The 83,798-nt window shown below is 67.2% G+C and carries 82 protein-coding genes, 1 tRNA gene and 1 pseudogene (1 of these 84 only partly in view); 40 read left to right on the forward strand and 44 right to left on the reverse strand.

Annotated elements, in window-relative coordinates; translation table 11 throughout:
• On the reverse strand, positions 1 to 74 hold the 5' end (the start) of the coding sequence (locus tag AC07OQ_RS09590) for a hypothetical protein (protein WP_495052890.1). It extends 505 nt beyond the left edge of the window; the window shows 74 of its 579 coding nt (coding positions 1-74); it begins with the start codon at positions 72 to 74; the stop codon falls past the left edge of the window.
• 165 nt (positions 75 to 239) lie between these two features.
• Between AC07OQ_RS09590 and AC07OQ_RS09595 the strand changes: the two genes are divergently transcribed.
• The 9 genes from AC07OQ_RS09595 (at position 240) to tatC (ending at position 4,736) form a co-directional block, all read left to right on the forward strand.
• Complete coding sequence (locus AC07OQ_RS09595; protein ID WP_495052891.1) at positions 240 to 1,166, forward strand: ATP-binding protein; 927 nt, start codon at positions 240 to 242, stop codon at positions 1,164 to 1,166.
• Positions 1,159 to 1,611, forward strand: a complete 453-nt coding sequence (locus AC07OQ_RS09600) for an NUDIX domain-containing protein (protein WP_495052892.1) — start codon at positions 1,159 to 1,161, stop codon at positions 1,609 to 1,611. The genes AC07OQ_RS09595 and AC07OQ_RS09600 overlap by 8 nt, the downstream gene beginning before the upstream one ends.
• Before the next feature lie 13 nt (positions 1,612 to 1,624).
• Positions 1,625 to 2,023, forward strand: a complete 399-nt coding sequence (hisI, locus tag AC07OQ_RS09605) for a phosphoribosyl-AMP cyclohydrolase (RefSeq protein ID WP_495052893.1) — start codon at positions 1,625 to 1,627, stop codon at positions 2,021 to 2,023.
• On the forward strand, positions 2,020 to 2,367 hold the full coding sequence (locus AC07OQ_RS09610; RefSeq protein WP_495052894.1) for a phosphoribosyl-ATP diphosphatase: 348 nt from the start codon (positions 2,020 to 2,022) through the stop codon (positions 2,365 to 2,367). The genes hisI and AC07OQ_RS09610 overlap by 4 nt, the downstream gene beginning before the upstream one ends.
• Before the next feature lie 4 nt (positions 2,368 to 2,371).
• Positions 2,372 to 2,764 carry a DUF4870 family protein gene (locus AC07OQ_RS09615; protein ID WP_495052895.1) on the forward strand — a complete coding sequence of 131 codons (393 nt, stop codon included), beginning with the start codon at positions 2,372 to 2,374 and terminating at the stop codon, positions 2,762 to 2,764.
• A gap of 1 nt (position 2,765) precedes the next feature.
• Positions 2,766 to 3,116, forward strand: a complete 351-nt coding sequence (locus AC07OQ_RS09620; RefSeq protein ID WP_495052896.1) for a histidine triad nucleotide-binding protein — start codon at positions 2,766 to 2,768, stop codon at positions 3,114 to 3,116.
• Positions 3,117 to 3,190: 74 nt separating this feature from the next.
• Positions 3,191 to 3,427 carry a Sec-independent protein translocase subunit TatA gene (gene tatA / locus AC07OQ_RS09625; protein ID WP_495052897.1) on the forward strand — a complete coding sequence of 79 codons (237 nt, stop codon included), beginning with the start codon at positions 3,191 to 3,193 and terminating at the stop codon, positions 3,425 to 3,427.
• 20 nt (positions 3,428 to 3,447) lie between these two features.
• Positions 3,448 to 3,945: a Sec-independent protein translocase protein TatB gene (gene tatB / locus AC07OQ_RS09630; protein ID WP_495052898.1), complete on the forward strand. Its 498-nt coding sequence runs from the start codon at positions 3,448 to 3,450 to the stop codon at positions 3,943 to 3,945.
• Positions 3,942 to 4,736, forward strand: coding sequence for a twin-arginine translocase subunit TatC (gene tatC, locus AC07OQ_RS09635; protein ID WP_495052899.1), 795 nt, complete (start codon positions 3,942 to 3,944; stop codon positions 4,734 to 4,736). The genes tatB and tatC overlap by 4 nt, the downstream gene beginning before the upstream one ends.
• 27 nt (positions 4,737 to 4,763) lie before the next feature.
• Here tatC and AC07OQ_RS09640 read toward each other — a convergent pair whose 3' ends face one another.
• A complete protein-coding gene (locus tag AC07OQ_RS09640; RefSeq protein WP_495052900.1) occupies positions 4,764 to 5,954 on the reverse strand; it encodes a S1C family serine protease in 1,191 nt (396 codons plus the stop codon).
• A gap of 14 nt (positions 5,955 to 5,968) precedes the next feature.
• Between AC07OQ_RS09640 and AC07OQ_RS09645 the strand changes: the two genes are divergently transcribed.
• Both AC07OQ_RS09645 and pdxA read left to right on the forward strand, forming a co-directional pair.
• Positions 5,969 to 6,721: a Nif3-like dinuclear metal center hexameric protein gene (locus tag AC07OQ_RS09645; protein ID WP_495052901.1), complete on the forward strand. Its 753-nt coding sequence runs from the start codon at positions 5,969 to 5,971 to the stop codon at positions 6,719 to 6,721.
• On the forward strand, positions 6,718 to 7,728 hold the full coding sequence (gene pdxA / locus AC07OQ_RS09650; RefSeq protein WP_495052902.1) for a 4-hydroxythreonine-4-phosphate dehydrogenase PdxA: 1,011 nt from the start codon (positions 6,718 to 6,720) through the stop codon (positions 7,726 to 7,728). The genes AC07OQ_RS09645 and pdxA overlap by 4 nt, the downstream gene beginning before the upstream one ends.
• 7 nt (positions 7,729 to 7,735) lie before the next feature.
• Here pdxA and AC07OQ_RS09655 read toward each other — a convergent pair whose 3' ends face one another.
• A complete protein-coding gene (locus AC07OQ_RS09655; RefSeq protein ID WP_495052903.1) occupies positions 7,736 to 10,114 on the reverse strand; it encodes a DUF1631 family protein in 2,379 nt (792 codons plus the stop codon).
• Between the two features lie 143 nt (positions 10,115 to 10,257).
• A complete protein-coding gene (gene mscL, locus AC07OQ_RS09660; protein WP_495052904.1) occupies positions 10,258 to 10,701 on the reverse strand; it encodes a large conductance mechanosensitive channel protein MscL in 444 nt (147 codons plus the stop codon).
• Between the two features lie 184 nt (positions 10,702 to 10,885).
• On the opposite strand from mscL, the gene petA reads away from it, so the two are divergent.
• The 8 genes from petA (at position 10,886) to AC07OQ_RS09700 (ending at position 16,286) form a co-directional block, all read left to right on the forward strand.
• On the forward strand, positions 10,886 to 11,482 hold the full coding sequence (gene petA, locus AC07OQ_RS09665) for a ubiquinol-cytochrome c reductase iron-sulfur subunit (RefSeq protein ID WP_495052905.1): 597 nt from the start codon (positions 10,886 to 10,888) through the stop codon (positions 11,480 to 11,482).
• A 23-nt stretch (positions 11,483 to 11,505) separates the two neighbouring features.
• Positions 11,506 to 12,915 carry a cytochrome b gene (locus tag AC07OQ_RS09670; RefSeq protein WP_495052906.1) on the forward strand — a complete coding sequence of 470 codons (1,410 nt, stop codon included), beginning with the start codon at positions 11,506 to 11,508 and terminating at the stop codon, positions 12,913 to 12,915.
• An 18-nt stretch (positions 12,916 to 12,933) separates the two neighbouring features.
• A complete protein-coding gene (locus AC07OQ_RS09675; RefSeq protein WP_495052907.1) occupies positions 12,934 to 13,716 on the forward strand; it encodes a cytochrome c1 in 783 nt (260 codons plus the stop codon).
• A gap of 118 nt (positions 13,717 to 13,834) precedes the next feature.
• Positions 13,835 to 14,452 carry a glutathione S-transferase N-terminal domain-containing protein gene (locus AC07OQ_RS09680; protein WP_495052908.1) on the forward strand — a complete coding sequence of 206 codons (618 nt, stop codon included), beginning with the start codon at positions 13,835 to 13,837 and terminating at the stop codon, positions 14,450 to 14,452.
• Positions 14,453 to 14,464: 12 nt separating this feature from the next.
• Positions 14,465 to 14,995: a ClpXP protease specificity-enhancing factor gene (locus AC07OQ_RS09685; RefSeq protein ID WP_495052909.1), complete on the forward strand. Its 531-nt coding sequence runs from the start codon at positions 14,465 to 14,467 to the stop codon at positions 14,993 to 14,995.
• 61 nt (positions 14,996 to 15,056) lie between these two features.
• Positions 15,057 to 15,132 (forward strand) — tRNA-Thr (locus tag AC07OQ_RS09690).
• A gap of 281 nt (positions 15,133 to 15,413) precedes the next feature.
• A complete protein-coding gene (locus AC07OQ_RS09695; protein WP_495052910.1) occupies positions 15,414 to 15,593 on the forward strand; it encodes a helix-turn-helix domain-containing protein in 180 nt (59 codons plus the stop codon).
• 57 nt (positions 15,594 to 15,650) lie between these two features.
• Positions 15,651 to 16,286: a hypothetical protein gene (locus tag AC07OQ_RS09700; protein WP_495052911.1), complete on the forward strand. Its 636-nt coding sequence runs from the start codon at positions 15,651 to 15,653 to the stop codon at positions 16,284 to 16,286.
• A gap of 169 nt (positions 16,287 to 16,455) precedes the next feature.
• Here AC07OQ_RS09700 and AC07OQ_RS09705 read toward each other — a convergent pair whose 3' ends face one another.
• From AC07OQ_RS09705 to AC07OQ_RS09740, 8 genes are all read right to left on the reverse strand, one after another.
• Entirely contained in the window at positions 16,456 to 16,773 is a 318-nt protein-coding gene (locus tag AC07OQ_RS09705) for a hypothetical protein (protein ID WP_495052912.1), read from the reverse strand.
• A gap of 110 nt (positions 16,774 to 16,883) precedes the next feature.
• Positions 16,884 to 17,129, reverse strand: coding sequence for a helix-turn-helix transcriptional regulator (locus AC07OQ_RS09710; protein ID WP_495052913.1), 246 nt, complete (start codon positions 17,127 to 17,129; stop codon positions 16,884 to 16,886).
• Between the two features lie 785 nt (positions 17,130 to 17,914).
• A complete protein-coding gene (locus AC07OQ_RS09715) occupies positions 17,915 to 21,058 on the reverse strand; it encodes a type I restriction endonuclease subunit R (RefSeq protein ID WP_495052914.1) in 3,144 nt (1,047 codons plus the stop codon).
• The gene (locus tag AC07OQ_RS09720) at positions 21,055 to 21,738 is read right to left on the reverse strand and encodes a hypothetical protein (RefSeq protein WP_495052915.1); all 684 of its coding nucleotides are present in this window, start codon (positions 21,736 to 21,738) and stop codon (positions 21,055 to 21,057) included. Before AC07OQ_RS09720 ends, AC07OQ_RS09715 begins: the two co-directional genes overlap by 4 nt.
• Entirely contained in the window at positions 21,725 to 22,282 is a 558-nt protein-coding gene (locus AC07OQ_RS09725; protein WP_495052916.1) for a hypothetical protein, read from the reverse strand. The genes AC07OQ_RS09720 and AC07OQ_RS09725 overlap by 14 nt, the downstream gene beginning before the upstream one ends.
• Before the next feature lie 97 nt (positions 22,283 to 22,379).
• Entirely contained in the window at positions 22,380 to 23,249 is an 870-nt protein-coding gene (locus AC07OQ_RS09730; RefSeq protein ID WP_495052917.1) for a GIY-YIG nuclease family protein, read from the reverse strand.
• Positions 23,246 to 24,442, reverse strand: coding sequence for a restriction endonuclease subunit S (locus tag AC07OQ_RS09735; RefSeq protein WP_495052918.1), 1,197 nt, complete (start codon positions 24,440 to 24,442; stop codon positions 23,246 to 23,248). The genes AC07OQ_RS09730 and AC07OQ_RS09735 overlap by 4 nt, the downstream gene beginning before the upstream one ends.
• A 122-nt stretch (positions 24,443 to 24,564) precedes the next feature.
• A complete protein-coding gene (locus AC07OQ_RS09740; protein WP_495052919.1) occupies positions 24,565 to 26,406 on the reverse strand; it encodes a type I restriction-modification system subunit M in 1,842 nt (613 codons plus the stop codon).
• Positions 26,407 to 27,961: 1,555 nt separating this feature from the next.
• Between AC07OQ_RS09740 and AC07OQ_RS09745 the strand changes: the two genes are divergently transcribed.
• On the forward strand, positions 27,962 to 28,798 hold the full coding sequence (locus tag AC07OQ_RS09745; protein WP_495052920.1) for a hypothetical protein: 837 nt from the start codon (positions 27,962 to 27,964) through the stop codon (positions 28,796 to 28,798).
• 264 nt (positions 28,799 to 29,062) lie between these two features.
• Here the strand turns inward: AC07OQ_RS09745 and AC07OQ_RS09750 are convergent, their stop codons facing one another.
• Both AC07OQ_RS09750 and AC07OQ_RS09755 read right to left on the reverse strand, forming a co-directional pair.
• The gene (locus AC07OQ_RS09750) at positions 29,063 to 29,485 is read right to left on the reverse strand and encodes a hypothetical protein (protein WP_495052921.1); all 423 of its coding nucleotides are present in this window, start codon (positions 29,483 to 29,485) and stop codon (positions 29,063 to 29,065) included.
• A 206-nt stretch (positions 29,486 to 29,691) separates the two neighbouring features.
• Positions 29,692 to 30,450, reverse strand: a complete 759-nt coding sequence (locus AC07OQ_RS09755; protein WP_495052922.1) for a hypothetical protein — start codon at positions 30,448 to 30,450, stop codon at positions 29,692 to 29,694.
• Between the two features lie 3 nt (positions 30,451 to 30,453).
• On the opposite strand from AC07OQ_RS09755, the gene AC07OQ_RS09760 reads away from it, so the two are divergent.
• Complete coding sequence (locus AC07OQ_RS09760) at positions 30,454 to 30,609, forward strand: hypothetical protein (RefSeq protein WP_495052923.1); 156 nt, start codon at positions 30,454 to 30,456, stop codon at positions 30,607 to 30,609.
• On the opposite strand, the gene AC07OQ_RS09765 is transcribed toward AC07OQ_RS09760, so the two are convergent.
• Both AC07OQ_RS09765 and AC07OQ_RS09770 read right to left on the reverse strand, forming a co-directional pair.
• Positions 30,582 to 31,136 carry an HAD domain-containing protein gene (locus tag AC07OQ_RS09765; RefSeq protein ID WP_495052924.1) on the reverse strand — a complete coding sequence of 185 codons (555 nt, stop codon included), beginning with the start codon at positions 31,134 to 31,136 and terminating at the stop codon, positions 30,582 to 30,584. The genes AC07OQ_RS09760 and AC07OQ_RS09765 overlap by 28 nt on opposite strands.
• Entirely contained in the window at positions 31,133 to 31,621 is a 489-nt protein-coding gene (locus tag AC07OQ_RS09770) for an HAD domain-containing protein (protein ID WP_495052925.1), read from the reverse strand. The genes AC07OQ_RS09765 and AC07OQ_RS09770 overlap by 4 nt, the downstream gene beginning before the upstream one ends.
• 353 nt (positions 31,622 to 31,974) lie before the next feature.
• On the opposite strand from AC07OQ_RS09770, the gene AC07OQ_RS09775 reads away from it, so the two are divergent.
• Positions 31,975 to 32,640 carry a hypothetical protein gene (locus tag AC07OQ_RS09775; RefSeq protein ID WP_495052926.1) on the forward strand — a complete coding sequence of 222 codons (666 nt, stop codon included), beginning with the start codon at positions 31,975 to 31,977 and terminating at the stop codon, positions 32,638 to 32,640.
• Positions 32,641 to 32,717: 77 nt separating this feature from the next.
• Positions 32,718 to 33,224, forward strand: a complete 507-nt coding sequence (locus AC07OQ_RS09780; RefSeq protein WP_495052927.1) for a hypothetical protein — start codon at positions 32,718 to 32,720, stop codon at positions 33,222 to 33,224.
• A 238-nt stretch (positions 33,225 to 33,462) separates the two neighbouring features.
• Here the strand turns inward: AC07OQ_RS09780 and AC07OQ_RS09785 are convergent, their stop codons facing one another.
• A complete protein-coding gene (locus tag AC07OQ_RS09785; protein ID WP_495052928.1) occupies positions 33,463 to 36,099 on the reverse strand; it encodes an AAA family ATPase in 2,637 nt (878 codons plus the stop codon).
• Positions 36,100 to 36,178: 79 nt separating this feature from the next.
• Here AC07OQ_RS09785 and AC07OQ_RS09790 point away from each other — a divergent pair, with 79 nt between their 5' ends.
• Positions 36,179 to 37,420: a PIN domain-containing protein gene (locus AC07OQ_RS09790; protein WP_495052929.1), complete on the forward strand. Its 1,242-nt coding sequence runs from the start codon at positions 36,179 to 36,181 to the stop codon at positions 37,418 to 37,420.
• 186 nt (positions 37,421 to 37,606) lie between these two features.
• Here the strand turns inward: AC07OQ_RS09790 and AC07OQ_RS09795 are convergent, their stop codons facing one another.
• A complete protein-coding gene (locus AC07OQ_RS09795) occupies positions 37,607 to 38,956 on the reverse strand; it encodes a site-specific integrase (RefSeq protein ID WP_495052930.1) in 1,350 nt (449 codons plus the stop codon).
• Positions 38,957 to 39,202: 246 nt separating this feature from the next.
• Complete coding sequence (locus AC07OQ_RS09800) at positions 39,203 to 39,541, reverse strand: hypothetical protein (RefSeq protein WP_495052931.1); 339 nt, start codon at positions 39,539 to 39,541, stop codon at positions 39,203 to 39,205.
• A gap of 251 nt (positions 39,542 to 39,792) precedes the next feature.
• Here AC07OQ_RS09800 and secA point away from each other — a divergent pair, with 251 nt between their 5' ends.
• From secA to argJ, 4 genes are all read left to right on the forward strand, one after another.
• Positions 39,793 to 42,537, forward strand: coding sequence for a preprotein translocase subunit SecA (secA, locus tag AC07OQ_RS09805; RefSeq protein ID WP_495052932.1), 2,745 nt, complete (start codon positions 39,793 to 39,795; stop codon positions 42,535 to 42,537).
• Positions 42,538 to 42,756: 219 nt separating this feature from the next.
• Positions 42,757 to 43,302 (forward strand): hypothetical protein, encoded by a 546-nt coding sequence (locus AC07OQ_RS09810; RefSeq protein WP_495052933.1) that lies wholly within the window; start codon positions 42,757 to 42,759, stop codon positions 43,300 to 43,302.
• Between the two features lie 38 nt (positions 43,303 to 43,340).
• Entirely contained in the window at positions 43,341 to 43,994 is a 654-nt protein-coding gene (locus AC07OQ_RS09815) for a PEP-CTERM sorting domain-containing protein (RefSeq protein WP_495052934.1), read from the forward strand.
• A gap of 136 nt (positions 43,995 to 44,130) precedes the next feature.
• Positions 44,131 to 45,360 (forward strand): bifunctional glutamate N-acetyltransferase/amino-acid acetyltransferase ArgJ, encoded by a 1,230-nt coding sequence (argJ, locus tag AC07OQ_RS09820; RefSeq protein ID WP_495052935.1) that lies wholly within the window; start codon positions 44,131 to 44,133, stop codon positions 45,358 to 45,360.
• Between the two features lie 93 nt (positions 45,361 to 45,453).
• Here the strand turns inward: argJ and AC07OQ_RS09825 are convergent, their stop codons facing one another.
• The 7 genes from AC07OQ_RS09825 to AC07OQ_RS09855 all read right to left on the reverse strand — a co-directional run bounded on the left by AC07OQ_RS09825 (position 45,454) and on the right by AC07OQ_RS09855 (position 51,209).
• Positions 45,454 to 46,176 carry an urease accessory protein UreF gene (locus AC07OQ_RS09825; protein ID WP_495052936.1) on the reverse strand — a complete coding sequence of 241 codons (723 nt, stop codon included), beginning with the start codon at positions 46,174 to 46,176 and terminating at the stop codon, positions 45,454 to 45,456.
• On the reverse strand, positions 46,176 to 46,760 hold the full coding sequence (gene ureE, locus AC07OQ_RS09830; RefSeq protein WP_495052937.1) for an urease accessory protein UreE: 585 nt from the start codon (positions 46,758 to 46,760) through the stop codon (positions 46,176 to 46,178). Before ureE ends, AC07OQ_RS09825 begins: the two co-directional genes overlap by 1 nt.
• A gap of 24 nt (positions 46,761 to 46,784) precedes the next feature.
• Positions 46,785 to 48,140 (reverse strand): hypothetical protein, encoded by a 1,356-nt coding sequence (locus AC07OQ_RS09835; protein WP_495052938.1) that lies wholly within the window; start codon positions 48,138 to 48,140, stop codon positions 46,785 to 46,787.
• A gap of 59 nt (positions 48,141 to 48,199) precedes the next feature.
• A complete protein-coding gene (gene ureC / locus AC07OQ_RS09840) occupies positions 48,200 to 49,918 on the reverse strand; it encodes an urease subunit alpha (protein ID WP_495052939.1) in 1,719 nt (572 codons plus the stop codon).
• Between the two features lie 88 nt (positions 49,919 to 50,006).
• Positions 50,007 to 50,318 carry an urease subunit beta gene (locus AC07OQ_RS09845; RefSeq protein ID WP_495052940.1) on the reverse strand — a complete coding sequence of 104 codons (312 nt, stop codon included), beginning with the start codon at positions 50,316 to 50,318 and terminating at the stop codon, positions 50,007 to 50,009.
• On the reverse strand, positions 50,315 to 50,887 hold the full coding sequence (locus AC07OQ_RS09850) for a HupE/UreJ family protein (RefSeq protein ID WP_495052941.1): 573 nt from the start codon (positions 50,885 to 50,887) through the stop codon (positions 50,315 to 50,317). The genes AC07OQ_RS09845 and AC07OQ_RS09850 overlap by 4 nt, the downstream gene beginning before the upstream one ends.
• Before the next feature lie 19 nt (positions 50,888 to 50,906).
• Positions 50,907 to 51,209: an urease subunit gamma gene (locus AC07OQ_RS09855; RefSeq protein WP_495052942.1), complete on the reverse strand. Its 303-nt coding sequence runs from the start codon at positions 51,207 to 51,209 to the stop codon at positions 50,907 to 50,909.
• 127 nt (positions 51,210 to 51,336) lie between these two features.
• Here AC07OQ_RS09855 and AC07OQ_RS09860 point away from each other — a divergent pair, with 127 nt between their 5' ends.
• On the forward strand, positions 51,337 to 54,774 hold the full coding sequence (locus AC07OQ_RS09860) for a hybrid sensor histidine kinase/response regulator (protein WP_495052943.1): 3,438 nt from the start codon (positions 51,337 to 51,339) through the stop codon (positions 54,772 to 54,774).
• Between the two features lie 25 nt (positions 54,775 to 54,799).
• Complete coding sequence (locus AC07OQ_RS09865) at positions 54,800 to 55,819, forward strand: response regulator (RefSeq protein WP_495052971.1); 1,020 nt, start codon at positions 54,800 to 54,802, stop codon at positions 55,817 to 55,819.
• A gap of 26 nt (positions 55,820 to 55,845) precedes the next feature.
• Here AC07OQ_RS09865 and AC07OQ_RS09870 read toward each other — a convergent pair whose 3' ends face one another.
• The 3 genes from AC07OQ_RS09870 to AC07OQ_RS09880 form a co-directional block, all read right to left on the reverse strand.
• Positions 55,846 to 56,625, reverse strand: a complete 780-nt coding sequence (locus AC07OQ_RS09870) for a substrate-binding periplasmic protein (RefSeq protein WP_495052944.1) — start codon at positions 56,623 to 56,625, stop codon at positions 55,846 to 55,848.
• 18 nt (positions 56,626 to 56,643) lie between these two features.
• Positions 56,644 to 58,314, reverse strand: coding sequence for an NAD(P)/FAD-dependent oxidoreductase (locus AC07OQ_RS09875; RefSeq protein WP_495052945.1), 1,671 nt, complete (start codon positions 58,312 to 58,314; stop codon positions 56,644 to 56,646).
• A 196-nt stretch (positions 58,315 to 58,510) separates the two neighbouring features.
• Positions 58,511 to 58,666: a hypothetical protein gene (locus tag AC07OQ_RS09880; protein WP_495052946.1), complete on the reverse strand. Its 156-nt coding sequence runs from the start codon at positions 58,664 to 58,666 to the stop codon at positions 58,511 to 58,513.
• Between the two features lie 133 nt (positions 58,667 to 58,799).
• Here AC07OQ_RS09880 and AC07OQ_RS09885 point away from each other — a divergent pair, with 133 nt between their 5' ends.
• Positions 58,800 to 59,471, forward strand: a complete 672-nt coding sequence (locus tag AC07OQ_RS09885) for a histidine phosphatase family protein (protein ID WP_495052947.1) — start codon at positions 58,800 to 58,802, stop codon at positions 59,469 to 59,471.
• Between the two features lie 9 nt (positions 59,472 to 59,480).
• Here AC07OQ_RS09885 and AC07OQ_RS09890 read toward each other — a convergent pair whose 3' ends face one another.
• The gene (locus AC07OQ_RS09890) at positions 59,481 to 60,467 is read right to left on the reverse strand and encodes a formylglycine-generating enzyme family protein (RefSeq protein ID WP_495052948.1); all 987 of its coding nucleotides are present in this window, start codon (positions 60,465 to 60,467) and stop codon (positions 59,481 to 59,483) included.
• 59 nt (positions 60,468 to 60,526) lie between these two features.
• On the opposite strand from AC07OQ_RS09890, the gene AC07OQ_RS09895 reads away from it, so the two are divergent.
• The gene (locus AC07OQ_RS09895) at positions 60,527 to 61,804 is read left to right on the forward strand and encodes a class I SAM-dependent methyltransferase (protein ID WP_495052949.1); all 1,278 of its coding nucleotides are present in this window, start codon (positions 60,527 to 60,529) and stop codon (positions 61,802 to 61,804) included.
• Between the two features lie 179 nt (positions 61,805 to 61,983).
• On the opposite strand, the gene AC07OQ_RS09900 is transcribed toward AC07OQ_RS09895, so the two are convergent.
• From AC07OQ_RS09900 to AC07OQ_RS09910, 3 genes are all read right to left on the reverse strand, one after another.
• Positions 61,984 to 62,424: an ATP-binding protein gene (locus tag AC07OQ_RS09900; RefSeq protein ID WP_495052950.1), complete on the reverse strand. Its 441-nt coding sequence runs from the start codon at positions 62,422 to 62,424 to the stop codon at positions 61,984 to 61,986.
• On the reverse strand, positions 62,399 to 62,734 hold the full coding sequence (locus tag AC07OQ_RS09905; protein ID WP_495052951.1) for an STAS domain-containing protein: 336 nt from the start codon (positions 62,732 to 62,734) through the stop codon (positions 62,399 to 62,401). Before AC07OQ_RS09905 ends, AC07OQ_RS09900 begins: the two co-directional genes overlap by 26 nt.
• Before the next feature lie 106 nt (positions 62,735 to 62,840).
• Entirely contained in the window at positions 62,841 to 64,130 is a 1,290-nt protein-coding gene (locus tag AC07OQ_RS09910) for a PP2C family protein-serine/threonine phosphatase (RefSeq protein ID WP_495052952.1), read from the reverse strand.
• Between the two features lie 154 nt (positions 64,131 to 64,284).
• On the opposite strand from AC07OQ_RS09910, the gene urtA reads away from it, so the two are divergent.
• From urtA to urtE, 5 genes are all read left to right on the forward strand, one after another.
• The gene (urtA, locus tag AC07OQ_RS09915) at positions 64,285 to 65,556 is read left to right on the forward strand and encodes an urea ABC transporter substrate-binding protein (RefSeq protein ID WP_495052953.1); all 1,272 of its coding nucleotides are present in this window, start codon (positions 64,285 to 64,287) and stop codon (positions 65,554 to 65,556) included.
• Positions 65,557 to 65,683: 127 nt separating this feature from the next.
• Positions 65,684 to 67,264 (forward strand): urea ABC transporter permease subunit UrtB, encoded by a 1,581-nt coding sequence (gene urtB / locus AC07OQ_RS09920; RefSeq protein WP_495052954.1) that lies wholly within the window; start codon positions 65,684 to 65,686, stop codon positions 67,262 to 67,264.
• 112 nt (positions 67,265 to 67,376) lie between these two features.
• Positions 67,377 to 68,492, forward strand: a complete 1,116-nt coding sequence (gene urtC / locus AC07OQ_RS09925) for an urea ABC transporter permease subunit UrtC (RefSeq protein ID WP_495052972.1) — start codon at positions 67,377 to 67,379, stop codon at positions 68,490 to 68,492.
• The gene (urtD, locus tag AC07OQ_RS09930; protein WP_495052955.1) at positions 68,489 to 69,382 is read left to right on the forward strand and encodes an urea ABC transporter ATP-binding protein UrtD; all 894 of its coding nucleotides are present in this window, start codon (positions 68,489 to 68,491) and stop codon (positions 69,380 to 69,382) included. The genes urtC and urtD overlap by 4 nt, the downstream gene beginning before the upstream one ends.
• 251 nt (positions 69,383 to 69,633) lie before the next feature.
• Complete coding sequence (gene urtE / locus AC07OQ_RS09935) at positions 69,634 to 70,353, forward strand: urea ABC transporter ATP-binding subunit UrtE (protein ID WP_495052956.1); 720 nt, start codon at positions 69,634 to 69,636, stop codon at positions 70,351 to 70,353.
• Positions 70,354 to 70,537: 184 nt separating this feature from the next.
• Here urtE and AC07OQ_RS09940 read toward each other — a convergent pair whose 3' ends face one another.
• The 5 genes from AC07OQ_RS09940 to AC07OQ_RS09960 form a co-directional block, all read right to left on the reverse strand.
• Positions 70,538 to 72,202, reverse strand: coding sequence for a methyl-accepting chemotaxis protein (locus tag AC07OQ_RS09940; RefSeq protein ID WP_495052957.1), 1,665 nt, complete (start codon positions 72,200 to 72,202; stop codon positions 70,538 to 70,540).
• A 148-nt stretch (positions 72,203 to 72,350) separates the two neighbouring features.
• Positions 72,351 to 74,495, reverse strand: coding sequence for a prolyl oligopeptidase family serine peptidase (locus AC07OQ_RS09945; RefSeq protein WP_495052958.1), 2,145 nt, complete (start codon positions 74,493 to 74,495; stop codon positions 72,351 to 72,353).
• Between the two features lie 52 nt (positions 74,496 to 74,547).
• Positions 74,548 to 76,110 (reverse strand): putative bifunctional diguanylate cyclase/phosphodiesterase, encoded by a 1,563-nt coding sequence (locus tag AC07OQ_RS09950; RefSeq protein WP_495052959.1) that lies wholly within the window; start codon positions 76,108 to 76,110, stop codon positions 74,548 to 74,550.
• Positions 76,073 to 76,618 carry a heme NO-binding domain-containing protein gene (locus AC07OQ_RS09955; RefSeq protein WP_495052960.1) on the reverse strand — a complete coding sequence of 182 codons (546 nt, stop codon included), beginning with the start codon at positions 76,616 to 76,618 and terminating at the stop codon, positions 76,073 to 76,075. The genes AC07OQ_RS09950 and AC07OQ_RS09955 overlap by 38 nt, the downstream gene beginning before the upstream one ends.
• 102 nt (positions 76,619 to 76,720) lie before the next feature.
• Positions 76,721 to 77,560, reverse strand: a complete 840-nt coding sequence (locus AC07OQ_RS09960; RefSeq protein WP_495052961.1) for an urease accessory protein UreD — start codon at positions 77,558 to 77,560, stop codon at positions 76,721 to 76,723.
• A gap of 231 nt (positions 77,561 to 77,791) precedes the next feature.
• Here AC07OQ_RS09960 and AC07OQ_RS09965 point away from each other — a divergent pair, with 231 nt between their 5' ends.
• Together AC07OQ_RS09965 and AC07OQ_RS09970 are read left to right on the forward strand one after the other, a co-directional pair.
• Positions 77,792 to 78,142 (forward strand): hypothetical protein, encoded by a 351-nt coding sequence (locus tag AC07OQ_RS09965; protein WP_495052962.1) that lies wholly within the window; start codon positions 77,792 to 77,794, stop codon positions 78,140 to 78,142.
• Between the two features lie 44 nt (positions 78,143 to 78,186).
• Positions 78,187 to 78,531 (forward strand): PRC-barrel domain-containing protein, encoded by a 345-nt coding sequence (locus AC07OQ_RS09970; RefSeq protein WP_495052963.1) that lies wholly within the window; start codon positions 78,187 to 78,189, stop codon positions 78,529 to 78,531.
• Between the two features lie 20 nt (positions 78,532 to 78,551).
• Here AC07OQ_RS09970 and AC07OQ_RS09975 read toward each other — a convergent pair whose 3' ends face one another.
• The 6 genes from AC07OQ_RS09975 to AC07OQ_RS10000 form a co-directional block, all read right to left on the reverse strand.
• Entirely contained in the window at positions 78,552 to 79,055 is a 504-nt protein-coding gene (locus AC07OQ_RS09975) for a GNAT family N-acetyltransferase (protein WP_495052973.1), read from the reverse strand.
• A gap of 48 nt (positions 79,056 to 79,103) precedes the next feature.
• Complete coding sequence (locus AC07OQ_RS09980) at positions 79,104 to 79,640, reverse strand: YcnI family copper-binding membrane protein (RefSeq protein ID WP_495052964.1); 537 nt, start codon at positions 79,638 to 79,640, stop codon at positions 79,104 to 79,106.
• Between the two features lie 13 nt (positions 79,641 to 79,653).
• Entirely contained in the window at positions 79,654 to 82,044 is a 2,391-nt protein-coding gene (locus AC07OQ_RS09985) for a TonB-dependent receptor (protein WP_495052965.1), read from the reverse strand.
• A 79-nt stretch (positions 82,045 to 82,123) separates the two neighbouring features.
• Positions 82,124 to 82,498 carry a DUF2946 family protein gene (locus AC07OQ_RS09990; protein ID WP_495052966.1) on the reverse strand — a complete coding sequence of 125 codons (375 nt, stop codon included), beginning with the start codon at positions 82,496 to 82,498 and terminating at the stop codon, positions 82,124 to 82,126.
• Positions 82,499 to 82,502: 4 nt separating this feature from the next.
• Positions 82,503 to 83,006 (reverse strand): copper chaperone PCu(A)C, encoded by a 504-nt coding sequence (locus tag AC07OQ_RS09995; protein ID WP_495052967.1) that lies wholly within the window; start codon positions 83,004 to 83,006, stop codon positions 82,503 to 82,505.
• 93 nt (positions 83,007 to 83,099) lie between these two features.
• Positions 83,100 to 83,471, reverse strand: coding sequence for a DUF2946 domain-containing protein (locus AC07OQ_RS10000; RefSeq protein ID WP_495052968.1), 372 nt, complete (start codon positions 83,469 to 83,471; stop codon positions 83,100 to 83,102).
• Between the two features lie 173 nt (positions 83,472 to 83,644).
• Here AC07OQ_RS10000 and AC07OQ_RS10005 point away from each other — a divergent pair.
• A pseudogene (locus AC07OQ_RS10005) lies at positions 83,645 to 83,798 on the forward strand (helix-turn-helix domain-containing protein); the annotation flags it as partial.

An 83,798-nucleotide genomic window follows, 5' to 3' on the forward strand; every position in this document is an offset into this window, starting at 1 on the left:
ACTTGGGTGGCGGCTTGGGCAGGGCTCAGCAGGGCGCTGAGGCCCAGCAGGGCGGCAAGAAGGTGAGGGCGCATGGTGGATTTCCTGATGGCGATGGGCGATTGGCGACCGGAACTGCGTCATGGAAGATGCCTCGGGGCGATGACCGTGCTGTGAAGCGCTTGGCCGGTATCCAGGGGGTCAAACGGACTATGGCGGCGGCCCCGCTACACTGGGCCGCCACGGAGATGACGACGACCATGGCAGAACCCATTCCCGCCCTGATGGAGCGCGCCGAGGCCCTGATGGGCCGGCTCGAGGCCTTGCTCTGCCCGACCCTGGCCGCGCCGGACTGGCTGGCCTCCAATGCCTTTCGTGCGCGCCGGCGTGCCGGCCGCCTGTTGCTGGAACCGGTGCGCCATGTGGCGACCATCCGCCTGGCCGACCTGAAGGAGGTTGAAGCGCAGAAGGAAAAGCTGCTGCGCAACACCGAGCAGTTCGTCGCCGGCCGCCCGGCCAACAATGTGCTGCTGACCGGGGCGCGCGGCACGGGCAAGAGTTCGCTGATCAAGGCGGTGCTCAACGAGTTCGCCGCGCGCGGTCTGCGCCTGATCGAGGTGGACAAGAGCGATCTGGTCGACCTGCCGGATCTGGTGGACCTGGTGGCCGGCCGGCCCGAGCGCTTCATCATCTTCTGCGACGACCTCAGCTTCGACGAGGGCGAGCTGGGCTACAAGGCGCTGAAGTCCATGCTCGACGGCTCGGTGGCGGCGTCCAGCGACAACGTGCTGATCTACGCCACCAGCAACCGCCGCCACCTGCTGCCCGAGCAGATGAAGGACAACCTGGCCGTCAAGTACGACGAGAACGGCGAACTGCATCCCGGCGAGGCGATCGAGGAGAAGATCTCGCTGTCGGAGCGCTTCGGCCTCTGGGTCAGCTTCTATCCCTTCGGCCAGCAGGAATACCTGGAGATCTGCGCGCAATGGCTGCGCTTCTATGGCCTCGCCGAGGAGCGCATCGCCGCGGCGCGCCAGCCGGCCCTGGTCTGGGCGCTGGAGCGCGGCTCGCGCTCGGGCCGGGTGGCTTTCCAGTTCGCGCGCGACCTGGCCGGGCGCGGTCAGGCCGAGGCGCTGCCGGCGAACACCATCCATGGCGACGCGCCGGAGGGCCTGGACAATGTCTGAGGCGCAAGCGGAGCGGGTGCCCGTCGACGTGGCCGTCGGCGTGCTGGTCGAGCGCGACGGCGCGGGCAGGGAGGGGCGCTTCCTGCTGACCTCGCGGCCCGAGGGCAAGGTCTATGCCGGCTACTGGGAGTTTCCGGGCGGCAAGCTGGAGGCCGGCGAGTCGGTCGAGCAGGCCCTGAAGCGCGAGCTGCACGAGGAGCTGGGCATCACGATTGCTGCGGCCCACCCCTGGAAGATCGAGATGATGGACTATCCCCACGCCCGGGTGCGCCTGCATTTCTGCAAGGTGTTCGAGTGGAGCGGCGAATTCGAGATGCGCGAGCAGCAGAGCATGGCCTGGGAAAGCCTGCCGGTGCAGCAGCGGCCGGTGCTGCCCGGCACCATCCCGGTGCTGCAATGGTTCGCGGCCGAGAGGGCCCACGAAGGCCCTACCCACGTCGGCTGAGTACACTGGCGGCATGGAATGGCTGGATCAGATCAAGTGGGACCGCGACGGCCTGGTGCCGGTGATCGCGCAGGAGCGCGACACGGGCGATGTGCTGATGTTCGCGTGGATGAACCGCGAGGCCCTGGCGCGCACCGCCGAACTGGGCCAGGCGGTCTACTGGAGCCGCTCGCGCGCCAGGCTTTGGCACAAGGGCGAGGAATCCGGCCATCTGCAGATCGTCCATGAACTGCGCATGGACTGCGACAACGACGTGCTGCTGCTGAAGATCACCCAGCTCGGCCATGAACCCGGTAAACCCGGAATAGCCTGCCACACCGGCCGCCACAGCTGCTTCTTCCAGCGCTACGAGAACGGCGTCTGGCACGCGGTCGAGCCGGTGCTGAAGAATCCCGAGAGCATCTACAAATGAGCGACAGCAACGATGTGCTGGCCCGCGTGGCCGCCGTGATCGAGTCGCGCAAGCCCGCGGCGGGCGGCGATGCCCAGGCCAGCTATGTGGCCAAGCTCTTCGGCAAGGGCACCGACGCCATCCTGAAGAAGGTGGGCGAGGAGGCCACCGAGCTGGTGATGGCCGCCAAGGACGGCGACGTGCAGAAGATCGTCTACGAGACCGCCGACCTGTGGTTCCATTCGATGATCGCGCTGGCCCAGTTCGGGCTCGGGCCGGCCGATGTGATCGCCGAGCTGGCGCGGCGCGAGGGCCTGTCCGGTCTGCAGGAGTTCGCCCAACGTCCCGAGAATCGCGGAGGCTGATGCCATGAACGAGACCGCGGTGGAAACAGGGGTGCTGGACCCGGCGCGCGCGGCCGGCCTGCGCTCGATCGGCCTGGTCAGCTATGTGCTGCACGCCATCGTGGCCGTCGGCGCGCTGCTGCCCGGCGTGCAGGCCAGCGTGCTGCTGCTGATCGTGGCCGTCGTCATCGACCTGGTGAAGCGCGACGAGGCCGCCGGTACCTGGCAGGCCAGCCATTTTTCCTGGCGGCTGCGCAGCGTGGCCTGGGCGGGGCTGGCCTATGTGCTGACCTTTCCGCTGTTCTTCCTGTTCTTCGTGCCGGGCTGGATCGCCTGGTGCCTGATCTCGATCTGGTTCCTCTACCGCATCGTGCGCGGCTGGACCACGATGAACGCCAACCAAGCCATGCCCATCTGACATGTCGCAACACGACCCCAACTGCGTTTTCTGCAAGATCATCGCCGGCCAGATTCCCTCGAAGAAGGTCTACGAGGACGAGGAACTGCTGGTCTTCCACGACATCCATCCCTGGGCGCCGGTGCATATCCTGCTGATTCCCAAGCTGCACATTCCCAGCATGGTCGAGGTCCGGCCCGAGCATGCGGCCCTGCTGGGCAAGATGAGCGTGCTGGCACCGCGGCTGATGCGGGAGTTGGGTGTGACCAACGGTTTCCGCACCCTGATCAACACCGGCCCGGATGGCGGGCAGGAGGTCTACCACCTGCACATGCATGCGATAGGCGGCCCGCGCCCTTGGCTCAAGGGCTGAGTCCGGGGTGACCCCAGGCAGAGAATTGTCATGCATGCCCCCTAGAATGGGGGCTTCGTTTCCAGGAGAAAACTATGGGTTCGTTCAGCATTTGGCACTGGCTTATCGTGCTGGTGGTGGTGGTGCTGATCTTCGGTACCAAGAAGCTCAAGAACGTCGGCTCCGATCTGGGTTCGGCGGTCAAGGGTTTCAAGGACGGCATGAAGGACGGCGGCAGCAGCGATGCGCCCGTCGCGCCGACGCAGCAGGTCACCAGCAACAAGACCGCCGACAGCAATACCGTCGACGTCGAGGCCAAGACGAAGTCCTGAGAGAAGCCACGGCTGCCTGAATGATTGATTTCGGCTTCGACAAGCTGGCCCTGATCGGCGCCGTGGCGCTGATCGTGATCGGCCCCGAGCGCCTGCCGCGCGTGGCCCGCACCGTGGGCCATCTGCTGGGCAAGGCGCAGCGCTATGTGGCCGATGTCAAGGCCGAGGTGAACCGCTCCATCGAGCTCGAGGAGCTCAAGAAGATGAAGACCCATGTCGAGGACTCGGTTCGCGACATGGAACAGACGGTGCACAAGGAATTCAGCGAGGCCGGTCAGGCCTTCGAACAGAACTGGAACGAGGCCACGGCCGGCCTGGATGGCCGTGGCAGCAGTGACGGCTACGACAGCACGCCGCTGGCCCTACCGCCGGGCTACCAAGCTCCCAAAAAGAACTGGCGTCTCAAGCGCGGCGCGACCCCGCAGTGGTACAAGCAGCGCGAGGGCGTGCGTCGCCATGTGCAGTCCGGTGCCGCGCGGGTGGCGCGCTTTCGCCCGCCCCGCCGACCCGCCCCATGAGCGACTCCCCCAAGCCCGACGACGAACTCGCCGGCACCGAGCAGCCCTTCGTCTCGCACCTGATCGAGTTGCGCGACCGCCTGATCCGGGCGGCGATCGCGATCGCGGTGTGCTTCGGTGTGCTGGCCCTCTATCCCGGCCCGGCCCATCTCTACGACATGCTGGCGGCACCCCTGGTCGCGCACCTGCCCAAGGGCTCGACCCTGATCGCCACCAATGTGATCTCGCCCTTCCTGGTGCCGCTGAAGATCACGCTGCTGGCCGCCTTCATGGCGGCGCTGCCGGTGGTGCTCTACCAGGTCTGGGCCTTCGTGGCGCCGGGCCTGTACTCGCACGAGAAGAAGCTGGTGCTGCCGCTGGTGGTCTCCAGCACCCTGCTGTTCTTCGTCGGCGTGGCCTTCTGCTACTTTTTCGTGTTCGGCCAGGTGTTCAAGTTCATCCAGAGCTTTGCGCCCAAGAGCATCACCGCCGCGCCCGACATCGAGGCCTATCTGAGTTTCGTGATGAGCATGTTCATCGCCTTCGGCGCGGCCTTCGAGGTGCCGGTGGTGGTGGTGGTGCTGGCGCGCATGGGCCTGGTCAGCATCGAGAAGCTGCGCGAGTTCCGCGGCTACTTCATCGTGCTGGCCTTCATCATCGCCGCCGTGATCACGCCGCCCGACGTGGTGTCGCAGCTGGCGCTGGCGATCCCGATGTGCCTGCTCTACGAGGCCGGCATCTGGGCCGCCGGCCTGTTCATCCGCTACTCCAAGGCGCCGGACGCCGACGAGACTCCGTCCACCCCCGTCTGATCGAACCGCGTTGACCAGCGCCTCGGTTTACTCCTGCGCCGGCTGGAGTGGCCGCTGGCCGATCAGCAGCTGGAAGTCGAGCGCCTGCTTGCCGCGCTGCACCTTGATCTCGGCGTTCGACTGCGGCTTCAGGGCCGCGACCGCCGCCAGCAGGTCGGACGGCGACTGCACGGTCGTCCCGCCCACGCGGGTCACCACGTCGCCGGGCTTGATGCCGGCCTTGGCCGCCGGCGCATCGACCACCACACCGCTGATCAGCACGCCCTCGCTGACGCCGAGCTTGAAGGCATCGACGAACTCGGGCGTCAGCTCGCGCGTCTGCACGCCGATCCAGCCGCGTGCCACCCGGCCCTCGGCCACCAGGGCCTGCATCACCTGGCGCGCGGTGCCGACCGGGATCGCAAAGCCGATCCCCAGGCTGCCGCCGCTGCGCGAGAAGATCGCGGTGTTGATGCCCACCAGCCGGCCCTGATCGTCCACCAGGGCGCCGCCCGAGTTGCCGGGGTTGATCGCGGCGTCGGTCTGGATGAAGTTCTCGAAGGTGTTGATGCCGAGCTGGTTGCGGCCCAGCGCACTGACGATGCCGGAGGTGACGGTCTGGCCGACGTTGAAGGGATTGCCGATGGCCAGCACCGCATCGCCCACCTGCAGGGCCTCGGCGTCGCCCAGCGCGATCGCCGGCAGCTGCTTGAGCTCGATCTTCAGCACCGCCACATCGGTTTCGGGATCGGTGCCCACCAGCTGCGCCTTGGCTTGGCGGCCGTCGGCCAGCCGCACCTCGATCTCGGCCGCGCCGGCCACCACATGGCTGTTGGTCAGCAGATAGCCGTCGGTGGAGACGATCACGCCCGAGCCCAGGCCGAACTGCGGACCGTCGTCGCCGTCCTCGCGCTGGCGCAGGCCGCGGTGGAAGCGCAGCCAGGGGTCGTCCCCGCGCGCGCTGCGCGGCGGCGCCTTGCTGGCCGTGATGCTGACCACCGCCGGCGCGGCGCGGCGCGCGGCCAGGCGGTAGCCGCCGGGGGCCGCGCCGCCCGCGGGAGCGTCCAGCAGGGCGGGCTGCGGGCCGCTGGCCGCCGGCGCCCGCGCTGCCAGCACCAGGGGCGGCAGCAGGGCGGAGCGCTCGCGCGGCAGCCATTCGGGCTTGAGCGTGGCCACGACGAACAGCAGGGCCAGGCCCACCGTCACCGCCTGGGAGAAAATCAGCCAAATCCTGCGCACCACCACTCCTCGCCATGCCCCACCGCACCGACATCGACCGCTACCTCGGCCAACTGCTGGACGTGGGGCGTTTCAAGGATTATGGGCCGAACGGTCTGCAGGTGGAGGGGCGCGAACGCATCGGCCACCTCGTCTGCGGTGTCACCGCCAGCCTGGCGCTGATCGACGCGGCGATCGCCGCCCGGGCCGACGCCATCCTGGTGCACCACGGCCTGTTCTGGCGCGGCCAGGACGGCCGCGTCACCGGCTGGATGAAGCAGCGCCTGCAGCGGCTGCTGCAGCATGACATCAGCCTGTTCGCCTACCACCTGCCGCTGGATGCGCATCCGGAACTGGGCAATAACGCGCAGCTGGGGCGACTCCTGGGCTGGGCGGCCGACCAGCGTTTCGGCGATCAGGACCTGGGCTTTGCCGGGGCGCTGCCGGCGCCCACCGATCTGGCCGTCCTGGCGGCCCTGATGCGCGAGCGCCTGGGGCGCGAGCTCGTCGTGGTGCCGGGCGACGGCCGGGTGCTGCGACGCGTGGCCTGGTGCACAGGCGGCGCCCAGGGCTTTTTCGAGGCCGCGATCGCGGCCGGTGCCGATGTCTTCGTGACCGGCGAGATCTCCGAACCGCAGGCTCATTACGCCGCCGAGACCGGCGTGGCCTTCATCGCCGCCGGCCACCATGCGACCGAGCGTTACGGTGTGCAGGCCCTGGCCGCACGCCTGGCGGCCGACCACCCCGGCCTGAGCCAGCAGTTCATCGACATCGCCAATCCCGCATGAACAAGAGACTTCTTCTCACGATGGGCGATGCCTGCGGCATCGGCCCCGAAATCGCGGTGGCCGCCTGGGCGGCCGAGGCGCGCGGCGATCTGTGCCTGGTGGGCGACGCGCAGCTGCTGCGCCGCGCGCTGGCGCAGCGCGGCCTGGCCCTGCCGCTGGCCCGGCTGGACGCGCCGGACGAGGCGGTGCCGCCCGGCTGCCTGCCGGTCTGGCAGCCGGCGGGCCTGCCGGCCGATCTGGCGGACTGCCCGCCGGGGCGCATCGACGCGCGCGCGGGGCGCGCCGCGGCGCTGTGCATCGAGGCCGCGGTGGGCGCCATCCAGGCCGGCCGGGCGGCGGGCCTGGTGACCGCGCCGATCCACAAGGAGGCCCTGCACGCGGCCGGCGTCGGCTACCCCGGTCACACCGAGATGCTGCAGGCCCTGGCGGCCCGCGCCGGCGAAGCCCCGCCGCCGGTGCGCATGATGCTGGCCAACGAGGAGCTGCGCACGGTGCTGGTGACCATCCATGTGGCCCTGCGCGAGGCGATCGACTTGCTCAGCACCGAGCGGGTGCTACAGACCATCCGCATCAGCGACGCGGCGCTGCGGCGCTTCGGCATCGCGGCGCCGCGCATCGCGGTGGCGGGTCTGAATCCGCATGCCGGCGAGGGCGGGCTGTTCGGGCGCGAGGAGATCGAGATCATCGCGCCGGCCGTGCGGCTGGCGCAGGCCGAGGGCATCGCCGCCAGCGGCCCTTACGCGCCGGACACGGTCTTCATGCGCGCGCGCAACACCGACCGGCATCCCGGCGAGTTCGACCTGGTGGTCGCGATGACGCATGACCATGGCCTGATCCCGGTGAAGTACCTCGGGGTGGAGGAGGGCGTCAACGTGACGCTGGGCCTGCCCTTCGTGCGCACCAGCCCGGACCATGGCACGGCCTTCGACATTGCCGGCCGCGGGCTGGCCGATGCGTCCAGCATGCGGGCCGCCATCCGCATGGCGCGCCGGCTGCTGGGCGGCTGAGGCCGGCTCAGGTCCTGGCGGCGCCCAGTTCCGCCAGCTGCTTGCGCGTGCGCGCCGTGGCGCGCTCCAGCAGGTAGGCGTTCTCGAAGGCGCGCAGGCGGCCCGCCTCGCACAGGCGGCGCAGCATGCGGGCGGTCATGGTCACCGTTTCCTGGTGCTTCAGGCCATAGGTGAAGATGAAGAAGCCGCGGCCGCCGCTGATATGGGCCAGGCGCATCTTGCGCCAGCTGTCGCCGGTGTTCATCTGGTAGGCGAAGCCCAGCTGCAGATGCTCGAGCAGCAGCTCGCCCTCGCTGGGCTCGGGGGCCTCGGCGACCGGCAGGCCTTCGATGCTGATGTCGGCCGCGGCCAGCGGGGGCTCGGCACTGAGGTCGATGTCGAGCGGGCCGTTCCAGTCGATCTTGGCCTCCTGCACCAGGCCCAGGCGCTTGGCCTCGTCGGCCGACAGGCGCTGGTCCAGCTCCTGCTCGCCCGGCAGGTCGGTCTGGGCATCGGCAGGCAGGTCCTGCTCCTGCGGCGCGGCCACGCCGAACACGCCGTCCAGCTGCTTGGCCAGCAGATTGTGGTCCAGCGGCGACAGGCCCTGGCCCTTCAGCGATTCGGCATGGGCCGGCAGCAGCTCGCCGAAGAAGGTCTTGCGCGAGCCCTCCGGCCAGCCGATCAGGTCCAGCCCCTCGTTGAGCGTGCGCATCAGGCCCGGCAGCTGGGCCAGGAAGGCCTGGCGCTGGGCCGTGCCGCCCTTGGGCTGCACGCTCATCACCAGTTCGCGGCCGGCTTGGCGCATGCGCTGCTCGCGCTCGGCGCCGGCATTGCGGCCCTGCTGGCGCGAGGCCATCACGATGGCCTGGCTCCACACCTGGGACAGGAAGGCGCGCAGGAAGTCCGGCATGTTCACCGGCGTCAGCGCGGCCTGCAGCTGCAGCATGTAGCGCTGCTGCAGGCGCAGATCGGTTTCCTTGCGCTCCACCAGCGCGGCGGCGTTGCCCTGGGCCTGCAGTGCCTGGGCGGCCTGCTCGGCAATGAAGCGCTCCAGCGTGTCGAGCTTGGACTCGTAGACGTCCATGCGCTCGAAATCGCCCATCGCGACCTCGTGCACCAGCTCCCGCACATGGCCCAGGAAGGCGCGGCCCGGGTCCTCGACGAAGTCGTCGTAGGCGCAGGCCAGCGAGGCGATGCGGTTGATGAAGCGGCGCACCGGATGGCGGCGCGAGGAGAAGAACGTGCGGTCGCCCAGGGCGGCGCGCAGCACCGGCAGCTGCAGCCGCGCGATCAGGCGGGCCATCTGCGGCGGCACCTTGGGGTCGGCCAGGATCTGGTCGAACAGGCTGCCGACCACATCGATCACCATGTGGTCGAGCTGGCCGGTGGCGGCCTCGCGCAGTTCCGTGCGGTGCTGGCGGATCAGGTTGGCCGGCAGCGGCGCGACGCCGGCCCAGTTGGAGCCGCCCGGCTCGCCCGGGCCCAGGTTCCAGCTGCCGGCAAAGGTGGTGGGCGCATCGAGCGGCGCATGGCCGCTGGGCAGGAAGGTCAGGCGTCGCAGCAGATCCATCATCTGCGGCTCCACCGCGCCCAGCATGCCGGGCGTCGAGCGGCGCGTGTTGCTGCCGCTCCAGCCGCCGGCCACGCCGCCGCGGCCCGAGGGCAGGGCGCCATGCTGGCTGGCATAGCCGCCGCCCGTGCTGGCCGGCGATTGCGAATGCTGGGAATGCGGCAGGTGCGCCGAATGGGTCGAATGCGCGGCGTGCTGCGAATGCTCCCCGGCGCGCACGCGCAGGTCCTGCGGGCGAAGGCCGCGGCTGCGGAACAACTCGACGATGTCGGCGTAGCAGGCGCGCATCTCCTGCGCCAGCGCACGGGTCATCTCGTCGGTCAGGATCTGGCGCGCCTCGCCGTCCTCGGTCACGGCGTGGATGGCGTCCAGCAGGGCCTGCGCCACCAGCTCGGGGCGCAGCGGATTGCGTTCCAGGCCTTCGCCGTTCAGGCCGAGCAGGTAGGACTCGACCTCACGCAGCTCCCACTCGCTCTGGTGGCCGATGGCCAGGCCGATGCGGTCGGCGGCCACCATCGCGTCGACCTGGTCGTCGTTCATCAGCGAGAGTTCGGTCCAGGCCTTCTTGGCGCCGGCAGCGGCCTCGCCCTTGGGCTTTTGCGCACCGGCCAGCTGGGCGCGCAGGCTTTCGTGGAAGCGCTGGCCGAACAGGGCCTGCTGCCTGCGGAACACGAACTGGGCCGACAGCAGCGCGTCGCGTCGCTTGACCTGGCCGGCCGCCAGCGCCGCCATGCCCATACCCTCGGCGCCGCGTTCGGCGGCCTGCTCGGCCGCCGTGCGGATGCGCTGCAGCGCGGCTTCCAGGTGTGGGTTGATGCGGGTGTCGGGCGGATTCATGGATGGGCGGGCGCGGCTGTGGAGAATACGCCACGGTTTCCTGCGCGCAGTATCGCGCCAAAGCCCGGCGGCGGCCGCCGCGCCCGGGTGCAGCATGACGCCGGGCGCCAAAAAACTGACAGGGCGCCCGGTGTTACCAGCACTTACTTGCGCTGCAGGGCGTCGCGGATCTCGCGCAGCAGCTGCACATCCTCGGGTGTGGCGGGCGCTTCCACAGGGGCGGGTGCCGCCTCATTGAGGCGCTTGATGCGGTTGATCTGCTTGATCATCATGAAGATGATGAAGGCCAGGATGATGAAGTTCAGCAGGATGGTGAGGAAGTTGCCGTAGGCGAACAGCGGCACGCCGGCCTTGGTCAGGCCCTCGTAGGTCAGCGGGCCGGTGTAGCCGGCCGGCGGATTGGACAGCATGAAAAAGTAGTTGCTGAAGTCCAGGCCGCCGACCGCCCGGCCGACCAGGGGCATGATCAGGTCCTTGACCATCGAGTCGACGATCTTGCCGAAGGCGCCGCCGATGATCACGCCGACCGCGAGGTCCACCACGCTGCCCTTGACCGCGAACTCCCTGAATTCGGTCATGAATCCCATACGCGACTCCTTGTGTTGCTGATTTGTTGTCCGGTGCGGGCATTGTGCCCTTGTCGAAGATCAGGAAATCCGGCTAAACCAGGAGGTCTGTGGCGCACACGCGGCGCTGCGGGGCCGGGAGGTGCGAAGCTGTCCGCTAGAATCCCCTGTTGCCCCCGATCAGAAGTCTCGTTTGAGGACCCTCATGAGTGACCAGCAAGTGGACCAAGGCAAGCGCACGTGGCTCATCGCCACCGGATGCGCCGGTGCCGTTGGTGGCGTTGCCACCGCCGTGCCGTTCGTTAGCACCTTCACGCCCTCGGAACGGGCCAAGGCCGCCGGCGCGGCCGTGGAGGTCGATATCAGCAGCCTGAAGCCGGGCGAGAAGCTCACCGTCGAATGGCGCGGCAAGCCGGTGTGGATCGTGCGCCGCACGCCCGAGCAGCTGGAATCGCTGAAGGCTACCGAGTCCCAGCTGGCCGACCCCAAGTCGGACCGCACCGCCTATCCGACGCCGGAATACGCGAAAAACCAGGTGCGTTCGATCAAGCCCGAGCTGTTCGTCGCCGTGGGCATCTGCTCGCACCTGGGCTGCTCGCCCAGCGACAAGTTCCAGACCGGCGCCCAGCCCTCGCTGCCGGACGACTGGCATGGCGGCTTCCTGTGCCCCTGCCACGGCTCGACCTTCGACATGGCCGGCCGGGTCTTCAAGAACAAGCCCGCGCCCGACAACCTCGAGGTGCCGCCCCATATGTACCTGTCCGACACCAAGCTGCTGATTGGTGAAGACAAGAAAGCCTGACGCTAAAGGACAGAGGGTAAGACATGGCTGAATTCAAAGAAGCTCCCGCCGGTGCTCCCTTGGGCACCAAGCTGATGACCTGGGTGGACAACCGCTTCCCGGCCAGCAAGATGTACAAGGAGCATATGTCGGAGTACTACGCTCCGAAGAACCTCAATTGGTGGTACATCTTCGGCTCGCTGGCCCTGCTGGTGCTCGTCATTCAGATCGTCACCGGCATCTTCCTGGTGATGCACTACAAGCCGGATGCGGCGCTGGCCTTCGCCTCGGTGGAGTACATCATGCGCGACGTGCCCTGGGGCTGGCTGGTGCGCTATATGCACTCGACCGGCGCTTCGGCCTTCTTCGTCGTCGTCTACCTGCACATGTTCCGCGGCCTGATCTACGGCTCCTACCGCAAGCCGCGCGAACTGGTCTGGATCTTCGGCTGTGGCATCTTCCTGTGCCTGATGGGCGAGGCCTTCATGGGCTATCTGCTGCCCTGGGGCCAGATGTCCTACTGGGGCGCCCAGGTGATCGTGAACCTGTTCGCGGCCGTGCCCTTCGTCGGCCCGGACCTGGCGCTGCTGATCCGCGGCGACTTCGTGGTCAGCGATGCGACCCTGAACCGCTTCTTCAGCTTCCACGTGATCGCGATCCCGCTGGTGCTCTTGGGCCTGGTGGTGGCGCACATCATCGCGCTGCACGAGGTGGGCTCGAACAACCCGGACGGCGTCGAGATCAAGGGCCCGAAGGCGCCCAAGGATGCCAACGGCCATCCGCTGGACGGCATTCCCTTCCAGCCCTATTACACGGTGCACGACACCTTCGGCGTCGCGCTGTTCCTGATGGTGTTCAGCGCCATCATCTTCTTCGCGCCGGAACTGGGCGGCTACTTCCTGGAGTACAACAACTTCATCCCGGCCGACCCGTTGAAGACGCCCCCGCACATCGCGCCGGTCTGGTACTTCACGCCCTTCTACTCGATGCTGCGCGCGACCACCGACCCGATGGTCAATGTGCTGGTCGGTGTGGTCCTGCTGGGTGCGGTGCTCGGCACGCTGAAGGGCAACTTCTCCGGCAAGGGCAAGATCGCGATGTGGGTGATCGCCCTGGTGGCGGCCGCGCTGTTGAAGGTGTTCGATGCCAAGTTCTGGGGCGTGGTCGTGATGGGCGGCGCGGTCGTGATCCTGTTCTTCCTGCCCTGGCTGGATCACAGCCCGGTCAAGTCGATCCGCTACCGCCCCGAATGGCACAAGTATCTGTATGGCATCTTCGTGGTCTTCTTCCTGGTGTTGGGCTATCTGGGTATCAAGCCGCCGAGCGACATCGGCACCCTGATCGCCCAGGCCGGCACGCTGTTCTATTTCGGCTTCTTCCTGCTGATGCCCTGGTGGAGCAAGCTGGGCACGCCCAAGCCCGTGCCCGACCGTGTGACCTTCCACGCCCACTAAAGCATCGGAGAGCAAAGAATGAAGAAACTCATCGCGACGCTGCTGATCGCTGCCTCGGCGGGCCTGGGCCTGACCGGCGGCGCACAGGCCTCCGGCGGCGGCATCGAATGGGACAAGTTCCCCAGCGAAAAGATGACGGACATGGCGGCGCTGCAGAACGGCGCCAAGCTCTTCGTCAACTACTGCCTGAACTGCCACTCGGCGGCCTTCATGCGCTACAACCGCCTGCGCGACATCGGCCTGAGCGAGGCGCAGATCAAGGGCAACCTGCTGTTCGCCGGCGACAAGGTGGGCGAGACCATGAAGGTCTCGCTGGATCCCAAGCAGGCCAAGGACTGGTTTGGTGCCCTGCCGCCCGACCTGACCGTGATCGCGCGTTCGCGCGCCGACGGCTCCAAGGGCTCGGGCGCCGACTACCTCTACACCTACCTGCGCTCTTATTACCGCGACGAGACCAAGGCGACCGGCTGGAACAATCTGGCCTTCCCGAGCGTGGCGATGCCGCATGCGCTGTGGGAGTTGCAGGGGCAGCGTGCCGCCAAGTTCGCGGAGGAGGCCGACCCGCACGAGCCCAGCAAGAAGGTGCATGTGTTCAAGGGCTATGAGCAGCTGACCCCCGGCACGCTGACGCCGGCCCAGTACGATCAGGCCGTTGGCGATCTGGTGGCCTATCTGCAGTGGATGGGCGAGCCGGCGCAGGGCGAACGCTTCCGCCTGGGCGTGCTGGTGCTGCTGTTCCTGTCCGTGTTCACCCTGTTCGCCTGGCGCTTGAATGCGTCTTTCTGGAAAGACGTGAAATGACCGCCGGCCCGGCCTAGAACTCGTTCTTGACCGGGTACGGACACGCAGTGGGAAGGGCTTCGAGGGCCACCCACTGCGTTTGCTTTTTGACCCTCTGACTCTTCGGGAGCCTGCCGCCATGATGGTGCTTTATTCTGGAACCACCTGCCCCTACTCGCACCGCTGCCGCTTTGTGCTGTTCGAAAAGGGCATGGACTTCGAAATCCGCGATGTGGACCTGTTCGCCAAGCCCGAGGACATCGCGCTGATGAACCCGTACAACGAGGTGCCCATCCTGGTGGAGCGTGACCTCATCCTGTACGAGTCGCACATCATCAACGAGTACATCGACGAGCGTTTCCCGCATCCGCAGCTGATGCCCGGCGATCCGGTGGCGCGCGCCCGCGTGCGTCTGTTCCTGCTCAATTTCGAGAAGGAGCTGTTCGCCCATGTCAACGTGCTGGAAGGCCGTGGCCAGACCGTCAAGGCCACCGACAAGCAACTGGAGAAGGCTCGCTCGCAGATCCGCGATCGCCTGACCCAGCTGGCGCCGATCTTCCTGAAGAACAAGTACATGCTGGGCGACGACTTCTCGATGCTGGACGTCGCGATCGCACCGCTGCTGTGGCGCCTGGACTACTACGGCATCGACATGTCGAAGAACGCGCTGCCGCTCTTGAAATACGCCGAGCGCATCTTCTCGCGCCCGGCCTATATCGAGGCGCTGACGCCGTCCGAGAAGGTGATGCGCAAGTAATAAACTCGGTTCATGGATCACAGCAGCGATGGCGGCTCCGCCAGCACCAACGGCACGTCTACCCGGCCCTATCTGATCAGGGCCCTGCACGACTGGTGCACCGACAACGGCTTCACGCCCTATATCGCGGTCCATGTCGACCGCGCGGTGCAGGTGCCCCAGGAGTACGTCAGCAACAACGAGATCGTGCTGAACGTCGGTTTCGACGCCACCAGCAGCCTGGAACTGGGCAACGAGTTCATCCAGTTCAAGGCCCGCTTCGGCGGGGTGGCGCGCGAGATCATCGTGCCGGTCGATCACGTCGTTGCGATCTATGCGCGCGAGAACGGTCAGGGCATGGCCTTCCCGGCGCCGGCCGCGGCGGGTGAGTCCGCCGTGACGGCGGCAGCGGCGCCGGCCAAGCCGGCCACGCCGCTGCGCGGCTTGCGCCTGGCGGACACCCCGGAGGCGCCGCCCGATGAAGCCGCCGAGCCGGCCGACGGCCCCGATACCGACGGCCCGGCCCCCGGTGGCGGCCGCCCGGCGCTCAAGCGCATCAAGTAGTCTTGAAGAGGGCGCGCAGGAGGGGCTCTTGCCCCTACAATGCGCGCTCGTTCCAAGCCATGCCGGCTTAGCTCAGTTGGTAGAGCAACCGCCTTGTAAGCGGTAGGTCATCAGTTCGAATCCGATAGCCGGCACCATCTCCCTCACCCTGTAGTCTCGATAGCAGCTACTGCGGTTGACTCAAAAATCCTTCCACGACAAGCACTTGCCGCTGTGAAGGCGGCTGGGACCGCAGTCCCAGGCCGTTCAATACCCCTGCAGTCTACTCGGTCAATGTGGGCCAAATCCGCCCAATTGGGACCCCCTTCTCACCAAACGGGCACCAAACGCTCCGCCGGGCCCCTTCTTCCGCCACGGTCGTCGTCGCGCGACTAAACGACATGGATAGACGAACTCCGACAAACGCACGGAGATGTCTATGCAATCCCCGCTCATGACAACGGCTGAAGCCTGCGTCGCGCTCGATGTGAGCTACTCGACCCTGAAACGAATGATTCGCGACGGCGTGCTGCCTCAGCCGCGCCGCATCCACAACTTCCGGCAGCGGTACTTCCTGCGCCAGGAGTTCCTGAAGGCTTGCCGGAAAGCGCTTCGATGACTAGACGGTGTGCGCCGATTTGGCGTGCATCAAAGGTCAAATGTGAAATCAAGTGTTTTGGGAGAGCACCTCGTCCGCGGCCTGGGGCTGATGGCGCGCGGATGCCTCGGCGTCAGCTCATTGGCGCACGACCTGTCCGCTGGCAATGAGAGCGCCGACCAAGCTTCCAGGTCAGGCCGTTGGGTCGTCTCTTCGTTCGTCCATCGTGAGCTGTGGGAGCGGCTGTGCGCGGAGCGACTGCCCCTGGCAGTTCGGCTCGCTGACGTCGCTATGGACGGCGCTGGCAGCCATGTGGTGCTTCAAATGACCGCACCCGGCTGGCTGCATCAAATCGTCCTGCCGCGTGGCGCAGAGGAGGTGCAGCATTGGCTTGAAGAGGTGGCTCAGCAGGGGAGTGTCCTCCTGGCCTTGCGCTACCTCGGCGCATCGCCTGGGGCAGTTCTCGGTTTGGAGCTCAACCCAGGCACCTTCTCGGCGGCCGATGCGGGCGAGGGTCCCGTAACAGGGCTTGGGGATTACCTTTCCGTCGTGTGCGCTCTCGCGACCACCATCGAGGGGCGCTGGTGCGTGCGGGATGCCGTTGCTGACGGCCAGGCCCCACGTGAGAGCTTCGCCCCCTTGCTGCCGCGCGTCTTGGAGCCCAAGCGGAGCGCGTTTGAAGCTCTGCTCAACCAGGTAGCCAAGCGTCCGTGATGATTCTGGGCCCGCAGCGATGCGGGCCTTCTGTTGTTCATGCTTCTTCGGCGGCGCGCGGCGGCGGCGAACGCGCACTCACTGCGACCCGGAAACCTTCTCTGCTTTGATGTTCGCGCGCACAAAAAGCCCCCGGAGGGGCTTTGAAATGAGGAAGGCCGAGCGCGGACTAAACCCGTTTGGCCATCGACGAAATATTTCCATTCTGGAGTCGGGTCTGGATTTCCGTGCCGACACGGAGGGCACATTCATTTTCAACCTCCGACCCAACCAAATCGAGCAGTTGGATGTCGCATGCTTTCGCGTCGGCCGGATGTCGGAGAGTCGCTTCGCTCTGCCAGTCACCAGTCTTGATGTTGTGCGAAGAGGTGCCATCAATGAGCACGGTGAGCGCATCGTCCAACTCGGTTGAACAGAGCCACTCCGCAACTTGAAGTGATTCGATGTTTGCAGCGCGGGTGACTGAGATTGCCTTGATTTCGAACATGCTGATTTCCTCTTTGAGAACGGCCGGAGTGCCTATGGCGTCTAGCCTCCAGGTTTTAGCCTTCAGGTCGTTGACGGGCCTAAGCCGAGCGGCCTTCGCGCCGCATGTGCTCATCGAGGCTGAATGGCCTGGCTCTCCAGCCAGATGCGCTGCTCGTGCAGCTGCGCGTCAATCCAGCGCGCCACGACGGGCTCAATCCAGTACGCCTGCCGGCCAAGTCGGACGGGGGCGGGAAACGCTTTGCTCACGACAAGGCGTTCGAGCGCTCGCTCAGACATGGCGAGGCGTCGCGCCACATCGATTTTTGGCATCAACTTGCAGTCACCCAGTATCACTTTGCTCTCCGAATTCATCATTGACTGCGTCTAGCCAAGGCGTTTTATTCGTCGGACGAAGCCGCCGAAAAGGCTGCTGTCGCGCGGCAGGAACTGGCTCTGCGTCGGACAGCGCTGCTGTCGGTCTTCGACGTATAAAACACATTGCTTGACGCTTATGTCGGAGGAGGGGGCTCAACACCTCGCGGCCGACTGTATGGGTGCAAGCGAGAGTCATGGCACCACCACTGGTGGACATCGTCGAGGTGGGACGGGGGCGAGCAGGTCTCGCTAAATTCGACGAAGTTGGGGGCCTCCTGCGGCGCCTCGAACCGGATATCAATATCGGAGCAAGCCATCTGTCCCTCCAGCTTTCCAATCACGGGGGGCTGGGGGGTGGCTTGTCCGGAGTTCTGCCCTTGGGGATAACGTTTTTAAAGAACTTCTCCCTTAGATAGAACTTCAGGTTCTTCCTAGGACGAACGTTTTCAAAGAACTTCTCCCTTAGGTAGAACTTCTTCGCGCGCGGGCGCGTGGCCAAGGCGGCTTCTGCCAGGCTAGCGTTCAAGCCTCCGGCCGGATGGCAGAAGTTTTGCGCGCGTTCCGCGCGCTGCCATGGTGACTTGCATCAGGAGGCAAACGTTCAAAGCCTCCGACCGGAGGGCGAAACTTTGCGCGCTTCGCGCGCTTCCCAGGGTGACTTGTGTCAGGGGGCAAACGTTCAGGCCTGCGGCCGGATGGCAGAACTTGCGCGCGACCGCGCGCTGCCGGCAAGGACGCTCGTCCTCGGGCGCACGCTTTTGCAGACCGAGGACTTCCGGCGGGTTCTACGGCCGGGCTGAGCGACCAACATCCGACCGCGCCCGCAACGCCTCGTAGAGCTGCGCCGGCCCCAGCAGGATGTCCTTCAGTCCATCGCGCACGCGCTCCGAGCCGAGGGCCTGCGTGCTCATGGCCTGGTGGGCCTCGAACGCGTCGATGATGGCGTCCATCAAGGCCTTGCCGAGGTCAGGCGAGTTGGCGAACTGTTCTTTGGTGTTGCTTGCCGCCTGCTGCATCAGCGTGTCGTTCTCCAGCAGCTTGCCCTTGAGCGTGCCGTTCACGTAGTGGAGCTGGTCGCCATCGGTGACATCGCCTTCGAACAGCTTGTTCACCTTCTCGATGATTTCGGTCAGGTAGGCCTGCTGCTTCTCCTGCACGGAGCCGCTGCCCACGGCATCCATCGGCGCCAGCTTGTAGCTGCCGTCCGCATTGAGGTTCAGCGGCTGCTTGCCGGCCTTCTTCAGCGTGTGGTGGGTCAGGACCACCTTGCTCAGGTCCACCGTGTCGCGTTCACGACCGAAGTCCAGCAGCGGGATGAGTCGCTTGAAGAACAGGAAGCGCTTCTCGATGTCGGTGTTGCCGTAGTCGAAGATTTGGCTCAGGAAGGCATAGAGGCGCACATAGGCGCCCATGTCGTTCTTGAACAGCAGCAAGGCATCGAGCGCGTCCTTGGCCGCTTGGCTGGCCTTGCCGTCCTCCGCTGCATCGGCGGCGGCCTTGCTCTGCTGAGCGGCCTTGTAGCGCTTGAGAAGCCGGTCGGCGACCGGCGCAATGGCCGCGTCCAACGCTTTCTGGGTGCCTTGGGGGTCAAGGTCCACCTTGGCCACGCGCTCGACCTCGAAATCATCGTAGTTGCCGCTGGCATCGAGCTTGGCGCGCAGGTCGTAGACCAAATGCGGGTCGGTCGCGGCCTCCAGCTCGGCGGTCTCGAAATAGGTCTTGAAGGCCTTCAGGATGTCCGCGGGCTCGTTGACGAAGTCGAGGATGTAGGTGCAGTCCTTCTTCACGCCGTCGGCCTCGTAGGCACGGTTCAGGCGCGACAGCGTCTGCACCGCCTGGATGCCGCCCAGCATCTTGTCGACGTACATACCGCACAGCAGGGGCTGGTCGAAGCCGGTCTGGAACTTGTTGGCCACCAGCAGCAGGTGGTAGTCGGATTCGGCGAAGGCTTCGCGGATGTCGCGTCCCTTTAGGCCGGGGTTCAGGTCCTTGCTGGTTTCGGACACGGCCTGTGGGTAGCTCTCCGGGTCATCCACCTCGCCCGAGAAGGCCACCAGCACGCCCAGCGGGTAATGCTGCTTCTCGATGTAGGCGCGGATGGCCTTCTGCCAGCGTACTGCCTCACGGCGGGAGCCCACCACCACCATCGCCTTGGCGCGGCCCTGCAGCAGCGGCTGCACGTTCTCGCGGTAGTGCTCAACGACTACCTGGACCTTGCTGGCGATGTTGTAGGGGTGCAGCCGAACCCACTGCATGATGCCCTTCATCGCGGCGCTGCGTTCGACCTGGCTCTCGTCGTACTCCTGGCCGTCGTGGGCCAGCTTGAACGCGAGCTTGTAGCTGGTGTAGTTCTGCAGCACGTCGAGGATGAAGCCCTCCTCGATGGCCTGGCGCATCGAGTAGACATGGAAGGGCTGCGGCAGGCCATCGGCCCCGGGCCGCCCGAACAGCTCAAGGGTCTTCTGCTTTGGGGTGGCGGTGAACGCCACATAGGTCAGGCCCTTGCTGCCTGCACTGTCACCGGCCCGCGCCGCCATCTGCGCGGCCAGCAGCATCTCCGTGTCGACCTCGCCGCCATCCTGCAATTCCGCCCATTCCTGGGCCGACAGAAGCTGCTTGAGCTTGGCTGCTGCCTCGCCGGATTGCGAGCTATGTGCCTCATCGGCAATCACCGCGAAGCGTTTGCCCTCGGTGGCCGCCAGCTCCTGCACCGCCTGCAGGGCGAAGGGGAAGGTCTGGATGGTGCAGACGATGATTTTCTTGCCGTCCTTGAGCGCCTGGCCCAACTGCGCGCTCTTGCTGCCCGACTCGTTGGTGATGCTGGCCACCACGCCGGTGGTGCGCTCGAAGTCGAAGATGGCTTCCTGCAACTGCGCGTCAAGCACATTACGGTCGCTGACCACGAGCACGCTGTCGAACATCTTCTTGTGTTCGGCGTCGTGCAGGTCGGCCAGAAAGTGGGCGGTCCAGGCAATGGAGTTGGTCTTGCCCGAGCCGGCCGAGTGCTGAATCAGGTAGCGCTGACCGGTCCCCTGGCTCAGCACATCAGCCACCAGCCGGCGCGTCGCGTCGAGCTGGTGATAGCGAGGAAAGATGACGCTCTTGAGCTGCTTCTTGTCGTCGCGCTTGCCAATGAGATAGCGATGCAAGATGTCCAGCCAGCTCTCACGGGCCCAGACCTCTTCCCACAGATAGGCCGTGGCAAAGCCTTCCGGATTCGGGGCGTTGCCGGCACCGCCGGCGTTGCCGCGGTTGAAGGGCAAGAAGTGTGTCGCCTGCCCGGCCAGGCGGGTCGTCATCATCACTTCCGACTGGCTGACGGCGAAGTGCACCAGCGCTCCGCCCGGGAAGCCCAGCAGCGGCTCCAACACGCCGCCCTTGGGCTGCGGGCGCCGGTCGAAGCGGTACTGGTCCACCGCGTCCTGCACGCTCTGCGTGAAGTCGCTCTTCAACTCGGCAGTGGCCACCGGGATGCCGTTCAGGAACAGCACCAGGTCCAGCTCTTCCTTCGGGTTGTTTGGTGAGTGGCAGACCTGCCGTACCACGCGCAGCCGGTTGGCCGCGTAGTTGGCCTGGATGGCGGGGTTGATGGCCAGGGCAGGCTTGAACTGAGCCAGCATCAGCGGCTCCTTCAGGCCCAGCATCTCCACGCCGCGCCGCAGCACATCCAGCGTGCCACGGTCCGGCAGGTTCAGGCTCTTGCGCACCCGTTCGGCGAGCACCTGGGGGAGGGCTGCGCCGTGGGTCTTGCTCAGGCGCTGCCAGCTGTCTGGCTGCGTGGCTTCGACCCAGGCCAGCAGGTCGGGCATGAACAGACCCTGGGCGCGATTGAACAGGGCAGCATCGCCCTCGGCATAGAGCCAACCGTTCGCGGCCAAGTGGGTGCAGATTTCGCGCTCGAAATGGTGTTCTTGGTGCAGGTTCATCATCGACTCAGAGCCCTCAGGCGGTCCATCACGAGACTGGCGCGCTCCGGCTCGGCAATCAGGCCCGGCAACACGTTCACAAAATCCTGGTTTGACAGCAAAGGCTTGAAGGCTTTAGCCACGGCCCGCCTCAGCTCAGTGGGTGCGGTAGCCAGCTCTTCGGCCAACTCCTCGCGCCCATCGACGATGTTCAGCACGTCTTCCAGGTCGTGGCTGCTCAGGAAGTCGCCGCCACCGCGGCCGGCAAAGGCCTCCAGTTTCGTCGCCACAAAGGCCACGGCGCTAACCAGCCGGACCGTCACACCTTCACCCAGGTCCATCGGCACGGCGGTTTCCACGGCATACGGATACCAGCGGTTGGAGAACCCGAGCACCTCCGGCTGCACCGGCATCAGGTCGAAGAGCACGCCCGAGGCCTTGTGCACCCAGCGGCAAATCACATCGCTGCTGACATCGCGTGCGAAACCGCGCTCTGCCACCTGGGCTTCGATGCGATGAAACATGGCGCGGCTGGCATTCACCACCGCATCCACATCGCGGGTGGCGCGCACGGGGTCGGCCAGCGGGTCGGTCACCAGCAGGCCCGCCACAGCGCCGCCGACGAAGACCACCTGCTCGCGCAACTCGCCCAGGGCTTCGGCGATGTGGCGCAGATAAGGCAGGTTAGGGTCATCGGCTCGCATTGCCAGCTCCCTCGACGCCTGACTCGAAGCGCATCAGTTCGACTTCCATCAGCTTGGCAGCCAGGCCACGCTCGCGCGCACGCCCGATGCGCAAACCATCCAGCAGGGCCAGCAGGCGATGCAGGGCCGGGTCGGCGAGGGCGGCCTGGGGCGCCGTCCGGTACAGGGGCGATAGCGTCGGGCCCTTGGCGCTGCCGGTGGGGTGCGCCCAGACCGGCGCTTCGCCCGTAGCCACCGTCAACTGGCTGGCCAGGGGCTCGGCACCGAAGGCGGTCGGCACACCGCGCTTGACCGGGCCTTGCGTGGCCGGCCAGATGTAGCGTGCACCGTGCAGGACGAACTCCAGCAGACTGGGGCGCACTGGCGACCATTCGCCGCGCCCAGGTGCCACCGCCAGACCGGACGCCACGGCGCGCTTCACGCTCGCATGCGCCTCCGAGGCGCTGAGGGACAGCGCTTCGCCCAACGCGGCATAGGTCCAGCGCTGCGGCGGGTGCGCCGCCACCTTCAGCAGCACCAGCAGGTCTTGGGGTTTGAGTTCCATTGCATCGCCATATTCGCTATTCGCGAATTACGAATATCGCCGAATCGCCTGGATTTGGCAAGCCACGCGCCGGCCTCGACCGGCCAGCTGCGGCCGTTCAGCCGCCAAGGGCTTGCCGCTTGACCGCATCCAGCGTCTGGCCGGCCTGGTCCTTCCATTCCATCCAGCCATTGGCCGTGCGCCCCAGCAAGGCCACAGCCGCCGTGCTGGGGGAGCGGAACAGGTGGTCGCTGGCGAACACCACGGTGTTGCCTTCCACCGTCATCACACCCTCGCTGATGAGCTTGCCGCGAAAGTTTGCATCGCTCGTGCCCTGAATGGACGGCACATCTTGCCTGCGCCCTTTGGAGCCCGCCAGCACCACAAAGCCCTCGGTGGTGTACAGCCCCCGGCCGTCCACGCCGCCCGAGCGGCAGTAGAAAAGCTCGGCCTCGGTGCTGGGCAGGCCGGGCTGAGGCAGCGGCACGAACAAGGGGTGGCCCAGCGTCGCCAGCAAGGTTTGACCGGTCTCGAACACCTCGCGGCAGTCGGCCTCCAGCGGCGCGGGCGTGTGCGGGCGGCTGCCCGCGTTGCCGTTCAAGCCGCTGTACCGGCCCACCCTGCGCGCCATGTCGATGCTCAGCCACTCCAGGAACAGCGCATGGGTCTGCGTCAGCGAATGCGTGCGCGACACCAGCACCAGCACGCGTTCCCAGAAGTCCTTCTTCTTGTCATGCTCGGCCAGGCGCGCGCGCAAATCGCCGGTTTGCCCGACATAGACCTGCGGGCTGCTGCCATCCTCGGGCACCGCCAGCAGGAAATACACGCCTACCAGCGTGCTTTCGGGCATCGCGAAGAATTCGGGCAGTCGCTTGCGCGGCACCTCAATCACCTGGACGATGCGCGTGGTGATTTCGGCAACGCGGATGCCCGTGGGCTCTCCGCTGGGCAGGAAAATCTGAATGGTCTTGGGGGTGGCGTTGCTCAAGGGCTCTCCACGGTGACGGCACCGCGCACGTCGATTTGGCCGGTGACGGCGGCGGCGATGAGGGCGGAGCGGCGTTCCTTGAGTAGAGCGATGCCGCGCTCCGAATCGGTCTTGAGGTCGTCGAGCTTTGCTGTTTCTTTGTCAAGGAACGACGCAACTGCAAACTGCTCTGGCAGTGGAGGCACTGGAATCCGCAGATTGCCAAGTTGCTCGCAGGTGATGGCACCTTTGGTGCTTCCTGCACTTTCGCTCTCCGTGCGCAAGTGCAGGTATGCGGCTTCGAGGACCCGAAGCAGGTAGGGCTCGGCCAGTCTTTCTTCGACGGGCTTGATGTATGCGAGGTGCTGGTTCACGGTTGCGGTAAAGGCGAGACGTGTCGCCATGCCACGTGTCTTTCCTTGCCCCGTGATGCCTACGAGCACAGCGGGCGGTTCGACGATGGGCAGGTGGCATTCCTTGAGCGCCAATGCAGTGACGAAGCGCTCTGCCTCCGAGACCTCTTCCTGGTTCACCACAGAGCTGTTGAGCCAAGGAAACCCCTCATCGGCCCAGTAGTCTGGGTTGTCGCGATTTGGGGTCGAACCGTTTCCGATACTGGCCATCATCTTGAGTGGGCAGGCAACCCAATGCGCCGGCACATCCCCCAGCCACGCCACGCCGCAATCCTTCATCGGCGCGTTGGGGTTGAGGCCCTTGGTGACGGCGTGGGAGATGGTGGCCCGGCGCTTTTCGGCCAGCAGGGTGATGAGTTTTTCCTGCTCAGCAATCAGCGCATCAATCTTGCCGGTTTCGCGGTCGAGGAAGGCGGCGATGGCGGCTTGCTCTGGCTCTGGCGGGACGGCAATTGGCATTCGCTTCAGGTCGGCGAACTTCATCGATTGCCGAAGACCGCCGCCCATCGAGTAGAAGACTTTGTTCAGGTCATAGGCTCTGAGTAGGTAAGCGAGAAAGGCCGAGGACGCACCAGTCGGTTCAAGCGCAAGATAGGCCGAAGTGATGATGCCGCGCTCCTGCACCTGAGCGCTACGGAGGCTGCGCTTATCGTTCTGCAGGTCAGTCAGTCGCAGGACAATGTCGCCTCGCTGAATGACCTGATAGGTCTCGAAGGACTCGGGCAGCAATCCGTCGTTGGAGTCGATGTCCTTCCGGACGATTCGGCCGTAGCTGAGCGACAGGAGATTGTCCTCCTGCATGCCAGCATTTGACTCTGAGCGCTCGCTGGCTACGCCAATCAGCGGCTGAACGGACCAATGCGCCGGCAGGGCTCCGACCCATGGAATGCCACTTTCCCTGTACTCCCCGTATCTCGGTAAACTCATTCCGCCAACTCCCCCAGCATCTTCATGATGCTGGCCGTGACGGTCTTCAGTTCCTCGTCGATGGTGTGCAGGTCGCGCGGCGGCTCGAAGATGTAGAAGTGGCGGTTGAACGGAATCTCGTAGCCGACCTTGCTCTTCTCTTCGTCAATCCAGGCGTCCGACGCATGCGGCAGCACCTCACGCTTGAAGTAGGCCTTGATGTCTTCGCCCAGCGGCACGTTCTCGGTGTCGCGCAGCGCGCTGTCGGGTTGGGGCTTGCCCTTTTGCTTGCCCTTGAGGCCGAGCACGACTTGACCCTTGTCGTCGCGCAGCGGGCGTTCTACCGTGATGGTGGTGTAGCCGAAATCCTCATTTCTGAAGACGCGCGCAATGGGCACCCGCTTGAGTCGGCCACCCTCAGGAACGCTAGGCGCGGAGGCGCCGGTCGGCAGCACCCACTGCCCCGCGGCATTGCCTTGAGCGTCAAACACGGTTAGCAACTCGGCCTCCATGAACTCGCCGAACAGGCGTGTCACGGTGGCGATATGCGCGTCGCTCATCTCCTTGCGCTTGGAGCCCAGGCTCTTGCGCATCTTCTGCCAGAAGCTGCTGGCGTCGATGAGCTGCACGAAGCCCTTGCGGTCCGCCGGCTTCTTGTTGGACAGAATCCAGACGTAGGTGGCGATGCCGGTGTTGTAGAACATGTCCGTGGGCAGGCCGACGATGGCCTCCACCAGGTCGTTCTCCAGCACGTAGCGGCGGATTTCGCTCTCGCCGCTGCCGGCGCCGCCTGTGAACAAGGGAGAGCCGTTGAGCACGATGCCGAAGCGGCTGCCACCGTCCTTGGCCGGGCGCATCTTGGACAAGAGGTGCATCAGGAACAACATCGAGCCGTCGCTGACTCGCGGCAGGCCGGGGCCGAAGCGGCCATCGAAGCCTTTCTGCTCATGCTCTTGGCGCACGGCCTTCTCGACCTTCTTCCACTCGACGCCGAAGGGCGGGTTCGAGAGCATGTAGTCGAACTTGGTATGGGCGTGGCCGTCTTCGCTGAGGGTGTTGCCGACGACGATGTTCTCGACCGGTTGCCCCTTGATGAGCATGTCCGCCTTGCAGATGGCATAGCTCTCGTCGTTCAGCTCCTGGCCGTACATGGTCAGCCGCGCCTGCGGGTTGTGCTCCAGCAGGTATTCGCCCGCCACGGACAGCATGCCGCCGGTGCCTGCGGTGGGGTCGTAGATGGTGCGGACCACGGCATTGCCGGGCGAGAGTACGTCGTCGTCTTCGATAAAGAGCAGGTCCACCATCAGGCGGATGACCTCGCGGGGCGTGAAGTGCTCACCGGCGGTTTCGTTGCTGATTTCGGCGAACTTGCGAATCAGCTCTTCGAACACCAGCCCCATGCGAGCGTTATCCACGGTTTCGGGATGCAGGTCGATGTTGGCGAACTTCTCGGTGACGAGGTACAGCAGGTTTGCTTTGGCCAGACGTTCGACCTGCGTATAAAAGTCGAAGCGCTCGAAGATGTCGCGGGCGGCCGGCGAGAAGGCCTGAACGTAGCTGTACAGGTTCTGCCGTATGTGGTCTTGGTCGCCCAGCAGCTTGACCAGGTCGAGCGGCGAGGTGTTGTAGAAGCCCATGTTGCCGGCCTTGCGAAGCAGGAACGGGTCGGCGTTCAGCCCGGCCTTGGTTTTGGCTTCGAACTCTTTCAGAACGGCTGGCTTCGTGGCTTCCAGCACGCAGTCCAGGCGCCGTAAGACGGTGAAAGGGAGGATGACGCGGCCGTATTCAGATTGCTTGTAATCCCCGCGCAGCAGGTCGGCGACCGACCAAATGAAGGATGACAGCGCTTGATGATTCATGGAGCCCCAGCTTTTTTGTTCGAGGCCGTGACCCCTGTGAAGCTACTGATTTTCTCAGCAAATAGGGCCGTGAAATCTGCGGAAATACATGGGGCGAGAATCGCACGGCGAACTCGCAAATACGCCGGGCGGAGCCGGAAACAAGTCGTCCGGCGGTGCGCCCCTTCCGCTGTGGCATTGAAGCGAATCGCACCGCGGCAGCAACGGCGCCGATGAGGGTTTTGGTCCCTACTTTGCGTTCGTTAAAAGAGCCCCCCAGTCTTAACGACCGGGGGGCTGAATCATGAATCATGAACGATGTTCATGGCCTACTGATTCATGCCCCCGTGTCCGGCATCCCTGCCAGCGCCGCGCGGCTCTCACCCCGCGCGGCAGGTACAGCATCACTCATTGCCAAGCTTCCCAGCCTGGCATCTCACATGAACAGCAGCACGTCGGTCCGTGCCCTGCTCCCGCCTTTCGAACCCTACCCACATCCAGCAAGTCTGCAGGGGGTTGCCAACGTCACCGAGTCGTCGCTTCCGCGAGGTCGTGTCAGTTGTGCCTAATCAGCAGGTCTCCCGGTCATCGCTCATTGTCGGTTTCTCAGTCCGACGAGCCTTAGACCATCCCAAGTTCTCCCAATACGCTTCGAAATCAACGAACGCGGGCTCCAGTTGTCGTCTATCTGGCAGAACTTCTGCCTCACCCTCCGTGCGATTGCACACGGACAGGATTTCGGGGGGCCAGGATTCCATAACGCCTCCCTTACTCACGCCAACCTTCATCACCACCTTGCTTGCAACTGCTACGCAGCGCACGCCCTTTGACTTCCGTCTCTTGCGTCAGTTCATAACGAGTCTCCCGACCCGGACGCTTCTCCATCAAGCTATTCGCCGGCCCCGCATGAGCCAAGTTCTCTGAACTTGACCCTTGGGGCCGCCACCCGTCCACTCTCGCTCTGGGGGCCTACGTCCTTTCGGAACGCCGCAGGCGTGTTGGATGAGACACAGGTTCAGCCCTCTCGAGCTGCCCCTGTCCGTACGGCCCTACTGTCCGCCGCACGATGTCGTATTGAGCACCAACCATGGTTTCCAGCGCTATGCGCCTTCCCCCGTGGCCAGCGTGCCCTTGTCGCCCAATCCTTCGACCGAGGTCGAAGAGGAATGGAGTCGTCGGGCGGGGGTTGCAGTCCCCCTTACCGAAATCATAGAGGTCGCTGTCTTGCCGTGAGGCTTGAATACGACCACCCGCGCTCCGTTGCTTGCCGCGCCAGCACTGTTAGATGCACGCGGCTTCCGCAGTCCTGCGCCTGGTTGAGATGTCCAGGGCAGGGGTTCATGTGAGATTTGAGTGTGAGGGGCCAAGCCCCCGAGAACGTCCTGTGAGCATTGCTCAGCAGGCTGAGCAATGCGCGAGACGGGGTGAGAGGCCCTTCGCTGCATCGAATCTATAGCGTCTAGGCACTGCCGGGATTTTGGCCTTGGAATCCTTCTTAATGGGGTCGCCATCGGCGACCCCATAACGTCCTGCCGACCGTGTCTATACGAGGCATAGCCTTTATGGAGTCTCGAAGATGCCGACGCGAAAGCCCCCCTTCAACCCTATCGTTTTTGAAAGCCGGACGCGCTTCCTTCAGCGCGTTCAGGAGGCCGTCTGCGACGGCTATCAGAACTACGCGGAGGGCAGCGTGCCCCCGGCAAAGCTGCCCGGCCTATGCCGAAAGTTCGCGGAGCTGTACGGCGTCGACCTTGAGAAGAACGCCCGATACCGCCGACAAGCGGCTGGCCGTGGCAACGCGCGGCTGGTCCTTTTCTTCGACGGCACGCGCGTGCAATTCGCGCTGCTCGTGACGAAAGGAGACCATCCGGCCCATCAGCTCGAGAAGCTGAGGAATGCTGTCGCTGCGCCCATCTGCATGTTTGAATACGAGCTGGTCCGGCAGACCGTGAGCGGCCGACAGAAGCCCAGCTGGACGTGGCGATTCACGAAGGACGCGCGCGAGGGCTGGACTCAGCGACTCCGCCTCGCGACCACTCATGCCAACTACAGCGAGCTGGTGCAGGCGTGGTACAGCTTGTACCGGGTGCCGGGGTTCAACGGCGTTCGCAGCGACGTCGGGCGCCTGGTAGGACAGTGGCGTGCGACCTGGCGGCTCGCGCACGGCGCGAAAGCATGTCCCGTGGCATATCGCCCCCGTGACCTTGAGCGGCTGGTGCGGAAGGGAATTCGCAAGGGAGAGGACGGCGTCGGCTGGTGCGACAGTGGCTTTCCAGCGAACGCCCAGCTGCCGACACTGTTCTATGTGAGGAAACAAGCTGATGCGGGCATCAGGCTAAACGTGTTGCTGCGCACGCTGGCCGCCCAGAGCCGCGCGGAAACTCAAGAGCGCGCCGCGCAGGTGCGTGACTAAGACTTGCGCAGATACCTCAGCGCGACGCATCTTCTGGTCGCGCCGGTTGGACACTGTCATCCGCGCAGTACGGTCCGAATGCCCCGCGCATCTCAGAGATACGCGCCGCGCGGAGTGCATGTTGCAGGTGCGTCTGAACGCGTGTTCCGGTTGCTACCTGCGGGGCGGCGCGGAACCGAGGGCCCTGCGCAACGACCGGGCTCCCGGCGTGCTCTTGGCTAGAAGCGGGCGTCGTCGTTTGGGCGGGTGGACTGTGGACGCTCCCTAGCGCACCCCTTGATGCCTGCTCTCAACGGGGCCATTCTTTAGTTTCCAGGGCCAGAACGGACGCAGGCGGCCGGTCAGGCCGAAACGAAGCACCAAGAACAGCACGTAACCGGCTGGCACTAACAGCAGGCAGCGGGCGGCGAGGTCGGCGCGGTCCTCGTTTTGGCGGATGGTCGTGTAGGCGTGACTGCCAGCACCACGCATGGTTTGCGCCATGTTGCACTTGGCCGGCTCGTTCTCGACGCGGCACTCGCGTTCGAGGCTTTCCACGTTGGCGCTATTGGTTCGTATGTAGTCATGCTGGCTCACTACTCCACGCAAGCTGATGGCGGCGGTGCCGATACCGCCGACCAACACAATTAGCGATGCGATGACGTATAGGCGAAAGAACTTGGTTTCGGTAGCTGTGGCTTTGCTCATGTTCCCTCTCTTGGGGTTGAGTCTAAGGGGTAGCCGACGTCGACGGTCGCGTTCAAACGTTGTCAATGGAAATCGGTCCGCCCGTCCGTTCGTCGGGTGTTCGATGGCGATTTCAGTCACCCAGAGCTCGCGTGCCTAGCCGCCTTGGAGGCCTTCGACGTCATGACCCATAGCGATGCCCTTTGACGGAGTAGCCCCACGCCTGGTCATGCGACCAGGCCAGCGTACACGACAAGATTAAACCGCCCGGTCACAACGCACTCGTACCGTTGACCTTCGGCGACGTGGTCCAGCGAGGAGATGCCGGGCGTCTTGTCCGTGATGGTGAACATGGCCCCGCCATCGCTCATGAAGTGGGCTAGGCCGAGCTGCGGCCAGACTTCGAATACCTCCGCCTCGAGGAGCCTGGCGCCAGCGCCGGGTGTCAATCGCAGGTCTGCCGCACGCCTACCGTCCGGTGCGGCGCTGAGCCGTTCGACCAGTTGCTGTTCGCTGAGAAGGCGCTTGGCCGCGGCGACAAGAAGTCCGTCGACCCCAGCTGCAGCCCTGGCGAACGCGTCGATAGATGGCGCATCACTGCGCATCAGCCGCACCAGCTCTCGCGGCGTAGGTGCCCGCCCGTCCGCGGCCTCTACCAACTCGTCGATGAGCGCGTTCGGGTCGGTCAAGTCAATGAGCTCGGCCACCGAAAAGCCGCGCAACACTGCCGAGATGCACGCGGTTATCGCCGAGTCGCGTGTCTCAGCAGTCTGCTCAAACTCAAGCAGCACTATGTGTCTTGGAGCCCTGAAGACCGTCGCGCTCCTGCAGGAATCCCCGCCCAGCAGCCCCATCACAGCATCGCTCGTCACCGGCTGGTCTATGGCCGTAGCCAGCCTAATGCGGAACTCGGAGAAGTCACGCTCCGTTCCGCGAGCAGTCTCATCCTCCGGGAAATGCATGACCGCAGCGCCTTCAAGCGTCATGCGATGAACGAGCTCGTCTGGCGCGTGATGACCGTGTTCGGCCGCCTCGGCGGCCAGCGCTTGCGCCTCTGCGATGAGGCGCTGCTGTCGTTCGTCCGGCTCGAACTCTGGTTCCACGACGTCCGCTCCGGTCAGCGCCAAGGTTCGGCGCGCGAATAGGGGCGCTGGAGTGCCGTTCTTGCCGCCTGGAGATGTGTCATCGTCAAGCAGCCTTCAACGCCGCACAGAATGGCCCGACCAGTCTCATGAAAGAACGAGTCGATAAGACTCTCGCCGGATTGCACGTCATCCAAAATCAGGATGGGCTCGCCTTCGTGGTGCCGCGCAATCCAGCCTTCGATGGCGGCAAGGCGAGACCCCCCACGGTTCGTCGGCGCATCCCAGTACTGATGCAGGTTCGAAGAGACACGCTCCAATCCGCAGCGCGAAAAGAGGTCCACGAAGTGTGCGCGGTCGAGCAGTGCAAGCCAGCTTGTCGTCAGCACGACGCCCGGCGAGAACTCCTCAATCAGCTTGTTCAGCACTCCTACGGCCTCCGGCGAGAAGAGACGCTCGAAGAAGTCAGGTGGAGCCTCAGTCGGCCGAGCAAACGCGCGCTGGACGTGCAGCCCACCGTAAGGGGTGTTCGGGCACAGCACATCGTCGCAATCGAGAAAGAGTGTCGGCCGGTGCTGCGCGGTACTCATGGTTTGCAATCCGCGAATGCGAGGTCGAGGCGTTTGCAAGCCATGGGGTCGCAGAGCCCAGTGCTGCCGTCTACTTGAACAAGATGCTTGCGTACGTCCGGAGCGTCGGGCCACCCATCGTCGCTGTCGTCAATTGCGACCCAGTGGCGCAGGTCATGCTTCTCCACATAGCGCCGGACAACTCCAAAATTCGTGTTGACCTTGCGGGCCTCATATAGGGTCAGCCAACGGACTACGTCATCGGTCGCGCCGGAGATTCTGGCTTGCAGCCACAAGGGTGCCATTGACTTGACACGCTCGTAGCCCAACACCGTGGTGGCGCTTGACCGAAGGACGACGTTCAAATCCCAACTCTCCGCGAGGGATTCCAGCTTATCGGCCCAAGCAAAGGGTCTAGGTCGTCCGTCCCCGCGGCCACCAACGACGTATTGGGTTGCTTGGGGGTGAACGACTCCATCCAAGTTCAAAAAGAGGGTTGGTCGCATGCACTGTCTGCCTGTTCGAGTCGCCGCCTCCGCCGCGCGTTTCCGTGTGCGGTGAGGGCGGCCGTAGGACGTCTGCCGGTCGCACCGCAACTCACTTTCTCTGGTGCCGGCGAACGCTCTCGACTCTACGAGGGCAGAGAGCCTTGCGGGGGATACCCCCCGTTTAGCAGTCAGTAATGCGGCGTACAGCAACTGTGTATGCGCATGGACAGCGAAGTGCTGCGGGCGGCCGGCATTGCGAGGCGGCGCTTCATTTATGCACCGGTGAATAACGCCACGCCGCGCGGTCGAGCCGCATATAAACGCGCGGGTCTAGACGTGGCACGTGCGCGGTGCACGTTGAAAGGACCGTGATGGAAAGATTTGTAGTCAAGAAGCGTGATGGCGTGCAGCGAGCCGTCATCGCGACCCACGAATACTGCAGGGAGCGCAAGCGAACTCAGACGATTTATCTTGGAAGCCTGAGTCTCGAGCTAGACCCTGCAGTGTTAGCTGACGAGTCTGCGGACCTCGGCGGAGCCGTCAGCATCAAAGATGGGGCAGTTGCACAGGGCGTTCCATTCGTACTGGACACGGATGTGCGCCAGCAGCTGGTGGACTGGCTCAGAAAACACGGGAATGTGGCAAAGCGGGAGGCGGAGGCGAAGCATGCTCGCGCCGTAGCTTTAGCCCTGGCCAAGGCGAGGCGGCGTGCGATTGAAGCCGAGCTTCGAAGCCAAATTGAAAGCGAGATGCGGCAAACGCTTCAGCTTGAACTTGAGGCTCGAACGGTCCCGCCGCTTCGGGCTGCCGAGCTTGCGCTGGAGGCTGCTTGCGAAGCCGTTTCGGCAGAAGCGGCAGCGCATCGTGCCGCCGGCCACGAGCTGTCTCGCATGCGTGGGAACGTCGCGGAGAACTCTCGACTCAACCCGCTGGATGAACTGCGATTGGTCTCGGAGCATCTACGGAAAACCTGCTTTGAACGGTTCGAAGCTGCTTGCAAGCAAGCGGGCCTGATGTCGACACGCGGCGCCAGTTGATGGCCAACGAGTTTATTCACCGGTGAATAGGCGGCGCTGCACGCGCTTGTTCGCGAGCTCCGAAGCACATTGGCCGTATGAAAAGCGAAGTCGATTTTTGTACGGCCAATTCGATGCTTCCATCTTCGAGATGCTTGGTGCAAGCTTGGGGCGAGTGGGTGTCTGTGGTCAGTTGCGACGCCCTGGCAAAGGTTGGAGGCGCCTACGTGGTCGAATCGCGGTTGAGAACTGAATTTGATGAGCCGCCCATTGAGCTGCAGGAATGGGCGGCGTTCATTCTTCTTCTGCCAAGGCTAGGCGCGCCTACCATCCACGTCGTGGGCTTCAATGCGATGACTGGAAATGGCCGAGTGTCTTCACCGGTCACGGCAGTGAACTCGTCGGAACGTCGTGTCTTGACGCAGTCTGGACGGCTCTACCACGTGCTCGGCGAGCCCGGCGCAGCTGCCATTTGCCGCTTCGCATTGGAGCGATTGACGGCCTCGTGGCATGCGGACGTCATCGAAGACGTAACGCGCGCTTTGTTCGATGTCGTGAGCCTTGCGGCGACCCGGCCGGACCTGTGTCCTAGGTACGTTCACTAGCGTGGGGCTGTCGAGCCAGAGGTAGGTAGGTCGAAGACGCGCATGCTAGGTAGCGCTGTGGAGAAGTCGCGGCCAAGTCCGTTGAATGAGCTGCGCCTGGTCTCGGAGCATTTGAGAGAGGCTTGCTTCGAACGGTTTGAAGCGGCACGCAGGTGAGCCTGATATCGACGCGCGGCTCTAGCCGACGGTGTGGCGCCGCCGTTCTTGCGCAGAGGGCTCCGCCGATGCAGGTAGCCCGCTATGCCCCCAAGCCAGCCGCCTTGCGCCGCGTCTCTGTTTCCTTGGCTCGGTCTTCCACCTTCCTGGCGTAGGCGGCAAGCGACTCGATGTCGGCCGCGAACTCGTCCGGTTCTGGGAGCGGCGGCGGCGCCTCCTCCCCGCCTTCGTGCGTGAACGTGGAGCACCGGCTCATTCCGTTGTAGACCGCACTGGCATCACCGTCGTCAACGTGCACCGACTTCAGCCGCGTGGTCTCAACCGAAACTCTATACCGCCGCACAGTGCTCTGCAGCAGCGCATCCTCGACGAGCTGCTCCCACGTGTCCCGCAGACGCCGGTAGCCGTTGCGAACCAGCTGGTCGTAGGCTTCGACGTTCTTGTCAGTCTCGAGAACCTTCCTCGCGTTGATGGCAAGCGCACGGAGGTCGACGATGCGGGCCTTCAGTTTTTTGCCCTCGAAGGGTAGGTCGTCAGCGCATAAGCCTTTGTGCGCTCGTGTCGCTGACAAATACCGCTGAGCGAAGTTCACGCCCCGGTCCTTGGCGATGTCCGTGAGCGCCAGCGCGAACGCAAGGTCATGAGTGAAGACGATGACCTGGCGCTTCTTCGCCTCGAGTACCAGCCGCCTAGCGATGCGCTCTCGACGCAGATGGTCGAGGGACGAGACAGGGTCGTCAAAGATGAGCCCCGACCGGCCGGGCTCGATGCCAATCTCCGCGAGGAAGAGCGCGAGGGCTATCACCCGCTGCTCGCCTTCACTGAGGATGGCAGATAGTTTCGCTCTCGCAAATTGCGGCGTCGTACCAAGCTTCAGCTGTTGAACGCGCGAGCCTTTCTGGCCCGACATTTCTAGGGTGACCGGCTGGTGACGAACTCCCAGTGTTTCGAGTTCCTTCGCGAAAGCTGTCCTCAACTCTTCTGTGACATGGGCATCGTAGAGTTCAGTCGTCTTGCGCGTCACTGCGGTGGTGCCGCAGCTCCGGATAGCTTCCCCAAACGCGTGGTCTCGCTTGTGCCAGGCGATGGCTTCAAGGACTTTCGGAAGCAGCGGGCCCAGCCGCTCCCTGGAATCCAAGTCGGCGAGGAGCTTCTGCTTGGCCGCCCGCTCCTCAGCGGTCATTGATTTCTCTAGGGTGGTCGCCTCCGCAGTCCTTGCTTTGACCCACGCCTCGATGGCGACGAACGGCGCCTCAGGCAGCTCCTGGAGTGGCCCTAGCTTGCGCTCGGGTGCCATCTCGATGACCTGCGCCCTCCTGGCTCGCAGCGCTTGCACGTAGGCTCGCACCGCTGCGACGAGGTCCGGCTGAACTTCCGCAAGTTCCTGCAGCAGCGCTGCGTCGATAGGGAAGTTGTCGAAGTTCAGCGTCTTGATGGCTTTGTACAACCGAGCTGTCGTGCTGCGCTGCTCGGTGAATTTCCGTTGGGCATCGTTTTCCAGGAAATCGAAAAATGACTTCAACCGTGCGGTCGCCTCGCCGGTCAATGGTTGTTGGCACAACACGCAGTGGGCTCCATCCTCCGGTCCTGGAAACGGGTGGCCTGGGTAGGCCTCGTGGGCCACGAACTCCATCGCGCTGCGCAACAGAACTTCCCATGGCTCTGTGCCAGTGCCGGCTACGTGGGCGCCGTCGGCCTTCAATTTTTCGACGACCAGCCTGGATGCGCTCTCGGCCGCCACCAGGGCCGTGAACGCCTGACGAAGTTGGTCGATAGCTTCGTCCTGAAGGGGAAGTGCATGCTCCGTCAGTTCCGCGGTCATCGTAGACATCCGCATGAGCAGGCGTCGGATAGCGGCAGCCTGCTTGACGGGGTCTTGGTCGCTGAACACCTTTCGCAGGCCGCTCAGGTCTATCTGCTCTTGTTCCGTGAGCTTCGCCAGTGCCTCAAACTCTTGCGGCTTGCTCTGTCGACCAAGCTTCGCCAGTTCTCGGCCGACGACATGCTGCCCGGCGAGACCAGACAGTTGGTTGAGGTCGAAGCGGCTTGAAGCTCTCTCAAGTTCGAGCTGGCCTTGCGTCGCTTTCATCGCCTCGGCCAGACCGTGCATGAGCTCAAGTCCGCCCGGAACGAATAAGACCTTCGCCTGGCTGTCCACGAAGACTCGGGCGCAATGTGCGTCGAACACGGAGATTTGAGAAAGTGCGGCCGGCGCCTCCTTGTTCGCGGCCCAGTTGTGCGAATTTTCAGCGCCGCTTTCCAGCCAGTCGATGGTGGCACTTGCTGCGCTGTTAGTCTGCGCTTGCGCGTACACGTTGGGAAGAATGTCCTCGACGTTTCGGGCGCGACAGGCCTTCTTGAGCGCTCGGGCATAGCCGGACTTCCCGACGCCGTTATAGCCATAGACAACCGTTAGCCCGTCCACCTGAAAGGTGAGGTTCTGCTGGGAGTCAATGGCATTCAAGCCCCTAGGGTCTCTGAACGCACGAAGACTCACATCGACGCCTTCTTGTGCCGTAGCTGGAATCTGCGCCTGGTCGAGCAATACGGGCTGACGGCCTTTAGGGTCCTTAAACCCGTGGTGCACTTTCACCAATGCGACTAGGTCTGCGCTGTCTTCCGGCCCTAGGATTCCCTGTCTGAGCAGCCTTCGGGCACAGTCGCTGAGCCATGGCGACTGTTCCGCCAACCAGCCGCCAATCTCTTGGATGATTTGCATAGTTCCCCCTGCCGGCACTTCGCTGTGCCTTTTGGAGGATGTTGCCATATGTAAACGGTATGCTCACCCTTTCGCGGCGATGACTGGCAGCCAAGCCCGGGCTGCAGAACTCGTCATCAGCTCGGCTTCCGTCGTAAGCGCAACCAGTACCCATATCGCTCCTCACATGCCTCAAGGTAAACCAACAGTCGAGCAGCTCTGGAGTGGAGAGGTCTCGTTCTTCTCCATCGACACTGACTTGATTCAGGCCGCGGGCTACAACTTCGAAGAAGGGGCGCTGCACCAACTGCCGAATCAGTTGCCTTCGTGGATGAAGTTGTTCATCAGCGAAGTGGTGGCTCAGGAAATCGTTCGACATCGTATGCAGCCGGTCACGGAGGCCGTCGACAAGCTGAAGGGCGCATCCAATGATTTGAAGAGGCTTGCGAAGACGCCGCTTGAGCCTGTTGACCAGAGCTTTGCGGACCTTCAAGTCGGCCAAACTGCGGCGGCCTATTTTCGCGAGCAAATTGAAGCCTATGTCGAACGCTGCCAAGGTGCGGTTCTGCCGATTGAGGGCGAATCGTTGGCAGCAGAGGTCTTCGGTCTCTACTTCGGTGACAAGGCACCGTTTGGCAAGCGTCGCGACAAGAAGTCCGAGTTTCCCGATGCTACGTCGCTGCTGCTGCTTGAGCGGCACGCCATTCAGAACGACACGACCGGAATCATCGCGTCTGGGGACGGAGGCTGGGCGGCCTTCGCGGAGGAGTCTGCGAACCTCTACGCCGTTAAGTCCGTGGAAGATTTGGCCACCCTCTTTGTTGCTACCACGGCGCACGCGGAGGCGTTGAAGGCGAAGATTCAGCAGGCTGCTTCCAACCCGGCCTCGCCACTACGCGCTCAGTTGACTGAGGCGCTTCGCAGCCATGTCGTCGAAGCAGATTGGGATGTCAGCGACGTTTTCTCAGGCTCGGGTCGGGTCGAAGCTGAGGTGTCCGACGTAGACATGTCGGACTACACCGTCCCGGAGGACCAAACCAAGGTCTGGGCGACTGCGGAGGACCGAGCCACGTGGATTGTCGAGTTGACTGCGCACGTGAAGGTGGCAGTGCAAATTTCACTGAACTTCTTTATCTGGGACTCCATCGACCGGGAAGAGCTCAGCTTTGGAAACGACAACGTCGAGTATTTGACGGAGCTGACGCTCAAGGCCTTCCTGACGTGTACTAACGTTCAGCTGGACGCTGAGCCGGGGGCGTGGGAAATTGAGACTGACTTGGCAAGCGGCAGCTATTCGGTGGGCGAGCTCGAGGTCGAGCAGGACTTCGGGCTCGACGACTAGGCCCGACCGAGCATGGCAACGCCGGACGCTCTCCACCGCTGGGGCGGCGCCACTGGGTTGAGATGGCCGTGTGTGGAAGTGTGCCGGTGAGAGAACCGTGGCTGGATGCGTTCGCCGTCTCCCATCTGCCACTTCTTGGCACTACGCTTCACCGCACGTTCGTCCACGGCCGCCCCGCAGTCGGTATTAGCTGGTGCTCATTGCTTGCACTTCGGCAAGCTGCCGCTCAAAATCCGCGCGCATCTGCGCGACGCGCTGCGCCACCAGGTCCTCCTTCGCGCGAATGCTCAACGGCTCCTTCAGCACAAGCTCGGCACGGCTCGTGGACGAGAGGATGGCGGAGAGCATTTCCATCTCCGGCACCGTGTAGGTTGCCGTCGTGCCGGGTTGGGTATGTCCCACCGATTTGATGATGGCGCGGTCGCTGGGGCTCAGGTCGTCTTTGTCCAGCAAGGAGGTCTTTCCGAAGAAGGCCTGAAGGTCCAGGCGCGACACGCTGTACTTGTTCCGGTTGATGAACGCCCGACGGAAATCCTTCAGTTGAAGACCTTCAATGCCGCAACGCTTGCATGCATTGTCAAACGCCTCGCAGATGGAGTCGGTGTTCCCAAGTTCGATGAAGAGCTGGCCGCGCCCGAAGAGCAGCGCCCGTTGATGCAGCACGTTTGCCGCGTGTTGGGATAGCGGCACATCTCGCTCGCCCGTGGTCGCGGAGGTCTTGTGCTTAGGAAGGTGGAGATGGCCTCCAATCACCTTGCCATCTTGCTTATAGATGTGCAGGTGCTCGCCGGTGGCCGTGCTGACCTCGCTGACCCGGCAGCCGGACTCATCCAAGAGGAGCACCAACTGACCCATCTCCGACTCCAGCCCGAAGTGGCCGACAAGCCGAACGAACTCTTCATCTGAAGGCTGGCGGGTGCGCTTCTTTCCATGCGCGGCAGGCATCTTGAAGTCGAAGAGTTCCTCCAGTTTTGCGACTTGGAAGGAGCAATCCTCAGGGGCCTCTGCTTTGGCAAAACGTAACACGCGCATCAGCGCGTGAAGGCGGAGCCGGACCTCTTGGTCGGACAGAGGCTTTCCTTGGAAGTTCGGGTCGGCCTGGTCGGCTTTGGAGCGGGGCAGTCCGCCCGACGCCTTCCAGTTGGCCGCGAGCTCCTGAACGAGCCTGGCTCCTGCGCGACCAGAGAAATGGCGCAGCTTCTTGTCTGCGAGAAGGCGCCCGAGCTTGCGATAGTCATTTGTGCGCGAGGATTTATGTTTGTGGTCGGCCCGCTTGAGATATTCCTCAACCCATTGGTCGATACCCTTGTTCATCGCCGCGTCGGCCTCTCGCTGGGCAGCGCGTTCAGATGCGGGCTGAAGTTTTCCTGCTAATACTTGAAGCTCTGCGTGCATTTTATATTCGACGGCAGACGCAAAGTCATCGAATGTCTTCGAGGCGTAATAAATGCCTTTGTGCCAAACGCTCGCTTGGTATTTATTCTTGCCGGTCGGGGTTGTCTTGACCTTGATGTGGGGTTCGCTGTTGCGCTTCATTTCTGCACCATCCAAAGTGCAGTAACAGCTATCGAGTTTTAGCCAGCCCAACCATTTATAAGTCGGATTTCACCAAACGGAGACCAAACGCGGGTTTGCGTATAAATAGTGAGAGGAAAAAGTGCTTGCCAATCAATCACTTACGAAGGTAGTATCTCAGTACGATATCGCCTTGTAAGCGGTAGGTCATCAGTTCGAATCCGATAGCCGGCACCATCTTCTTCCGCGCCGCCCGCCAGGGCCCTCTCAGGGCTGCTGCTGCAGCACCTTGATGCGCAGCTTGGCCGGCGGTATGCCCTGTTCGGCCAGCAATTCCAGCAGGCGCGGCTGTAGCTGACGCAGCTTGGCCGCCACGGCGGCATTGGCCGCCAGCAGGGTCCAGCCTTCCTCGTCGATCGGGCCGGCCTGCACGAAACGCCGCAACGCGCCCGGCAGCGCCACGCCGACGATGGCCATGCGCCGGTTCGACTCCCGCAGCAGCACGCCCAGGCGCGCCAGCCCCTGATGCTGGGCCAGCGCCGAGCCGATCGGCAGCGGATCGGGCACGGCTTTCGGTGCAGGCGGTGGGCGGAAGGCGGGACGCATGGGCTCAGTGTAATCGTGGGCCCCCGCCCCCGGGGAGTCCGGGGGTGCCGGTGCTAAACTCGGCGGGTTTTTCTGCGGCCAGGCTGCAGGGGCTGGCTAGCGGATCGATTGCGGGATGTATTGCAATTGCGCGCGCCGCCCTCAGCTGGCACGGCAGATCCGCCTAAGAACAGCCCACCAACAAACAGACCGGTTGCAGGCCGTGCCCACGAGGCATTCCGGCCGGTCGATGTCCAAACCTCGAACGCTGCATGTTGCCCAAGCTTCTCACCCAGATTTTCGGTAGCCGCAATGACCGGCTGCTCAAGCAATACCGCCGCGTGGTGCAGCAGATCAATGCGCTGGAGCCCCAGTTCGAGGCCCTGAGCGACGAGGAGTTGCGCGCCAAGACCGAGGAATTCAAGCAGCGCGTGGCCGGCGGCGAGTCGCTGGACGCCATCCTGCCCGAGGCCTTTGCCGTGGTGCGCGAGGGCGGCAAGCGCGTGCTGAAGATGCGCCATTTCGACGTGCAGCTGATCGGCGGCATGGTGCTGAATGCCGGCAAGGTGGCCGAGATGCGCACCGGCGAGGGCAAGACGCTGATGGCCACCTTGCCGGTCTACCTGAATGCGCTGGCGGGCAGGGGCGTGCATCTGGTGACGGTGAACGACTACCTGGCGCGCCGCGATGCCGAGTGGATGGGCAAGCTCTACAACTTCCTCGGCCTGACCGTGGGCATCAACCTGCCGCACATGCCGCGCGAGGAGAAGCAGGCCGCCTACCGTGCCGACGTGACCTACGGCACCAACAACGAGTACGGCTTCGACTACCTGCGCGACAACATGGTCTACGAGACCGCCGATCGCGTGCAGCGCGGCCTGGCCTACGCGATCGTCGACGAGGTGGACTCGATCCTGATCGACGAGGCACGCACGCCGCTGATCATCTCGGGTCAGGCCGACGACCAGACCGACGTCTACCTGACGATCAACAAGGTCGCGCCCCTGCTGAAGAAGCAGATCGGCGAGCTGGACCTGCGCACCGGCGAGGGCGTGATCGATCCGGGCGACTTCACGGTCGACGAGAAGTCCAACCAGATCTACCTGACCGAAGACGGTCACGAGAACGCCGAGAAGCTGCTGACCCAGGCCGGCCTGCTGCCCGAGGGCGCCAGCCTCTACGAGGCCGCCAACATCAGCCTGATGCACCACCTGTATGCCGCCCTGCGCGCGCATCATGTGTTCCACAAGGACCAGCATTACGTGGTGCAGGACGGCGAGGTGACCATCGTCGACGAGATGACCGGCCGCATGCTGAAGGGCCGGCGCTGGAGTGACGGCCTGCACCAGGCCGTCGAGGCCAAGGAGGGCGTGGCGATCCAGAGCGAGAACCAGACCCTGGCCTCGATCACCTTCCAGAACTACTTCCGCATGTACGGCAAGCTCGCCGGCATGACCGGCACGGCCGACACCGAGGCCTACGAGTTCCAGGAGATCTACGGCCTGGAAACCGTGGTGATCCCGCCGAACCGCCCCACGATCCGCAAGGACGAGCTGGACCTGGTCTACAAGACCAACCAGGAGAAGTTCGATGCGGTGATCAAGGACGTGCGCGAATGCCACGAGCGCGGCCAGCCGGTGCTGGTGGGCACCACCTCGGTGGAAAATTCCGAGCTGATCTCCAAGCTGCTGCAGCAGGCCAAGCTGCCGCACCAGGTGCTGAACGCCAAGCAGCATGCCCGCGAGGCCGAGATCGTGGCCCAGGCCGGCCGCCCGGGCGTGATCACGATCGCCACCAATATGGCGGGCCGCGGCACCGACATCGTGCTGGGCGGCAATGTCGAGAAGCAGATCCAGTTCGTCGAGGCGGATTCGGCCCTGGCCGAACCCGACAAAGCGGCCCGCATCCAGCAGCTGGAAAGCGAATGGCATGGCCTGCACGACAAGGTCAAGGCCGAGGGCGGCCTGCGCATCATCGCCACCGAGCGCCACGAGAGCCGCCGCATCGACAACCAGCTGCGCGGCCGTTCGGGCCGTCAGGGCGACCCGGGTTCCTCGCGCTTCTACCTGTCGCTGGACGATCCGCTGATGCGCATCTTCGCCGGCGACCGCGTGCGCGCGATCATGGACCGCCTGAAGATGCCCGAGGGCGAGGCCATCGAGGCCGGCATCGTGACCCGCTCGATCGAGAGCGCGCAGCGCAAGGTTGAAGGCCGCAACTTCGACATCCGCAAGCAGCTGCTCGAGTACGACGACGTCTCCAACGACCAGCGCAAGGTCATCTACCAGCAGCGCAACGACATCCTCGAGGCCGAGAGCCTGGTGGCCCAGATGGGCAATCTGCGCACCAGCGCCCTGACCGACGTGGTGCGCAGCTTCGTGCCTGCCGAGAGCCTGGAGGAGCAGTGGGACCTGCCGGGCCTGCAGCGCGTGCTGCGGGACGAGTGGCAGGTCGACCTGGACCTGCAGGCCCTGGTGTCCGGCAGCGACTCCATCACCGACGAGGAAATCCTCGAGAAGGTGGTCGCCGCCGGCGACGCGCTGTTCGCCGACAAGCTGGAGCGCGTCGGCCTGGAGCAGTTCACGCCCTTCATGCGCATGGTGCTGCTGCAGAGCATCGACCAGCATTGGCGCGAGCATCTGGCCGCGCTGGACTACCTGCGCCAGGGCATCCATCTGCGCGGCTACGCGCAGAAGAACCCCAAGCAGGAATACAAGCGCGAGGCCTTCGAGCTGTTCTCGCAGCTGCTGGACGTGGTGAAGATGGAGGTCACGCGCGTGCTCTTGAACGTGCGCATCCAGAGCCAGGAGGAGGCCTCGGCCGCCGCCGAGGCGATCGAACAGCGCGTCGACAGCGTCAGCAACGTGACCTACACCCATCCCAACGAGGATGGGTCGATTTCCCAGGATGCCGCGACGCAAGACCCGGCACCGGCCTTCGGCCATGTCGGCCGCAACGATCCCTGCCCCTGCGGCAGCGGCAAGAAGTACAAGGCCTGCCATGGCAGGTTGAACTGAGCCGGCTTGAGGCGGGCGCGGCCCTCGAGGCCGCCTTGTCGCGGGCCGCGCCCCCTCCGGATGAGGGTTGGATGTGACGCAGTTCGCACATTTCGCGCCAAGGGCACGTGGATGAGGGGTGCGCTTGTCAAGGTCTCCCCCCTAAAGTGAAGTCCAACGGTGCGGGATGTCTTCCGCACCGGACTCTCAACCCAAGTCCACGGCGCAAGCCCTCCGACCATGAAGCTCAAAGCCGCATCTGTCTCCCTCGCACTGGCCCTGACAGCCTCGCTGGCCGCGGCCGGACCGGTGGCGTTCACGGAAAAGGCGCTGGACGGCAGCGAACCCTGGGCCGTCTCCTACACCCTGAACGTGGAGAAGGACTCCATGTTCAACGGCTGGCTGAAGTCGGTGTCGAACAAGAAAGACAATGTCGTCATCGAATCGGTGCAGCTGAGCAAGGATGGGGTCGACTACCTCTTCGACCTGACCGATGACGAGTACAAGTTCCTCGCCGTCAGCGTCGACCAGCAGAGCACGCCCGGCAAGAAGGGCAATATCACCCATTGGCACTGGACCTATGAACTGAGCCCGGTCATGCTGAGTGCGGGTGAGTGGGACGTGACCGTCAAGCTCAACAACTACAGCAACAAGTTCAACAGCTCGCTGCTGGGAGCCGGCACCCTGAGTGTCGTGCCGGAGCCGCAATCCCTGGCCCTGGCCCTGGGCGCCCTCGGCGCCCTGATGCTGGTCGGCCGCCGCGCCGCCCGGCGCCAGGCGCGCTGATCGTGGATTGCCGCCACCTCCAGTCTCGAAAGCACCGCATGCACACCACCAAGTCTCTGGTCGCCGTCCTGGCCCTGCTGGCCGCCGGTACGACCTCTGCGCTGGACCTGAAGTACAACCAGACCACCGGTCTGGCGATCACCACCGTCTTTGACGACGCCTATGTCCAGGACTATCTGACCGGCGGCATGCAGTACCAGCTGCAGGGCAGCACGGGCAGCTTCGAGGCCTTCTGCATCGAGCTGGGCCAGAGCCATGCGGTGGCCGGCTACCAGGTCTATGCCGCGGGCAGCTTGGGCGGCGCCCAGGCCGGTCTGCTGCAGGGCCTGTTCTCCAGCAGCTATGCGGGCCTGACGACCCAGCAGGACAAGGCCGCCTTCCAGACCGCGATCTGGGAGATCACGCACGAGACCAGCGGCACGCTCAACGCCGCCAGCGGCAACTTCCAGTTCGCCTATCTGAACCTGGACAGCAGCACCGCCGAGGATGCGGCCTTCTTGGGCCAGGTGAATGGCCTGCTGCAGCTCGCGGCGGGCTACCAGGGCGCGCCCAAGTACACGCTGACCAAGCTGGAGAGCGGCACCTACCAGGATCTGCTGACCGTCAGCGCCGTCCCCGAGCCCGAGAGCTATGCCCTGCTGCTGGCGGGGCTGGCGGCCATCGGCTTCGTGGCGCGTCGCCGCGCGCGCTGAAGTCTTCCGCTTCCTCTTCCGCGCCGCCGCGGCGCAGGCAAGGGCTCCCTCGGGAGCCCTTTGTCGTTGATACCTCCCTACAATCTGCGCCAACCCCTCCTTTCCCTTCGACCTGCCCTCCGCTCCCGAGACCGCCATGCCCGTCAACCTGACCGCCCCCGATCCCGCTTCCCTGCATCCCGTGCCCGGCCTGCGGCTGGGGGTCACGATGGCCGGCGTGCGCAAGGCCAACCGGCGCGACCTGACCGTGGTGGTGCTGGATGAAGGATCGGCGGTGGCCGGCGTGTTCACGAAGAACCGCTTCTGCGCGGCCCCCGTGCAGATCTGCCGCGAGCACCTGGAGGCGGGTGCCGGCATCCGCGCCATCCTGGTCAACACCGGCAATGCCAATGCCGGCACCGGCGAGGACGGCCTGGCGCGCGCGCGCCAGAGCTGCGCGGCGCTGGCCGAGCAGCTGGGCGTCGCGCCCAGCCAGATCCTGCCGTTCTCGACCGGCGTGATCATGGAAACCCTGCCGGTGGAGCGCGTCATCGCCGGCCTGCCCGCCGCGCTGGCCGCGCTGCGGCCCGACAACTGGGCCGAGGCCGCCGCCGGCATCATGACCACCGACACCCTGCCCAAGGCCGCCTCGCGCCAGGTGCAGATCGGCGGCCAGACCGTTACGGTCACTGGCATCTCCAAGGGCGCCGGCATGATCCGTCCGAACATGGCGACCATGCTGGGCTATGTGGCCACCGACGCCAACATCGCGCCCGAACTGCTGCAGGCCCTGGTGACCGAGGCCGCCGACGCCAGCTTCAACCGCATCACGATCGACGGCGACACCTCGACCAACGATTCCTTCGTGCTGATCGCCACCAACAAGGCGGCGCATGCCCGCATCGAGTCGCTGTCCAGCCCCGAGGGCCAGATCCTGCGCGAGGCGGTGATCGCGGTGTCGCAGCAGCTGGCGCAGGCCATCGTGCGCGACGGCGAGGGCGCCACCAAGTTCATCACCGTGAAGATCGAGGGCGGGCGCGACCCGGCCGAATGCCAGCTGGCCGCCTATGCGATCGCGCATTCGCCGCTGGTCAAGACCGCCTTCTTCGCCAGCGACCCGAATCTGGGCCGCATCCTGGCCGCGGTCGGCTATGCCGGCATCGCCGATCTGGACCAGACCCTGATCGAGATGCACCTGGACGATGTGCATGTGGTCACCAAGGGCGGTCGCCATCCCGGCTACCGCGAGGAAGATGGCCAAAGCGTGATGCAGCGGGCCGAGATCACGGTGCGCGTGCACCTGCACCGCGGCCCGGCCGAGGCCACCGTGTGGACCTGCGATCTGAGCCACGACTACGTCAGCATCAACGCCGACTACAGGTCCTGACCCAACCCCTACGCGCTGCGCGCGCCCCCTCAAAGGGGGCCAGCCCGATGGACCGGCGCAGCCGGATCCACGGGCTGGGGCATCAAGCTGCCATCAGGAGCGGAACAGGCGCGAGTACTGCGCCTCGTGCTGGGCCGACAGGATGGCCAGCCCGGGCGTGAAGGCCTGGCGCTGGCTGTCGGGCAGGGCCAGCGCCGCGTCGACGACGGCGGGGATGGCCTCGCTCAGCGCTTCCAGCATGCGCTGGCCGGCGCTCTGGCCCAGCGGCACGGCCTTGATCGCCGCGCTCACCATGTTCTCGGCCCAGCCGAAGGCATGGGCCAGCATGGCCTCGCGCAGCGGCGCGCCGGTCTGCGCCGCGGCCAGGCCGAAGGCCACCGGCCAGCTGGGCGCCGGCTTCAGTGCGGCCAGGGCCCGCAGCTGGGTGCTCGCGGCCTCGTTGAGCTGTCCCTTGTTGCGCAGCCATTCCAGCAGCGAGCGGCCCATCTGCTCGCTCTGCAGACGCAGCTCGCTGGTCTCGCGGGTCTGCAGCACCCAGTCATTGAGTTCGGCGATGCGCTCCAGGTCCTGGCGCTGCCAGGCACGCATCGCGCCGGCGCAGGCCGGCAGGTCGGCGCGGCCCAGGGCCAGCCTCAGCTGGTCCAGCAGCCAGGCGCATGCCTCGGCCTCGCCGCTGACCCGGCCCGCTTCGACCGCGGCCTCCAGGCCCTCGGAATAGCTGAAGCCCCCCACCGGCAGGGCCGGCGAGGCCAGCTGCATCAGCTGCAGCCAGGCACCGGCGCTGGGCGGCGCCGGCGCGCGGCGAACGCGGGGCATCAGTGCTTGCAGCCGGGGCCGTGCACATGCGGCGCCGCGGCCACGGCGATGCCCACGGGCTTGCCGCGTGCCGGTGCATGGCCGTCGCCGTGCGCGTGATCGTGGTGGCCATGCCCATGCGCGTGCCCCCCGGCGGCATAGGCGCCGCTCTCGGGCTCGAAGGCGGCCGTGGTCTCGCTGACGATCAGGTGCATCATGCGCAGCATCTCGGCCAGCACATGGTCGGGCTCCAGCAACAGACGGTCGGGCCTGAGCTCCAGCTGCACATGGCGGTTGCCCAGGTGGTAGGCGGCGCGCAGCAGATCGAAGGGTGAGCCATGCTCGGCGCAGGCGCGCACCTCCAGCACCGGCTGCGGTGCGGCCGCGACGCGCACCAGCGAGCCGTCCTCGGCCACCAGCACATCGCCGCCGCGCACCACGGTGCCGCGCGGCAGGAACACGCCCAGCCGGCGGCCCCGGTCGTCGGTGGCATCGAAGCGGCTTTTCTGGCGCAGGTCCCAGTCCAGCTCGATGCCGGCGGCGCGCTTGAGCAGTACCGGCGCCAGGCCGCGGCCCTGGGGAAGAAGTTTGTTGACGGTCAGCATAGGCGCCACTGTAGGGCAGAAGTCCTAGAAGTCGACGGCCTTGGTCCGCAAGCCCCGTGCCACCAGCGTGGCATTGATCAGCTGCGCCTCCTCGCGGCTGCCGAAGGGCCAGATCGCGGCGCGCCAGCCCTCGTGGGTCTGGAACACCTGGGCCTGCAGCGCGCCGGGCTCGCGCATGGTCTGGCCCAACTGGCCGCGCATGCGCTCCAGCAGGGCCTCGGCCTCGGCCTTGCTGGCGCTGGCCGGCCCCACCAGGGCCACCTGCTTGCCGCCGGCCACCATGGGGGACGAGGCCCGACCCGCCGGACGGTTCAGTTCGTCGGCCAGCATCGAGGAGGCCGCTGCGGTCGCTGCCGCCTGGGTCGGGGCTACCGGCTGGGCCGCGGGGGCCGAGGCGCCGGCCGGGCGCGGCGTCGCAGCCTGGCGACGCGGCACCAGTTGCGGGCGGATGTCGGGCACCGAGGCCGGCGCGCTGGCGGCCTCGACCGCGGCGATCGCCGACCCGGCCGCCGCAGCGGTCGAAGCGGGCGAACCAGGTGCCAGGGGCGCCGATGCCGGCAGGCCTTCCGGCGCCGAGGCTGCGGCCGCGGGCAGCGGGGCGGACGGGGCGACCGCGGTGGCGGCCGCGGCTGCGGCCATGGTCGCCGAAACCGCCGAAACCGCCGAGGCAGCGGAAGAGGCTGCTGCAGCGGCGGTCGGCGCATCGCCGGGGCTGCGGCTCAGCAGGCCGATCGGCAGGGCCAGCAGCAGCAGCAGCAGGCCGGCCAGGGTCAGCAGCGCCATCGGGTTCAGGCAGCGCCGCCCCAGCACATGGAGCTGGCTGCCCGCGCCATAGGCCAGCAGCACGCGGGAGCGCGAGGCGCCGGCGTCGATGCCGGCACTCATCAGATAGCGTTCGTAGGGCCAGGCGCCGGTGGCGCGTGCCAGCAGCTCGTCGTCGACCGCCACCACGCGCTGCGGCCAGTCGGCCGCGCCGGGGGCTTGCACATGGCCATGGCGCATCGCGAAGCGCGCGACGCGGCGCGGCGACAGCCGGTTGATGAAACGTTCGCTGAACAGCGGCCGGTCCGCGCCGCTGCCGCCGGGTATCAGCCCGCGCAGCCGCTCCAGCAGGACCTGCACGCGCGCCGGCGCGGCGCCGGCCGGCGCGGCGTCTGCGGGGGGCGGGTCAGGCTGGGCGGTCTCGGTCGGTGCCGCCTCGTCCAGCACCGGTTCGATCGGCCCGGCAGGCCCCGTGCGGGGCGTGACCGGGCGCCCGCCGCCTCCATGCATGAAGGGCAGGGCCACCACACCGATGGTGTGGACGTCGTAGATGGTGATGCGCTTTGCCAGGGGGCTGCGGTTGTGCCACGCCACCACCTGTTCGGCCAGACGATCCATGCGCGGGATGGTGCCTCAAACGGGGCGCGGCGAAGCGCGGAAAAGCGCGGAAAAGCGCCTTAAAACAGGAAGTAGCGCTGCGCCATCGGCAGTTCCCGGGCCGGTTCGCAGCCGAGGATCTGGCCGTCGGCACGCACCTCGTAGGTCTGGGCGTCGATCTGCATCTGCGGCAGGTAGTCGTTGCGCACCATGTCGCGCTTGGTCAGCTTGCGGTTGCCCCGCACCGCGGCCAGGGTCTTGGCCAGGCCGTAGCCCTGAGCGGCGGCCAGACCGGCCTGCGAGACGAAGCTCAGCGAGCCACCGTGCACGGCCTTGCCGAAACTGCCGAACATCGGCCGGTAATGCACCGGCTGCGGCGTCGGGATGCTGGCGTTCGGATCGCCCATCGCGGCCGCGGCGATGAAGCCGCCCTTCAGGATCAGGCTGGGCTTGACGCCGAAGAAGGCCGGGCGCCAGAACACCAGGTCGGCCCATTTGCCCACCTCGATCGAGCCCACCTCATGCGCCGCGCCATGCGAGAGCGCCGGGTTGATCGTGATCTTGGCGATATAGCGCTTGACCCGCTCGTTGTCGTTGCGCTCACTATCTCCGCTCAGCGCGCCGCGCTGCAGCTTCATCTTGTGCGCGGTCTGCCAGCAGCGCATCACCATCTCGCCGACCCGGCCCATCGCCTGGCTGTCGGACGAGAACATCGAGATCGCGCCCAGGTCGTGCAGCACGTCCTCGGCCGCGATGGTCTCGCGGCGGATCCGGCTCTCGGCGAAGGCCAGGTCCTCGGCCACGCTGGCGTCCAGGTGGTGGCAGACCATCAGCATGTCCAGATGCTCGTCCACCGTGTTGACGGTGTAGGGCATCGTCGGGTTGGTGGAGGAGGGTAGGAAGTTCGCCTCGCCGACCACGCGCATGATGTCCGGCGCATGGCCGCCGCCGGCGCCCTCGGTGTGGAAGGCGCACAGGGTGCGGCCCTTCGTCGCGGCCACCGTGTCCTCGACGAAGCCGCTCTCGTTCAACGTGTCGCTGTGGATCGAGACCTGGGTGTCGGTTTCCTCCGCCACCGACAGGCAGCAGTCGATCGCGGCCGGCGTCGTGCCCCAGTCCTCGTGCAGCTTCAGGCCGATCGCGCCGGCCTCGACCTGCTGCCGCAGGGCCTCCGGCCGGCTCGCATTGCCCTTGCCGAGCAGGCCGATGTTCATCGGAAAGGCATCGGCCGCCTGCAGCATGCGCCTGATGTTCTCCGGCCCCGGCGTGCAGGTGGTGGCGAAGGTGCCGGTGGCCGGGCCGGTGCCGCCGCCCATCATCGTGGTGACGCCCGACATCAGCGCCTCCTCGATCTGCTGCGGGCAGATGAAGTGGATATGCGTGTCGATCGCGCCGGCCGTGACGATCAGCCCTTCGGCCGCGATCACCTCGGTGCCCGGGCCGATCACGATGTCGACGCCCGGCTGCACGTCCGGGTTGCCGGCCTTGCCGATCGCGGCAATGCGGGTGCCGCGGATGCCGATGTCGGCCTTGACGATGCCCCAGTGGTCGATGATCAGCGCATTGGTGATCACGCAATCCACCGCGTCGCCGGGACCGGGGCCGTTGATGCGCTGCGATTGGCCCATGCCGTCGCGGATCACCTTGCCGCCGCCGAATTTGACCTCTTCGCCGTAGCCGCCTGCGCGCAGGGTCAGGTCTTGCTCGACCTCGATCACCAGCGCGGTATCGGCCAGGCGCAGGCGGTCGCCCACGGTCGGCCCGAACATCTCGGCGTAGGCGCGTTTTCCGATTTTCATGTTTGCCCCTCATCGGCGGAGTACCGCCGCTGGTTCCCCGAGGGGATGCTCGCTTGCTTGGGACGGCCCGGCGCTGCGCTCGGTGCCATCACAAACTTCCCTGAACGAGGCCGCGGAAACCCCAGACCTGGCGCTCGCCGGCATAGTCCACCAGCTCGACCGTGCGCTGCTGGCCCGGCTCGAAGCGCACCGCGGTGCCGGAGGCGATGTTCAGCCGCATGCCGTGCGCGGCCTGGCGGTCGAAGCGCAGCGCGCCATTGGTCTCGGCGAAGTGGTAATGCGAGCCGACCTGGATGGGCCGGTCGCCGGCGTTCTCCACCACCAGGCTCAAGGTGCGCCGGCCTGGGTTGAGTTCATGGATGGCGCTCTCGTCGTCGATCAGCAGTTCCCCCGGGATCATGCGAGCAACCCCAGGCCCAGCAGCGCGACGCCGGCTCCCGCCGCACGCGGCAGCCACGGCGACCAGCGACGCAGTCCATGGCCCAGCGCGATGCCCAGGCCGTGCAGCAGCGCCGTGCCCAGCACCATGCCGGCCATGCCCGAACCCGCGCCGCCCAGCTCCTGGCCATGGGCCGCACCATGAAAGAGCGCGAAGCCGCCCAGCGCCAGGCTGCCGGCCGCGACCGGCAGCTGCTTGGGCGACAGCAGCAGGGCGCCGACGACCAGCAGGGAGCCGGCGATCATCGGTTCCACCGCCGGCAAGGCGATGCCGGACCGGGCCAGCAGCGCACCGGCCAGCAGCATCGTGACGAAGACCAGCGGTGCCAGCCATTGCCGGCGCGCCGAGCCGGCGCTCCAGATGCCGACGGCCAGCATCGCGGCCAGATGGTCCAGGCCGGTGAAGGGATGGCTCAGGCCCGCGGCGAAGCCGTGGTGTGCCCCGGCATCGATGCCCCCATGGGCCAGGGCCAGCCCGCTGGCGCCGCTCAGGGCCACGAGGGCCAGGACTTGCGTGGTCTTGCTCGTCATCTTGGTGCGTCGCTCCGGTTTATGCGATCGGTTGGTGCACGGTCACCAGTTTGGTGCCGTCGGGGAAGGTGGCCTCGACCTGGATCTCGGGAATCATCTCGGCGATGCCGTCCATCACGTCGGCGCGCGTCAGCACGGTCTTGCCCTCGCTCATCAGCGCGGCGACGCTCCGGCCGTCGCGCGCGCCCTCCATGATGGCGGCGCTGATCAGGGCCACGGCCTCGGGGTAGTTCAGCTTCAGGCCGCGGGCCTTGCGGCGCTCGGCCAGCAGGGCGGCCGTGAAGATCAGCAGCTTGTCTTTTTCTCGGGGCGTGAGTTCCATCTCGCTACGCTCGATTCATATTAGTCAGCCCGAGCAGCCTGCGGCTGAACGCGCGGGGTCAGTTCCATGGCGGGGGCTCTCGCAGGATCGGTGCCAAGCAAGGCACGGGTCTTGATAGGGAAAGAGCATGCCGCCGCAGCCCGCCTCCGTTCAGAGCCCCGGTGAACCCGTCCAGCGTGTCATCAAGATCCGCCGGGACTACAACGCCTGGGTGGCGCGCGAGACGCTGGAGGACTATGCGCTGCGCTTCACGCCGCATGCCTTCCGGCGCTGGTCGGCCGGCCGGGTGGCCAACACGGCCTTCGGCGCGGCCTCCTTCCTGGTGCTGGAGGCGGTGGGCGCCACCCTGCTGGTGGAATACGGCTTCGCCAACGCCTTCTGGGCGATCCTGGCCACCGGGCTGATCATTCTGCTGGCCGGCTGGCCGATCAGCGTCTATGCCGCGCGCTACGGCGTGGACATGGACCTGCTGACCCGCGGCGCCGGCTTCGGCTATATCGGTTCGACCTTGACCAGCCTGATCTACGCCAGCTTCACCTTCATCTTCTTCGCGCTGGAGGCCGCCATCATGGCCTATGCGCTGGAGCTGGCCTTCGACATCCCTCCCGCCTGGGGCTACCTGATCTGCGCCCTGGTGGTGCTGCCGCTGGTGACCCATGGCGTGACCGCGATCGCCCGGCTGCAGGTCTGGACCCAGCCGCTCTGGCTGGCGCTGCTGATCCTGCCCTATCTCTACGTGTTCGGCCGCTACCCCGAGCTGACCACGCAGATCCAGGGCTATGCCGGCGTGCATGGCACGGGTGGCGAATTCCGGCTGCCGCTGTTCGGCGCGGCGATGACGGTGGGCATCGCGCTGATCACCCAGATGGGCGAGCAGGCCGACTATCTGCGCTTCATGCCGGCCCCCGAGCCGGGCCGCAAGCGCTGGCGCTGGTGGGCCGCGGTGTTCGTCGGCGGGCCGGGCTGGGTGATCGTCGGCGTGCTGAAGATGCTGGGCGGAGCCCTGCTGGCCTATCTGGCCCTGCAGCTGATGGTGCCCGCCGAGCGCGCGGTGGACCCGAACCAGATGTACCTGGTGGCCTATGACACGGTGTTCGGCCGCCCGGGCTGGGCGGTGGCGGCCACCGCGCTGCTGGTGATCGTGTCGCAGCTGAAGATCAACGTCACCAACGCCTATGCCGGCTCGCTGGCCTGGAGCAACTTCTTCGCGCGCCTGACCCACAGCCATCCGGGCCGCGTGGTCTGGGTGGTGTTCAACACCCTGATCGCGCTGCTGCTGATGGAGATGGAGCTCATCCAGGCGCTGGACCGGGTGCTGGGCCTCTATGCCAATATCGCGATCGCCTGGATCATGACGGTGGTGGCCGATCTGGTGATCAACAAGCCGCTGGGCCTGTCGCCGCCGGGCATCGAGTTCAAGCGCGCGCATCTCTACGATGTCAACCCGGTGGGCGTCGGCGCGATGGCGATGGCCTCGCTGCTGTCGATCAGCGCGCATCTCGGGGTGTTCGGTTCCATGGCCCAGGCCTTCTCGGCGCTGATTGCGTTGGTGACGGCCATGGTCTGCTCGCCGCTGCTCGCCTGGGCCACCCGGGGCCGCTACTACATCGCCCGATGCAGCGAGCTGTCCTACCAGCGCCTGAAACAGCATTGCGTGGTCTGCGAGCGCGAATACGAGGGCGAGGACATGGCGCAATGCCCCGCCTACCGCGGCGCGATCTGCTCGCTGTGCTGCTCGCTGGACGCGCGCTGCGAGGATCTGTGCAAGCCCGATGCCCGCCTGGCCGTGCAGGCGCGCGGCCTGCTGCAGCGGCTGCTGCCCCAGCGTCTCTGGCCGCTGCTGGACAGCGGGCTGATCCAGTACCTCGGGCTGATGGCCCTGGTGCTGCCGGTGCTGCTGCTGCTGTTCGGCCTGCTCTACCAGCATGAGCTGAGCCGGCTCGGCGCCGCGGCCGGCGCCGCCCTGGCTCCGCATCTGCGCGCCTCCTATGCCAAGGCCCTGGTGGCGCTGCTGCTGCTGTCGGGCGTGATCGGCTGGTGGCTGGTGCTGACGCACAAGAGCCGCCAGGTGGCGCAGGAGGAGTCGCGCCGCCAGAGCCAGGCCCTGCACGAGGAGATCGAGTCGCACCGCCGCACCGACGCCCAGCTGCAGCAGGCCAAGGTCGTGGCCGAGGCCGCCAACGAGGCCAAGACCCGCTACATCACCAGCATCAGCCACGAACTGCGCACGCCGCTGAACTCGATCCTCGGCTATGCCCAGATCCTCGACGAGGACGAGCGCATGCCGGCACACCGCCGCCAGGCCGTCACGGTGATACGCCGCGGCGGCGAGCATCTGCTGTCGCTGATCGAGGGCAGCCTGGACCTGGCCCGCATCGAGGCCGGCCGTTTCAAGCTGGAGCCCGGGCCCTGGGCCTTCGGCGAGGCGATCGAGGACCTGGTGCGCCTGCTGTCCCTGCAGGCCCGGGCCAAGGGCCTGGAATTCGTCTATGCGGCGCCGGCCGGCCTGCCGGAATGGGTGCGCGCCGACGGCAAGCGCGTGCAGCAGATCCTGATCAACATCCTGGGCAATGCGATCAAGTTCACGGCCACCGGCAGCGTCTCGCTGCGCCTGGCCTATTCCAACGAGATGGCGCGTTTCGAGATCGCCGACACCGGGCCGGGCATGAGCGCCGAAGAGCTGGCGCGGGCGTTCGAGCCCTTCGAGCGCGGCAACCAGGCCAGCGGCGCCGGCACCGGCCTGGGCCTGACGATCGCGAAGATGCTGAGCGATCTGATGGGCGGCGAACTGAAGGTGCACAGCATGCCGGGCGAGGGGACGCGCTTCGAGCTCAAGCTCTTCCTGCCGCGTCTGCACGAGGGCGCGCTGGCGATGCAGAAGCGGCGCGCGGCACGCATCGGCTTCGAGGGGCCGGCGCGGCGCCTGCTGGTGGTGGATAACGAGGAGGCCGATCGCCAGCTGCTGGTGAATGTGTTGGAGCCGCTGGGTTTCGAGCTGCGCATGGCGGCCGGCGGCGCCGCGGCGCTCGAAATTTTGCGCGACTGGCCCGCCGAGGCCCTGCTGCTGGACCTGGCGATGCCGGGCCTGGACGGCTGGCAGACCCTGGCGGCGATCCGCGCGCAGGGCCTGTCGGACGCACCGGCCGCCATCGTCTCGGCCAATGCCTTCGACCGCGGGCTGGAGAACGGCCTCGACATCCGCCCCGAGGACTTCATCCTGAAGCCGGTGCGGGTGGACGAGCTGCTGGACTGGCTGGGGCATCGGCTGAACCTGCAATGGCGGCTGCGCGAGCCCGCCGCCCCCATCGCCCCCATCGCTCCGACCTTGCCGGCGCTCGCGGTGCCGCGCGGCCTGCCTTCGCGCGCCAGCCTGGAGCTGCTGCAGCAGCGGCTGCAGCAGGGCCATGTGAAGGGCATCCGCGAGCAGTTGGACCGCATGGCCGCCGAGGATGGCGCCTGCGGCGATTTCGTCGCCGAACTGCGTGCGCTGGCGCGCGAATTCCAGCTGCAGGCGATGAGCCGGCTGGTGGCACGGGCCTTGCAATCGGAAGCGGGTGGAGACTAGCGTGACCGAAGACCACAACAAAGACCTGCTGCCCAATCCCCCCGTCGCCTCGCATGCCGAGCGCGTGCTGATCGTCGACGACGTGCCCGACAACCTGGCCCTCCTGCACGACTCGCTGGACGAGGCCGGCTACACCGTGCTGGTGGCCTTCGATGGCCAGGCGGCGCTGGAAAGCGCGGCGCAGCTGCCGCCCGACGTGGTGGTGCTGGACGCCGTGATGCCGGGCCTGGACGGCTTCGAGGTGGCACGCCGGCTGAAGGCCGACCCGCGCACCGCGGCAGCGCCGATCATCTTCATGACCGGCCTCTCGGACACCGAGCATGTGGAGGCGGCCTTCGCCGCGGGCGGCGTGGACTATGTGACCAAGCCGATCCGCCCGCGCGAGGTGCTGGCCCGCATTGCCGCCCATCTGCGCAGCGCGCGCGCGCAGCGCCAGGCCCGCAATGCGCTGGATGCCTTCGGCCACGCCAGCCTGGCGGTGCACGAGCAGGACGGCCGCTGCGTCTGGCAGACCGCGCTCGCGCGCCAGCTGATGGCCGAGTACTTCAGCGGCGGCCATTTCGAGCGCGGCCGCCTGCCGCCCGAGGTGCTGCTGTGGCTGCACCGCGAGGCGCTGCGCCGGCGCGCCGGCGCCGAGCCGGCCGGGCTGACCGTGTTGCCCCAGCTGGCCAAGGATGCGCGTCAGGACGCCCCGCTGTCCGCGCCCGGTTCGCGCGGCGCCAAGCGCCTGTCCTTCACGCTGCATGCGGTCGATCCCGACGCGCTGGGCGAGGGCCAGTGGCTGATCGTGATGCGCGAGGCCGACGATGCCGCGCTGCTGGACGGCCTGATCCACGGTTTCAAGCTGACGGCGCGCGAGGCCGAGGTGCTGTACTGGGTGGTCAAGGGCAAGACCAACCAGGACATCGGCGACATCCTCGGCTCCAGCCCGCGCACGGTGCAGAAGCATCTGGAGCATGTGTTCGAGAAGCTGGGCGTCGAGACCCGCACCGCGGCGGCGGCGCTGGCGATGAGCCGCGTGCGGGGGCTGGACGCGGGGCGCTGATGCACCGCCGTTGCACCGCCGTCGCTTCAGCGCGCCTTGACCGCGTATTCGGGCCGCTCCCGCAGCGCACCGATCTCGCGCCACCAGGCCTCGACCCGCTCGCGGTGCCGGCCATAGAAGGATCGCGACACGGCGGCGAAGCCGATGATCTGCTGCGGCGGCGTCGGTTCGACCAGCTCGAGCCTTGCGCTCCCGCTCTCGGCCAGCACCAGCTCGAGCTCGGCCTTGATCCCGATCACGACGTCGACCCGGCCGCGCTCCAGCTTGGCCAGCGTGTGCTGGCTGTCGTTGGCCGCCTCGTCGATCGGGATGGCGACGACCTGCAGCGCTTGCCGGACCACCGGCGCACCGCGCCGCACGCCGATCACGCTCGGCTGGGGCCCGACGAAACGCCGCCCGTCCCAACGAAAGGGATCGCCGCGGCGGCGCACCATGGCCAGGTTCATGACCACCAGCGCGCGGCTCATGTCGATATGGCCGTCGCGCTGCGGGAACTCGGCAACCGCGAGGTTCTCGGGCGCCGGTGCCACGGCCATGACATCGACCGCGCCCTGGCCCAGCAGCGCGCGGCAGCGGGCTCGCGGCATCACGACGAATTCGATCCGGAAGCCGACGCGCTGGCCCGCCGCGGCGGCCAGCCTTTCGGTCAGGCCCTGGAAACCGACCGGGTCAACATAGGGCGGCACCGCCTGCGGCGCCAGGCAGTAGCGCAGCGTTGTCTCGTCGCCGCCCGGCAGGGCTCGGCAGGTGGCGGCGACTCCCAGCAGCGCGCAGAGTGAAAGAGCCCGGATCATCGGATCGAGCATAGCGCCAAGCTCGAGGACTCAGCCGAGCAGCTCGCGCCCCAGGGCCTCGGCCACCTCGATGCCGTCCACGCCGGCCGACATGATGCCGCCGGCATAGCCCGCACCCTCGCCGGCCGGGTAGAGGCCCCGGACGTTCAGGCTCTGGTAGTCGCGGCCGCGCGTGACGCGCAGCGGCGAGGAGGTGCGGGTCTCGACCCCGGTCAGCACCGCATCCGCCATGGCGAAGCCCTTGATCTGGCGCTCGAAGGCCGGCAGGGCCTCGCGGATCGCGTCCAGCGCATAGCCGGGCAGGCTGCCGCGGCCCTTGGCCTGCAGATCGGTCAGGGTGACGCCGGGCTTGTAGCTGGGCTCGACATGGCCGAACTCGCGGCTGACCTGGCGCTTGATGAAATCGCCGACCAGCGAGCCCGGGGCCTTGTAGCCGCCGCCGCCCAGCTCGTAGGCACGGCTTTCCCAGATGCGCTGGAAGGCCATGCCGTCGAGCGGATTGACCGGGCTGCCGTCCGTCTTGCCGTCCTGGCGGTAGTCCTCGGGCGTGATGCCGACGACGATGCCGGCATTCGCGTTGCGCTCGTTGCGCGAGTACTGGCTCATGCCGTTGGTGACCACGCGCTCCGGCTCGCTGGTGGCGGCCACGACGGTGCCGCCGGGGCACATGCAGAAGCTGTAGACCGAACGGCCGTTCTTCGCGTGGTGCACCAGCTTGTAGTCGGCCGCGCCGAGGATCTCGTTGCCGGCATTGGGGCCGAAGCGGGCCGCGTCGATGATGCTCTGCGGGTGCTCGATGCGGTAGCCGATCGAGAAGGGCTTGGCCTCCATGTAGACGCCGCGCGCATGCAGCATCTGGAAGGTGTCGCGCGCGCTGTGGCCCAGGGCCAGGACCACCCGGTCGGCGCGCAACTGCTCGCCGGACGCCAAGGTCACGCCGCGGACATGTTTGCCGTCGGGCCCATCTTCGATCTGCAGATCGGCAACCTTCTGGTTGAAGCGGATCTCGCCGCCCAGCGACTCGATCTCGGCGCGCATCTTGATGATCATCGACACCAGGCGGAAGGTGCCGATATGCGGCTTGCTGACGAACAGGATCTCCTCGGGCGCGCCGGCCTTGACGAACTCCTGCAGCAGCTTGCGGGTGAGAAAGCGCGGGTCGGAGATCTGGCTGTAGAGCTTGCCGTCCGAGAAGGTGCCGGCGCCGCCCTCGCCGAACTGCACGTTCGACTCGGGGTTCAGCTCGCTCTCGCGCCACAGCCCCCAGGTGTCCTTGGTGCGCTCGCGGACCTGCTTGCCGCGTTCCAGCACGATGGGGCGCAGGCCCATCTGGGCCAGCACCAGGGCCGCCATCAGGCCGCAGGGGCCGAAGCCGACGACGACCGGACGCAGCTTCGATTCGTTCGCATAGAAGTCGGCCGGCGCATGGCCGACAAACTTGTACTCGGTGTCCGGCGTCGGACGGATGTTCTTGTCGCCTTCCAGGCGCTTCAGCAGCGCGGCCTCGTCGCCGGCCACCTCGCAGTCGATCGTGTAGGCCAGCACGATGGCGCTCTTCTTGCGCGCGTCATAGCCGCGGCGGAAGACGTTGAAGGACTTCAGCTGCGCGTCGTCGGCCAGCCCAAGGCGGGCGACGATGGCGGGACGCAGCTCATGCTCGGCATGATCGAGCGGCAGGCGGAGTTCGTTGATGCGGATCATGGTTAGCGATCAATGCATGTCTGGGTGGAAACGAAACAGGCCCGGGCGTCTAGACCGGGCCTGTGTCTTCGGTATTCGGTGTCAAGGCATCCGCCGGGCCGTCCCAAGGATGACTTGAGCCGATGTCATGGCCGGGCTTGCCCTGCCATGATCGGCGCCCCCTCGGGGGGCCGACCAGGTACCCCTGGGCGAGGGGTCAGCCGCTGTGCGGGCGCTTGCCCGGGTTCTTCTTGCTGCGGGTGTGCGAGCCGCGCTCCAGGCTGCTCTTCTGGCCGCGGCCTTGGGTGAAGGACAGGCCGGCGGGACGCGGGGTGGCGCGACGGTCGGCTTCGGTTTTGATCTTGTTGCCCATGAATGGCTCCGTAGAAAAAGACTGGCGGGGACCGGGTTGGCGCGCCAAGACGAAAGAGGCCGGCATTTTACCCGAGCCGGCGCAGGTCGCCCTTGCGACAGCTTTTGGCGCGGCGCAGGGCCATCATGGCGCCATGGGAACGCTTCATCTCGTCCGTCACGGCCAGGCCAGTTTCGGTGCGGCCGATTACGACCAGCTCAGCGAGCTGGGCGGCCGCCAATGCCGGCTGTTGGGCGAGTACTGGCGCGCGCGCGGCCAGCGCTTCGACGCGGTGCTGATGGGCTCGCTGAGGCGCCATGACCAGTCCTTCGCGGCGATCGCCGCAGGGCTGGGCGAGGCGCCGCGGCCGCTGGTCTGGCCGGGGCTTAACGAATACGACAGCGAGGCGGTGATCCATGCCATCCATCCCGGGCCGCTGGCGAAGCCGGTCGATGCCGAAGGCGTCAAGCAGCATTTCCGCCTCTTGCGCCAGGGCCTGCAGGCCTGGATGCGCGGCGCTACGCGACCCGAGGGCATGCCCAGCTATGCGGACTTCGCCGCCGGCGTGGCCGCTGCACTGGCCCATGTGCGCGAGCAATGCGCGGGTCAAGAGGTGCTGATCGTTTCCAGCGGCGGGCCCATCGCCACCGCGGTGGCCCAGGTGCTGGGGGCGCCGGGAGACACGGCCATCGAGCTGAACCTGCGCATCCGCAACAGCGCGCTGAGCGAGTTCGTGTTCAACCCCAAGCGCCACATGCTGCAGAGTTTCAACAGCCTGCCGCACCTGGACACCGAGGCGACCCGTTCCCTGCAGACCTACGCCTGACGCTCCGGGTCAGTCCTCCCGGAGCAGGCGGATCCCCACCAGCGTGTAGCGGGTGCCGGGATCGTTCCAGTTGCGGTAGGCGGCGCGGGCATAGAAGGCCCAGGTGTGCCAGGAGCCGCCGCGGCGCACCTTGACGCCGCCCTCGGCGGGCTTTTCCGGCCCCTGCGGATCGTCGACCGGTGAGCGCGCGTAGTAGTCGTCGCCATGCCAGTCGGCCACCCATTCCCAGACATTGCCATGCATATCGTGCAGGCCCCAGGGGTTCGGCGCGAAGCTGCCCACCGGTGCGGTAAAGGCAAAGCCGTCGCTGCCCCGCAGGGCCATGTCTTGCCAGCGCGGCCAGTGGCGGGCGCTGTCGGCGTCGAAGATGTTGGCGGCCTTCAAGAGGCCCTGCGGATCGTCGCCGGAGGCGTAGCGCGTGCGCGTGCCGGCGCGGCAGGCGTATTCCCATTCGGCCTCGGTGGGCAGGCGGTAGCGCCGGCCCTCGGTCTTCGTCAGCCAGTCGGCCAGGGCCTGGGCGTCGTGCCAGGTGACGTTGGTGACCGGGTGCGCGTCGGTCTGGGGAAAGCCGGGGTTGCGCCACGAGTAGCGCGGGCTGCGGCCCTCGAAGGCATCGCCGCGGCGGCTGCTGGCCGGGTCGTAGTCGGCGCGCCAGCCATAGCCGCCGCTGCCGTCGGCCTCGGATTCGGGCCGGTAGCCCGAGGCTTCGAGGAAGCGTCGGAACTGGCCCACGGTCAGCTCATGCTGGCCCAGCCAGAAGGGTTTGGTGATGCGCACCCTGTGTACCGGCCCCTCGTCGGCCAGCTGGTCGAAGCGCTCGCGCGGCAGCTGCGGATAGGCGGCGGCCAGGGCCGCGGGGCTTTCCTCGCTGCCCATCAGGAACTCGCCCGCGGGGATGCGGACGAAGGCCATGCCCAGGCTGTTGCGCTGGATGTCCTGGGCCTGGGCGCCGGGCAGGACGGAAAACTGGAGGGTGAGCAGCAAGGGCCATTTCATCGCCATCATGCTAGGCCCGTGCCGATGACGGAAAATCGGGCTTTGCTCTCTTGACTGCGATGTTCACGGATCTGATCACCCCGCCGCCCGCCGCCGAGGCCGACGCCCAGCAGCGCTTCCTGCGCCTGTTGCGGACGGCGCTGGCCGATGGCGGCTTCGTCAAGCTGCTGCTGAGCAAGCACGGCGGGGCGAAGGAGGAGCAGCTGGAGCGCCTGATGGTGCGCGAGGTGGCGCTGCGCGGCGAGCCGCACCTGAGCTTCCTGTGGCGCTACCAGACCAAGGACATCACCAAGAACCACGCGCTGGCCGAGGGCCTGGATCTGATCGCCGGCCTGCTGGGCAGCCAGTTCCTGAACGCCCACCTGCTGACCCAGGGCCAGGAGATCCAGCTGGCCTTCAGCCGCAAGGGCAGGCCCAGCCTGCGGGTGGGCAAGGCGGCCAAGGCCGAGCCCGCCCCGGCGGCCGCCACGCACGACAAGGAGAAGCAGCGCTATCTCGCGCTCGACAAGCCCTTCTGGACCGATCTGGGCCTGACCCACGAACCGGCGGGGAAGGGGAGCGAGCGCCAGCTGGTGCCGGCCATGTCGCGCAAGTGGAAGCAGATCAACAAGTTCATCGAGGTGATGAGCGCGGCGCTGAAGAGCAGCCCGCTGGCCGACAGCCCCGAGGTGCATGTCAGCGACTTCGGTTCCGGCAAGGGCTACCTGACCTTCGCGATGCACGACTGGCTGACGAGCGGCCTGGGCAGGCGGGCCGAGGTCAGCGGCATCGAGCTGCGCGAGGACATGGTGCGGCTGTGCAATGCCGCCGCAGCCGGGCACGCCATGGCCGGCCTGCGCTTCGTGCAGGGCGATGTGCGCCATTACCAGCCCGCGCGCCTGGACGTGATGATCGCGCTGCATGCCTGCGACATCGCCACCGACTACGCGATCCATCTGGGCCTGCGCGCCGGCGCCTCCATCATCATGTGCTCGCCCTGCTGCCACAAGCAGATCCGCCCGCAGATGCAGACGCCGCCGCTGCTGCGGCCGATGCTGCAGCATGGCATCCACCTGGGCCAGGAGGCCGAGATGGTGACCGACTCGCTGCGCGCCCTGCTCTTGGAGTCGCAGGGCTACGAGACCCAGGTGTTCGAGTTCATCGCGCTGGAGCACACCAGCAAGAACAAGATGATCCTGGCGGTGAAGAAGAGCGGCGCGGCACTGGCCGCGGCCGAGGCGCGCCGGCCCGAACTGCTGGCCCAGATCGCCGAGATCAAGCGCTTCTACGGGCTGCGGGAGCAATGCCTGGAGACGCTGATCCAGGAGGACGACGCGGCGCCGGCCTGCCCGGTCTGAGCCGGAGCCGGTTCCGGCGCTCCGGTCACATCGGCCCCGCGCGGGGCCGGCCGTGGCTCAAGCGGCGGCCGTGCGCGGCGCATCGCCTCAGCGATTCGGCAGCTCCGGCGCCACGCCCTGCTCGCCCCACGCCCTCAAGCCAGCGCTTGTCCGCGGTGCCGTCCTTGCCGTGCCTGGATTCAGGGGCGCTGGAGGGCGATCGTCAGGCAGTTCCGGCCGCCGACGCGCTCGTAATGGCAGGCGCTGGCGGCCTTGCGGGTCAGCATCAGGCCCAGGCCGCCGGGCCTGGCCTCGGCCAGCGAATGCGGCTCGGCCGGTGCCGGCGCCTGCAGCGGGTCGAAGGGGATGCCCTCGTCCTCGATGCGCAGCACGAGGGCATCGGGCTGCAGGGTCAGTGTCAACTCGGTGCAGTGGCGGCCGCCCTCGGGAAAGGCATGCCACAGCCGGTTCATCAGGGTCTCCTCGAGCACCAGTTCGAGCTTGAAGACCAGCCGCCCGGACAGGCCCTGACCCTCGATGAACTCGTGCATGCGCAAGCGAGCGGGCTCGATGGCAGCCAGCTCATTCGGAACGCTGAGCCGCAGCGCGGCAGGATCAGGCGGCGAGCTCGGCAAGGGCATCGGCTTCGGTGGGGACAAAGGGGATCAGCTGGTCCAGCGCCGCATCCTCGAACACCGAGCGCACCATCTCGTTGGCCCCGAAGAGCACCAGCTTCCCGCCCTTCACGCTCAGGCCGCGCGCCGCCGAGATCAGCAGGCGCAGCCCCATCGAGGCCACGAACGTGACCTCGGACAGATCGACGATGGCGTTGTCCTGCTGTGCGGCCACCGCGGCGGTGAAGCGTACGTCGATGCTGTCGGCGCCGGGCGCGTCAAGCCGTCCGCTCAAACGCACGCAGGTCACCGGGCCGTCGAGCTTGGTCATGGTCATGTCCACTGTCTTCATCTCCGATAGATGGGGGCTGCGGGTATTGCCGAGCGCAATCTTCCGAGTCTGCGCGGCTCATGTGACGGTTTGGTGACGCATTACCGATCGCTCATTCATGGGCCGCCGATCCGCCCGACGCGCCGCGCTTGATCAGCACGATGGTGATGTCGTCGTCCTGCGGCGCGCCGCGCGCATGTGCCCCGACCGCCTCCAGCAGGCGGGCGGACAGCTCGGCGGGGGAGGCCTCGCGGCAGTCCAGGACCAGCCGCTCGACGCGCTCCCGCCCGAACTGCAGGCCGTCGCCGTCGGCGTACTCGTAGATGCCGTCGGACAGCAGCACCAGCCAGTCTCCCTCGGCCAGCTCGAGCTCCACGGCCGGGCGCAGCTTGCGTATCGGCGCCGCGCCGAGGGGGAAGCTGGTGGCGGAATGGGCCGTGCATTGGCCCTGGGCCGCATGGAAATGCAGGATCGGCCCCTGGCCGCCGCTGAGAAAGCGCAGCCGGTGCGTCGACACATCGATCAGGCCCAGGAAGGTGGTGACGAAATGGCCTTCGGGCAGGGTCTGCACCAACTGGTCGTTGAGCTGGCGGAAGACGGTCTCCAGGTCGGCCCCCAGGCGCAGGGCCATGCGCAGCATCGCATGCATGCGCGTCACCGACAGCGCCGGCGCCACGCCATGCCCGGTGGCGTCGGCCAGCACCACCAGCAGCCCCTGCTCGATCAGGGCCAGATCGTAGGTGTCGCCGCCGGTCAGCGAGGCCGGCAAGAAGCTGCCGTGCATGGCATAGCCCGGCACCTCGGGCATCGTGGCCGGCAGGATGCTGCGCTGCATCGCGCTGGCCAGTTCCATCTCGCGCCGCAGCAGCTCGCCGGCCAGCAGGGCCTGGGCCATGCGGGCGCGCGACAGCGCCACCGCGCATTGGGCGGCCAGGGCGTCGGCGAGCGCCTCGTCCGCCGGATCGAACGCGCCGTCGTCGCGGTTCAGCAACTGCAGCACGCCCACCAGCTCGCCGCGGTGGTCGATCAGCGGCAGGGTCAGGCTGCAGCGCGTGTGGAAGCCGGAACGGCGGTCGATCTCGGGGTTGAAGCGCGGATCGGCATAGCAGTCCGGCACATTGATCACCCGGCGATCCCGGGCGCACAGGCCCACCAGGCCGGTGCCGACCGGCAGGCGGACCCGCTGCAGATCGCTGGCGACCTCGATATAGAGCTCGCCGCTGGCCGCATCGTGCAGCCATACCGAGGCCCGCTCGGCCCGCAGCACCCGGCTGGCGGCCGCGGCGACCTCCTCCAGCATGCGGTGCAGATCGAAGGGCGCCGCCAGGGCCCGGGTGACCCCGAGGATGGCCTCCATGTCCTGGAGCGACAGGCGCTGCGCCGCCGAGTGGGTCGTTTGCATGCGTCGATGATAAGTGGCCGCCCGAGGCTGCTGGCGTCGACCGCCGGCAACTACGCAGGATGGCGTATTCCCGAAAGAGCGGGGGCTCCCGAGACTCGGGCCAGTTGTTGCAGTAGCGCCCGACCGACTCAACCCCTCCCGAGGAGCCCCCGCCATGAAACCGATTTCCCGCCGCAGCCTGACCCTGTCCGCCGTCGCCCTGGGCGCGGCCGCCACGCTGGGCCTGCCCGCCCACGCCGCCGATACCATCAAGGTCGGCGTGCTGCACAGTCTTTCGGGCACGATGGCCATCTCGGAGACCGTGCTGAAGGACACGGTGCTGATGGCCATCGACGAGATCAATGCCAAGGGCGGCCTCCTGGGCAAGAAGCTGGAGCCCGTCGTCGTGGACCCGGCCTCGAACTGGCCGCTGTTCGCCGAGAAGGCCAAGCAGCTGATCGCGCAGGACAAGGTGGCCGCGGTGTTCGGCTGCTGGACCTCGGTGTCGCGCAAGTCGGTGCTGCCGGTGTTCGAAGAGATGAACTCGCTGCTGTTCTATCCGGTGCAGTATGAGGGCGAGGAGCTCAGCAAGAATGTGTTCTACACCGGCGCCGCGCCGAACCAGCAGGCGATTCCCGCGGTGGAATACCTGATGAGCAAGGACGGCGGGGCTGCCCGCCGCTTCGTGCTGCTGGGCACCGACTACGTCTACCCGCGCACCACCAACAAGATCCTGCGCGCCTTCCTGAAGAGCAAGGGCGTCGCCGAGGCCGACATCATGGAGGAGTACACCCCCTTCGGTCACTCTGACTACCAGGGCATCATCGCCAAGATCAAGAAGTTCGCCTCCGAGGGCAAGAAGACCGCGGTGGTGTCGACGATCAACGGCGACTCCAACGTGCCCTTCTACAAGGAGTTGGGCAACCAGGGTCTGAAGGCGACCGATGTGCCGGTGGTGGCCTTCTCGGTCGGCGAGGAGGAACTGCGCGGCGTCGACACCAAGCCGCTGGTGGGGCACCTGGCCGCCTGGAACTACTTCATGTCGGTGAAGAACCCGGCCAATGCCGAATTCACCAAGAAATGGGCCGCCTATGCCAAGGCCAAGAACATCCCGGGCCACAAGGACAAGCCGCTGACCAATGACCCGATGGAGGCCACCTACATCGGCTTCCATATGTGGGCGCAGGCGGTCGCCAAGGCCAAGAGTACCGACACCGACAAGGTGATCGCCGCGATGGCCGGCCAGACCTTCAAGGCGCCGGGCGGCTTCACCAGCACGATGGACGCGAAGAACCACCACCTGCACAAGCCGGTGTTCATCGGCGAGGTCAAGGCCGACGGCCAGTTCAATGTGGTCTGGAAGACGCCGGGTCCGGTCAAGGCCCAGCCCTGGAGCCCCTTCATTCCCGAGAACAAGGGCAAGAAAGACGAACCGGTGAAGGGCTGACCACCCCCTACGGCCTTCGGCCGCCCCCTCAAGGGGGCACCACCGGCGGACCGGCAAAGCCGGATCCGCGGTGGTCGCTTGATCTCTCGTGCTGGCCCTGGGGGCCAGCGCTCGATGGTGATTCTCTATGCGACGTTTGTTGATGCTTTTGCTGGCGGGGCTGCTGCTGGTCGGCGCGGCGCAAGCCCTGACCCCGGAGCAGGCGCGCGCGATCGCGGCGGGCGATACCGATGCTCGCATTGCGGCGCTGAACGAGGCCGCGTCCAAGGCGGAGACCGGGCTGGCGGCGTTCGTGCAGGCGATGCTCGACGACAGCGTCAAGCTGACGCCGACGCAGGTGCTGGTGTTCGACGGCGAGAGAGGGACCGTGGACGCCGCGACGGGCCGGCCGGCCACCCTGCCGGAGGATGCCGAGGATGTGGTCAACAACAACCGCATGCGCGGCGCGCTGCAGGCGGCGCTGGCCGCGCTCAAGCTGGCCTCGCCCGAACTTGCCGCGCGCCGCGAGGCGGTGGCCGAGTTGGCCAGGCAGAGCCTGGACGAGTCGCAGCTGCCGCTCTTGGACCGGGCGCTGGCGGCGGAGGGCGATGCCGGCCTGAAGGCGCGGCTGACCCTGATGCGCGCGGCCCTGGTCGTGGCATCGCCGGACAAGGCCAAGCGCCTGGACGCCGCGCGCCAGCTGGCGGAGGGCAGCAGCGAGCCGGCGGTCAGGAGCCTGCTGCTGGAGCGCTTGGCGGCCGAGCCCGATGCCGAGGTCAAGTCCGCGCTGTCGCAGGCCCTGTCCCGGCTGGAAGCGCGCCTGGCCTGGGGCGAGCGCCTGGGCCTGCTGTTCACCGGCGTCAGCCTCGGCTCCATCCTGCTGCTGGTGGCCCTGGGCCTGGCCATCACCTACGGGCTGATGGGCGTGATCAATATGGCCCATGGCGAGCTGATGATGGTGGGCGCCTACGCGACCTATCTGGTGCAGAACCTCTTCAGGGCCTGGCTGCCGCCGGGCCTGTTCGACTGCTACGTGCTGCTGGCCATTCCGGCCAGCTTCCTGGCCGCCGCGCTGGTCGGCGCGGTGCTGGAGCGCAGCGTGATCCGCTGGCTCTACGGCCGGCCGCTGGAGACCCTCTTGGCCACCTGGGGCATCTCGCTGGTGCTGATGCAGGCGGTGCGCTCGCTGTTCGGCGCGCAGAACGTGCCGGTCGAGAACCCGGCCTGGCTGTCGGGCGGCGTCGCGGTGATGAGCAACCTGACCCTGCCCTACAACCGCATCGCGATCATCGCGTTTGCCTTCCTGGTGCTGGGCGGCGTCGCGCTGCTGATCGCCAGGACACGGCTGGGTCTGTTCGTGCGCGGCGTCACGCAGAACCGCCGCATGGCCGCCTGCATGGGCGTCAATACCGCGCGCATCGACACCTATGCCTTCGCCTTGGGCGCCGGCATCGCCGGCCTGGCCGGCTGCGCGCTCAGCCAGGTCGGCAATGTCGGCCCGGACCTGGGCCAGAGCTATATCGTCGACAGCTTCATGGTCGTGGTGCTGGGCGGCGTCGGCCAGCTCGCCGGCACCGTGATCGCGGCGCTGGGCCTGGGCGTGCTGAACAAGCTGCTGGAAGGCGTCGCCGGCGCGGTGCTGGCCAAGATCATGGTGCTGGTCTTTATCGTCGTCTTTATCCAGAAGCGGCCCCAGGGACTCTTTGCGATAAAGGGCCGAGAAGCATGACCCACCCCCTACGCGCTTCGCGCGCCCCCTCAAGGGGGCAAGCCCGTAGGACCGGCGGAGCCGGATCCTCGGGCTTCGCTGGATCGAGCGATGTACGCGGATGGCAGAAATGATGAACGCTCCCACGACCTCCTCTTCCGTGCTGCTGCCCCAGGCGCCGCGCCTGCTTTCGGCCAAGGGCTGGGCCGCGGTGCTGGCCGCCGCGATCACCGTGGCCGTGCTGGTGCCGATGCTGAATCTGCTGGTGCCCGAGGGCCATGTCTTGCATCTGAGCGACTACGCGGTAGGCCTTACTGGCAAGATCATGTGCTACGCGATCTGCGCGCTGGCGATGGACCTGATCTGGGGCTATACCGGCATCCTGTCGCTGGGCCATGGCCTGTTCTTCGCGCTGGGCGGCTATGCGATGGGCATGTACCTGATGCGCCAGATCGGCCGCGACGGCAACTACCAGAGCGAGCTGCCGGACTTCATGGTCTTCCTCGACTGGAAGGCCTTGCCCTGGCACTGGGCCTTCAGCGATTCCTTCCTGTTCCAGATGGCGATGGTGCTGCTGGTGCCGGGCCTCTTGGCCTTCGTGTTCGGCTACTTCGCCTTTCGCTCGCGCATCAAGGGCGTGTACTTCTCGATCATCACCCAGGCCCTGACCTTCGCCGCGATGCTCTTGTTCTTCCGCAACGAGACCGGCTTCGGCGGCAACAACGGCTTCACCGACTTCAAGCGCATCCTCGGCGTGCCGCTGGCGCAACCCTCGACGCGCATGCTGCTGTTCGTGATCACCGGCCTGACCTTGATCGGCTTCTTCCTGATGGCGCGCTGGATCGTGCGGAGCAAGTTCGGCCGCGTGCTGCAGGCGATCCGCGATGCCGAGAGCCGCGTGATGTTCAGCGGCTACGACCCGCTGGCCTACAAGCTGGGCGTTTGGGTGCTGTCGGCCCTGATGTGCGGCGTGGCCGGCGCGCTCTATGTGCCCCAGGTGGGCATCATCAACCCCGGCGAGATGTCGGCCGCGGCCTCGATCGAGATCGCGATCTGGGCCGCGGTGGGCGGCCGCGCCACCCTGATCGGCCCGATCGTCGGCGCCTTCTTCGTCAACGGCGCCAAGAGCTGGTTCACCCAGGCCTTCCCGGAGTACTGGCTGTATTTCCTCGGCGCGCTGTTCATCGCGGTGACCCTGTGGCTGCCGAACGGTTTGGCCGGACTCTTCGGGAAGGGAAGCAAGACATGACCCCCGAGCTGATGGAGCAGGGCGCCAAGCTGCGCCAGGAGCACGCGGCGCTGCTCGCCGAGCCGCAGCAGGCCTCCGGCGGCCGCGCCGCGCCGTTCGGCCGGCTGCTGACCGGGGGCGAGCCGGACTTCGGCACCGGCGTGGCGCTCTACCTGGACGACATCACCGTCTCCTTCGACGGCTTCAAGGCGCTGAACCAGCTGAGCCTGATGATCGATGTCGGCGAGCTGCGCTGCATCATCGGCCCCAACGGCGCCGGCAAGACCACGATGATGGACGTGATCACCGGCAAGACCCGGCCCGATCGGGGGTCGGCCGGCACGGCCAGCTTCGGCCAGAACATCGACCTGCTGCGCCTGCGCGAGAACGAGATCGCCAAGGTAGGCATCGGCCGCAAGTTCCAGAAGCCCACGGTCTACGAGCAGCTCAGCGTGTTCGAGAACCTGGAGCTGGCGCTGGCCGCCGACCGCCGCGCGCGCGCCAGCCTGTTCGCCCGCCTCTCCGGTGCGCAACTGGACCGCATCGCCGAGCTGCTGCAGCTGATCCACCTGCTGCCCGAGGCCAGGACCCAGGCGGGCCTCTTGTCACATGGCCAGAAGCAATGGCTGGAGATCGGCATGCTCTTGATGCAGGATCCCAAGCTGCTGCTGCTGGACGAGCCGGTGGCCGGCATGACCGACGAGGAAACCGAGCGCACCGCCGAGCTGTTCCTCTCGCTGGAGGGCCGGCATTCGCTGGTGGTGGTGGAGCACGACATGTTGTTCGTCGACCAGCTGACCCAGGGGAAGAAGAAGGTCACGGTGCTGCACGAGGGTTCGGTGCTGGCGGAGGGGCTGCTGGCGGATGTGCAGGCGAATGAGAAGGTGGTGGAGGTCTATCTTGGGCGCTAGCGTTCTCAAAGTCCGCGCTGGTCGAGCGCCAGCGGGTACCCGCCGCCCTGCGTGTCCCCCGGGCCTGCGGCCCTCCTCCTTTACCTCCGGTCGGCGGGTACCCACTGTCACTCGCCCGGCAGGGTGCACCGCCGCGAACCCTGGGCGCAGAAAGCTCCGTGTCCGGGCAGATGACAGCCGGATACCCGCTGGCGTCGGCCTGCACGGCCTCTCGCAGGCCGAGTTGCACCATCCTCGACAGGAACGCACACATGCTGAAAGCCGACCAACTCCACCAGTACTACGGCGGCAGCCACATCCTGCGCGGCCTGTCCTTCGAGGCGCGGCAGGGTGAGATCACCGTGATCCTGGGCCGCAACGGCGTCGGCAAGACCACCCTGCTGAAGAGCCTGATGGGCGTGGTGCCGGTCAAGAGCGGTGCCTTGCGGTTCGACGGCCGGGACATTGCGAAGCTGCCGCCGTTCGACCGCGTGCGCCGGGGCATCGGCTATGTGCCGCAGGGCCGCGAGATCTTCGGCCGGCTGACGGTCGAGGAGAACCTGCGCATGGGCCTGGCCTACAAGAGCGGTGCGACCAAGATCCCGCCCCAGCTGTTCGAGCTGTTCCCGGTGCTCAAGGCCATGCTCCACCGCCGCGGCGGCGACCTGTCGGGCGGCCAGCAGCAGCAGCTGGCGATCGCGCGCGCGCTGGCGGCCGGCCCCAGGCTGCTGATCCTGGACGAGCCCACCGAGGGCATCCAGCCCAGCATCATCAAGGACATCGGCCGCGTGCTGCGCCAGCTGGCCGACGAAGGCCTGGAGATCGAGTCGGGCCGGCGCCAGCGCATGGCCGTGATCCTGGTCGAGCAGTACTACGATTTCGCCGAGCAACTGGCCGACCGGTACCTGGTGATGGAGCGCGGCGAGTTCGTCGCGCGCGGCCGCGGCGCCGACATGCGGCGCGACGGCGTGCGCGAGCGCGTCTCGATCTGAGCGGGCCGGAGGAAAAAAGCCCCGAGCCTGGGGCCCGGGGCAAGAGCGCTGTGGACACCGCCCGGGACGCCGGCACGGGGAGCGCCGGCGTGGGGCCGCGGTGTGGACAGGGGAAGCGCGTGCAGCGCAGGGCGGGGCATGCCGATGCATGCAGCCTGGGCGCTGAGGAGCCGGGCAGCTTTTCCTAGAAGCTGCTCCAGTCGCCGTCGGCCGCGGGGGCCGCAGCTGCTGTTCTGAGCGTGGCCGGCGCGGCCCGCGGTGCGGGCGCCGCCGCCACCGCGGCAGCATGGCGCTGCTGGCTGCCGTCCAGCTTGAAGCTGGCCACCGAGTCCAGCAGACGCGCGGCCTGGTGCTTGAGGCTTTCGCTGGCGGCGGCGCTTTCCTCCACCAGCGCGGCGTTCTGCTGCGTGGCCTTGTCCAGCTGGGTCACCGCCTCGCCCACCTGGGCGATGCCGGCGCTCTGCTCGGTGCTGGCGCTGCTGATCTCGCCGACGATGTCGGCCACGCGCTGCACCGAGTTGACGATGTCGTCCATGGTCTGGCCGGCGCGGTCCACCAGCTGGGTGCCGCTCTGCACGCGCTCGACCGAGTCGTTGATCAGCTTCTTGATCTCCTTGGCGGCCTCGGCGCTGCGCTGGGCCAGCGAGCGCACCTCGCCGGCCACCACCGCAAAGCCGCGGCCCTGTTCGCCGGCGCGTGCCGCTTCCACCGCGGCGTTCAGCGCCAGGATGTTGGTCTGGAAGGCGATGCCGTCGATCGTCGCGATGATGTCGGCGATGCGCCTGGAACTGTCCTCGATGCCACGCATCGTGCTGACCACCTGGCCCACCACCTGGCCGCCGCTCCTGGCTACCTCGCTGGCGCTTTGCGCCAGCTGGTTGGCCTGCTGGGCGTTGTCGGCGTTCTGGCGCACGGTGGAGCTGAGTTCCTCCATCGTGGCCGAGGTTTCCTCCAGCGAGGAGGCCTGCTCCTCGGTGCGGGCCGAGAGATCGCTGTTGCCCTGGGCGATCTGGGCGCTGGCGGTGGCCACCGATTCGGCGCCCTCGCGCACCTTGGCCACGGTGAGGGCCAGGGCTTGCTGCATGCGCTGCATGGCTTGCAGCAGGCGGGCGGTCTCGTCCCTGCCGTCGAACTCGATCTTCAGGCTCAGATCGCCACCGGCCACGCGGTCGGCCGCGTCGACGGCCCTGGCCAGCGGCCGGGTGATGGCGCGGATCAGGGTCAGGGCCAGCAGGATCGCCGCGCCGCCCGCCGCCAGGCTGACCAGCAGCAGCCACAGCGCGGCGGAGCGGTACACCTCCTCGCTGTGGGTGGCCGAGGCCTCGGCTCCCTTGTTGTTCAGCGCCACCAGCTCGGCCAGCGTGGCATTGGCTTCCAGGTAGGCCCGGCGCGCCTCGCCGGTCTGGATCTGGCGCGCCTCCTCTTCCTGGCCGTTGCGCACCGCCTCCAGGGCCTTCTGCGTCAGCCCCAGATAGACCTTCCACACGGTGCCGAACTTGTCATAGAGCCTGCGCTCGGCCGCGTCGTCGATCAGCTTGCCATAGGCCTCGCCGTTGGCCGCCAGGCTCTTGCCGGCATCGGCCATGTTCTGCTCGGCGATGCCGGTCTGCTCGTTGGTGGTGGCGGCCATCGCCTGCAACAGGCCGATGCGGAATTCGGCGATGTTGGTGTCCATCGCGCTGACATGGCGCACCGAGGGCATCCAGTCGCCGCTGATCGTGCGTGAATCCTGCTGCACCACCTGCAGGCGCGAGTAGGCGAACAGGGCCAGGATGGTCAGCAGGATGAGCATCATGGCAAACGCGGCCGAGAGCTTGGCCGCGATGCTCATGTTCTTGATGATCTGCATGGGGAAGCACCTCGCAATGAGGCACCCTGCGGCTGATGCACGGGTGCCGGTTCAGGGTTGAATCATCCCGGCAATCCCCGCCACCCGAAACCCCGATCAAGGCGGCGGATGCTGTGCATCTTCCCGGCTTGATCGGATCCCGACAAGCTCAGTGCAGGTCCAGCTTGAAGGCATTGGCCATGAAGGCCAGCATGTCGGCACGCTCCTCGATGAGCTTCGAGGTGGGCTTGCCGGCCCCATGCCCGGCCGCGGTCTCGATGCGGATCAGCTTGGGCGCCGGGCCGGTGTCGGCGGCCTGCAGCGCGGCGATGTACTTGAAGCTGTGGGCCGGCACGACGCGGTCGTCATGGTCGGCCGTGGTCACCAGCACCGGCGGGTACAGGCGCTGCGAGCGGATGGTGTGCAGCGGCGAATAGGCCTGCAGGGCCTTGAACTGCTCGGCATCGTCGGAGCTGCCATAGTCGCTGACCCAGGCCCAGCCGATCGTGAATTTGTGGAAGCGCAGCATGTCCATCACGCCCACCTGGGGCACGGCCGCGCCGAACAGCTCGGGACGCTGGTTCAGCACCGCACCCACCAGCAGGCCGCCGTTGGAGCCGCCGTTGATCGCCAGTCTGGCCGGCTGGGTGTACTTCTGCGCGATCAGCCATTCGGCCGCGGCGATGAAGTCGTCGAACACGTTCTGCTTGCGCAGCTTGGTGCCGGCCTCATGCCAGGCCGCGCCGTATTCGCCGCCGCCGCGCAAGGCCGCCGAGACGTAGACCCCGCCCATCTGCATCCAGGTGGCCGCTGTGACGCTGTAACCCGGGGTCAGCGGGACGTTGAAGCCGCCGTAGCCGTACAGCAGCGTTGGGTTCGTGCCGTCCAGCTTCAGGCCCTTGCGGTGGGCGATGAAGATGGGGAAGCGCGTGCCGTCCTTGCTGGTGACGAAATGGCGCTCGGTGACGAAGCGATCGGCCGGGAAGGCGGTGGCCGCGCGCTTGAACAGGCTCGCCCGGCCGCTGGCGGGCTCGAAGCGGTGGATCTCGGTGGGCGAGCTGAAGCTGGCGTAGCTGAAGAAGGTCTCGGCGTCGTCCCACTTGCCGCCGAAGCCCTTGGCCGTGCCCACGCCGGGCAGCGGCACCTCGGCGAGCTGCTTGCCGTCGGGGCCATGGACGCGCACCAGGGTGGCCGCATCGCGCAGATATTGCAGCAGGAAGCGCCCCCCCACGCCGGAGGCGCCGGTCAGCGCATCGCCGCTCTCGGCCACCACGGTCTGCCAGTTGGCAGGGTTGGCGGGCTCGGGGTGGTCGATGTCGATCGCGATCAGACGGCCGCGCGGCGCGTCCTTGTCGGTGCGCACATAGAGCTTGTTGGCGACCAGGGCCACGGCGTCGTACTCGGCGTCGAACGCCATCGTCAGCGGCCGGGGCGCGGCGCCGGCCACGAAGCCGCCGTTCTTCAGCGGCAGCAGCATCAGGCCGTTCTTGCGGCCCGAGCCCTTCCAGACATTGACGATCAGCGTGGATCCGTCATCGCTGAGCTCGGCGCCGAAGCCCCATTGCTTCTCGTCCTTGTTCTCCAGCACCAGGATGTCGGCCGACTGCTCGGTGCCGAGGCGGTGGTAGTAGAGCTTCTGGAAGTAGTTGGCGCCCGTCAGGGCCTCGCCGGGCTTGGGGGCGTCGTAGCGGGCGTAGAAGAAACCCCGGCCGTCCGGCGTCCAGGCCGCCTTGGAGAACTTCACCCACTCGATCTTGTCGGCCAGGTCCTGGCCGCTGGCCAGGTCGCGCACCTGCCAGCGCTGCCAGTCCGAACCGCCCACGGCCACGCCATAGGCCAGCAGCCTGCCATCCGGTGAGGGCTTGAGACCGGTCAGCGCCACCGTGCCGTCCTTGGACAGGGTGTTGGGGTCCAGCGCCACCTGCGGCGCGGCGTTCAGCGCGGTGGCGGTGTAGACCACGTCCTGCTGCTGCAGGCCGTCGTTGCGGGTCCAGAAGTAGCGATTCCCTTCCTTGAAGGGCACGCCGATCTTCTCGAAGTTGAACAGGCGGGTGTAGAGCCTGCGCACCGGCTCGCGCTGCGGCATCGCGGCCAGCACCGCGTCGCTCACCCGGTTCTGGGCCTGCACCCAGGCCTTGGTTTCGGCGCTGTTGTCGTCCTCCAGCCAGCGGTAGGGGTCGGCGACGCGCTGGCCATGGTAGACGTCGATCTGCTCGATCTTGCGGCTGTCGGGATAGCTCGGCCCGCCGGCCAGCGCGGCCAGCGAGCAGGCGGTGGCGCTCAGGGCCAATGCCAAACGGGATGCTCGAATCATCGGGGGTCTCGTCCTGGTGACCGCCGCTCGTGACGGCGTGACGCGCAGTATCTCAGGTCGCTGCGAGCGCGCCGGCGGGGCGGATGGGAGGCGGCACGAAAAGGTCGCGCTGCGGCATCGCGAACCAGTAGCCCTGCATCGCGTCGGCCCCTGCGGCGGCCAGCAGTTCGGCCTGGGCGTGCGATTCGATGCCCTCGACCACCACCTGGATCTGTAGCCGCGCCGCCAGCTCCAGGATGCATTCGGCCAGCGCGCGGGCCTGCGCGTCGGTCTCGATGTCGCAGATCAGGGTGCGGTCCAGCTTCAGCAGGCCGATCGGCAGCTGGCGCAGCAGGGCGAAGTTGGAGTAGCCGATGCCGAAGTCGTCCAGCGCGATATGCATGCCGGTGGCGGTCAGGGCCGCCAGCATCGCGCGCGTGGCCTCGATGTCCTGCAGCAGCGCGGTCTCGGTGATCTCGATCACCAGCGCGCTGGCCGGCATGCCGGCCTCGGCCAGCAGCGCGGGCAGGCGCTGCAGCGGCCAGGCGCTGCCGAATTGCGAGGGCGAGATATTGACCGACAGATAGGCCAGCCGCCCCGCCGCGACCAGCGGCGCGGCCTCGCGCAGCGCCCGGCGCAGCAGGCTTTCCATCATCTCGTCCAGCAGCCCGAGGCGTTCGACCACGTCGAGGAACAGGCCCGGCGGGCGCAGCTCGCCGCTGGCGGTCAACCAGCGCGCCAGCATCTCGGCGCCGGCCTGCTGGCCGCTGCGGTAGCGCACGATGGGCTGGTACCAGGGCAGGAAGCGCTCCTCGGCCAGGGCCCGGCGCACCTCGGCCTCCAGCGCCGTGCGCTGCTCCAGCGCGGCACGCAGCGACAGCTCGAAGGAAGTGACGCGGGCGCGCCCCGCGCGCTTGGAGGCATACAGGGCCAGGTCGGCGTCGCGCAGCAGGGCGTCGGCGGGGGCGCCGGCCGGGCCGGCCTCGGCCAGGCCGATCGAGCACAGGCAGGGCACGTTGCGGCCGTCGATCGCCAGCGGCTGGCACAGATTGCGCAACAGGCGCTGGGCCATGCGCAGCAGGCCGTGGTGGTCGCGCACCGCGCGCGCCAGCACCGCGAACTCGTCGCCGCCGAGCCGCGCCACCAGGTCGCGCGGCCTGACCGTCTCGGCCAGGCGACGCGCGAACTCGATCAGCAGGGCATCGCCGGCCGCATGGCCCAGGCTGTCGTTGACGGTCTTGAAGTCGTCCAGGTCCAGCAGCAGCACGGCCACGCCGCGGGCCACCGCCTGCGGGTCGGCCAGTTCCTCGGCCAGCTGGCGCGAGAAGGAGGCGCGGTTGGCAATGCCGGTCAGGGTGTCGATCTCGGCGCGGTAAAGGGCATGCTGGCGCTCCGCCGAGAGCTCCCGGGTGCGCTCCTCGACCCGGCGCTCCAGGTCCAGGGCCAGTCGGGCGAGGCTCTGGTTGGCCTCGTAGAGTTGCAGGGACTTGCTCTCCAGCAGGCGTTCGGCCTCGCCGCGCGAGCGCCGCTCGCGCTCGAGCCGCTGCTCCAGGCGCCGCAGGCGCTCCTGCAGTTCGGCCGTCGACGCGCCGTCGGGCTCAGAGGCGCTCGATGACAAAGCGGGTGCCCTCTGCATCGCCGGCCTCCAGGGGGCTGCTGCTCACCCGCACCGCGACTCCGAAGCGGCGCGCCGAGCCGAGGATCAGCCCTTCGGCCAGGGCCCCGAGGCGGCGCGGGCTGCGGTACTGCATCACCAGGACCGCGGGCTCGCGCCGCTCGATCCTGAAGCTGGGCAGTTCGGCGTCTGGGTAGAGCTTGCGTACCTCGACATGGATATGGGCCTCGATGCTTTCCAGGAAGTCGAAGAGATCCTTGCTGCGGGCAAAGAAGGCCGGGTACTGCTTCGCGAAGCGCCCGCTGAGGTGTTCGCCGAAGCTGCGCAGCAGGGCCGGCACCGGCTGTTCGCTGCGCACGGCCAGGGCCTGGCAGAGGCTGACCATCTCGTCGTGGCTGTAGGTGCCCACCGCGGTGTAGGCGCCGCCGCTGGGCAGCTGGCTGGCGGCGATGATGTCGTCGACCATGTCCTCGCCGAAGCGCTGGGCGACGAAATCCAGGAACTCGGTGAAAACCACGCCCTTCATCATGCCCCCCAAGGCGGTACGGCTTATTGCCCTGCTATGCGTCTACTGTATGCGCAATGCGCACCGCGGCAAACGGCCTTATGCGGGGGGGCCGGGCGGGAGGCTTCAGGTGCGCCAGACCCGCGGCGGGCAGGGCCCCAGGCCCCAGGCCGCGCGCCGCCAGGCGGCCCTGACGCGGGCCAGCAGCGCCATCGCGGGCTCCACCCGGTCGGCCAGCAGGCGCAGCACCACCACGCCGCCCTCCGGCGCGGTGCAGCCGGCGCTGGCGCGCAGCAGGGTGTCGGCGTCGATCTCGGCGCGCGCCGCTTCCAGCAGGGCCTCGCGCCGCGCGCCGGGCAGCCCCGAGCCCGCGGCGAACCACAGGCTGGCCAGCACCTTGCGGCCGGCCAGGCCCAGCGGCGAATCGAGCAAGGCCCGGTCGTCGGCGCGGATCAGGCCGCGCTCCAGCCAGCGGCCCGGCAGTTCCAGGTGCTGCTGGTAGCGGCCGCGTCGGAAGGCCAGGTTGGCGGCCGGCAGGCCCAGGGCCAGCAGGTCCCAGCCCAGCATCTCGGCGCCCGGCGCCAGCTCGAAGACCATGCGGTTCTCGGCCAGCGCGCCGTCGTAGGCGATGGTCTCCAGCGGCAGCCATTCGAGCCGGCTGCCCGGCGCCAGCCGGGCGCGCAGGCTCTGGCAGGCCGGCTCGCCGGCGCTGCGGTAGAAGCGCGTCGCGCCGGGCGTGGTGAGCAGCGCATGGCTGCCCTCGGCCAGCGTGGCCTCGATCTCCAGCCGGTCGCCGCCGACGATGCCGCCGGGCGGGTGCACCAGCACATGGTGGCAGATACCCGGCCCCTCGGGGTAGAGGCGCTGCAGCACGCGCAGCGGCCCCTCGTGCCGGTCCAGCGCGATGGTGCGCCCGGTACTCGCATCGCGCCGGTAGTCCAGCGTCAGTCGTCCATGCCATGCCATGTCGGGGAGCTTAGCAAGAGCCGTGCGCGCGGCGACGCTTGCAATGTTTTGCAGCACCGTATGCACGCCCTTGCATCGTGTAGCCCTGGCCTCCTGCAGTCCTACGGACGCAGCCGGGCTGGTCGGACGGACGCAGGCCCCGCGGCCGCCCAGACTGGCTCTATGCGTGGCCGGAATTCTCCGCTCGCGTGGCAAGCCGCTGTTGAACCTCCTGGATGAAAGGACCGTCGTATGAAGATGAGCAAGCTGACCCCTCTGATCGCCGCCTCGATGCTGCTGGGTTCGGGCTGGGCCCTGGCCGATGCCTACCTGGATCCGCCCTTGGTGCCGGCCACCGACCCGGAGCCGCCGCGCAAGCCGCACGACCCCGACGCCGCCCTGAGTCGCGCCGAGGTGGTGGCCGATCTGAACCTGTGGCGCAAGGCCGGCCTGGGCACGCCCGATGGCGACGCGGCCGGGGAGCGCGGCGCGCAGTCCGAGCAGCAGGCCCGGCTGGAGCGCTACATGGAACTGCGCGACAGCCCGGTCTTCCTGGCCGAGGTGGAGCGCGTCGAGCGCGAGCGCATGGCCCAGGCACGCTGAGGCCGCGACCTTCATTTCCCGCAACCGAGCACAAGGAGTACGCCATGAGCATCGGCAATCCCGTCATTGCCTCCGACAAGGTCGAAGGCACGGCCGTCTACAACGCCCAGGGTGAGAAGCTGGGCAGCATCGACAACCTCGTGATCGACAAGCGTTCCGGCCTGGTGCGCTACGCGGCGCTGGAGTTCGGCGGCTTTCTCGGCATCGGCACCGACCGCTACCCGATCCCCTGGAGCCTGCTGAAGTACGACACCGGCCTGGACGGCTATGTCGTGCCGCTGCAGCAGTCGCAGCTCGAGAAGGCGCCGAAATATGCCGACGACCGGACGCCGGACTACACGGACGACTATGGCCGCAAGGTCTACGACTACTGCGGCGTCACCTGGTGAACCGGCGGCGCCCGCTGCCCCTAGCCCCGGGCCTTGAAGGCCGCGTGGAAGGCCACGCGGCCCCGGGGCCAGGGTGCCGTGCCGAAGGCCAGGGCCTGGAAAAACTGGGGCGGCACCTCCGGCAGCACGAGTTCCGGACGGGCCACGAAGCCGAAGCGGCCATAGAAGGCCGGATCGCCCAGCAGCACGCAGCCCGCGGCGCCGCGCTCGCGCAGCGCCGCCAGCGCGGCATGCATCAGCCGCGAACCGATGGCCCGCCCTTGCAGCGGCGGGCTGACCGAGATCGGTCCGAGGCCGAACCAGCCGCCGCTGCCGTCCGAGAGGGTGACCGGCGACAGCGCGACATGGCCGGCGAGCGCGCCGTCCAGCTCCGCCACCAGGGACAGCGCGAGCGCATGCGCCGCGCGCAGCGCGCGGACGACATGCTGCTCGGTGTGGCTGCTGTGCGGGGCCGTGCGGAAGGCCAGCTCGGTCAGGGCGCCGATCGCCTCGGCATCGGCCGGCGTCTCGGGGCGGATCAGCAGGGCATCTTGGTTCACCGGCCTATCCTAGCCCCCTAGCCCCGCGCGCGATCAATGCCCGGCGTGCTTGCCGCCCTCGACCGGCAATACCCGCAGGCGCGCCGCCGGCAGCTTCGGCCCCTCGCCCGGCTGCCCTTCGGCCGGTACCTCGGTCCAGGCCTGTTCGCCCCTCACGCAGCGCTGCAGCACCTTGAACCACAGGGTGCCGGGCCGCTCGGGCAAGGTGGCGCGCAGCACGAACTCGTCGAACCAGTCGTCCTGCAGCTGGTTCGCCTCGCCCTGGGCCACCCAGCTGACCTCGACCACGCCCTCGGTGACCGATTTGCCATGGCTTTCGTAGGGTTGGGCCAGCCTGGCCTTCCTGACGCTCAGGGTCCAACCCGGCTTGGGTTGGGGTTTGGCGCCGCGCAGGCCCTCGGGCAGCTGCACGGTGATGGCGGTGGTGGGCGAGCCGGCGCAGCCATGGCCGACGCGCAGGGCCGCCCGGTAGGCGCTGCCGGCCGGGGCCTGGGGCTGGTCCAGCGCCACATGGGCCCGGGCCGCCCCGGTCAGCAGCAAGAGGGCGAGGGAAAACGGATGGTGCTTCATGGGCCGTCTTTCGTCAGAGGTCAAAACGCAGCTCGGCATGGAAGGTGCGCTGCGGATAGGGGTGGAAATTCCAGTACTGGTAGTTGTTCAGGTTGTCGATGCCGCCGGCCAGGGTCCACTGCTTGCCGATGCGCCACTGGGCGCGCAGGTCGGTGCTGAAGTAGCGGCTGGCGCCCTGATAGGCGAAGCCGTTGGGATCGCTGTTGTCCAGGCTGCTGTACTGGCGGCCGCTGTAGCGTGCGGCCCAGGTCAGGGCCAGGTCCTCGCGGGCCTGCCAACTGGCCACCAGGGTGGCGCGCCAGCGCGGCACGCGCGGCTGCCATTTGCCTATCGTGTCGCCCGGCACGAGCACATAGCCGCGGTTGGCCAGGATGCGCGAGTCGGCATAGGTGAGGCTGCCCTGCAGGCTGAGCTTGCGCAGCGGCGCGGCGAGCGGCGTGCTGCCGGCCAGTTCCAGCCCGCGGGTGCGGATGCGCTCGATGTTCTGCACCGTGTTGGCATTGGTGGCGGGGTTGAGCTGGGCGTAGAGCGCGTCGCGGCTGTCCTCCTGGAAATAGGTGAGGCGCAGGCGCTGCTCGGGCGCCTCGCCCAGCCACTCGGCGCTCAGCTCGCTGGTCCAGCTGCGCTCGGGCTTGAGGTCCGGATCGTTGTTGATCGCCTGGCCCTGGTTGTTGAAACCGCCCTGGAACAGCTCGCTGACCGTCGGATAGCGGATGGCCCGGCCGGTGCTGGCCTTCAGCACCCAGGCGTCGCCGAGGCTCCAGGACAGCGCGGCCTTGGGCGACAGGTCGCTCGCGCGGCGCGCCGGGTGCTGCAGCAGGTTGGCGCCGCTGCTGCTGAGGCCGCGGCGGGCCCGCCATTGCTCGGCGCGCAGGCCCAGCACCGCGACCCAGTCGGGCGCGAAGCGCCAGGCGTCCTGCAGGAACAGCGCGGACAGCTCGGTCTCGCCCTCGAAGCGCGAGGCGGGGCCGGCGCTCGGCTCGCTCCAGCGCCAGTCGCTCAGCGCATAGACGCGGTTGCGCAGCCGGTAGCGCTCCTGCGCGGCGCCGAAATCCAGATGATGTTCGGCCGCGGCGGCCCAGCTGCCCTTGGCGCCGACGGTGGTCCAGCCGGTGCCGGCCTGGTCGGTCAGCCGGCCGGCCTCGGGCAGGGCGGCGCTGCTCGGGGCATAGGCGCGACCGGCGTCGCGGCGGTAGTCGTAATGGCTGGCCGAGAATTCCCAGTTGAGGTCGGGCCGGCCGCGCTGGCGCAGCGTGAAGGCGCTCATCAGATGCTGCAGATCGTCGCGCGTGCGGCCGAAGTCGGACGCGGACAGCGTGTAGCGCTGGCCGCCGATGAGCACCGCCTGGCTGAGGCCGCCGCCATAGCGGTGGTCGACCGGCCGGCCGTCGGCATCGCGCAGCCAACTGCGCGAGCCGCCGTCGCTGGCGTTGTCCCACAGGCCCAGCAGCAGGCTGGCGCTCAGGCCCGGCGCGATGTCATAGGCCAGCTTGAGCTTCAGCTGCTCCTGCACGGTCTCGTATTCGGTGGCGCTGCCGATCAGCCACCAGTCCTGATTGCTGCGGTTGCGTCCCGGTAGCGCGCCGCTGACGGCCAGGCCGCTGCCGCTGGCGCCGCCGGCCAGCGGCTTGGTGGCGAAGGTCTGCGGCTGGCCATGGCTGTCCAGGCGCGCGGCGTGGAGCCACCAGGACCAGGCGCCGGCGCGGCTGCCGATCGCGATGCTGGCCTGGGTGGCGTCGAAGCTGCGGTCCTGGCCATAGAGCTCGTTGTCCTGGCGGCTGTAGCCGAGGCGTGCATGGGCCTCGAAGCGGGTGGGCATGCGGGTCTGGTAGTCCACCACCGCGCCGACCGCATTGCCCGAGTAGGCGGCCGAGAAGGGGCCGTACATCACGTCGACGCGGGCGATCTCCTCCGGCGTGACCATGCCCCAGCGCGGCGTGAAGGCGGCGCCGTTGCCCAGCAGATTGGACAGCGGCACGCCGTCGGCGAACACCAGGGAGCGCGCGCTGTTGCCGGTGCCGCTGGCGCGGGTGGACAGCACCGCATGGTTATAGTCGCCGATATAGCGCTTGCGCACCAGCAGGCTGGGCAGGTATTTGAGCGCGTCCTCGGCATCGGTGGCATTGATCTGACGCGCCAGCTCCTCGGCGTTGATGCCCTCCAGGGTGGTGGGGATGCGGGTGGGCAGCGAGCTGGCGATGCTGCTGCCCTCGACCACCACCAGGCCGAGGCGACGCGGCGGGACCACGGGAACCGTGGCGGCGTCCGCGGCAGCCTCGGGTTCGGCGGCATCGTCGCCGCAATCGACGCAGGCGCGGGCGGCGGGGGATGCGCTCAGGCCGGCCAGCGCGAGCAGGCAGGCCAGCCCGATGCGACTGGGGGCGGCATGCGGATGGTGTTTCATCGCAGACTCCGGATCGTTTCGAATACTGGGAGACCGGGCCGTTTGCGGGTCGTTCGCGGCGGGCCGGTCGGCGCAGGGATCAGAAGCGGTGCGGAGGCGGGGCGCGGGCCGGGGCGGCCCGCCAGGCATGGGGCGTGAGGGCGGCGCCGAGGAAGCGCTCGGGCAGGGCCTGGCGCAGCCCGGTGGCCAGGGCCAGCAGCGGGGCGGGCGGCGGAGGCAGGGCCGGCGCGGCCTGCTGCAGCCGGCACCAGGGGCAATGCTCGGCGTCGCCGGCGCTCAGCGGATCGGCGGGAGCCTGCTTCGCGCTGCTGGCGGCGCTGGAACAGATCTCGGACCACAGCGCCGGCCGGTCGGCCGTGGCGATGCGCAGCAGGGCCGGAAACAGCGCCGCCAGCAGCAGGACCGCGATCGCGATCCAGGCCGTCGGGGCCGCCGTGCCCTGCCGCCTTGTCATGGCATCAATGCTTGTGCGGGTGGGCCATTTCGGGTGCCGGCGCGCGCGCCGGGGCCTTCAGCTCCAGGGTCTCGCGCTTGCCGTCCCTGGCCTCGAACACCAGGGTCAGCGGCACCTCGTCGCCGGGCTTCAGCGCGGTCTTCAGGTCCATCAGCATGATGTGGTAGCCGCCGGGCTTGAACTCGACGGCCTGGCCGGCGCTCAGCTCCAGCGCCGGCAGCGCGCGCATCTTCATCACCGTGCCCTCCATCTTCATCTCGTGGATCTCGGCCACGCCGGCGGCCGGCGAGCGCACCTCGACCACGCGGCCGGCCTGGCTGGCACTGAGCTGCATGAAGGCGCCGGTGGCCTTCTGCTGGGCGACGGTGGCGCGCACCCAGGGCTGGCTGACCTTCAGGGACTTGGACTGGGCCTGGGCCTGGGCGCCCGGTGCGAGCAGGCCCAGGGACAGGGCGGATAGGGCGGACAGGGCGGACAGGGCGGCGGCCCAGCTGCGGATGGGGGGCATGGTCTTCTCCATGGAGGCGGGGGTCGGCCGCGCTGATGCGGCCTGGCGAAAAGGCGCCCGAGGGAGGGCGCCGGCGAAACGGCGCGTCGAGGCTCAGCGCGCGGCCGGTGGCGCGCGGGCGTGGCTGGTGGTCCAGGCGTGGCCGGTGGCGGCCGCGCTGAGGAAGCGTTCCGCGACGGCATGGCCGAGATCGGCACGCAGGGGCGTGGCGGCCGCGGGTGGCGGCGGGGCCAGGTCTTGATGGGCCTGCAGCGAGCACAGCGGGCAATGCTCGAACAGCTGCCGCGGCTCGTCGCCGCCCGGCTGGGGGATGTTGCCCGAGCTGCTGCAGACCTGACCGCTCAGCAGCGGACTAGCGCCGCCCTCGTTCATCGCCTGCGAGATCGCGGGCGCCAGCGCCATCAGCCAGAAGGTCAGGACGACCATCCAGCGGCTGAGCAGCGAGGGGCGGGGCAGGTTGGGCACGGCCGCATTCTAGCGGCCGGCCGCGCGACCTCGGCGATGATCGCGCCGCACCTCGCTTTGTGGCGCCCCTAAGCGGCGCAAGAAGGCGCCCGCGGCGCGTCGGCCGGCCGATCCGCTGGGCGCGAGCCTCGGCGAGGTTCGGGGCGCTGGCGGCGGCGCAGTAGCATGCCGCGATGGATTCCCTGATCGCCGCCGCCGCGCGCGCCCTCGCCGTCGGCGACGCGCTCGCCGCCCTGAAGCGCATCGGCCTGCGCGACGACCCGCCGGCGCTGGCGCTGCGCGGCATCGCGATGGCCCAGCTGGGCGAGCACCGGCGCGCCCGCGAGC

Source organism: Roseateles sp. GW821-FHT09B06 (assembly GCF_059418245.1).

Coding starts and splice junctions, on each gene's coding strand:
- AC07OQ_RS09910 (WP_495052952.1), bottom strand. CDS start 64,130: ATGCAAACGACCCACTCGGCGGCGCAGCGCCTGTCGCTCCAGGACATG.
- AC07OQ_RS09900 (WP_495052950.1), bottom strand. CDS start 62,424: ATGCCCTTGCCGAGCTCGCCGCCTGATCCTGCCGCGCTGCGGCTCAGC.
- AC07OQ_RS09695 (WP_495052910.1), top strand. CDS start 15,414: ATGCAATCCCCGCTCATGACAACGGCTGAAGCCTGCGTCGCGCTCGAT.
- AC07OQ_RS09615 (WP_495052895.1), top strand. CDS start 2,372: ATGAACGAGACCGCGGTGGAAACAGGGGTGCTGGACCCGGCGCGCGCG.
- AC07OQ_RS09780 (WP_495052927.1), top strand. CDS start 32,718: ATGAAAAGCGAAGTCGATTTTTGTACGGCCAATTCGATGCTTCCATCT.
- AC07OQ_RS09860 (WP_495052943.1), top strand. CDS start 51,337: ATGCCGCCGCAGCCCGCCTCCGTTCAGAGCCCCGGTGAACCCGTCCAG.
- mscL (WP_495052904.1), bottom strand. CDS start 10,701: ATGGGATTCATGACCGAATTCAGGGAGTTCGCGGTCAAGGGCAGCGTG.
- ureC (WP_495052939.1), bottom strand. CDS start 49,918: ATGAAAATCGGAAAACGCGCCTACGCCGAGATGTTCGGGCCGACCGTG.
- argJ (WP_495052935.1), top strand. CDS start 44,131: ATGCCCGTCAACCTGACCGCCCCCGATCCCGCTTCCCTGCATCCCGTG.
- tatC (WP_495052899.1), top strand. CDS start 3,942: ATGAGCGACTCCCCCAAGCCCGACGACGAACTCGCCGGCACCGAGCAG.
- AC07OQ_RS09880 (WP_495052946.1), bottom strand. CDS start 58,666: ATGGGCAACAAGATCAAAACCGAAGCCGACCGTCGCGCCACCCCGCGT.
- AC07OQ_RS09770 (WP_495052925.1), bottom strand. CDS start 31,621: ATGCGACCAACCCTCTTTTTGAACTTGGATGGAGTCGTTCACCCCCAA.
- AC07OQ_RS09995 (WP_495052967.1), bottom strand. CDS start 83,006: ATGCCCCCCATCCGCAGCTGGGCCGCCGCCCTGTCCGCCCTGTCCGCC.
- urtA (WP_495052953.1), top strand. CDS start 64,285: ATGAAACCGATTTCCCGCCGCAGCCTGACCCTGTCCGCCGTCGCCCTG.
- AC07OQ_RS09870 (WP_495052944.1), bottom strand. CDS start 56,625: ATGCTCGATCCGATGATCCGGGCTCTTTCACTCTGCGCGCTGCTGGGA.
- AC07OQ_RS09810 (WP_495052933.1), top strand. CDS start 42,757: ATGAAGCTCAAAGCCGCATCTGTCTCCCTCGCACTGGCCCTGACAGCC.
- tatB (WP_495052898.1), top strand. CDS start 3,448: ATGATTGATTTCGGCTTCGACAAGCTGGCCCTGATCGGCGCCGTGGCG.
- AC07OQ_RS09600 (WP_495052892.1), top strand. CDS start 1,159: ATGTCTGAGGCGCAAGCGGAGCGGGTGCCCGTCGACGTGGCCGTCGGC.
- AC07OQ_RS09790 (WP_495052929.1), top strand. CDS start 36,179: ATGACTGGCAGCCAAGCCCGGGCTGCAGAACTCGTCATCAGCTCGGCT.
- AC07OQ_RS09740 (WP_495052919.1), bottom strand. CDS start 26,406: ATGAATCATCAAGCGCTGTCATCCTTCATTTGGTCGGTCGCCGACCTG.
- AC07OQ_RS09680 (WP_495052908.1), top strand. CDS start 13,835: ATGATGGTGCTTTATTCTGGAACCACCTGCCCCTACTCGCACCGCTGC.
- ureE (WP_495052937.1), bottom strand. CDS start 46,760: ATGCTGACCGTCAACAAACTTCTTCCCCAGGGCCGCGGCCTGGCGCCG.
- AC07OQ_RS09895 (WP_495052949.1), top strand. CDS start 60,527: ATGTTCACGGATCTGATCACCCCGCCGCCCGCCGCCGAGGCCGACGCC.
- AC07OQ_RS09875 (WP_495052945.1), bottom strand. CDS start 58,314: ATGATCCGCATCAACGAACTCCGCCTGCCGCTCGATCATGCCGAGCAT.
- AC07OQ_RS09620 (WP_495052896.1), top strand. CDS start 2,766: ATGTCGCAACACGACCCCAACTGCGTTTTCTGCAAGATCATCGCCGGC.
- urtB (WP_495052954.1), top strand. CDS start 65,684: ATGCGACGTTTGTTGATGCTTTTGCTGGCGGGGCTGCTGCTGGTCGGC.
- tatA (WP_495052897.1), top strand. CDS start 3,191: ATGGGTTCGTTCAGCATTTGGCACTGGCTTATCGTGCTGGTGGTGGTG.
- AC07OQ_RS09890 (WP_495052948.1), bottom strand. CDS start 60,467: ATGAAATGGCCCTTGCTGCTCACCCTCCAGTTTTCCGTCCTGCCCGGC.
- AC07OQ_RS09950 (WP_495052959.1), bottom strand. CDS start 76,110: ATGCAGAGGGCACCCGCTTTGTCATCGAGCGCCTCTGAGCCCGACGGC.
- AC07OQ_RS09755 (WP_495052922.1), bottom strand. CDS start 30,450: ATGACGCTTGAAGGCGCTGCGGTCATGCATTTCCCGGAGGATGAGACT.
- petA (WP_495052905.1), top strand. CDS start 10,886: ATGAGTGACCAGCAAGTGGACCAAGGCAAGCGCACGTGGCTCATCGCC.
- AC07OQ_RS09825 (WP_495052936.1), bottom strand. CDS start 46,176: ATGCCCCGCGTTCGCCGCGCGCCGGCGCCGCCCAGCGCCGGTGCCTGG.
- AC07OQ_RS09610 (WP_495052894.1), top strand. CDS start 2,020: ATGAGCGACAGCAACGATGTGCTGGCCCGCGTGGCCGCCGTGATCGAG.
- AC07OQ_RS09845 (WP_495052940.1), bottom strand. CDS start 50,318: ATGATCCCGGGGGAACTGCTGATCGACGACGAGAGCGCCATCCATGAA.
- AC07OQ_RS09760 (WP_495052923.1), top strand. CDS start 30,454: ATGAACGAGCTCGTCTGGCGCGTGATGACCGTGTTCGGCCGCCTCGGC.
- AC07OQ_RS09685 (WP_495052909.1), top strand. CDS start 14,465: ATGGATCACAGCAGCGATGGCGGCTCCGCCAGCACCAACGGCACGTCT.
- AC07OQ_RS09675 (WP_495052907.1), top strand. CDS start 12,934: ATGAAGAAACTCATCGCGACGCTGCTGATCGCTGCCTCGGCGGGCCTG.
- AC07OQ_RS09775 (WP_495052926.1), top strand. CDS start 31,975: ATGGAAAGATTTGTAGTCAAGAAGCGTGATGGCGTGCAGCGAGCCGTC.
- AC07OQ_RS09985 (WP_495052965.1), bottom strand. CDS start 82,044: ATGAAACACCATCCGCATGCCGCCCCCAGTCGCATCGGGCTGGCCTGC.
- AC07OQ_RS09965 (WP_495052962.1), top strand. CDS start 77,792: ATGAAGATGAGCAAGCTGACCCCTCTGATCGCCGCCTCGATGCTGCTG.
- AC07OQ_RS09855 (WP_495052942.1), bottom strand. CDS start 51,209: ATGGAACTCACGCCCCGAGAAAAAGACAAGCTGCTGATCTTCACGGCC.
- AC07OQ_RS09765 (WP_495052924.1), bottom strand. CDS start 31,136: ATGAGTACCGCGCAGCACCGGCCGACACTCTTTCTCGATTGCGACGAT.
- AC07OQ_RS09725 (WP_495052916.1), bottom strand. CDS start 22,282: ATGGAACTCAAACCCCAAGACCTGCTGGTGCTGCTGAAGGTGGCGGCG.
- urtC (WP_495052972.1), top strand. CDS start 67,377: ATGAACGCTCCCACGACCTCCTCTTCCGTGCTGCTGCCCCAGGCGCCG.
- urtE (WP_495052956.1), top strand. CDS start 69,634: ATGCTGAAAGCCGACCAACTCCACCAGTACTACGGCGGCAGCCACATC.
- AC07OQ_RS09940 (WP_495052957.1), bottom strand. CDS start 72,202: ATGCAGATCATCAAGAACATGAGCATCGCGGCCAAGCTCTCGGCCGCG.
- AC07OQ_RS09720 (WP_495052915.1), bottom strand. CDS start 21,738: ATGCGAGCCGATGACCCTAACCTGCCTTATCTGCGCCACATCGCCGAA.
- AC07OQ_RS09970 (WP_495052963.1), top strand. CDS start 78,187: ATGAGCATCGGCAATCCCGTCATTGCCTCCGACAAGGTCGAAGGCACG.
- AC07OQ_RS09835 (WP_495052938.1), bottom strand. CDS start 48,140: ATGGATCGTCTGGCCGAACAGGTGGTGGCGTGGCACAACCGCAGCCCC.
- AC07OQ_RS09715 (WP_495052914.1), bottom strand. CDS start 21,058: ATGATGAACCTGCACCAAGAACACCATTTCGAGCGCGAAATCTGCACC.
- secA (WP_495052932.1), top strand. CDS start 39,793: ATGTTGCCCAAGCTTCTCACCCAGATTTTCGGTAGCCGCAATGACCGG.
- AC07OQ_RS09670 (WP_495052906.1), top strand. CDS start 11,506: ATGGCTGAATTCAAAGAAGCTCCCGCCGGTGCTCCCTTGGGCACCAAG.
- AC07OQ_RS09850 (WP_495052941.1), bottom strand. CDS start 50,887: ATGACGAGCAAGACCACGCAAGTCCTGGCCCTCGTGGCCCTGAGCGGC.
- hisI (WP_495052893.1), top strand. CDS start 1,625: ATGGAATGGCTGGATCAGATCAAGTGGGACCGCGACGGCCTGGTGCCG.
- AC07OQ_RS09595 (WP_495052891.1), top strand. CDS start 240: ATGGCAGAACCCATTCCCGCCCTGATGGAGCGCGCCGAGGCCCTGATG.
- AC07OQ_RS09735 (WP_495052918.1), bottom strand. CDS start 24,442: ATGCAGGAGGACAATCTCCTGTCGCTCAGCTACGGCCGAATCGTCCGG.
- AC07OQ_RS09795 (WP_495052930.1), bottom strand. CDS start 38,956: ATGAAGCGCAACAGCGAACCCCACATCAAGGTCAAGACAACCCCGACC.
- urtD (WP_495052955.1), top strand. CDS start 68,489: ATGACCCCCGAGCTGATGGAGCAGGGCGCCAAGCTGCGCCAGGAGCAC.
- AC07OQ_RS09750 (WP_495052921.1), bottom strand. CDS start 29,485: ATGAGCAAAGCCACAGCTACCGAAACCAAGTTCTTTCGCCTATACGTC.
- AC07OQ_RS09645 (WP_495052901.1), top strand. CDS start 5,969: ATGCCCCACCGCACCGACATCGACCGCTACCTCGGCCAACTGCTGGAC.
- AC07OQ_RS09655 (WP_495052903.1), bottom strand. CDS start 10,114: ATGAATCCGCCCGACACCCGCATCAACCCACACCTGGAAGCCGCGCTG.
- AC07OQ_RS09990 (WP_495052966.1), bottom strand. CDS start 82,498: ATGACAAGGCGGCAGGGCACGGCGGCCCCGACGGCCTGGATCGCGATC.
- AC07OQ_RS09955 (WP_495052960.1), bottom strand. CDS start 76,618: ATGATGAAGGGCGTGGTTTTCACCGAGTTCCTGGATTTCGTCGCCCAG.
- AC07OQ_RS09980 (WP_495052964.1), bottom strand. CDS start 79,640: ATGAAGCACCATCCGTTTTCCCTCGCCCTCTTGCTGCTGACCGGGGCG.
- AC07OQ_RS09945 (WP_495052958.1), bottom strand. CDS start 74,495: ATGATTCGAGCATCCCGTTTGGCATTGGCCCTGAGCGCCACCGCCTGC.
- AC07OQ_RS09705 (WP_495052912.1), bottom strand. CDS start 16,773: ATGTTCGAAATCAAGGCAATCTCAGTCACCCGCGCTGCAAACATCGAA.
- AC07OQ_RS09815 (WP_495052934.1), top strand. CDS start 43,341: ATGCACACCACCAAGTCTCTGGTCGCCGTCCTGGCCCTGCTGGCCGCC.
- AC07OQ_RS09905 (WP_495052951.1), bottom strand. CDS start 62,734: ATGACCATGACCAAGCTCGACGGCCCGGTGACCTGCGTGCGTTTGAGC.
- AC07OQ_RS09710 (WP_495052913.1), bottom strand. CDS start 17,129: ATGATGAATTCGGAGAGCAAAGTGATACTGGGTGACTGCAAGTTGATG.
- AC07OQ_RS09800 (WP_495052931.1), bottom strand. CDS start 39,541: ATGCGTCCCGCCTTCCGCCCACCGCCTGCACCGAAAGCCGTGCCCGAT.
- AC07OQ_RS09745 (WP_495052920.1), top strand. CDS start 27,962: ATGCCGACGCGAAAGCCCCCCTTCAACCCTATCGTTTTTGAAAGCCGG.
- AC07OQ_RS09885 (WP_495052947.1), top strand. CDS start 58,800: ATGGGAACGCTTCATCTCGTCCGTCACGGCCAGGCCAGTTTCGGTGCG.
- AC07OQ_RS09785 (WP_495052928.1), bottom strand. CDS start 36,099: ATGCAAATCATCCAAGAGATTGGCGGCTGGTTGGCGGAACAGTCGCCA.
- pdxA (WP_495052902.1), top strand. CDS start 6,718: ATGAACAAGAGACTTCTTCTCACGATGGGCGATGCCTGCGGCATCGGC.
- AC07OQ_RS09960 (WP_495052961.1), bottom strand. CDS start 77,560: ATGGCATGGCATGGACGACTGACGCTGGACTACCGGCGCGATGCGAGT.